Genomic DNA, 114,813 nt, shown 5'->3' with positions numbered 1-114,813 from the left:
TGCCGACGTCCATGACGGACGCCGAACAGCACACCACCGACTACAGCTACGACGAGGCGGGCAACCTCGCGGTCACCACCGCGCCCGCCGTTCAGGCGGAGCCGGACGGCACCACCGCCTCCACCGTCCGCCCGGTCACCACCAGCGGCTTCAACACCTTCGGCGAGGCCGTCGAGGAGCAGGACCCCAACGGCCTGGTCACCACCACGGTGTACGACGCCGAGGGCAACAAGGTCTCCGAGACCCTGCCGCCGTACACCCCGAGCGGCGCCTCCTCGGCCAACGCGGGCACGACCGTCTACACGTACGACAGCGAGGGCAACCAGACCTCCGTCACCTCGCCCGGCGGCAAGACCACGTCGTACCTGTACGACCAGATGGGCAACCTCGCCCAGACCACCGCGCCGGACGACACCAAGACGCACGCCACCTACGACGCGGACGGCGAGCAACTGTCGCTGACGGACCCGACCGGGGCCCAGACCCAGGCCACGTACGACTTCCTGGGCCGGCAGCTCACGGACACGACACTGGAGCGCTACCCGTCGACGCGGACGCTGACCAGCACCAACTCCTACGCGGTCACCACCGGCAACCCCTACGGCGCCCACATCGCCTCCTCCACCTCCCCCGGTGGTGTGACGATGTCCTACGGCTACAACCGTGCCGGTGACACCACCTCCGTCACCGACGGCGCCGGCAACACCACCCGCTACGCCTACGACTTCGAGGGCAACCGCTCCAAGACGACGCTGGCGGACGGCACCTACACCACGACCGACTACAACGCCGACGGCGACCCGACGGCCACCAAGTCCTACGACGCGAGCGGCACCAAGCTCTGGGAGACCTCGCAGGCCTACGACGGCGTCGGCAACATGACCGCCACCACGGACGCCAACGGTCACACCAGCCGCTTCACCTACGACGCGGCCGGCACCATCACGCAGGAGATCCAGCCGGTCGACGCCTCCACGTCGATCACCACGACCTTCGGCTACGACGCGTCCGGCAACCGGACCCGCTTCACCGACGGCCGCGGCAACTCCTGGCGCTACACGTACACGCCGTGGGGCCAGCAGGAGAAGGTGATCGAGCCGACCACCGCCAAGTACACCTCGGCGGCCGACTCGACGACGACCTTCGCCTACGACTCCGACGGCCAGATGACCGGCGCGACGCTTCCGGGCGGAGTGACGACGTCGATGTCGTACGACTCGCTGGGACAGCTGACGTCCATGTCCGGCTCGGGCGCGGACGCTGCGACGGCGACGCGGAGCTTCACCTACGACTCGGACGGCCGGGTGCTCTCGGCGGACACCGCGGAGGCGGGCACGGTCGGCGCGGTGGACCACCAGGACGCCACGCACGACGCGTTCACCTACGACGACCGCGGTGACGTCCTTACCGCCTCGGGTTCGGCGGGCTCCTCCAGCTTCGCCTACAACGACGACGGCGCGACGACCTCGCGGACCGACGCCGCGGGCACGACCACGTACGGCTACGACACGGCCGGCCGTCTGTCGTCCCTGAACGACGCGGCCACGGGCACGCAGCTGACGTACTCGTACGGCGTGCTGAACGAGGTGAAGTCTGTCAAGTACGGCTCGACCGGCCAGATCCGCACCTTCGGCTACAACAGCGCGCACGAACTCACCAGCGACGTCCTGGTCCAGGACGCGTCGACGCTGGCGAGCTTCACCTACGGCTACGACGACAACGGCAACCTGACGTCGAAGACGACGACGGGCGTGTCGGGCGCGTCCTCCAACACCTACGGCTACGACTGGGCCAACCGCCTCACGTCGTGGAACGACGGCACGAAGACGACGACGTACGGCTACGACGCGTCGGGCAACCGCATCCGCCGCGGCTCGGACGTGTTCACGTACGACGAGCGCGACCAGCTCACGTCGGACGGCGTCAACTCCTACGACTACTCGGCCCGCGGCACGATGACGCAGGAGGCGTCGGCGAGCGGCACGGTGGCGTACCAGACGGACGCCTTCGGCGGCCAGATCGTCGCCGGTCAGCAGTCGTACACGCAGGACGCGATGGGCCGGAACATCTCCGACCGGGACCGGGCGTCCAGCACCACCCGCACCTTCGCCTACTCGGGCGCGGACAACACGATCGCCTCCGACGGCGACAGCAACTACACCTACGACCCGTCCGGCGGCATCGTCGGCATCAAGCCGGCCGGCGGCGGCAGCGGGGTGCTGGCCCTGACCGACCAGCACAACGACGTGGTCGGCACGTTCGCCTCGGGCGCGATTTCGCTCACGGGCTCCGTCTCGTACGACCCGATGGGCAAGGTGGTCTCGCCGACCAACACGATCAGCGGCCACCTGGGCTTCCAGTCCGGGTGGACGGAGCCGGGCACGGGCGACGTCGGCACGGCCTCGCGCTGGTACAACCCGGACACCGGGGTGTTCCTGAACAAGGACAGCATCTCGCTGAACCCGGTGCCGAACTCGGTGGCGGCGAACCCGTTCGCCTACGTCGACGACAACCCGCTGGCCGGTACCGACGAGTCGGGCAACTGCTCCTGGTACGACGTGGTGTGCGGGGCCAAGAAGGCCGTGCACAAGGTGAGCCACGCCGTCCGGCACGTGGCGCACAAGGTCTACCACGCGGTCAAGCACGTGGCCCGCAAGGTGGTCCACGCGGTCAAGCACGCGGCCCACAAGGTCGCGCACCGGGTGCGGGACTACTACCACGCCACGGTCCGGGTCGTCCGGCGCGTCTACCACTACGCCGCGAGGCATGTGAGACGGGCGTATCACCGGGTCGTCCACGCGGTGCATTCGGCGTACCACCGGGTCTCGCGTGCCGTGCACCGGGTGGTGCACGCGGTGAAGAAGGCCGCGCACAAGATCGCGCACGTGGTGAAGAAGGCCGCGCACGCGGTCGCCCACGCGGCGAGGACGGCCTACCACGCGACGGTCAAGGCGGCGAAGTCAGCGGCGAAGTACGTCAAGCACCACGCCGCGGCGATCACCTCCTTCGTGGTGTCCACGGCGGTGTTCGCGGGCTGTGAGGCGGTGACGGCCGGTGTCGGCTCGATCGGCTGCGCGGCGGCCGCGGGTGCGGCGGGCGCGCTGGTGGAGCAGGGCTTCAAGTGCGCGGAGAACGGCGGCGGCGACTGCAGTGCGGGTGCCTTCGGGGAGTCGGCGCTGACGGGCGCGGTCACGGGCGCCCTGGGCGGTGCCCTGGGCAGCCTGGGCGGCAAGATCCTGGCGAAGGTCGCCCCGAAGGCGATGAAGGTCGTCGGCGGCCTCTTCGGCAAGGGCGCGACAGAGGCCGAGGAGACTGCGGCCACGGACGCCACGGAGGCGGCGGCCTCACGGGCGGAGTCGGAAGGGGCGGGCACACGCAGCCAGTCGCAGTCCGAGACGCAGTGCCACAGCTTCACCGCAGGGACCCGGGTACTGATGGCCGACGGCACGACTAAGGCCATCGACCAGGTCAAGATCGGTGACACGATCACCAACTCGGTGCCGGGCGTGAAGGGCACGGAGGCACACAAGGTCACCGACGTGATCGTCACGCGCACGGACCACGACTTCGTGGATCTGACGATCAAGGACGCGGACAAGTCCGCGGGCAGGAAGTCGGTGAAGGCCGGCGCGAAGGCCGCGGTCAAGTCCGTGGCGAAGAAGGCGGCCCGCAAGGCAGCCTTCGGTCTGGCAGCCTCGGCTGCGGTGCTCGGCGCCCTGTCGGGCGGCCACGGCCACGATGCTGCCCACCAGCCGTCGACGGCGCCGGTGGCGGCGGTCAGCAAGGTGCCGTCGGCGCAGGACACCAAGGCCGACGCGCAGGGCGTCCACCTGACGACGACCTTCCACCACCCGTTCTACGACGAGACCCGCTCGGCCTTCGTCGAGGCCAAGGACCTCGAGTCTGGCGACGTCCTCCAGACGCCGTCCGGCACGGCCCAGGTCACCGGTGTCCGCCTGTACCACGCGAACACCACGACCTATGACCTCACCATCGGCAGCCTCCACACGTACTACGTGGCAGCCGGCGACACGCATGTCCTCGTCCACAACTGCGGCTATGAGGAGGAGGCACAGGCCGCACAGAAGCGCGCCGACGACCTGAAGAAGCAGTGGGGCAGAGGGCACGGCTGGTCGACGGTCGCCGTGGTCGGAGTGCGTCACAAGGTCACGGGCGAGATCTCCCACAAGGTCTCGCTGGCCGGTGGCAAGAACATCGCCGCGATCGGTGAGAACGTCCTGAATGACGGTGAGGAGTTCATCCAGGGGTCGCTGGTGCCTGGCAGGGTCACCGCCAACGGCAAGCCCGCCTACGAGCATGCCGAGGAGGCCGTCTTCAACTGGGCGAAGGATTCCGACTACGAGGTCATCTACGGAGGTACGTCCAGGAATGTGTGCAAGGGAATCTGCGCACCCCTGGTGCGGAAAACCCTGAATCTCGGTGGGCAGGTCTTCCGAGGAGCCGCTGACAAGACACAGTTCAGAACGTTCTGGCTGACAACTCGGTATTAGCTCCACACATCACAGGCTGAACACCGGCCCATGAACGCGGCCCGCCAGTTCCCACTGGCGGGCCGCGCTGCGTTACCCGGTCAGTTCTCGTCGGACAGCTGCCAGAGATGGACGGACGTGCGGTCCTTGGAGACCGTGTACCAGGTGCCGTCTCCCACGGAGCGGGCGGGCCCGGAGACCGGGAAGGGGTAGTGGATCTCGCCGCGCAGGGTCATCCCGCCCGTGTCGACCAGCCAGTGGCGGGCGGTGCCGTACTGGGCGTCGCACTCGGAGGTTCCGGCGACGACGGTGTCCTCGTCCACGAAGGCGGCGTCGTAGTCCCAGTACACCCGGTCCTCGCCGGCGCTCGACGGGTGTGCAGGCACGGTGTGCTCGGCGTCCAGTTCCCGCAGGAGTGAGCCGTCCTCCGCTCGGTGCAGGCAGAGGGACCACTGTCCAAGGGGAACGGACAGGAGGTGCCGGCCGGACGGGCTCACCGTGAGGAGGATCCGCTCGATGCCGATCTGCTCGGCGGTCAGGTGCTGTCCGTCCCATCGTCCCCACAGCGCGGGCGATCCCTCCTCGCCCTCGCCGATGCTCAGCCCCATCTGTGCGGGATCGGGATGGGGGGTGTGCTCGGAGCCGGACGACACGGTCATGGTGTCCACCCGCCCCAGGACCCTTCCGTCCGTGGCGTCCAGGACCATCCACATTTCCTGGTTCTCGTCCTCCGTGTCGCTGTCGCCGACCAGCGGGCCGAGGACATGAGCCCAGACGAGCCTGCCGTCCGCGCTGACGGCGGCCGAGCCGCTGTCAGCGTAGAAGTGATCCTCGTCGTCGGCGTATTCATCGAAGGAGAGATGCGTCAGGGAGCAGTCGGCGTCCCAGCATCCGTGCCGCACCTCCCACTGCGTCGCCCCGGTCGGGTCCACCGACCGCACCGCGTGCACCCCGGCGAACACGACGGCGTCCCCTTCCGGTGACACTGCCATCGATCCATAGCGGCGCGGCCAGGGAGCCGGGAAGCGGACCTCGTGCGCTCGATCGGTGCCGGGCACATTCAGGTCGAGGGCCACCACTTCGCTGTCACCACGCTGCACGAGCAGCCTGCGGCCGGACCGGAACAGCACCTGCGGAACCTCGGCCGACGCGGGATCAAGTGGGGCGGCGACTGTGTCGACGAGACGAGCGGCAATGGTCAAGGAATCCTCCGTCATGGATGACGCACGTGCGCGAGTCTGATGGCCCCACCATATGAGGGACTCCGAATGGCGCTGAGCGGCCCCAGCCCTGGCCGGTCTCTACCGCTGTACACCGTGGGTGAGATCTTTCGAGGACTGGATGCAGGCGGAGAACGGACGGGATGAGAGGAAGCTCAAGCCATGAGCGAAGCACGGGATCACGTTGCCCGCGTGCGTGTGATCCGGACGGTCCGCCTTTCGAAGCGGAAATCACGGACCACCCGGTGTTCACCACCGAAGTGCTCGACTGCCTCCTCGCGCCGGACGAAACAGACGCGCTCGTCCAAGTCCTCGAACGTGCCGATGAACTGGCAGAGGCACACGATGAAATGGCTTGGGAGGAGCTGTCGGCAGGCCATGAGCTGGCAACGGTCGACTTCCAAGGGATGGAGTCCGATGCCCGCGAAGCGGACGGCGGGACACCTGTGGACAGGCGTGCAGCTGTGCAGCGAAGCGAGAAGTTCGCCGACCTGTACGCACGCGTCATCGGGCTGAGCTACTCGGACGAGGACGCTGGAATGCGTGGTTGAGGCGGTCAGACGCGGGACCTGGCGTAGCCCTTCAGGGCTTCGACGAAGGTGCTGAACGCCCCGGCCGGGAAGGTGAGGGTGGCTCCGGTTGGCGCTTTTGAGTCGCGGACGGCTATGCGGGTGGGCGAGGTCGCTATCTCGACGCAGGCGTTGCCCTCGCCGCCTCCGGAGTAGGACGACTTCTGCCAGGTTCTGGGGGTGATCATCGCTTCACAGTTCCTTCGCCAGCCTGTGGATGAAGTCCCGCGAACGCTCGGGTTCAAGCGACGCTGCCTCCAGCCTACGGAAGAGTGTTCGGAACCGTGTGAGTTGGGCCTCGGCATCGATGAACATGGTGCCGTGCGGGCCATCGCGCACCACCGTGTCCAGCTTGGGGATAGGGCCACCCGCATACGACATCGCGCTTCCAGCGCCGGCGAACCCATCCAGGTCAAAGGGAATGACGCGTACGGTGACGTGCTCTGCTTCGGAAAGCTCCAGGACTCGGACGAGCTGAGCACGTGCTGCGGAACGGTCACCGACTCTGATGCGCAGAGCTCCCTCATGGACGACGGCCTCGTACGGCGTGGGGTGGGGGCGCTTGAAGATGGCCCTCCGCTTCATCCGATGCTCCACACGAAGCTCCACCTCCTCCGTGGGGAAATCCGGGTTCACGTAGGAGAAGAGCGCGCGGGCGTAGTCCTCGGTCTGCAGAAGACCCGGGATGTGCAGGAAGTCGACGTCCCACCGGTAGCTGGCATGGTGCTCCAGTTCGGACAGATCCAGATACGCCGTAGGGAGGATCCCTCGGTACTCCTCCCACCAGCCGCGTGTGCGATCAGTCGCCATGGCCGTCAGGGCCTGGATGAGTTCGTCATCTGAGCACGCATAGTTGGCTGCTAGCCGACGGAGTCGTTCCCCACTCACGCCCGTGAGTCCGGACTCGATGTGGCTGATCTGAACGTGGCTCACTCCGAGCAGCGCTGCCGTCTCACGGGCGGGGAGCCCTGCGGCTTCGCGGAGCCTGCGCAGTTCGACCGCCAGACGCATCTGGCGTGCCGTTGGCGCGCGCCTCGTCGTCATGGATCACTCCTCGGTGCAACGCGCCTGCGAGCGCGACTCGTTCGGGGTCAGATTACGCGGCTGGCTTGCTGAACCGAAACTGTAACCCCTACCTTCGGTGACGCGACGCACACGCTGCGGATTTCTGGGGCACCGGAAGCGCACCGCTCCGTCCTGCCAGGACGGCTGCGGCAGGCCACCGCCCACATCCGCCGCCTATCAACGCACCCCTCAACTCGCCTCACGGAGCTGCCCCATGCCTGAAGCCAATTCCGCCGCCGACTCGTGGGAGTACTGCCTCTACATCCCCAACGATCCCCGCGCGGTCACCGTCAGTCGCCGCACCCTGCGCCTGATCCTCACCATGCACGGCTTGATCCGCCTGGTCGACGTGGCCGAACTCCTCGCGACCGAGCTGGTCTCCAATGCCGTACGGCACACCAAGGGGCCGGCCGCGCTGCGGGTGCGGTGGGCGGCGGGGGTGCTGAGGATCGGGGCGTGGGACGCGGACCCCGCGCCGCCGGAGCCGCCGGTGCCGTTGGAGCGGGTCACCGAGCTGGAGGAGGGGCGGGGGCTCGGGCTCGTACGGGCGTGCGCCGATCTGTGGGGCTGGCAGCCGCTGGCCCGGGAGGGCAACCGGGGCAAGATCGTGTGGTGCGAACTGGCTGCCGCCTGATCGGTGATCCGCGCCGGCCCTTCCTGCTGATCTGAGAGCGGGTTCGAATGCGCAACGTAGTGACCGTCGAGGTGTGGGACCCCTCGTACCACCGCTCGGAGGTTCCTCTGCCGAACCTCGCGGACGTCTATCGACCGATTCCGGTGGGTGCGTCTCTTGGGCTGACTTTGGGTGACGATGAGGACGACTGCGTCCTCGTGACCGTGGAACGGGATTTCTCGACGGTCACGGCTCTGCGTGATCGGACGTTCCATAACCTGCAGCTCGCTGACGATCCCCAGGAGGTGGATCTGCGCGGGGTCCGGGTGCGGTGTGTGCTCGGAGCCGGAGGCCACGGTCAGGCTGTCCACACGCCCCAGAACCCGTCCGTCCGTGGCGTCAACGACCATCCACTGTTCCCGGCCGTCCTCCATAGCGCTGTCGCTCCCCCGCGGGCCGAGGACGTGCGTCCAGACGAGTCCGCCGTCCGCGCTGACGGCTACCGAGCCGCCGTCGGCGTAGAAGTGCTCCTCGTCGTGGACGTACTCGTCGAACGAAAGGTGCGTCAGGGAGCAGCCGGCGCTCCAGCAGCCGTGCCGCACCTCCCACCGCGTCGCCCCGGTCGCCTCCACCGACCGCACTGCGTGCACGCCCGCAAACACCGCGGTATCCCGGTCCGGCGACACCGTCACCGATCCGAACCGCCGCGGCCAGGGCGCGGGGAAACGGACCTCGGCCTCTCGGTCCGTGCGGGAGACGTCCAGGTCGAGGGCCACCACTTCGGTGTCCCCGCGCTGTACGAGCAGCCTGCGGCCGGGCCAGTGCAGCACTCGTGGGGCCTCCGCCGAGGCCGGGTCAAGGGGAGCGGCGACGGTCGTGACGAGACGAGCGGGGATGGTCAAGGAATCCTCCGGTCCTGGACGGCACCCGATGCGCCGGCCTGGTGCCCCGACCCTATGGGGAACCAGCCGGCAGCAACGGCTCGACGACCGTGATCGGAAAAGTGCCCGTCAGCACGTCGAGCCAGGTCGATGCAGGCATGCCGTAAAGCCTTCATTCCGGGATCATCCGCCGTCCACGAAGGCGGATCAGAGTCTGAGGGCCTTTGGTGCGTTCACCGTTCACCTATCAAGACGACTTTGCTGAGGACGACATGTGCCTTGACGGACACTGCGAGCACAACGCGGATCCCCTCCCGGCGGACGCCGCTGGTGCCGGCGACCCGGCCGCCGGACCGGGGCGGCGGCGACTCATCACCGCGGGGATGGCCGGCGCCGCCGTCCTCACCCTGTCCCCGGTCTCGTTCGCGCGGGCGGCCGACGGCTCCTCCGAAGGCACGAGCCCGGCCGGTGGCAGTGCGACCCGTACCATCACCGGGTCCCTGGAGACCGGGGCCGCGGATTTCGTCTACCTCCCCGTCGAGGTCCCCGAGGGCGTGCGGAAGATCGCCGTCTCGTACTCCTACGACAAGCCGGCCGTGCCCGCCGGCACACCGGGCAACGCCTGCGACATCGGTGTGTTCGACGAGGGGGGAACCGCGCTCGGCGGACGCGGCTTCCGTGGCTGGTCCGGTGGTTTCCGTACGTCGTTCGAGATCAGCAACAGTGACGCCACGCCGGGATACCTGCCCGGCCCGGTCAGCGCTGGCACCTGGAACGTCGTGCTCGGCCCCTACCAGGTGGCGCCGCAGGGCATGAACTACCGGGTCGAGGTGACGCTGACCTACGGCGAACCCGGGCCCGCCTACGTGAAGAAGTACCCGCCGCAGCGGGCCAGGGGGCGCGGCCGCGACTGGTACCGCGGCGACTGCCACCTGCACACGGTCTACTCCGACGGCAAGCGCCTGCCGAGCGAGGTCGCGGCCGGCGCGCGCGCCGCCGGGCTGGACTTCATGGTCTCCACCGACCACAACACGCCCGCCTCGCACGCGGTGTGGGGCGAGCACGCCGGACCGGACCTGCTGATCATCCCCGGTGAGGAGGTCACCACCCGCAACGGGCACTGGCTGGCCCTCGGCCTTCCGGCGGGAGAGTGGATCGACTGGCGCTACCGCTCGCGCGACGACGCGTTCGGCCGCTTCTCGCGACAGGTGCGCCGCGGTGGTGGCCTCGTGGTTCCCGCGCACATGTACTGCGCGTACGTCGCCTGCCAGTGGAAGTTCGGCTTCGAGGACGCCGATGCCACCGAGGTGTGGACCGGACCGTGGACCTACGACGACGAGCACGCGGTCAGCACCTGGGACCAGAAGCTCGGCGAGGCCCTCCGCACCGGCAGGCGCTGGCTCCCGGCCATGGGCAACAGCGACGCGCACAGCGATCCGCAGGTCATCGGACTGCCGCACAACGTCGTCCACGCGGACGACCTGGCCACCGACTCCCTCATGGAGGGCATCCGCGCGGGCCGTAGCTGGATCGCGGAGTCCTCCTCCGTCAAGCTGACCTTCACCGCGAGCGGTCACGGCCGCCAGGCCGGCATCGGCGAGAAGCTGAGCGTTCCCGCCGATGCGCCGGTGGACGTCCGCCTCGACGTCCAGGGCGTGCCCAACGGCACGGTCCGGTTCATCACCGACGAGGGGCAGATGCACCAGGAGTCGGTGGGCGCCTCCGGGTCCGGCACGGTGGTGTGGCGGACGACCGCCTCGCTCGCGGCGTACGTACGGGCCGAGGTGCGCCACCCGATGGCGGACGGCAGCCCGGGGCAGGGCAACACCATGGGGCAGGCGCTGATGTTCGGTCCGATGGCCGCCCTGACCAACCCCGTCTTCCTGGACGCGGCCCCGGCTGCGCGAAGCTGACGCCGGACCGTACCGGGGACGGCGGATTCCCCGGTACGGTCGGCCGTCAGCGGGTCACCGGCAGGCCCGACACGAACCGCGGACCGTCCCCGCGGTGCTGGACCGGGAACGTGACCTTCAGCCCCTGCTCCTGGCCGGCCACCGACAGGTGGGTGACGTACTGCAGGCCCAGGAACGCCTTCTTGGAGTTGCCCGCGGTGACGTACTCGCGGGGGAGGCTGATGAGCAGCTTGCCCGGCTTGCCGCCTCGGTTGCCGTCGAAGAACAGCACCCGCTGGTCGGTCAGGACGATGTACAGCGGGCGGGGCGTGACCGTGGCCATCACGGTGCCCGCGCTGAGGACGCCGACCACGGCGGCCGTGAGCGCCTGCCTGCGGACGGAGACCGAGCCGACACCGGCCAGGGAGGTCAGCTGCACCTGCTCACCCTCGAGGAGCAAAGGGGTGGCCGCCTCGAGCAGTTGGCGGTTGCGGCGGGCGTTGAGGGCCATGGGACTCCGTAGACGAGAGGGACCGGTGCCGACGCGCGACGCGCCCGTCGATCAAGACGGGTGGAAAATAGGGAGGTCAGATGAACGCCGTATGTGCGGTCGGTAGGTGAACGGTCAAGTATCGGTCATCTTTGTGCCGCGCCGTCAGGTACGCGGTCGCTCCGGCAGAAGCACGCATGACCTGCGGATTCCCCGGCGGTCACACTGTCAGAGGTCTCGCTTAGGCTCCGCCCATGTCGTTCGCCTCCCCCGGTTCCTCCACATTCTCCGCGTCGCCCGTGTCATCCCCGTCCTCGGGCTCCTCCCTGCCCCCGCCCGACTTCGAGCTCGCCTCCGCCTACCCCGAGGTTGCCTGGGTGCGGCAGGCCGCCGCCGCGTGGGACTGGACGGCCCTGCGCCAGTACGTCGACTCCCTGCCGCCGGGCACCGACCGGGCGTTCGTGGTGCGGGTGATCTCGGAGGTGCCGGGCGTGGAGCAGTCCCTGCGCGAACTGGTCGCCGCCGCTCCGTACGACGTGTTCGCGCTGACCGTGCTCGGCGCCCGGGAGATCCAGGTCGGGTGGGGCATCCGTACCGCGGCCCGGGCCGAGCGGGTGAGCCGGGAGCAGTTCGCCGCCTTCCACGAGCGCCTGCGGGAGGCGGAGAAGCTGCTCATCCGGGCCACCGCGCTCGACCCCTCCCAGGACGCGGCCTGGGCCGAGCGGCTCAACACCGCCCGTGGACTCCAGCTCGGGCAGAACGAGGCACGGCGCCGGTACGACCGCCTCGCGGCGCACCACCCGCACCACTTCACCGGCCAGGCCCGTCTGCTCCAGCAGCTGTGCCCCAAGTGGGGCGGGAGCTGGGAGAAGGCCCACGGCTTCGCCCGGGAGTGCCTGCTGGGCGCCCCGGCCGGGGCGCTGAACGGCGGCCTGGTGGCGGAGACCCACGTCGAGCACTGGCTCGATCTGCCGGCCCGGCAGGGACGTACCGACTATCTGCGCCAGCCCCACGTGCACGCCGAGCTCGTGGAAGCCGCCGAACGCTCCGTCTCCCACTCGGAGTTCAGGCGTCCCTACGGATGGGTCACCGTCCAGGGGTCCTTCGCCGTCCTCTTCTCCCTGATCGGGGACCGGGCCCGGGCCGCGGAGCACTTCCGCGCGCTGGGCAACCTCGCCTCGGAGTACCCCTGGGCCTACCTCGGCAACCCCGCCGACGCCTACGTCAAGCACCGGGACGCGGCCCTCGGCCGCGGGTGACCCCTCGTCGCGTGCGGCCTTCGGCCGCGGGTGCCCCCTCGTCGCGTGCGGCCTTCGGCCGCGGGTGCCCCCTCGTCGCGGCCGGCGCGCCCGCACGCCGTACGCCCCGAAGAGCACCGGGACCATGCGGGCCATGCAGACCGAGCAGACCGAGCAGACCACGAACACGCCGAACAGAGGCCGAAGATGAACCCCCAGGCCGCGCAGGCCGCCCAAGCCGCCGCCGTCCACCTCACCGAGACCGACGGCATACCCACCCTCTTCGCGCACGCCGCCGGACCGATGCGCGCCGGACTCGTGTTCCGCGTCGGAGTCGCGGACGAGACGCTGGCCCGGGCCGGTGTCACGCACCTGGTCGAGCATCTCGCCCTGCACCGCCAGGGTCTGGCCGACTACCACTACAACGGCACCACCAAGGCCGCCTTCACCCACTTCCACGTGGAGGGCGCCGAACACGAGGTCGTCGCCTACCTCCAGGGCGTCTGCGCCTCCCTCGCCGCCCTGCCCATGGACCGTCTGGAGACCGAGAAGGAGATCCTGCGCACCGAGGAGTCCCGGCGCGAGCATCCCCAACTCCCGCTGTGGCGCTACGGAGCGCAGGGACGCGGCCTGGTCAGCTACCCGGAGTGGGGGGTGCGGAGCCTGGGTCCGCAGGACGTGGCGGACTGGGCGCAGACCCGGTTCACGCGGGGCAACGCCGTGCTGTGGGTCGCCGGTGAGCGCCTGCCGGCCGGACTCGCGCTCGGGCTGCCCGCCGGTCCGCGCCGTCCCCTGCCCGTCGTCACCTCCGCCCTTCCCGACACCCCCGCCTACTTCTCCGACGGCACGGGCGGCGTGCTGCTGGACGCCGTCGTCACCGACGGCACCGCCGCCCGGCTGTACGCGGGTGTGCTCGAGCGGGAGCTGTCCCGCGCCCTGCGCCAGGAAGGCGGCTACTCCTACACGGCGGCCACCGACTACACCCCGCGCCGTGACGGCTTCGCCCTCGTGACGGCCTTCGCGGACGCCCTGCCCGCCAAGCAGGACGCGGTGCTCGGCGGCTTCGTCGACGTCCTCGCCGCGCTCCAGGTGGGCCGGATCGGCCAGGCCGACCTGGACGCGGCCCGCACGCGGGCCGACGGCGCGCTGACCGCGTCCGACGCGGCCGTACGGCGGCTGCCCGGCGCGGCGGAGGACCTGCTCGCCGGACGGCCCTCGCGCACCCTCGACGAACTGCGGTCCGAGCTGTGGGCGGTGACGCCGGCGCATCTGCACGCCGTGGCCGTGGAGGCGGCGGGAACGGCGCTGATGCAGGTGCCCGGCGGGCACAGCGCGGACTGGGCCGGGTACACGGCGGCCCCGACGAGTTCGTCGTACGCCGTGACCGGGCAGCGGTTCGCCTCACGCAACCGTGACGGTTCGACGCTGGTCGTGGGGGAGGAGGGGGTCAGCGTGACGGAGGGCGCGCGGGACGGCACGGAGCGCGCGGCGACCGTGCCCTACCGCGCCTGCGCGGCCATGCTGAGCTGGCCGGACGGCGGTCGCCGGCTCATCGGCACCGACGGTCTGGTCGTCGACGTGGAGCCCGGTCTGTACGGGGTCGACGCACACACGATGGCGGTCGTCGAGGCCGCCGTGCCGCCGGCCGCGGTGGTGCGGCTGCCGCCGCGGCAGCGGACGCCCGCTCCGGAACCGGGGACGGAACGGGGGACGGAACCGGGGGCGGCCTCCGACGGGAGCGGCGTGAACGGCGCCGGTTCGCCGCAGCGGGGCGCGCCCACCCGGCGGACCGGCCGCCAGACGGCGGCCCTGGTCGTCCTCGGGCTGCTCGGCGGTCTGTTCGGCCTGCTGGCCCTCGTGTTCACCGTCTTCGGCGGCGGCGATCCGGAGACCAGCACCGGTGAATGGGTCGCGATCGCGGGCTTCCTGTGGGGCGTCACCGGGCTGCTGGCCTGGCCGGCCGTCTGGATCCTGCGCCGCACCCGCCGTGCGTGAGACGGCGTGACCGTGTCCGGGCCCGCCTCTTGTCGGCGGGTCCGCCCCTACCGCCCGTACGGGTAGCCGTACGGCTGGCCCTGCGCGGGCGGCGGGGGCGTCCCGTACATCGGCCGCGGTCCCTGGGCGCCCTGGGGCGGGCGGGGGTCGAAGACGGCGAAGAGCAGCATGGCCGTGGCCACCAGCAGGCACAGGAGGGCGACGGCGCCCAGGACCGGGTCGCCGTCGCCGCCGGACGTGAGGGACGCCCACGGCAGCGTCACGCACTCGTAGAAGAGGAAGGCCGCGAACGCCCCCCAGTCCGAGCCGCGGCCGCGGCGGATCGCCACGACCAGGAACGGGACCCAGATCAGCAGGCCCAGCGAGCCCCACGCCAGGATCGACCAGCCGATCCGCTGGAACCAGCCGGCCTCCAGACGCTTTTCCATGCTTACCCCCCAAGGCAGTGCAGGGGGTAAGACTAGGCCACCGCGTGCGCCGCCCAGACCCCTGTCAGGCCGTCTTCTTCAGGGACGCGACGATCTGCTGCGTCAGCTTCTTCGCCGTCGCCGCCCCGTTGTCGTGGCCGTCCGTCGACATCACGCTGACGACGTTGGTGCCGACGCGGGCGGCGATCAGCGTGGTGCCGTTCTGCCATGCGGTGTCGGTCAGGGTGACCGTGTAGGCCTCGTCGCCCAGGCCGGGAGTCGCGGCGCCGGCCACCTTCACCTTCGAGTGGGTCTGGGAGTCGGCGAAGCCGTCGCAGGCCGCGGCCGTCTTCTGCACCGCCTTCAGGACGTCGGACGCCGTCGTGCCGCGGTAGGCGTCGACCTCCTGGGCGATGTCCTCGGAGGTGTTCTTGCTGACGTAGTCGTTCTGCGCGAAGGACACCCCGGAGATCCCGGTGACCGCGATCCAGGCGGTGCCGCCCAGCTTCGCGCAGTCCGGCTTGGCCGCGGGGGCCGTCGACGGGGCCGTGTAGGTGTCGCCGGAGTCCCTGGCCCCGCTCGGGTCCACCGCGAAGCCGGCGGGGAAGAAGGACGCCGGAGCGAGCGCCTTCTTCATCTGCGCGCCGGTCAGCAGGCCCGCGTTCGGGTCCTTGGCGGGGGAGGAGGACGCCGACCCCTTGGCGGACGTGGCCTGCTGGGATCCGCAGGCCGCCAGGGCCAGGGGGAGCGCGGCCACGGCGAGGACACGGGCGGCGCGGGCGGTGCGGGACAGGATGTGCATCTGAGTCCTTCTGGGGAGAGCAACTGAGCCGGACGAGCGGCTGCTTGAGGCAGGGGAGCGGCCATCGGACCCTACGGCGTCCAGCGCGTGCACAGTACACGTACGGGTATGGGGTTGCTCAATAACAGGTCAAGAACGGCGAGTTGGCGTGCGCCGCGCACGTCCGCCACTAGCGAGACGGAAGTTTTTGCCGTTGCTTGAGGGAATCATGTGCTGAACAAGGGGCTCCGTTTCCCGTGTGCTGGGGCACCATCGGTTACTTTGCGATCCGCTACGGGCGCCGGGGAGAGTGCCGGCAGACGGACTCACGTGCGCCGTAAGCCACTTCAGGGGACCAAGCGACGTTTTTCAGCGGACGCACGACGCCCGACCGTCGTCGTACGCCGCTCCACACGCATGCGCGCGGACGAACGCGCGCGCACGCACAGATAAAAAGGGGTGGGCATGGCCGAGCACCGGCAGTCCAGGAAGCGCAGGTATGTCACGTGGGCGGCGGCCGGGGCGGCCGTCGTCGCGGGAGCCGGGATCGCGGCGCAGACCTCCATGGCCGCCACCACCTGGCCGGCGCAGAAGACGTACACCGGCCGTGCCTTCGACACCTGCACCGCGCCCTCCCTGTCCACCATGAAGGCCTGGCACACCGGGTTCTACGGCGCCGCCGCCGTCTACGTCGGCGGCAAGAACCGCGGCTGCAACCAGCCCAACCTCACCGCCTCCTGGGTGAAGTCGGTCAGCTCCATCGGCTGGAAGCTCATCCCGATCTACGTCGGTGCCCAGCCGCCGTGCCAGACCAGCTCCAATCCGGAGAAGCTCACCGCCTCCACCGCCGCCACCCTCGGCACCAGCGACGCCAACGACGCGGTCGCCAAGGCCTCGGCGCTCGGCATGAAGGCCGGCAGCCCGATCTACCTCGACATGGAGCCGTACGACATCACCAACAAGTCGTGCAACGACGCCGTGCTCACCTACGTCCGCGCCTTCGACAAGGAACTGCGCGTCAAGACGTACCGGGCCGGCTTCTACGGCTTCACCAGCTCCAGCGCCAAGGCCATCGCCACCGCCACCAACAAGACCGACCTGCCGGGCAACCTCTGGTACGCCCTGTGGGACAAGAAGAACACCACCACCACCGACTGGCCCTGGGGCTCAACGCAGTTCACCAACCACAGCCGCGGCCACCAGTACATGGTGAACAGCAAGGAGTCGCACGGCGGCATCACCCTCACCGTCGACCGCGACGCGTGGGACGCGCCCGTCGCCATCACCGGCTGACGCGGAATCCGAGAGAAGAACTGGGACAGGAGCGGGCGGTTCTCGTGGCCAAGCAGGTCAGACAGGTGACGCAGGCGCGTCCGGCGAAGGACGCGCGGACCCCGGAGGGCGGGCGGCTCGCCGGGGTGGGGCGGGCCGCCGGCACCTGGCTGCGCTCGCTGCGCGGGCGCACCATCGCCCTCGCGGCGGGCGCGGTGGCCGTCGTTGCCGCGCTGGTCGTGGCGGGCGTGCTGCTGCTCGGGCACGACGACCGGCCGCCCATCCCCGAGACCCGCGCCCGGCACTACACCGAGACCGACGCCTGCCTGCTCACCGGCAAGGACGGCATCACCGGCACCACCGCCGCCCGCGTCTGGCAGGGCATGCAGGACGCCTCCCTCGCCACCCACGCCCGGGTCAGCTACTCCCAGGTGAGCGGCGAGCAGAGCGTCGGCAACGCGCGGCCCTTCCTCAACGGGATGCTGCAGCGCTCCTGCGACGTCGTCCTGGCCGTCGGCCGGCCCGAGACCACGGCGGCGGCCCAGACCGCACCGCGGTACGCGAAGGTCGGCTTCGTCCTGGTCGGCGGCGGTGGCCGCTCCGGCGGGAACGTGACCACGGTCGCGGCTGGCGACGGGGTGCGCGCCGACGTGGCCGCGGCCGTCGAGCGGGCGGTGCGCGACCGGAGCTGAGCTGCGGGGCGGCGAGGCGGTGCGGCCGTGCGGCTGTGCGCGAGCGGGCTGAGCCACCGGGGTTGAGCCACCGGGGGTGCCGCGGTGCGCGAGCGAGCTGAGGGCCCGGGCGGCGAGGCGGTGCCCGAACTCGTGGTGAATCGTTGGTCCAATGGGTTGGCCGGAGCCCGGCCGCTGCCTACCATCGATCATCGCAAGACTTTGTGCACCGTCGCACAATCTCTCCTCGGGAGGCTTCCTTGCACCGCCGCCGTCGCACCGCGCTCGTCCTGTCCACCGTGATCGCCGCTGCGGCCCCCGCCCTCACCGCCTGCGGGAACGACGCCCACCCCGGCGCCGCCGCCGTGGTCGACGGGCAGCGGATCACCGTCGCGCAGCTGCAGAGCAGGGTGGACGAGGTACGGCGGGCGCAGCGCGCCGCGGTGCCCGACGCGGCGCAGTACGAACGGGTGGTCGCCCGGACCGGCACGCTCGCCCGGGACACCCTGCACCAGCTGGTCCTCAACCGGGTCCTCGACCGGGCCGCCCGGGACGCGGGCGTCTCCGTCAGCCGCCGGGAGATCCAGCAGATGCGCACCGGTCTCGAGCGGCAGGCGGGCGGCCGCAAGGGGCTGCAGACGGCCTGGCTCCAGCAGTACGGGGTGCCGCCCAAGCGTCTGGACGAGAACCTCCGCCTCCAGCTGGAGGCCCAGAAGCTGGCGACCAAGCTGCACGCCGACACCAGCCAGCCGGCCTTCTGGAAGGCCCTGTCCGACGCCTCCCGGTCGCTGCGCATCGACCTCAACCCGCGCTACGGCAGCTGGGACGTGCAGAAGAGCAGCCGTGTCGAGGCGAAGTCCCCGTGGCTGCGCGAGGTCTCCACGCAGACCACGCAGCAGACGGCCTGACGCGCACGCCCGATACGCAGGCCCTGACACGGGCGCCTGACACCCACGCCTTGCGCGCGCGGTCCGGCGGCGGTGTCCGCCCGGCCCCTGGCGAGCCCCCGCGGGGCCCGGCGGACCTCCGTGGACGGCTCGCGGGGCCGTCGGTCCCGTGCGTTACGTTCGGAGCGTGAACACCACCAGCATCGACGCCGCTCCGGACGCGCCGGCCGCCGCCCCCGGCCGCGTCGTCCTGCTCACGACCAGCCACCGGGTCGCCCCGGGCCTGCTGTCCTGGCCCGCCTGGCAGGCGCTGCACGCGGCCGACCGGGTGCTGTGCGCGGACGGCGCGCACCCGCAGCTGCCGTACCTGCGCGAGGCGGGCGTGGCCGTGGACGAGGCGGCGCCGACCGCCGAGGAGCTGGTCGCGGCCTGTGCCGGCGGCCGCACGGTCGTGGTGGTGGCGACCGGTGAGGGCGAACCGGCCCTGACCGACGGGCTCGCCCGTCTCGCGGGCTCCGGCCGGATCGTCATGCCGGAGCTGGAGCTGCTGCCCGCCTCCTACGACCTGCCGGGCGCCCGGTTGCTCGACCTGGTCCAGGTCATGGACCGTATCCGTGCCGAGTGCCCCTGGTCCTCCCGCCAGACCCACCAGGGCCTGGCGAAGTACGGCATCGAGGAGGCGTACGAGCTCGTCGAGGCGATCGAGGACGGCGACCGCGCCGAGCTGCGCGAGGAGCTCGGGGACGTCCTGCTCCAGGTCGTCTTCCACGCCCGTATCGCCGAGGAGGACCCCGAGGCGCCGTTCTCCATCGACGACGTCGCCGGCGGCATCGTCGCCAAGCTGATCCACCGCCATCCGCATGTCTTCGGGGAGGAGACGGCCGCCACCCCCGAGGAGGTCAAGGAGCACTGGCTGCGCACCAAGGCCGAGGAGAAGCGCCGGACCTCCGTCACCGAGGGCGTCCCGCTCGGCCAGCCCGGTCTCGCCCTGGCCGCGAAGCTGGCGTCCCGGGTGCGCACGGCGGGCCTGGACGTGCCGCTGCCGAAGGCGGAGGGCGTCGGCTACGAGCTGCTGGCGATGGCCGCCCGCGCCGAGGCCGGGGGCGTCGACCCGGAGGCGGCGCTGCGCGCGGCGGCCCGCGCCTACCGCGACGCCATCAGGGAGACGGAGCGAGCGGCCGCCGCGCGGCCGGATAACGTCGAGGAGTGACCGCCCAGCCCCCACCGGACCACCCCGGACCCGCCCAGCCCCCGCCCGGCCAGCCCGCGTCGGACCGGCCGAGCCCAGATCAGCCCGCATCGGGCCGGTCTGCGCAGGGCCGGCCGACCCCGGACCAGCCCGTGCCGGGCCCGTCCACGGCGGCCTGTCCGGCTCCGGACGAGCCTGCCTCGGCCCGGCAGGTCCCGGACGATCCCGCGCAGGGCCGGCCGACCCCGGATCAGCCCGCGCCGGGCCCGACCACGGCGGCCCGTCCGGCTCCGGACGAGCCCGCGCCGGACCGGCCCGCGCCCGGGCGGCCCGACCCCGGCGGCCCCGCCCCCGAGCTCTTCACCTGGGAGTTCGCGAGCGACCCCTACCCGGCGTACGCCTGGCTGCGCGAGCACGCCCCGGTGCACCGCACCCGGCTGCCCAGCGGGGTGGAGGCCTGGCTCGTCACCCGGTACGCCGACGCCAGACAGGCCCTGGCGGACCAGCGGCTGAGCAAGAACCCGGCGCACCACGACGAGCCCGCGCACGCCAAGGGCAAGACCGGCATCCCCGGCGAGCGCAAGGCCGAGCTGATGACCCATCTGCTCAACATCGACCCGCCGGACCACACCCGGCTGCGCCGGCTGGTCAGCAAGGCGTTCACGCCCCGCCGCGTCGCCGAGTTCGCGCCGCGTGTGCAGGAGCTGGCCGACAACCTCATCGACCGGTTCGCCGAGCGCGGCACCGCCGACCTCATCCACGAGTTCGCCTTCCCGCTCCCCATCTACGCCATCTGCGACCTGCTCGGCGTCCCGCGCGAGGACCAGGACGACTTCCGGGACTGGGCGGGCATGATGATCCGGCACGGGGGAGGCCCGCGGGGCGGGGTCGCCCGGGCGGTGAAGCGGATGCGCGGCTATCTCGCCGACCTCATCCACCGCAAGCGCGCGGCGCTCCCGGCCGAGCCCGGTCCGGGCGAGGACCTCATCTCCGGTCTCATCCGCGCCTCCGACCACGGTGAGCACCTCACCGAGAACGAGGCCGCCGCGATGGCCTTCATCCTCCTCTTCGCGGGCTTCGAGACGACCGTCAACCTCATCGGCAACGGCACCTACGCCCTGCTCACCCATCCCGGGCAGCGCCGTCGGCTGGAGGAGTCGCTGGCGGCCGGGGAACGCGGCCTGCTGGAGAGCGGGGTCGAGGAACTCCTGCGCTACGACGGCCCCGTGGAGCTGGCCACCTGGCGGTTCGCCACCCGGCCGCTCACCATCGGCGGCCAGGACATCGCGCCCGGCGACCCGGTCCTCGTCGTCCTCGCCGCCGCCGACCGGGATCCCGCGCGCTTCGCCGACCCGGACGTGCTCGACCTCGGCCGGCGCGACAACCAGCACCTCGGCTACGGGCACGGCATCCACTACTGCCTCGGCGCCCCGCTCGCCCGGCTGGAGGGCCAGACCGCGCTCGCCACCCTCCTGACCCGGCTCCCGGACCTCCGACTCGACGCGGACCCGGCTGACTTGCGCTGGCGCGGCGGGCTCATCATGCGCGGCCTGCGCACGCTGCCCGTCCGGTTCACGCCCCTTGGCTGAGTACGGCAGGTGTCGTCCCCCGGCCGGTGCGCCGGTGAAGGAAAAGTGACACGCTCTCAACTATGTGATCTTCACGTGATCTGCGCGGCATGAACTTGTGACAAGTGATCGGCACCCGCTACGTTCACGCTTCAGCGTGGCGGAGAGCGTTTCCCGCCGCGCCGGTCACCGCTGTCACGCGAAAGGCTTCCGCATGCTCCCCGGGAACGGCCGTCACCGTCGCCCCCGCCAGGCCCCGGCCATCCTCGTCGCGGCCGGTGTGACCGGATCCGCCATCGCCCTTCCGCTGCTCGCCGCCTCCGGCGCGAGCGCGGCCGAGGGCACCACGTGGGACAAGGTGGCGGAGTGCGAGAGCGGCGGCTCCTGGAGCGCCGACAACGGCAACGGCTACTACGGCGGATTGCAGTTGACCCAGGACGACTGGGAGAAGTACGGCGGCGTCTCCTTCGCCCCGAGCGCGGACCAGGCCAGCCGGTCCCAGCAGATATCGGTCGCCGAGAAGATACTCGCCGACCGGGGTCCCGGGGCCTGGCCCACCTGCGGTCTGCTGTCCGGCCTCACCAAGGACTCCGGCGCGGCGAACGTCGACACCGGCCTGGGGGGTGACTCGTCCGGCTCGTCCGACTCCTCCGATTCGTCCGGTTCGACCGACTCGGGACTGTCCAACATGGCGCCGGGCATCTCCCATTCGTCCGGTTCGTCCGGCTCTTCGCGCGACAGGTCCGGTTCGTCCGGCTCCGACGAGTCCAGCGCTACGCCCTCGACTTCGCCCTCGTCGTCCTCGCCGTCCGGCGCGAAGGGTGAATCGGGCAAGTCCGACACATCCGCTGATGCCGGTGCATCGCATGACTCCAGCAGCTCACCCTCGATGTCTCCCGAGGTGGACTACTCGGACAACTACGCCCAAGTCGGCGGTTCTTCCGCGCTGGTGGACACCGGCTCCATCGGCGGCGGCCGGCACCGCGGCGGCAGCGCGGCCGAGGACCCGGCCGACGTCCGGTTCGACACCTCCTCCGGCCGGCACGCCTCGCGCGGCGACGCCGACGCGCGCGCCACGGTGGACGACTCGTACACCGTCCGTGCCGGGGACTCGCTCGCGTCCATCGCCGACTCCCTTGACCTCGACGGCGGATGGCGTTCGCTCTATGCGGCGAACAAGGATGCGATCGGCGCCGACCCGAATCACATTTTCGCCGGTCAGACCCTTGATCTCCCTACCGAAACCACCCAAAAGTAGGGGGAGTTCGGGGAGCATTTAGCACCTAATGTCCGATTAGGTGAAAGTGTGGGATGGGTCTCAGAAGCCCTGATCGTCTTTGAAATTCCCCGGATCGCGTGCCTACGGTCGTGTCCGCTCGTCACCACGAGCCCCGGCTGTCGCAACGCCGAATCCTGCCAGCGGCCGCCCGGGACCAGTCGTCGCGTCATGCGCCGTAGGCAGGAGCGGGGGACCCAAGGTAAGTGCCGTGTCCGGCGGTTGAGCCGGACCGGCTAGGGGTGAAGCCGTGCGCCGCAAGGGGCACGGCCGGGCAACTCAACCGGCCCGAACCCGACAGCTCACCTCGCAGGCGTCGGTGAGGGGATCCACCATGCTGTTTTCGAGCAAGGGCAAGCACCGTCGTCCGTCCAAGGCCACCCGTGCCATCGCCCTCGCCGGTGTCACCGGCGCCGCCGTCGCCGCCCCGCTGATGGCGACCGGCACGGCCTCCGCCGCCACCGCCTCCGAGTGGGACGCGGTCGCCCAGTGCGAGTCCGGTGGCAACTGGTCCATCAACACGGGCAACGGCTTCTACGGCGGTCTGCAGTTCACCAACTCCACCTGGGCCGCCTTCGGTGGCACCGCCTACGCCTCCCGCGCCGACCTGGCCAGCAAGTCGCAGCAGATCGCCGTCGCCGAGAAGGTTCTCGCGAGCCAGGGCAAGGGCGCCTGGCCGGTCTGCGGCAAGAACCTGTCCAGCACCCCGTACAACGGTGGCACCGGCACTTCGACGAAGAGCACCACCACCCGCTCCACCGAGAAGCAGGCCGCCAACCGCTCCGCGACGCGTCCGGCCGCCAAGAAGACCGTCACCACCCCGACCGGCAAGAAGGTCAAGAAGGGTGACGGCGAGTACAAGGTGGTCGCCGGCGACACTCTCAGCACCATCGCCCAGAAGCACAAGGTGCAGGGCGGCTGGAAGAAGCTGTTCGAGCTGAACAAGGACATCGTCCAGGACGCCAACCTGATCTACCCGGGCCAGCAGCTGCACCTGAAGTGACAGCGGCCCCCTAGCCGGACCACCGGCCCCTCCCGCGCGTGACCTCGCCCCCCTTGGGGTCACGCGAGGGGCCGCTTCCCGCCCTCACGGGCTCCCCGCCCCGGTGCGTGTTCCCCCGTACGCACCCGGGGCGGGGCTTTTTGTCTCTCCACGTGGTCCCGGTTTCCCCGGCCTCTTTGTTCCGCGCGTGAACAATGGGTACGGTCAGCCTGTCCACGGGACGGTCGGTCGGTCGGCCGGCGGCCCGTGGCGGTTAGGCTCTAGGCGCAAGGCACCCAGCCCCGCACAACCAGCGTCACATCCACGAAGGAGATGCTCGTGCCGTCCATCGACGTCGTCGTAGCCCGGGAAATCCTGGACTCCCGAGGCAACCCCACGGTCGAGGTCGAGGTCGGCCTCGACGACGGCAGCACGGGTCGTGCCGCCGTCCCGTCCGGCGCCTCCACCGGCGCCTTCGAGGCCATCGAGCTCCGCGACGGTGACCCGGGCCGCTACCACGGCAAGGGCGTCGAGAAGGCCGTCCTCGCCGTCATCGAGCAGATCGGCCCGGAGCTGGTCGGCTACGACGCCACCGAGCAGCGCCTGATCGACCAGGCCATGTTCGACCTGGACGCCACCGACAACAAGGGCTCCCTCGGCGCCAACGCCATCCTCGGCGTCTCCCTCGCCGTCGCCCACGCCGCCTCCGAGGCCAGCGACCTCCCGCTCTTCCGCTACCTGGGCGGCCCGAACGCGCACCTGCTGCCGGTGCCGATGATGAACATCCTGAACGGCGGTTCGCACGCCGACTCCAACGTGGACATCCAGGAGTTCATGATCGCCCCGATCGGCGCGGAGTCCTTCTCCGAGGCCCTGCGCTGGGGCACCGAGGTCTACCACACCCTGAAGAAGGTCCTGAAGAGCAAGGGCCTGTCCACCGGTCTCGGCGACGAGGGCGGCTTCGCCCCCAACCTCGGCTCCAACCGCGAGGCCCTGGACCTCATCCTCGAGGCGATCAAGGAGGCCGGCTACACCCCCGGCGAGCAGATCGCCCTGGCGCTCGACGTCGCCGCGTCCGAGTTCTACAAGGACGGCTCCTACCTCTTCGAGGGCAAGGCCCGCACGGCCGCCGAGATGACCGACTACTACGCCGAGCTCGTGGCCGCGTACCCGCTGGTCTCCATCGAGGACCCGCTGTTCGAGGACGACTGGGAGGGCTGGAAGACCATCACCGACCAGCTCGGCGACAAGGTCCAGCTCGTCGGCGACGACCTGTTCGTCACCAACCCGGAGCGCCTGGCCCGGGGCATCGACGAGGGCGCCGCCAACGCGCTGCTGGTCAAGGTCAACCAGATCGGCTCGCTGACCGAGACCCTCGACGCGGTCGAGCTGGCCCAGCGCAACGGCTTCAAGTGCATGATGTCCCACCGCTCCGGCGAGACCGAGGACGTCACCATCGCCGACCTGGCCGTCGCCACCAACTGCGGCCAGATCAAGACCGGCGCCCCGGCCCGCTCCGAGCGCGTCGCCAAGTACAACCAGCTGCTGCGCATCGAGGAGATCCTGGACGACGCCGCGGTGTACGCCGGCCGCAGCGCGTTCCCGCGCTTCAAGGGGAACGTCGAGGTCTCCAAGGTCTGACCCCGTCCCGGCCCGGGGTCAACCCCGGGTGAGGCCTGGCCAGTCGCACGTACGTCCCCGTACCCGGTCCCGTACCGTGTCCGGGGACGTACGCGTGTGTGTGCCGACCCACGGGAGGCGGGGACGATGGCTGTACTGCGCCGTCCCGGGGGACGGCCCCCGGACCCCCGGCAGGAGGCAGAGGTGACCGGCGTAGTGAGTCGAGGTGGGAGGACGTGACCGACCGGGACCGGTTCTCCACCGCGACCAGGCTCAGGCTGCTCGGCGAGCAGACCGCGGCCCGCGTCTACCGCTCCCAGACCCGGCGGCAGGCCCGCCGCTCCCGGCTCACCGGGCGCGCGGCGCTGCTGGCGCTCGTGGTCTGCTCGCTGGTGGTCGCCCTGGCGTACCCGATGCGCCAGTACGTCTCCCAGCGCGCCGAGATCGACGAGCTCCAGCAGCAGAAGCGGCAGGCCCAGGAACGGGTGAAGCAGCTGCGCGACCTCAAGGCACGCTGGCAGGACGACGCGTACGCCCGGCAGCAGATCCGGCTGCGGCTGCACTACGTGCTGCCCGGCGAGACCGGCTTCGTGGTCGTCGACCCGGGCCGGGCCAGGCAGTCGCGCTTCGACCTGGCGGCGGCCCGCCGCCCCTGGTACGTGAACGTCTGGGACGGAGTCGACAAGTCCGACGCCTCCGACCAGTGAACGGACCGACGCACAGAAAGCAAGGCATGGAAACGCCACCGCCCACGACCCCGCGCACCGAGCCCACCGACGCGGACGTCGAGGCCTTCAAGCAGCAGCTCGGGCGCCCGCCCCGCGGGCTGCGCGCGATCGCCCACCGGTGCCCCTGCGGGCAGCCGGACGTCGTCGAGACGGCCCCGCGGCTGCCCGACGGCACCCCCTTCCCCACGCTGTACTACCTGACGTGCCCCAAGGCGGCCTCCGCGATCGGCACCCTGGAGGCCAACGGCGTGATGAAGGAGATGACGGAGCGGCTGGGGACCGACCCCGAACTCGCCGCCGCCTACCGCGCCGCGCACGAGGACTACATCCGGCGCCGGGACGAGATCGAGGAGCTGACGGGCTTCCCGAGCGCCGGCGGGATGCCGGACCGGGTCAAGTGCCTGCACGTCCTGGTCGCCCACTCGCTGGCCGCCGGGCCGGGCGTCAACCCGCTCGGCGACGAGGCGCTCGCGATGCTGCCCGAGTGGTGGGCGAAGGGCGCCTGCGTGACGGTGCCGGAGGAGGACCGGTGACCCGGGTGGCCGCCGTCGACTGCGGTACGAACTCCATCCGGCTGCTCGTCGCCGACGCGAACCCCGGGACGGGCGAACTCGTCGAACTGGACCGGCGCATGACCATCGTGCGCCTCGGCCAGGGCGTCGACCGCACCGGGCGGCTCGCCCCCGAGGCGCTGGAGCGGACCTTCGCGGCCTGCCGCGAGTACGCCGAGGTCGTCAAGGAGCACGGCGCCGAGCGGCTGCGCTTCGTGGCCACCTCCGCCTCCCGGGACGCGGAGAACCGGGACGAGTTCGTGCGCGGGGTGCTGGACATCCTCGGCGTCGAGCCCGAGGTCATCTCCGGCGAGCAGGAGGCGGAGTTCTCCTTCACCGGCGCCACGAAGGAGCTGACCGGGCGCGCGGACCTGGCCAGGCCCTTCCTGGTCGTGGACATCGGCGGCGGCTCCACCGAGTTCGTCGTCGGCGACGACCACGTGCGGGCGGCACGCTCCGTCGACGTGGGCTGCGTACGGATGACGGAGCGTCACCTGGTGCGGGACGGGGTCGTCGCCGACCCGCCCACCGAGGAGCAGATCGCCGCGATAAGGGCGGACGTCGAGGCGGCCCTCGACCTCGCCGAGCGGACGGTGCCGCTGCGCGAGGCGCGCACGCTGGTGGGCCTGGCCGGGTCGGTGACGACGGTGTCGGCGATCGCGCAGGACCTGCCCGCCTACGACTCCGCCGCCATCCACCACTCCCGCGTCTCGCACGACCGCGTCCGCGAGATCACCGAGCGGCTGCTGCACTCCACCCACGCCGAGCGCGCGGCGATCCCGTCCATGCACCCGGGCCGGGTCGACGTGATCGGCGCGGGCGCGCTGGTCCTGCTGGCGATCATGGAGCGGATCGGTGCCGAGGAGGTCGTCGTCAGCGAGCACGACATCCTCGACGGCATCGCGTGGTCGGTGGCCTAGGTCTCCTTTGCTACCGATCAGTAGCCTCGGCTGAGCAGGGCCGTATAACGTATGAGCGCGTCCGAGGGGGCCTCGCGCACCCCTCGGCGACGCTCCGCCGGAAAAGTTCGTGAAGTTCTTCACAAGGATTTCGGGACCGCCAGGGGCCGAAAGGCCCTCCGTTGGTCCTTTCGGGTCATCGACGGGCCCTCAGGGCCGCTCGGGGGAGCGGGGTGCGGGCGTTCCGGAAGAGTGCGGCAGAGGCCCGGTCCGGGGCCCCGGGAGGGCCTGACGGGCAGCTCACACGGCGTGGACAACGGGCCGTGAGGTGCGAGGAGTTCCCTCCGCCGAGATGACCTGCGTCACGCGGGCCGCGGAGTTTAACACAGGGGCCGCCGGAGCTTGTGAAGGGGCGCACGAGCGACCCCCCTGGGACGGGTGGATACTCGATGCCATGAGCACCACGGAGCGTCCCAGGATCCTCGTAGTAGGCGGTGGGTACGTAGGCCTGTACGCAGCTCGGCGCATCCTCAAGAAGATGCGCTACGGAGAGGCGACCGTCACGGTCGTCGACCCCCGGTCGTACATGACCTACCAGCCCTTCCTCCCCGAAGCCGCCGCCGGCAGCATCTCCCCGCGTCACGTCGTCGTCCCGCTGCGACGCGTGCTCCCCAAGGCGGAGGTCCTCACCGGCCGGGTCACCACCATCGACCAGGACCGCAAGGTCGCCACGATCGCCCCGCTGGTGGGCGAGGCGTACGAGCTGCCCTTCGACTACCTGGTCATCGCGATGGGCGCGGTCTCCCGCACCTTCCCGATCCCCGGCCTCGCCGAGCAGGGCATCGGCATGAAGGGCATCGAGGAGTCCATCGGCCTGCGCAACCACGTCCTCGAGCAGCTCGACAAGGCCGACTCCACGACCGACGAGGAGATCCGCCGCAAGGCGCTCACCTTCGTCTTCATCGGCGGCGGCTTCGCCGGCGCCGAGACCATCGGCGAGGTCGAGGACATGGCCCGGGACGCGGCCAAGTACTACACCAACGTGTCCCGCGAGGACATGCGCTTCATCCTCGTCGACGCCGCCGACAAGATCCTCCCCGAGGTCGGGCCGAAGCTCGGCCAGTACGGCAAGGAGCACCTCGAGGGCCGCGGTGTCGAGGTCTACCTGTCCACCTCCATGGACTCCTGCGTCGACGGCCACGTCGTGCTGAAGAACGGCCTCGAGGTCGACTCCAACACGATCGTCTGGACGGCCGGCGTCAAGCCGAACCCGGTGCTGTCGCGCTTCGGCCTCCCGCTCGGTCCGCGCGGTCACGTCGACTGCGCGCCCACCCTCCAGGTGCAGGGCACGGACTACATCTGGGCCGCCGGCGACAACGCCCAGGTGCCCGATCTCGCCGCCCGCAAGGCCGGTGTGGAGAACGCCTGGTGCCCGCCGAACGCCCAGCACGCGCTGCGCCAGGCCAGGGTCCTCGGCGACAACGTGGTCTCCGGTATGCGGGGCTTCCCGCAGAAGGAGTACAGCCACGCCAACAAGGGCGCGGTCGCGGGCCTCGGCCTGCACAAGGGCGTCGCGATGATCGTCATGGGCAAGATGAAGATCAAGCTCAAGGGCCGTCTCGCCTGGTACATGCACCGCGGCTACCACGGTCTGGCCATGCCGACCTGGAACCGCAAGATCCGCGTCTTCGCCGACTGGACGCTCGCCATGTTCCTCAAGCGCGAGGTCGTCTCCCTCGGCGCCATGGAGAACCCGCGCGAGGAGTTCTACGAGGCCGCCAAGCCGGCTCCGGCTCCGGCCGTGAAGGCGGGGGCCCCGGCCGCCGCCAAGACCGAGGAGAAGGCCAAGGCCTCCTGACCTCCGGTCACCCGACACCCCGCAGGGGGCCGCCCGCCATCCGTGGTGCGGGCGGCCCCCTTCGTCGTACGCGGACGGCCGGTCCCGGCCCCGGCATCCGGGGGACACGGGGGCGCGGCGGCGGGCGGGAGGGGCGGGTGTGCGCGAGGGTTTGCGCAGACGTAACGCGCGTGGGGGACTGCATAGTCGCCCCACAGGTGTTTACGTGATGAGGAACATCCCGGATCAGATGAGGAACTTCCCGGATCACTCGTCACGGAGGTGTGCGCCATGGCCGATGCCGCGCTGCGGCTGCAGGGTCTGCTGGAACAGTTGCTGGGGGTACCGCTGCCGGTGCGTGTCCGCGCCTGGGACGGTTCGCAGGCCGGCCCGCCGGACGCGCCGACGCTCGTCGTCCGCAATCGCCGGGCCCTGCGCCGGCTGCTGTGGAAGCCGGGCGAGCTGGGTCTCGCCCGCGCCTGGGTCGCCGGCGACCTGGAGATCGAGGGGGATCTGTACGCCGCGCTCGAACTGCTCTCGGGTCTCGTCTGGGAGCGGGACGACGACGCCCGGACCCTGACCGAGGCGCTGCGCGACCCCGAGGTGCGGTCCGCCGTCCGCGGCCTGGTCCGGCTCGGAGGCCTCCCGTTGCCGCCCGCCCCGCCTCCCGAGGAGGTCCGCGGCCGCCGCGGCGGCCGGCACACCCGGCGCAGCGACAAGCGGGCGATCAGCCACCACTACGACGTGGGCAACGACTTCTACGAACTCGTCCTCGGCCCCTCGATGGTGTACTCCTGCGCCTATTGGCGGGCCCCGGAACCCGACGGCACCCTCGAAGAGGCCCAGCGCGACAAGCTCGAACTCGTCAGCCGCAAGCTGGATCTGACGCCGGGACAGCGGCTGCTCGACGTGGGCTGCGGCTGGGGCTCCATGGCGATCCACGCCGCCCGCGAGCACGGCGTGCGCGTCGTGGGCATCACCCTGTCCCAGGAGCAGGCGGCCTACGCCCGCAAACGCGTCGCCGACGAGGGGCTCACCGACCGGGTGGAGATCCGCGTCCAGGACTACCGGGACGTCGACGACGGCCCCTTCGACGCCATCTCCTCCATCGGCATGGCCGAACACGTCGGCGCGGACCGCTACCTGGAGTACGCCACCGTCCTGCACTCCCTGCTCGGGCCGGGCGGGCGGCTGCTCAACCACCAGATCGCCCGCCGTCCGCAGCGCGACGAGACGGCGTACCAGGTGGACGCGTTCATCGACGCCTACGTCTTCCCGGACGGCGAACTCGCCCCGGTCGGCACCACGGTGACCCAGCTGGAACGCGCCGGGTTCGAGGTGCGGGACGTGGAGGCGATCCGCGAGCACTACGCGCTCACCCTGCGCCGCTGGGTCGCCAACCTGGAGGCGCACTGGCCCCGCGCCGCCCAGCTCGCCGGCCCCGGCCGCGCCCGGGTCTGGCGCCTGTACATGGCCGCCTCCGCCCTCGCCTTCGAGCGCAACCGCATCGGCGTCAACCAGGTGCTGGCGGTACGGAGTACCGAGTCGGGCGCGTCGGGTCTGCCCCTGCGCGCCCGCACCTGGGTGACGCGTCAGCCGTAGCACCCCGGCACGCCACAGGGCCCCGTTCCCGGGAGGAACGGGGCCCCGGCGCGTGTACCGCCGCCCGGGCGCTACTCGGACTTGATCGCCTGAAGCGTGTTCAGGCGGGCCGCCCGCCGGGCCGGCCAGAGCGCGGCCAGGACGCCGACCGCCGCCGCCAGCAGCAGGAAGAGCGCCATCCGCGCCCAGGGCAGGACCAGTTCGTAGGTCGCCATCTTCGTGCCGAGCAGCTCACCGGCCGCCCAGCCGAAGAACACGCCCAGGCCGATACCGAGCACCCCGCCGAACAGGGAGATCACCAGCGACTCCAGGCGGACCATCCGCTTGACGCCCGTGCGGTCCAGGCCGATCGCGCGGAGCATCCCGATCTCCTGCGAGCGCTCGAACACCGACATCGCCAGGGTGTTGATGACCCCGAGGACCGCCACGATCACCGCCATGGCCAGCAGGCCGTAGAGCATGTTCAGCATCAGCGTGAACATCTTCGCGATGTCGTCGGAGAGGTCCCGCTTGCTCTGGACCTTGACGGCCGGGTTGGAGCCGAGCGCCCTGACCAGCCGGTCCTTGGTGGCGGCGGACGCGCCGTTCGCCGTCTTGACCAGGACCTGCATGTCGGCCGGGTCGCTCTGGTGCGGGGCGAGGGTGGCGTTGTCGAGCATGATGCCGCGGATCATGTCGTTGCCCTCGTAGATCCCGGCGACCGTCAGGCGCTGCCTGCGGCCGTCCTCGTAGGCGACCGTGAAGCCCGAACCGGCCCTCCAGTGGTGCGAGGCGGCCGTGTCGTGGTCCACGACGACCCGGGTGCCGGCGACCGTGAAGGAGCCGTCGTCGACCTTCAGGTCGGTCAGCTCGCCGAACGCGCGGCCCTCGACACCGGTCAGGTACTCGGTCCGGTCGTCGATGCGGGAGGGCGCGTTGCGCATCGGGCTGGTCGCCGTCACGCCCTCGGTGGCGCGCAGCTTGCGGTCCACGCCGGGGGAGAGCGCGTTGCCGTTCGCCATCGACACCACGTAGTCGGCCCGGATCGCGGCGGACGCCATCTTGTCGATCGACGTCTGCAGGCTGCCCGCCATCACCGTCATGCCGGTGATCAGGGTCAGGCCGATCATCAGCGCGGACGCCGTGGCCGCCGTACGGCGCGGGTTGCGCACCGCGTTCTGCCGGGCCAGCTTGCCGGAGACCCCGAAGCCGCGCAGCAGCGGGCCCGCCGCCGCGATCAGCGGGCGGGACAGCAGGGGGGTCAGCACGAACACGCCGATGATCAGCAGCACCGCGCCGAGCCCCATGGGCGCCTGTCCGTCGGTGCCGTCCATCGTCGTGGCCGCCAGGACGACGGCGACACCCGCGGCGGCGAACAGCGCGCCCAGCGTGTTGCGCAGCACCAGCGACTTGGCCGTCGCCTTGGCGTGCACGCTGCTCATCGCCGCGACCGGCGGGATCTTCGCGGCCCGGCGGCCGGGCAGCCAGGCGGCCAGCATGGTGACCAGGACACCGACCGCGAGGGCGGCGCCGGCCGTGCCGGGCGTGACGACCAGCGGCCCGTCGGGGACGGTCGCGCCCAAGGTGCCCATCAGGGACCTGAGCCCGGCGCCGATGCCGACGCCCGCGACCAGCCCGGTCACGGCGGCCACCGTGCCCACCACGAACGCCTCGATCAGCACCGAGCGGGTGACCTGCCGGCGGGAGGCGCCGACCGCGCGCAGCAGCGCGAGCTCCTTCGTGCGCTGGGCGACCAGCATGGTGAAGGTGTTGGCGATGATGAACGTGCCCACGAAGAGCGCGATCCCGGCGAAGACCAGCAGGCCCTGGCGCAGCCCGCTCATCGAGGCGGAGATCGCCCGCGCCTGGTCGTCGGCGAGCCGCGCGCCGGTCGTGGTCTCGGCCGTCCCCTTCGGCAGCGCCCGGTCGAGCTGGGCCTTCAGGGCCGCCTGGCCGGTGCCGGGCCTGGCCCGCACGTCGATCTCGTCGTACGTGCCCGGTTTGCCGAACAGCCGCTGGGCGGTCGCGGTGTCGAAGAGGGCGAGGCTGCCACCGGCCGCGACGTTGCCGTCGTCGGTGGTGAAGATCCCGCTGATCGTCGGGGTCAGCACCGGGCCGTCGACCGAGAGGCGCACGGTGTCGCCGACCCGGTAGCCGGCCCGCCGCGCGGTCTCGGAGTCGATGGCGACCTGGTCGCGGCCGTGCGGGGCGGTGCCGCTCCTGAGCGGGTACCGGGGGTCGTCGGTGCCCCAGAAGTTGCCGCCCTGCGACTGGAAGCCGCCGCCGATCAGCTTGCCGTGCTTGTCGGCGAGCGCCGTGAAACCGCCGACGACACCGACGGCGGAGGCGGCGCCCGGCACGCGGGCGCTGCGGTCCAGCAGGGCCTGGGTCAGCTCGGGCGCCTTTCCGAGCCGGTCGCCCTCGCTCTCCCGGTACGCGGGCCGTACGGCCACGTCGACCTGGCCGAAGCCCTTGGCGGAGCTCTTCCGGTAGGCGTCGGAGAGGGTGTTGGTGAAGACCAGGGTCCCCGACACGAAGGCGACGCCGAGCATCACGGCGAGCACGGTCATGAGGAGCCGGCCCTTGTGCGCGCTGACATTGCGCAAGGCGGTGCGGAACATGGGTTGTCTCAGTCCAGGGGTACGGGGTCGGCGGTGATCAGCGGGTGCGGCCCTCGGTGTCCGCTTGGGGGTTTCCACCGGGCAGGTGCCGCATCCGGTCGAGGACCGCCTGCGCGGTCGGCTCGTGCACCTCGTCCACGATCCGGCCGTCGGCGAGGAACACCACCCGGTCCGCGTACGCGGCCGCCACCGGGTCGTGGGTCACCATCACCACCGTCTGGCCCAGCTCCCGTACGGAGTTGCGCAGGAAGCCGAGCACCTCGGCGCCCGAGCGCGAGTCGAGGTTGCCGGTGGGTTCGTCACCGAAGACGATGTCGGGCCTGGACGCTAGCGCGCGGGCGACGGCGACGCGCTGCTGCTGGCCGCCGGACAGCTGCGCGGGCCGGTGTCCGAGCCGGTCGGACAGCCCCACCATCCGGATCACCGTGTCCAGCCACTCCCGGTCCGGCCTGCGGCCCGCGATGTCCATCGGGAGGGTGATGTTCTCCAGGGCGTTCAGCGTCGGCAGCAGGTTGAACGCCTGGAAGATGAAGCCGATCTTGTCCCGGCGCAGCCGGGTCAGCTGCTTGTCCTTCAGCGAGCCCAGCTCCGTCTCGCCGATGCGCACCGAGCCGGAGGAGAAGGTGTCCAGACCGGCCACGCAGTGCATCAGCGTGGACTTGCCCGAGCCGGACGGGCCCATGATCGCGGTGAACTCGGCCTGCCGGAAGTCGACGGAGACCCGGTCGAGGGCGACCACCTGGGTCTCGCCCTGTCCGTAGATCTTCGACAGATCCGTGGCGCGCGCGGCCACGGCGGTGGTCCGGCCGGCGATGGAGGAGGTGGTCACGGGGGGCGCTCCTGACGGGACGACGGTGTTCGAAGGGACGTCGTCCATCGTGTCCGCCGATCGCGCCGGTGTAGTCAGCCGCTGCTCCGGTTCCGGGGGGCGACCGGGGACGGACCGGGACCGTCCGCGTCATACCTGGGGATGACGGCCGCCCCTGAGGAGGCCGTCGTCAAGAACAGGTGGAGCGTCCTTGTTCAGAGGGTGAAATTCCGTCATTTCGCATGCGCGACGGCCGGCTCCACGGAAGGCTCTTGGCAAGTGCTGATGGCCTGTTCCGGTTGCTGATGCTCCCTCAGACATCAATAAAATAAGACAACATCGGGTTGCCTGCCCACTGTTCGCGGGAGGCGCCCCGATAGGGTCAGGGATCTCGATGCGGAGCCCATGGCCTGCCCGGATGGTGGAATGCAGACACGGCGAGCTTAAACCTCGCTGCCCCTCGCGGGCGTACCGGTTCAAGTCCGGTTCCGGGCACCACCGACCGCGCGGCGCCACCGTCCCCCGCGGCGGCGCGCGCGTGTTCCCCCTGTGTTCACCCCCCGTCTTCACCCTTCGAAAGCCTGTGCCTCGAATGGGGTCAGCCTTCGTAGACGGTGAGGACGAGACCGCCTCTCTCGATGCGGCGGCCCGCACGCATTCCGTTGCGGCGCAGGGTCTGCAGACATTGGTGGAACAGGACCAGTTCGTCCGCATCCAGGATGGCGGCGGCCAGGTCCAGGAGCTCGGCGAGCGCCTCGTCGGTGAGCACCTCGGGCAACTCGCCGGACAGCAGGACGACCGATTCTCCGGCGGGGCCACGGACCACGGCCGTGGTCGGGCCGCCATGCACGAACAACACACTTCCCCCCTGGGAGCCCGGGTCGTGCGGCTCTCGCGTCTCGGGCAAGCGAGAGACTAGCGGCGGATCTCGCCGGTTTTCGGGTGCTCTGAATTCTTTTTCCGAGTTGGCGGGGAAGCGGTCGTCCGATGTCGTCGGACGGCCGGTCCGGTCCCGGGCGCGGTCACTTCTCCCGCGCGGAGCGGTCGAGCAGGGACTCCACCAGGGCGGCGACATGGCGGCGGTCGTCGGCCGACAACTGCTGGACGCTGGCGATGAGCAGGTCCACGTCGGGGTCGGTGTGGCGGGGGGTCTCGCCGCCGGCGCCCGCGGCGGGGCCGTAGACGTGGATGCCGCAGGCCTCGGCGGCGGTGCGGCGCACGGCGTCCAGGGAGAGCTCCAGCCCCTTGGCCAGCCCCTCCAGGGTGGCCGGCTGGGGCATGCGGACCACGCGGTCGGCGGTCGCCAGGTGGTGGACGGTGGAGCGGGGAATGCCGCCGCGCCGCGCCACATCGCCGTAGGACCAGCCCTTGCGGTCGAGGCGCTCACGGATCAACTGCTGCAGTGCGTTGGCCACTGACCGTCACTTCCTGCTCGCCGCCTGGCTGAACCCACGGAAACCCTCCATGTGCCGCCTGATTCTACGGGCGCCCGGGCGCGGCGCCGAGAGGCGATTCCCCGAACGGGTTGCGCGAAACGCCCCCGAAGCCGTAGTGTCCAATCTCGTTGGACAGCACGTCCGACCAAGTTGGACAGAGTCCGGGGGGAACCTGACTCGGTCCGACCGGAAATGTCTATCCCTGAGGGGGAATCGATCATGATGGACGCCCACGAGCTCGAGGCCGAGTCCGCGGAGCTGCTGCCGGGTCGCGAGGCCCTGGGTCGCCTGAAGTTCAGCTTCAACAAGACGGTGAACGTCACCAAGCACGTCGCCAACATCTCGGCCCACAACCAGTCCGCCGCCCTGAACGACCACTCCGCGTGGTCGGTGGCCGACTCCGGCGCCGGCCAGAGCATCAACGTCGCCCAGTAACGCTCCCCATCCGATCCCGACCTGAAGACACAGAAAGGACATCCATCATGAGCATGGACATGCACGACCTCGAGGCCGAGTCCGCGGAGCTGCTGCCGGGCCGTGAGGCCCTGGGTCGCCTGAAGTTCAGCTTCGGCAAGACGGTGAACGTCACCAAGCACGTCGCCAACATCTCCGCCCACAACGAGTCCGCGGCGCTCAACGACCACTCGTCGTGGTCGGTGGCCCAGTCGCAGGCCGTCCAGAGCATCAACGTCACGCAGTAACGCACGCAGGCGCGGCCACGCGCCGCGACGACGGCCACGGGGGCGGACCGCGCGGGGGGTACGGCGCGGTCCGCCCCCGGAGTCGAACCGGGGGAGAGCGGGGAGGACGGGGGAGGACGTGGGGGGAGACCACACATGACGGTGCTCGGAGACGGGGCGCCGACGCTGCACGACACGGGCCCGGTGCCCGGTCCCGGCGGCTGGCCGGTGACGTACGAGCAGGTGACGACGGGCAAGCTGCCCGTCGTGGAGCAGGCGCCACTGGTCCCGCGGCTGAGCGCGGGGCTCCAGCTGCACGGCGAGTACCAGGGGTCGGGCTTCACCGACCCCAAGTACATCGCCCGTCGGGGGGACGGGCAGGTCGTGCAGCTCTCGCGGCTGCTGTATCTCGTGGCGTCGTCCATCGACGGCGTCCGGGACGTCGAGACCATCGCCCACCGGGTCAGCGCGCGTTTCGGCCGTGAGGTCAGCGGCGACAACGTGCGCTTCCTGGTGGAGGAGAAGCTCGAACCGCTCGGTGTGACCGTGCCCGACGGCCAGGAGGGCGAGGAGGTCGACGCGCCGAGGTCCGACCTGCTGCTCGCCCTCAAGGGCCACCGGGTGATCTTCAACGAGCACCGCACGGCGAAGATCGCCCGGATGTTCGCCTGGCTGCACCGGCCGGTCGTGGTCGCCGTGGTGCTGGCCGCGGCGGTCGTCATGGACGTCTGGCTGTTCGGCTTCTTCGGGGCGATCGAGCCGGTGCTGGAGGTCCTCGACCAGCCGGTGCTCATCCTCATCGTCTTCGTCCTCACCGTGGCCTCGCTCGTCTTCCACGAGTTCGGCCACGCCTCCGCCTGCCGATACGGCGGCGCCCGCCCCGGGTGCATCGGCTGCGGGCTCTTCCTCATCTGGCCGTCGATGTACACCGACGTCACCGACGTCTACCGGATCGGACGCGCCGGCCGGCTGCGCACCGACCTGGGCGGGGTGTACTTCAACGTCGTCTTCATGCTGGCCATGGCCGGGGCGTACTTCGCCACCGGGGCGCAGTTCTTCCTGGCCGCGGTCTATCTCGGGCACTTCGAGATCCTGGAGCAGCTGATGCCGGCCGTCCGGCTGGACGGCTACTACATCCTGGGCGACCTGGCCGGCGTGCCGGACCTGTACGGCAAGATCAAGCCGATCCTGCTGAGCCTGGTCCCCGGTGCGAAGGGCCGGGCCGCCCGCAAGGAGGTCGCCGGGCTGAAGAAGTCGGCGCGGACCATCGTCGCCACCTGGGTGCTGACGATGGTGCCGCTCCTGCTCGGCGAGCTCGGTTACGCGCTGTGGAACCTGCCGCGGATCATCGCCACGATGATCCGGTCGCTGACCGAGCAACTGGTCGGCACCGGCTCGGCGTTCGCGGACGGGCAGGTCGTCGAGGGCCTGGTCGGGGTGATCGGCTGCGTCATGCTGCTGTGCCCCATGGCGGGTGTCGTCTACCTGTCCGTGAAGCTGACCGGGCGTCTCTTCCGGGCCGCGAAGCGGTCCACGACGGGCCGGCCGGTGCTGCGCGTGACCGTGTGCGCGCTGACGCTGGCCGCGCTGACCGGGCTGAGCTATGCGTGGGTGTCCGGGATGACTCCTAAGCCGCTGCCGAAGAGGCCGCCGATCGCCCCGATCCTGCAGCCGGGGGTGTCGACGCAGGAGCCGCAGCCGCGGGAGGCGTCGACGCCGGACGGACCCGCCTCCGGCGACCCGTCCGGCGGTGCCTCCGCGCAGCCGTCGGGCACGGCGGGGACCGGGTCCGCGGGGCCGGACGGCAGTCCGCCGGTGGACGCCACGGGCAGCGCGCCGGCCTCGGCCGGCGCGTCGGCGACCGCGTCGGGACCGACGAACGCCTCGCAGAAGGCGGTGCCGACCAGCGGCGGGAGCGCCGAGGGGCCACTGCCGTCGGCGTCCGCCGGGGGCGGGCCCGCGCCGGAGCCCTCGCCGACGCCCTCGGAGAGCCTGCCGGCGTCGCCCCCGGCCAGTCCCTCCCCGCCGCCGGTCAGTGAGTCACCCAGCCCGGTGCCGTCCTAGAGCGGCGAAACCCGGCTCGTCCCGAAGCGCGGCACGCGGCGTCGTCCCGAGAGGGCGGAACGCGTACGGGTCCGCCTCCACCCGCGCCCACCCCGTGCCGCCCCGGGGTGCGCCGGGCCGCCGTGGCACCGGGGGCGGCGCCCCGGCCCGCGGCTCACGAACCATCTACCGCAGGAGATCCCATGAGCAGTCATCGCAAACCACGTCCCACCAGCAACAACTTCACCCAGCGCGCCGTCCGCGCGGGCCTGCTCGCCGCCGGAGTCGCCGGCGTGGCCACCGCCGTACCGGCCCAGGCGGCCACCGCCGCGCCGCAGCACGCGGCCGTCGCCTCCGACTACGTGTTCAGCCACGCGGACCGGGCGCACCACACGCAGGCAAAGGACTCCTTCACCATCCGCCAGTACGGCAACGTGAACGCCGCCGGGGTGCGCAACCAGGCCAACGCCGTCTCCGCGGGCTGCTCCGCCGACGACGAGTGCCGGTCGGTGGCGCTGTCCTTCCAGATCGTCACGTTCGCGGGGGCGCGCACCCACCTCAACGCCGTGAACCTCAGCGACGCGGCGAACAAGAAGTGCACGGGCTGCCAGACCCTGGCCGGCGCCTACCAGTTCGTCGTCTCCACGCCCACCCCGATCACCTTCGACGGCGACACCCGGGGCCGGCTGGACGACATCCACCGCCGCCTCGACGGGCTGACCCGCTCCTCGCTCCCCGCCACCGAGCTGAAGTCGCGGGTCGACGGCCTCGCCGCCGAGGTGAGCAGCGTCCTGCACGATGCCGTGGCGCGCGCCCCGAAGGGCGAGGCGCAGCCCTCCGTGACTCTGCACCGTCACCTGGACGGCTGGCCGGGCCACTGAGCCGCTGGGGTACGCCGCTACCACTGCCGCGGCGTACCCCGCTCCCCGGCCGACCGCCGTGTCCGCGACCTGATCGCGCGGGCACGGCGGTCGGTTGTGTGCGCAGGCCGCGGATCCATGGACACGGGCCCATTGATACGGGCCCATTGACATCGGGTGGGCCCGGGCGGAGACTCAGGCGAGCAATCGGTGAAATAAACTTCACTACGCGAACACCCGCCGCGTGTCCCGGCCCCTCGTCGCTCCCGACGGCCCGGAAAGGCCGGGAACGCCCCTCCCCAGGCAACGACGCCCACCCGAAGGGAACGACCGATGCGCACCACCGTAGGCATCATCGGAGCCGGTCCGGCCGGCCTGCTCCTGGCCCGGCTGCTCCACAACGCCGGTATCGACTCGGTCGTCCTGGAGAGCCGTGACCGCGCCTACGTCGAGCAGCGGCAGCGGGCCGGAATCCTGGAACAGGGGACCGTGGACGTGCTGCGCGCGGCGGGGGCCGGGGAGCGGATGGACCGGGAGGGGCTGCGTCACGACGGGATCGAGCTGCGGTTCGCCAGGACACGGCACCGGGTCGACTTCCCCGCCCTCACCGGCGGCCGGTCCGTGATGGTGTACGCGCAGACCGAGGTCTGCAAGGACCTCATCGCGCTCCAGCTCGAGGAGGGCGGTCCGCTGCTGTTCGGGGCGGAGGCGCTCGCGGTGGAGGACGCGGAGGGCGACCGCCCGCGCGTGCCGTTCCGGTACGAGGGGCGCGAGGACGTCCTGGAGTGCGACTACGTCGTCGGGTGCGACGGCTTCTGGGGCGTGGCGCGCAAGGCGGTGCCCGCCGGGCTCTCACGGGTCTTCGAACGGACGTACCCCTTCGCCTGGCTCGGCGTCCTCGCCGATGTGCCCCCCTCGCACGACGAACTGGTCTACGCCCGCCACGACCGCGGCTTCGCCCTGCTCTCCATGCGCTCCCCGTCTGTTTCACGCCTCTATCTCCAGGTGCCCGCCGGCACCGACGCGGAGGAGTGGAGTGACGAGGAGATCTGGGACGAGCTCGGACGGCGGTTCGAGACCGCCGACGACTGGACGCTCGGGCGCGGGCCGATCACCCAGAAGTCGGTGACCCCGATGCGCTCCTTCGTCCACGAGCCCATGCGGCACGGGCGGCTCTTCCTCGCCGGGGACGCAGCGCACATCGTGCCGCCCACCGGGGCCAAGGGGCTCAACCTCGCCGTCGGGGACGTCGTCACCTTCGCGCGGGCGCTGACGCACGAGCGCCGGACGGGCTCCGCCGAGCTGCTCGACGCCTACTCGGCGACCTGTTTGCGCCGGATCTGGCAGGCCGAGCGGTTCAGCTACGACATGACGACCATGCTGCACCGGGCGCCGGACGCCACAGGCTTCGACGACCGCCTCCAGCTGGCCCGGCTGCGCCGGATCGCCTCCGGCCGCGCCGCCGAGACCGACCTCGCCGAGGCGTACACCGGCTTCTCCCTCGACTGACCGGGCCGATGATCTCCGGCTGATTCCGGCCATGTCGCAGGTTGGTCATGAATGGGGCCCTCCGTGGCCGGGAATCACCCGGCCGCGTAGCGTGTTCGCCAGCAGGACGAGGGAAAGATCCTTCGCAGGTATTAGGATCCATCCTTTGCCGTTCCATTACTCTTGAGGCCAAGGCCGCGCAGCGTGGCCATGGAGGAGTGAGATGAGGAGCAGAAACCCGGTCTTCTCGCGACGGGGGTTCAGCCGCGACAACGGCTACGCGGGATTCAACACCGCGCCGCAGGCCGGGGGCCCCGCTGTCGGCACGCAGGGCAATCCGTACGCGCAGGGCAACCCCTACGCCCAGCCGAGCGGCGCCCCCTACGCGCAGAACCCTTACGCCCAGCAGGACCTGCAGTACGGCGCTCCGCCGCAGGTCCCGGCCACCACCGGCCGGATGACGATCGACGACGTCGTCCTGCGCACCGCGTCCACGCTCGGCACGCTGATCGTCACCGCCGCGCTCGCCTGGGCGCTGCTGCCCGTCGACGTGGCCCACATCAACCGGTCCTACGGCATCGGCATCGGCGCCGCGCTGATCGGCATGGTGCTGGCCTTCGTGCAGTCCTTCAAGCGCAAGGCCTCGCCCGCGCTGATCCTGACGTACGCGGCGTTCGAGGGCGTGTTCCTCGGCGTCGTCTCCAACATCGTCGACACGCACCTCGCGAGCGGCGCGGCCATGCAGGCCGTGATCGGCACCATGGCGGTCTTCGCCGGTGTGCTGGTGGCGTACAAGGCGGGCTGGATCCGCGTCAACCGCCGGTTCTACGGCTTCGTGATGGCGGCCGCGCTCGGCTTCGTGCTGCTGATGATGGTGAACATGCTGTTCGCCGTCTTCGGCGGCGGTGACGGCCTCGGCTTCCGCAGCGGCCCGCTCGGCATCTTCTTCGGCGTCGTCGGCATCCTTCTCGGTGCCTGCTTCCTCGCCCTGGACTTCAAGCAGGTCGAGGACGGGATCGCCTACGGCGCGCCGCGCGAGGAGGCCTGGCTCGCGGCCTTCGGTCTCACGCTGACGCTGGTGTGGATCTACATGGAGTTCCTGCGGATCATCGCGATCCTCAACCAGAACGACTAGCCGCACCGCGACGGACAGCGCAAGGGCCCCGGGATCTCCCGGGGCCCTTGCGCGTGCGCGCCTAGAGCAGTTTGCGCGCGGCCCTCCTCAGGTCGTACTCGTGGATGAGCGCCTTGGCGTGGCCGTACGCGAGGTCGTGTTCGTGGCGGAGCCAGCTGACCTTCTCCTCGAAGCGGAGAGCGGGGCCTTCTTCGACGGTGCGCAGCCAGTCGGAGACTTCACGACCGGTGCAGTGGGGGATGCGGGCGAGCAGGTTGCGATGGGTCTCCTCGGAGAAGACTTGGGACATCGGCGCCTCCGGACGCGTTCGACGAAGCCGGTCCTTCAGGTCACCGTGCCTGAGCGTTCGCGTATTGGCAACAGTCCTGCTGCGACGCGTAGTCTCGCGGCGTGGTTGACACGACATCACTGACCCGGGCAGTGGATCACTTCGCCGACCGTCTTCGGGCCGCGCCGCAGAGCCGGCTGCAGCGCAGCGGGGCGGCGGAGGCGCTGGGGCTGGCCAGGGAAATGGCGCGGCGGGCACAGGAACGCGAGGAACCCGGCCGCGCACCGCGCGAGATGCCCGACGCCGGGATGTTCGCGGCCGCCGACCAGCTGACCGTGGCCGGACACGACCTTGCCCTCGTCCTCAGGGACGAGGCCGAGGTGGAGGAGGCGGTCCGGCTGGTGGAGGAGGCGCAGAAACGCGCCGGAGTGTGAGCCGCGGGAGTGCGCCGAGCGGCTGGAGCGCCATGAGGGCGAGTGCCGGGAGCACCAGGAGCGCGGGGAGCGGCGGGGCGTGCGCGGCCGGCGGGCGGGCTACAGCGACGCGATGACCCGGTCCGCCAGGATGTACACGTTCTCCTCGCCGCACGCGAAGGTGAGGGTGTACGCGCCGGAGACGCCGGAGCCGCCGAGGAGCACCGGGGCCCGGCCCGCGCGCAGCGCGGTGGACAGGCGTTCCGCGGTCTCGCGGTGGCCCGGGGTCATGCACAGGGTCGTCCCGTCCGCGAAGACGTAGACGTCGAGGGTGCCCAGCGGGCCCGGCCGCACGTCGGCCAGCTCCACGCCCGAATCGGCCAGCTCCTCGAGCGTGGCGACCGTGCGCTCGTGGTCGTTGACCACCGGTGACGGGGACGGGGTGAAGTCGGGGTGCGAGGGGTGGCGGCGGCGGGCGGCGGCCAGCTCCGGCGACTCCCCGGCGAACTCGTCCGCGTCCGAGCCGGTCTCGGCCACGGCCTCCAGCGGCTCCAGGCCCGCGAAGTCGGCCTGGCGCGGCAGGAACAGCTCGCTGTCGGGCAGGCCGAGCAGCGTGGGCGCGTCACCCCCGTCGCGGGCCTCCTGGGCGGCCCAGAACGCACGGGCCTCGGCCAGCTCCCGCTCCCGCTCCTCGGCGAGCGCCTGGGCGACCGCGGCGCGTATCTGCTCCGTCTCCGCGGTGCGGGCGGCGGGCAGCAGGGCGCGCGTGGCGGCGGCCTGGCTCTCGGCGAGCTGGGTGTGCAGAGCGGCGACCTGGCGGCGCAGCACCAGAAGGGTGCGCAGGACCGCGACGCCCACGGCGCCGGTGGCGGCCGTGGTGAGCAACAAGGCGATCGGCATGGCGCTCACTGACGTACTCCCGGGTTCAAGGTCGACCCCCGACTTCCTACATCAGCTTGAAGGGCGGACTAACCAGCTGTCAGTGCGTAACGTCACGAAACGGACAGGAATGCTGCCTCTGGTTCCCTGGCGAAACACCGTTGACCTGCGTGAATTCCCTCCCAGGGGGAGATAGGTCACATCCTGGGGGAGATTCGATCACAAAACGGCCCGGAAGCCAGGTGTTTCTTGGATTCCGGGCCGTTCGCTCACTATGGGTGCTAAGGCGGCCACTGACGGTCTCTCAATGGCCCCCGGCGGGGGGTCAGCTGAGGCGCTCGATCACCATCGCCATGCCCTGGCCGCCGCCGACGCACATCGTCTCCAGACCGAACTGCTTGTCGTGGAACTGGAGCGAGTTGATCAGCGTGCCGGTGATGCGGGCGCCGGTCATGCCGAAGGGGTGGCCGACGGCGATGGCGCCACCGTTGACGTTCAGCTTGTCGAGGTCGATGCCGAGGTCGCGGTAGGAGGGGATCACCTGCGCGGCGAACGCCTCGTTGATCTCGACCAGGTCGATGTCGTCGATGGTGAGGCCGGCGCGGCGCAGCGCCTGCTGCGAGGCCTCCACCGGGCCGAGGCCCATGATCTCCGGGGACAGGCCGGAGACGCCGGTGGAGACGATGCGGGCGAGCGGGGTGAGGCCGAGCTCGCGGGCCTTGGTGTCGGACATGATGACGACCGCGGCGGCGCCGTCGTTCAGCGGGCAGCAGTTGCCGGCGGTGACGAGGCCGTCGGGGCGGAAGACCGGCTTGAGGCCGGAGACGCCCTCCAGGGTGACGCCGGCGCGCGGACCGTCGTCCTTGGAGACGACGGTGCCGTCCGGGAGGGTCACCGGGGTGATCTCGCGCTCCCAGAAGCCGTTCTTGATGGCCTCTTCGGCGAGATTCTGCGAGCGGACGCCGAACTCGTCCATGTCCTGGCGCGTGACGCCCTTCCAGCGGGCCAGGTTCTCGGCGGTCTGGCCCATCGCGATGTAGGCGTCCGGGACCAGGCCGTCCTCGCGCGGGTCGTGCCAGGTGGTGCCCTCCTGCGCCGCCACCGCGGCGGTGCGGGCCTCGGCCTCGGCGAACAGCGGGTTGTGCGTGTCCGGCAGGCTGTCGGAGTTGCCCTTGGTGAAGCGGGAGACCATCTCGACACCGGCCGAGATGAAGACGTCGCCCTCGCCGGCCTTGATGGCGTGCAGGGCCATGCGGGAGGTCTGGAGCGAGGAGGAGCAGTACCGGGTGATGGTGCAGCCGGGGAGGTGGTCCATGCCCATCTGGACCGCGACGATCCGGCCGAGGTTGTTGCCCTGCTCTCCGCCGGGCAGGCCGCAGCCGAGCATCAGGTCGTCGATGTCCCTCGGGTCAAGCTCGGGAACCTTGGCGAGGGCCGCCTGGATGATCGTGGCGGTCAGGTCGTCCGGGCGCAGGTCCTTGAGGGAGCCCTTGAAAGCGCGGCCGATGGGGGAGCGGGCGGTCGAGACGATGACGGCTTCGGGCATCACGGCTCCAGTGGCTTGCATACGGGGATGGGCAGGGCTGGTTGGGAAGTTACCCGTACGTATGGTCGAGGTCACGGGAACGGCGATGTGACCCTGACCGCAATTTTCTAAGCGCTTGCTTTTCTCCTGGTGTCCGGGTCAGGTCGTGGTCTCGATCGGGGCCGGGGCCGCCTCCGGCACGCGACGGCGACGGCGGCGCTTGAGCAGCGCCCACGGTCCCCGGGGTCCCGTCGGCATCGCCGCGGTGACCTCCGTACCGGCCTCCGACGCCGCCTCGGCCGCGGCGCGGGCCACCGGCAGGTAGCCCTCGTGCCGGAACGCGTCCGGGCGCTCCTCCTCCGCCGGCCACAGCCCCAGCGCGGCGCAGACCGTCGGCAGGACCGCCATCGCGGCGGTGGCGTAGCCCTCGGCGGAGGGGTGGTAGCTGTCGGGGCCGAACAGCTCCCGAGGATTCGCCGCGAACTCCGGGCCCAGCAGGTCGCCCAGCGACACGGTGCGGCCCCCCTGCTCCACCACGCCGATCGTCTGCGCCGCCGCGAGCTGGCGCGAGGCACGGCGGGCCAGCCAGCGCAGCGGCTGCTGGACCGGCTCGATCGTGCCGAGGTCGGGGCAGGTGCCCACCACCACCTCCGCGCCGGCCGTGCGCAGCCGGCGGACCGCCGCCGACAGATGGCGCACCGAGCGGGTGGGGGGCATCCGGTGCGTCACGTCGTTCGCGCCGACCATGATCACGCAGATGTCCGGCACCCGGGCCGGATCGGCGAGGACCAGCGTCACCTGCCGGTCCAGGTCGTCCGACTGGGCGCCCGGAAGGGCCACGTTGCGCAGCTCCACCGTCCGCTCCGCCACCGCCGCGAGCCCCGACGCCAGCAGCGCGCCCGGCGTCTGCCCGGCCCGGTGGACACCCTGCCCCGCGGCCGTGGAGTCGCCGAGCAGAACCAGCCGCAGGGGCTCCTCGCCCGGGATGTCGTAGCCGCCGCCGTACCGCCCGTCGGCGACCGGCAGGCGGCCGTCCGTCGTCCCGTTGGCCACCTGGCGTCTGGCCAGCCGCACCTCGGCCAGCAGCAGCCCGACGGCGGCCGCGCCGACCAGACCGATCCCCCCGCCGCCGTATGCCGCGCCGGCCGCGATCCGCCGGGCCACTCTCGCCCTCGACATGCCCGTCATGCCTCGCCGCCACCTCCTCCTAGCCGTACACCCACTCCTTGCCCCGTACGGACCGTCGCCCAATCTCGACGGCGAGTGAAGGGCCGTCGTCCGTCCCCTCCCTGGCCTTAGGCTGGCTGGACCACCACGACCACATCTTTTGCAGCAACCGGAGACAACGGTGCAATTCCACGACTCGATGATCAGCCTCGTCGGCAACACCCCGCTGGTGAGGCTCAACAACGTCACCAAGGGCATCCGGGCCACCGTCCTGGCCAAGGTGGAGTACTTCAACCCGGGCGGCTCCGTGAAGGACCGCATCGCCCTGCGCATGATCGAGGCGGCCGAGCAGAGCGGGGAGCTCAAGCCCGGCGGGACGATCGTCGAGCCGACCAGCGGCAACACCGGCGTGGGACTCGCCATCGTGGCCCAGCAGAAGGGCTACAAGTGCATCTTCGTGTGCCCGGACAAGGTCTCCACGGACAAGATCAACGTGCTGCGTGCGTACGGGGCGGAAGTGGTGGTGTGCCCGACGGCCGTGGACCCGGAGCACCCGGACTCCTACTACAACGTCTCCGACCGGCTGGTCCGTGAGACGCCGGGCGCGTGGAAGCCCGACCAGTACTCCAACCCGAACAACCCCCTGTCGCACTACCACTCCACCGGCCCCGAGCTGTGGGAGCAGACGGAGGGGAAGATCACCCACTTCGTGGCGGGCGTCGGCACCGGCGGCACCATCTCCGGCACCGGCCGCTATCTGAAGGACGCCAGCGACGGCAAGGTGAAGGTCATCGGCGCCGACCCGGAGGGCTCGGTCTACTCCGGCGGCTCCGGACGGCCGTACCTGATCGAGGGCGTCGGCGAGGACTTCTGGCCGACCGCCTACGACCGCACGGTCGCCGACGAGATCGTCGCCGTGTCCGACAAGGACGCCTTCCAGATGACGCGGCGGCTGGCCAAGGAGGAGGGTCTGCTGGTCGGCGGCTCCTGCGGCATGGCCGTCGTCGCCGCGCTGCGGGTCGCCGAGCGCCTCGGCCCGGACGACGTCGTGGTGGTGCTGCTGCCCGACAGCGGCCGCGGCTACCTCAGCAAGATCTTCAACGACGAGTGGATGGCCGACTACGGCTTCCTGGAGGACGAGGGCCCGAGCGCCCGCGTCGGCGACGTGCTGAGGGACAAGGAGGGCGCCATCCCCTCCCTCGTCCACATGCACCCGGACGAGACCGTCGGCCAGGCCATCGAGGTGCTGCGCGAGTACGGCGTCTCGCAGATGCCGATCGTGAAGCCGGGCGCCGGTCACCCGGACGTCATGGCCGCGGAGGTCGTGGGGTCGGTGGTCGAGCGGGAGCTGCTCGACGCGCTGTTCACCCAGCGCGCCTCGCTGGAGGACCCGCTGGAGAAGCACATGTCGGCCCCGCTGCCGCAGGTCGGCTCGGGCGAGCCGGTCGCGGACCTGATGTCCGTGCTCGGCTCGGCGGACGCGGCGATCGTGCTGGTCGAGGGCAAGCCGACCGGTGTGGTCAGCCGCCAGGACCTGCTGGCCTTCCTGGCCAAGGGCGGGGTGCGGTAGCGAACGTCCGGTGACCGGGCGTGGCCGGGGGGAACATGCGGTGACCTGCGGCTGAGGGTGAGGCGCGGAAGTGGTACGAGGGTGTCACGTTCACGCAGCACCCGCTTAACACGCGTCCGGCAGAGTGGTGGGTGTCGGAGGGAGTGGTGGGGTACCGCCCAGGCGTCAAGCCCTGGGGGACGCTCCCCACCCCCGATCGACGTCGAACGGCGCCAAGGACCTCCGGAGCGGCTCCCGGACCTCCACGGACGCCATGGACGCGCACGCCCGGTCCTGACCCGGCCCGCGTCCCTCGCGGGGACCGCCGTCGTCCCGCCCCCCGGCAACGGGGGTTGCGGCGGTCCCCGCGCACGACGTCCCCCGCGCTTCTCCGTTTCCGACGTGTTCCCCCGCGGGCCCCGTCGCCCCGCTCAGTCCTCCCAGTCACCGTCCTGGGGTGACCTGCGGCGACGGCCGCCGAACAGGCCGGGGTTGGCGCGCACGGCCTGGAAGGCGTTGACGCCGACGATGCCCGCCCAGGCGACCAGCAGGCCGGGCAGATGCGCGACGCCGCCGCCGATCGCGGACAGCGGGATCGCCAGCACCAGCGAGACGATGCCGAAGCCGAAGCGCTCGCCCCAGGAGTCGGCGGCACCCGGCGCCCGGGAGTCCCGCGCCCCCGTCATCCGCTGCTCGGCGAGCTGCCGCCGCACCCGGCGCTCCACGGCGCCGTCGATGCGCTGGTCGATCTTCTCCAGGAACGAGTCGACCAGCGCGGACTCGTACTCCTCGCCCAGTTCCCTGCGGGTCTGCAGGGTGGCGTCGAGTTCCTTCTTCAGCTCAAGGTCCCGCGCGTCCATTCCGCTCATGCCGCGAGGCTAGGAACGCCCGCCCGCCGGCGCACTGGTGCCAGCCCCCCTCTCGGCGCTGGGACCGGCCCCCGGGGACCCGGGCCCGCGGCTCTCACGGGGCAAGACACCCGGCCGAAACCTTGCTCCGGGTGTATGGCCTCATGCAGAGTTCTTGGTGTCTGAATAGCAGGTGGTCGGGGAGTACTCTCCCGGGGCGTCGAGACTTCTGAGGGGGAGTACGTCATGAGCGTGACCGACAGCCCGGCCGCTCGGCTGCAGGCGCTCTTCGAGGGGCACCGGCTCACGCCGACCCAGCGGCGCATCGCCCACAGCATGGTGCGGCGGGCCGCCGACGTGCCGTTCCTGTCCAGCGTGGAACTGGCCGAGCTGGCGGGGGTGAGCCAGCCCTCCGTGACCCGCTTCGCCGTCGCGCTCGGCTTCGACGGCTACCCGGCGCTGCGCCGCCACCTGCGCGAGGTCGCGCCCGCCGAACCGGCGGCGGTCTCGGCGTCGTACAACGAGTACCAGCAGGCGGTCGAGACCGAGATCGAGAACCTGAGGCAGTTGGCGGAGGCGCTGGCCGACCCGCGGCCGGTGCGGGACGCCGGGCGCGTGCTCGCCGCCTCGCGTCCGCTGCCGGTCCTCGGTCTGCGGGCCGCGGCCTCCCAGGCGTACGGCTTCACGTACTTCGCCGCCAAGGTCCACCCGGACGTACGGCTGCTCGACGAGGGCGGCACCATGATCCACGACCGGATCGACGGCGCCGTCCGGGCCGGGGCGAGCGCGCTGCTGTGCTTCGCGCTGCCGCGGCACCCGCGGGAGGTCGTGGACACCCTCGCCTACGCCAGGGACGCCGGGCTGACCGTCGTCACGGTCGCCGACTCCGCCTTCGCGCCGGTCGCGAAGTACTCCGACCTGCTGCTGCCCGCCGCGGTCGGCACCGGGCTCGCCTTCGACACCGCGTGCGCGCCGATGCTGCTCGGCCGGGTCCTGCTGGAGGCGATGTGCGACAACCTCCCGCAGGCGCAGAAGCGGCTGGAGGACTTCGACGCGAAGGCGGCGGCGCGCGGGTTGTTCGTGGAGTGACGGCCGCGGTGGCGTGATGGCCGCGGTGGCGTGATGGTCCTACCCCCGCGGCGGTCGCGGTGGCGCGACGGTCGTACTGACGTGACGGTCGTACTGGCGTGACGGCCCTCGTCGGCCTGCCGGTCGCGGTGGAGGGCGGCCGGTGGGGTGAGCCTCCGTGCGGCCGGCCGGGCGTTCTCAGATTCGTCTCACGAAAGGCCACTAGCCTCCCGGCCCGAACGGAGTGTGCCGGACGGGACGAGAAGGAGGCGGCAGGTGGCACGCGGAGGGCGCGGAGGACAGGGTCTGGCCAGGGTGGCTGTCGTGGTGCGGGCCGGGGCGGCTCCCCTGGGGTGGCTCGGGGTGTGCGCGGCCGGGGTCGGGGTGCTGGTGCCCGGACTGACCGGGCGCCCGGTCGGCGTCCTGGCGGGCGCCGCGCTGTTCGTGGCGACCGCGGCCGTCGTGGCCGTGAGCCGTCGCCGGCGCTACACCGCCCTCGCCCGCGGCGCCGCCCGCGCCGGACGGAACGACGTGCTCCAGGACCGCGCCGTCAGCGTCCGCGTCTGGCGCCGGGGCCACCGCTGGTGGCTGCTGCTCGCCTTCGCGGCCGCGCTGGGCAGCGCCTTCGCCGTGCCCGCGGCCGGCGGCCTGCTGCTGGCCGGCGCCGGCGCCGGGCTGCGCCTGAAGGCGGCCTGGCTCGGGCGACTCGAACGGGCGGCGGACGCGCTGTTGTGGGTGCGCGTCGACTGGCTGGACGGGCGCGGCGGCCGTCCGGCGGGCACGGCGGTCCGGGCCTGGCGCAGCACGGGCATCGCGGCAGGCGACGCGGCCCCGGGCGGGGCACGCCGCCGCACCGCGGCGCTCGTACGACACTAGGTCTGGCTTCCGGCACGCCTGCGGCACTCGGCCGACAGGGTGGAGCGGATCAGACCTCCAGGTCCTCCTCGATCTTCCTCAACTGGTGGCGGGCCATCGCCAGGTTGGCCCGCTTGGCGTCCAGGGCGAGGTAGAGGAACAGCCCGTTGCCGCCGCGCCCGCTGATCAGGCGGATCAGGTGGTACTGGTCGGTCAGGGTGATCAGGATGTCCTCGATCTGCGCCTTGAGGCCGAGGTGCTCCATGGTGCGCATCTTGGCCCGGACCACATCGGTGTTGCCGGCGGCGGCGACGTTCAGGTCGAAGGTCTTGCTGCCCCCCATCGTGCCCAGCGCCATGCCGCTGGTGTAGTCGACGAGCGCGACGCCGGTGGCGCCCTCGATGGAGGCGAGCGCTTCCTTCAGACAGGTCTCTACGTTGGCCATGGTGGTTCTCCTTCTCTCAACTTTCGGTGGTGGTAGGCGCGTTGGTGCCGGTGGTGCGTGGCGCGCGCATGCTTCTGGTCCGTGTGGCGATGGTCCGGGGAGCCGGTTTCGCCGTCCTCGTCTGCGTCCTGTCCGGGCTCCTGGCCGCCGCCTCGGCGTCCATCAGTTCCCCGATACGGGCTCCGGCCCTGCGGCCCTCCAGGTGCAGCCGGCCGACGTTGACGCGGTCCTGGGCGAGCAGGGTCAGCACGGCGGTACGGCCGGCCGCGTACGTCGCGACATAGCCGTAGACGCCCCGCACGAGCAGTTCCCGCAGATCCCCCTGACCGGTCACGTCCGCCATGCGCACGGCGACGCCGAGCGCGGTCGCGGTGAGGGCAGCCACGCTCTCCGGCTCCACGCCCGGGGTGTCGTGGGCCAGGACCAGGCCGTCGACACTCGCGGCGAGGGCGCCGGTGAGCTGGGGGACGCGGGCTCGCAACCGGCGTAGCTCCTCCCGCATTTCGGGCTCGGCTGCCATCCGGTGTCTCCTCTCAAAGGGCCTCCAGCGCATCCCTGAGCCTCTTCAGCAGCGTGATGTGGGGGTCTGTGGTGTGGGCCAGCCGCTCGGCGACGGTGGCCGCCACGCCGCCGTCGTCCGGCGCCGGGGCGCGCTCCTGGGGGGCCACCAGGCCCGCGGACACCAGGCGCCGTACGTCCACGAGCGTGTGGAAGGCCTGCCGGCCCAGCGCCTGTGCGAGGTCCGTGGCGGTACGGACGCCGTCGATCAGGGCCAGGAGCCTCTGCTGGCGGGCGGTGAGCTTCGGGGCGCCGCTCGCGTACGTCCGCGCCAGCGGGGCGTTGTCCGGCGCCGGGTCGGGCCAGATGGCGTGCAGCAGGTCGCGGCGGCGCAGCGTCTCGCGCTCCAGCGCGGCGACGGGCAGCGACAGGATCGGGCCGAGCCGGTGGGTGATGCCGTAGCGGAAGCGGCCCGGAGTGCTGCTGGGGGAGAGCGCGAAGTACGCGGCGTCGTACAGCGCGGCCAGATGGCACAGCTCCAGCGCTCCCGCGGTCACGTGGCCGCCGTCCAGCAGCAGTCGCGCGGCGCCGCGCCGGTCGTCGGCCCGGGCGACGGCGTCCCGCCAGACACCGGCCGCCAGGGTGCCGTGGGCGGTGAGCAGCGCGCCCGGGCCGGGGGCCGCGGGACTCTCCGCGTGCACCACCCGGCCGTCGACGAGGAAGAGCGAGCCGCGGGCGCGGACGAGGACGCCGGTGGCCCGTTCCTCGGCGAGCCGGGTCAGCATGGGGGACAGGCCGCCCCAGGAGCGCTCGGCGGCGCCGGCCCTGTCCCGGACCGGCAGGCGGGGCGGCGGGGTCTCGACCATGGTCATCCCAGCACCAGCCGTTCGGCCATCTCGCCCAGGCGTATGCGGGCCAGGGCGAGGTTGCCCTCCGCGCGGGCGAGCCACAGGTGCAGGAAGACGCTGCTGTCGAAGGACGTGTCCACGAAGCGCAGCAGGTGGTAACTGTCCCGGTTGCTGACTATCAGGTCCTCGACCGGGGGGCGCTCGGCCTCCGGGTCGTCGTCGGCGGCGAACGCGCCGTGCTCGGCGGCCAGCCGGGCCAGCTCGGCGGCCTCCGCGGCCGTGGTCTCGTGGTCGCCGCCCGGGGACTCTCCGACCGTGCCCAGCGCAAGCCCGCTCGTCCAGTCGACCAGCGACGCGCCCCGGGCACCGGGCAGTCGCATGGCTTCCAGCAGGCACTCGTCGATTCCGGGCACCGTTGTTCCCCTCCCGCCTGGGGTTCGGCTGAGTGATGCCGACGCTACGCACCGTGTGCGCGGGCGGTGAGGGATATGGCATTTTCCGGTGGAACATGCGACCGAGCGGCTAGTGTTGGTCAACTGGCCCTGCATTCACACCAGTTCCACAGGGTGTTCCGGGTGTGCGTCAACCGCCTTCTGAGGCGCGCAGGGTGGTGAGCGCGTTCGCTTGCGCCCCTCCCGACTCGGCCACGATGTCCTGAAGTGTCTGCGGCTCCCGTACGACCGCGAAGGAGGCGCTGCCGGCGCCGTCGAGGGCGAAGCCGTGAATGCCGGGCCGGGCAAGCGAGTTGTAGCCGTAGTGGTGGGCGAAGTAGTACGCGCCGGTGTCCAGCGCGGCCACGAGGTCGCCCGGTTCGAGCGACGGCAGCGCCCGGCCCTCGGCGAGCAGGTCGCCCGCGAAACAGGCGGGCCCGGCGATGTCCTGCACCACCTCGGGCCCCGGCTTCGGCCGCCCCCGGCCGTCGTACGCGGCGATCCGCAGCGGCCACGCCCCCGGCGCGTAGACGGTCCGGGTCGCCACCTGGACGCCCGCATGGGTGACCGCGACCGGCCGCCCGCCTGCGCTCTTGGTGTACTCCACCCGCGCCACCACCGTGCCGTGCCGGGCCAGCAGCGAGCGCCCGAACTCGGTCACCAGCCCGTACCGCCCGTCGAAGAGGCCGGGCACCGTCTCCCGCAGCAGCCGCGCGTACTCCCCGTACGTCGGTGCCGTCTCCTCCGAGGCGAAGTTCACCGGCAGCCCGCCGCCGATGTCGAGGGTGTCGATCCGCCGCCCCCCGGCCCGCGTGTTGATCTCCTCCGCGAGCGCGTACGTCTCCGCCACGCCCCGCGCCATCAGGGGCAGCGGGATGCCCTGGGAGCCGGTGTGGGCGTGCAGCCGGGTCAGCCACGGGCGGTCCAGGCAGGCGCGGACCACCCATTCGCGCGCTCCCTCGTCGCGCAGTGCCACCCCGAACTTCGAGGTCGCCGTCGCCGTCGACAGCGCGTCGATGGAACCTCCGCCGACCTGCGGGTTCACCCGGATGCCGACGGGTGAGCGGGTCCCGGTGTCCCGGACGAGGGCGTCGATGCGGTCCAGTTCCTGCGGGTTGTCCGCGTTGACGGCGATGCCCAGCGCCAGCGCCTCGCGCAGCTCGGCCGGGGTCTTGGCGGGCGAGTCGAGCACGGTCCGCGCGGGCGGGACGCCGGCCGCCCGCGCCAGGGCCAGCTCGCCCGGGCTGGCCACCTCGGCGCCGATGCCCTCCTCGTCCAGCAGCCGCAGCACCGGCACCAGCGGGGTCGCTTTCACCGCGAAGGCGTGCAGCACCGGCGTGCCCGGCGCCACCACCGCCTCGAACGCGGCCCGCAGCGCCGCGGCCGACTCCCGGATGCCCGCGACGTCGAGCAGGCCGACGAGGGGCGCTCCGGGGCCGAGCAGTCCCTGCTCCACCGCGGCCCGCACCGCCGTGTCCCGCCGGGCCGCCCGCCCCGCGTCCGCCGCGCCCGGCCGCTCAGCGCGTTCCGTGTCCATTGCGTCCCTGGTCCTCTCGCCGCCGGCGGTCATGCATCAAGCCAAACACCGCGAGTGCCCCCACGCGGGCGCGCCGATGTATTGACTAGTTCTATTCAGCGAGCCAGGATGTGAATAACCGCAGCATATTCCGCCGGGAGCAATCCACCAGGAGGCAGACCATGTCAGGACCCCGCCCGCCCGTCTCCCGCCACCACCCTGGAACGAGGCCCTTCGGGCCGCCTCCCGGTGGAGTCCGAGCGCCGCGCGGTACGGAACTGAGCGCCCTGGGATGGCAGCAGGAGGCCGCCCTGCGGATGCTCCAGAACAACCTCGACCCCGAGGTGGCCGAGCACCCCGACAAGCTCGTCGTCTACGGCGGAACCGGCAAGGCGGCCCGCGACTGGCGCTCCTTCGACGCCATGGTCCGCACCCTGCGCACTCTCAAGCAGGACGAGACCATGCTCGTCCAGTCCGGACGCCCGGTCGGCGTCATGCAGACGCACGAGTGGGCCCCGCGCGTCCTGATCGCCAACTCCAACCTGGTCGGCGACTGGGCCAACTGGGAGGAGTTCCGTCGTCTGGAGGCCCTCGGCCTGACCATGTACGGCCAGATGACCGCCGGCTCCTGGATCTACATCGGCACCCAGGGCATCCTCCAGGGCACCTACGAGACCTTCGCCGCCGTCGCCGCGAAGAAGTTCGGCGGCACCCTCGCCGGCACGATCACCCTCACCGCCGGCCTCGGCGGCATGGGCGGTGCCCAGCCGCTCGCCGTGACGATGAACGACGGCGTCGCGATCTGCGTCGACTGCGACCCCCGCGCCATCGAGCGCCGCATCGAGCACCGCTACCTCGACGTGAAGGCCGACTCCCTCGACCACGCCCTCCAACTCGCCGTCGAGGCCCGCGACGCCCGCCGCCCGCTGTCCATCGGCCTCCTCGGCAACGCTGCCGACCTCGTCCCGCAGTTCCTCGCCATGGGCGCCCCCATCGACATCGTCACCGATCAGACCTCCGCCCACGACCCGCTGTCGTACCTGCCGCTCGGCGTCGCCTTCGAGGACATGGCCGACGCCGCCGCCAAGGACCCGGCCGGCTTCACCACCCGCGCCCGCGAGTCGATGGCCCGGCACGTCGAGGCGATGGTCGGCTTCATGGACGCCGGCGCCGAGGTCTTCGACTACGGCAACTCCATCCGCGGCGAGGCGCGACTGGCCGGATACGACCGGGCGTTCGCCTTCCCCGGCTTCGTCCCCGCCTACATCCGCCCGCTGTTCTGCGAGGGCAAGGGCCCCTTCCGCTGGGCCGCCCTCTCTGGCGACCCGGCCGACATCGCCAAGACCGACAAGGCGATCCTCGACCTCTTCCCGGAGAACGAGTCCCTGGCCCGCTGGATCCGGATGGCCGGGGAGCGCGTCCACTTCCAGGGCCTGCCCGCGCGCATCTGCTGGCTCGGCTACGGCGAGCGGGACAAGGCCGGCGAGCGGTTCAACGACATGGTGGCGTCGGGCGAGCTGGCGGCCCCGCTGGCCATCGGCCGCGACCACCTCGACTGCGGCTCGGTCGCCTCCCCGTACCGCGAGACCGAGGCCATGCTCGACGGCTCCGACGCCATCGCCGACTGGCCGCTGCTGAACGCGATGGTCAACGTCGCCTCCGGCGCCTCCTGGGTCTCCCTCCACCACGGCGGCGGCGTCGGCATGGGCCGCTCCATCCACGCCGGCCAGGTGACGGTTGCCGACGGCACCCCGCTCGCCGGGGAGAAGATCCGGCGGGTGCTCACCAACGACCCCGGCATGGGCGTGATCCGGCACGTGGACGCCGGCTACGACATCGCGGAGACGGTGGCGGCCGAGCGGGGCGTCCGCGTCCCGATGCGCGAGGGTGAGCAGCGTTGAGCTTCCACGGCATGTGGGCGGAGCTGCTGCCGATCGGCCGCAGCTCCGCCTCCGGCGGCTACCGCCGCTTCGCCTGGACCGGCGCCGACGGCGAGTGCCGGGCCTGGTTCCGGGCGCAGGCCGAGACCCGGGGACTGACCTACGAGGTCGACCGGAACGGCAACCAGTGGGCCTGGCTGGGCGATCCCTCCGAGGGCGACGCCGTCGTCACCGGGTCGCACCTGGACTCCGTGCCCGACGGCGGCGCCTTCGACGGCCCCCTCGGGGTGGTGTCCTCCTTCGCCGCCCTGGACGAACTGCGCGACAGGGGAGCGCAGTTCACCAGGCCCCTCGCCGTCGTCAACTTCGGTGACGAGGAGGGTGCCCGGTTCGGCCTCGCCTGTGTCGGGTCGCGGCTGACCGCCGGGCAGCTCACCGTCGAGCAGGCGCACCGGCTGACCGACGGGGACGGGGTCACGCTGCCGCGCGCCATGGAGGCCGCAGGCCACGACCCCGACGCCATCGGTCCCGACCCGGAGCGCCTCGCCCGGATCGGCGCCTTCGTCGAACTGCACGTCGAGCAGGGCCGCGCCCTGGACCTCACCGGAGACGCGGTCGGCATCGCCAGCGCCATCTGGCCGCACGGCCGGTGGCGGTTCGACTTCCGCGGTGAGGCCAACCACGCCGGCACCACCCGGCTCGCCGACCGGCGCGACCCGATGCCCTCGTACGCCGAGACCGTGCTGGCCGCCCGGCGCGAGGCCGAACTCGCCGGAGCCGTCGCCACCTTCGGCAAGATCGCCGTGGAGCCGAACGGCGTGAACGCCATCCCCTCCCTGGTGCGCGGCTGGCTCGACTCCCGGGCCGCCGACCAGAAGACCCTCGACACCGTCGTCACCGGCATCGAGCACGCGGCCCGCGCGTACGCCGCCGAGCACGGGGTCGACCTCGACGTCGTCCGCGAGTCCTTCACCCCGGTCGTCGAGTTCGATCACGCGCTGCGCGACGAACTCGGCCGCATCCTGGGCCGGGACACCGGCCTCAAGGTGCCGGTCCTCGGCACGGGCGCCGGACACGACGCCGGGATCCTCTCCGCGAGCGTCCCGACCGCCATGCTGTTCGTGCGCAACCCCACCGGCGTCTCGCACTCCCCGGCCGAGTCCGCGGCCGAGGACGACTGCGTGGCCGGGGTGCGCGCACTCGCCGACGTACTGGAAGGGCTGGCCTGCAGGTGACGCAGACGCAAGCGCAGGGGCAGGGGCGGACGTACTGGCTGGAGCACGCCTGGCTCGGCACCCACGTGGAGCCGGGCGTGGCACTCGACGTCCGGGACGGACGGATCACGGCCGTCCGCACGGACGTGACCGCCCCGCCACCCGGCGCCGAGGTGCTCCGCGGGCTCACCCTGCCCGGGCTCGCCAACGCGCACAGCCACGCCTTCCACCGGGCCCTGCGCGGCACCGTCCAGGTCGGCTCCGGCACCTTCTGGACCTGGCGCGAGGTCATGTACGCCACGGCCGACCGGCTCACCCCCGAGACCTACCACGCCCTCGCCCGCGCCGTGTACGCCGAGATGGCGCTGGCCGGGGTCACGGCGGTCGGCGAGTTCCACTACGTCCACCACGCCCCGGGCGGCACCCGCTACGCCGACCCGAACGCGATGGGCGAGGCACTGATCGCCGCGGCCGCCGAGGCCGGCATCCGCATCACCCTCCTCGACACCTGTTACCTGTCCTCCGGATTCGGGCAGCCGCCCAGCACCCATCAGCTCCGCTTCTCCGACACCACGGCCGAGGCCTGGGCCGAACGCTGTGCAGTTCTCAAGGAACGGGACCACGCACGGATCGGGGCGGCCGTGCACTCCGTACGGGCCGTGCCCGCGCGGGAGCTGGCGACGGTGGCGCGGTGGGCGGAGGAACGGCGGGCCCCGCTCCATGTGCACCTGTCGGAGCAGACGGCCGAGAACGACGCCTGCCGGGACGCCCACGGCCGCACCCCGACCCGGCTCCTGGCCGATCACGGCGTCCTCGGTCCGCGCACCACCGGGGTGCACAACACCCACCTCACCGACGAGGACATCGTCCTGCTCGGCGGCTCCGGCACCGGCACCTGCATGTGCCCGACCACCGAACGGGACCTGGCCGACGGGATCGGACCCGCCGTCGCCCTCCAGCGGGCCGGCTCCCCGCTCTCCCTGGGTTCCGACAGCCACGCCGTCATCGACCTGCTCGAGGAGGCGCGCGCGATGGAACTGGACGAGCGGCTGCGCACCCGCACCCGCGGCCACTGGACGGCCGCCGCCCTGCTGCGAGCCGCCACCGCCGACGGGCACGCCGCCCTCGGCTGGAGCGACGCGGGCAGCCTCGCGCCCGGCGCCCTCGCCGACTTCACGACGATCGCGCTGGACTCGGTCAGGACGGCGGGGACACTGCCCCGGCTCGGTGCCGAGACCGCGGTATTCGCGGCCACGGCAGCGGACGTCCGCCATACGGTCGTCGCCGGGCGGCAGATCGTCCGGGACGGCGCGCACACGCTCGTCCCCGACGTGCCGCGGGCGCTGGCGGCCGCCGTCGAAGCCCTGCGCGGCTGACCCCCGCCCCGGCCTCCGCACCGACCCCCGATCCACCGAACCCCGCCCCCGCCCCCGAGGACGTCATGAGCAGCACGACCGGCAGCAACGGCACGACCACCGTCATCACCAACATCGCCACGCTGGTCACCAACGACCCCTCCCTCGGTGACGGAACCCCCCTGGGCCTGATCCGGGACGCGGCCGTCGTCATCGACGGCGACCGCGTCGCGTGGACCGGTGAATCAAGCAAAGCACCCGCCACCGACAATCGGGTCGACGCCGGCGGCCGGGCGGTGATCCCCGGCTTCGTCGACTCCCACTCCCACCTGGTCTTCGCGGGCGACCGCACCGAGGAGTTCAACGCCCGCATGTCGGGCCGGGCCTACAGCGCGGGCGGCATCCGCACCACGGTCGCCGCCACCCGCGCCGCCAGCGACGCGGAGCTGGAGGCCAACCTCACCCGCTACCTCGCCGAGGCCCTGCGCCAGGGCACCACCACGTTCGAGACCAAGTCCGGCTACGGCCTGACCGTCGAGGACGAGGCCCGCGCCCTGCGCATCGCCGCCCGCCACACCGACGAGGTCACCTACCTCGGTGCCCACATCGTCTCCCCGGACTACGCCGAGGACCCGGCCGGCTATGTCGCCCTCGTCACCGGCGAGATGCTCGACGCCTGCGCCCCGCACGCCCGCTGGATCGACGTCTTCTGCGAGAAGGGCGCCTTCGACGGCGACCAGGCCCGCGCGATCCTCACCGCGGGCCGCGCCAGGGGACTGCACCCGCGCGTCCACGCCAACCAGCTCTCCTACGGCCCCGGTGTGCAACTCGCCGTCGAACTCGACGCGGCCAGCGCCGACCACTGCACCCATCTGACGGACGCGGACGTGGACGCCCTGGCCGGCGGCCGCACGGTCGCCACGCTGCTGCCCGGCGCCGAGTTCTCCACCCGCGCCGACTGGCCCGACGCCCGCCGCCTCCTGGACGCCGGAGTCACGGTCGCCCTGTCCACCGACTGCAACCCGGGGTCCTCCTTCACGTCCTCGGTGCCCTTCTGCATCGCGCTCGCGGTCCGCGACATGGGGATGACCCCCGACGAGGCGGTCTGGTCGGCCACGGCCGGCGGAGCGGCGGCCCTGCGCCGCACGGACATCGGCCGCCTCGGCCCCGGCGCCCGCGCCGACCTGACCCTCCTGGACGCCCCCAGCCATGTCCACCTGGCCTACCGCCCTGGTGTGCCCCTGGTGAGCCGCGTCTGGCGAGGCGGCACGCCGGTGTCCTGACCCGCGCCGCCGCCTCGGGCCTCGCGCCGCCGTCTCGGGCCTCGCGCCGCCGCCTCGGGCCCGCGTTCCCGCCGTGGGCCGCGCCGCCCGCCCGCCGGGCGGCGCAGCCCACGCCTGTACGCCCTTAGCCCAGGCCCGGCTAGGCCGCCCCCTCCCGCCAGCGCTGGACGGTGTCGCCGTTCAGGGGCTCCAGGGACAGTGCGCCGTCCTCGTCCGGGGTGAGGGCGGTCTCGATGGCGATGGCGGGGCGGATCAGGCCGTCCGGGTCGACGGTGAAGCGGAGGTTGCGGCCGTTGTCGCCGTAGACCGAGGAGCAGGTCCAGATGCCGACGCCGTTGTCCACCGAGCCCCGGCTGTCGAGGCAGAAGTCCGGATCGGCGGCCGACTGCAGGACCCCGCGGCCGGAGTCCACCCGCCAGCGCTGGGTGGGGGAGGAGGTGCAGCGGGCCGTGACCACGTCCGTGCCGTCGTCGAAGTCGCCCGCCACGTCCAGGCAGCGGCCCGAGGCGGCGTTCACGACCTGGGCGTAGGCGGCGCCCGGCGGGTACGTCGGAGAGGGAGTCGGGGTCGGCTTGGGGCGGGGGGTCCGCGGCGGGCGGGGCGTGGGCCTCGGCGAAGGGGGCCGGGAGGTCGGGGACGGCGAGGGGGTCGGGGTGGGTGGCGGGACCGTCGCCGTGACCGTGACCTGCACGGGAGCCGCGGGCGCGGTCGTCGAGGCCGCCCCGCGCCGGTCCCGCGGGCCGCCGCCCGAGGTGAGCAGCAGGACCACCAGCGGTGTCAGCGCCACGCCGACCGCCACCGAGGCCAGCGCGTAGCGGCGGTACGGCGGCCAGGGCGCCCCGCGCGCGCCGGTGTCAGCGGGCGGCTCGGCCGGCCGCCTGGCCCCGTACGCCGCGCCGCCCCACGGCAGCAGTCCCTCCGCCAGGACGGCGCGCGGGCTCTCGCGCAGCGCGCGCTGCTCCTCGAACGCGGCCGTGCAGTGCGCGCAGCGCGCCATGTGGGCGTGCAGATCGGCGCTGCGGCGGGGGCTGTCCGGCCGTAGCGCCTCCTCGATCAGCCGCCGGAAGTCGCCACAGCGCGGGTCGTCGGAGGCGGCGAGGCGGGCCCTCAGACACGCCTGCGCCATGGCCTGGAGCGCCTGCGGGGTGCCGTGGGCCACGTCCTCGCGGCTCAGGCCGAGCAGCGTCGCCGTCCGCTCCTCGGGCTCCCCCTCCACGATGCCGTACCAGAGCAGGCCCTGGGTCCGGGTCGGCAGCGACTGGAGGGCGGGGAGCAGGGAAGGTACGGGCGTCCCGGGAACCGCCGTGTTCAGCACCAGCAGAAGCCCCGGGTCGAGGCCGCCGGACCGCTCGTCACGGGCCCAGGAGGCGGCCAGCCGGACGGTCAGCAGCAGCAGGCGCAGCCGCAGCGGTACGCCGGGGTCGGCGCCGCGGGCGGTCTCGCGGGCCGCGAGGGTGAAGGCCTGCGCGGCGAGCTGCCGTGCCGCCGAATCGCCCGTCGTGCACTGCCGTGCGTAGGCGAGGACCGCGGCGTGGTGGCGGGCCCGCAGCTCGCGCAGCGCGGGGTAGACGACCGGGGTGTCGGCGCGCAGCAGCTCGATGAGCCGAGGGTCGGACGCGGTCGCGTGTGCGCCGCCGCCCTCCTCCGCGTCCCCGGTCCGGACGCCCTCGTCGGTCCCGTCGGCCCGCGCCATCGACCCGCCTCCTCGCACCCCGTGCCGCTGCCGCGTGTGCGGCGGCCGGCCGGGTCGGTTGCGGAGCCCTGCCGTACCGGCCGGTTTGCGGGTGACCATAGTGGTGGACGAGGCCTGTGGGGAAAAGAGGTTTCCCCGGGTAACCGCGAGGCGACGCGAGGGCGGGACGAGCCGCCGGGGCCCGCGGGCCGGGCGCCGAGACCCCGCCCCCCGGGGTGGCGGGCAACCCCGGGCCCTGGTGGGCTGAGGGGCAACTGCAACCCCGGTCCGGGTGGACTGAGGGCACCTCCGGTCCCTGGTGGGCCGGGGACCCGGGCCCTGAGCGGGCTCGGGGAGGTCCCTGGTCACGTCGGGCCGGGCACCCCCGGTCCGGTTGGGCAGGGGGAACCCGCTCGGCGGGTCACTCCTCGACCGTCAGCCCCTTGCGCAGCTTGACCAGGGTGCGCGTCAGCAGACGGGAGACGTGCATCTGCGAGATGCCGAGCTCCTCGCCGATCTCCGACTGGGTCATGTTGGCCACGAACCGCAGGGAGAGGATCTGCCGGTCCCGCGAGGGCAGCTCGGCGATCAGCGGCTTCAGCGACTCGACGTACTCGATGCCTTCGAGTCCGTGGTCCTCGTAGCCGATGCGGTCCGCGAGCGCGCCCTCGGAGTCGTCGTCCTCGGGCTGGGCGTCCAGCGACGAGGCGGTGTACGCGTTCGACGCCGCCATGCCCTCCACGACCTCGTCGTTGGTGAGACGGAGGTGCGCGGCCAGCTCCGCCACCGTCGGGGCCCGGTCCAGCCGCTGGGACAGCTCGTCCCCGGCCTTGGCCAGGTCGAGCCGCAGCTCCTGCAGCCGGCGCGGGACGCGCACGGACCACGAGGTGTCGCGGAAGAAGCGCTTGATCTCGCCGATGATGGTTGGCATCGCGAACGTGGGGAACTCCACGCCACGAGCGAGCTCGAAGCGGTCGATCGCCTTGATCAGGCCGATGGTGCCGACCTGGATGATGTCCTCCATGGGCTCGCTGCGGGACCGGAAGCGGGAGGCGGCGAACTTGACGAGGGCGAGATTGAGTTCCACGAGCGTGTTGCGGACGTATGCGTGCTCGTGGGTGCCTTCCTCGAGGGACTCCAGTCGCTCGAAGAGGGACTTCGACAGGGCCCGGGCGTCGTCCGGGGCCACTTCGTCGTACGGGGGGATGTCCGGAAGTCCGGCGAGCGCGTCGGCCTGATCGTCCCGCTCTGCGCTCACGCAGTGCAGCTCGATGGGATCAAGAAGGTCCGGTGGGGGTGTCGACGTCGCCGTCCGGGTATGCGAGGCGTCGAGCCGGGGTGACATGATGTCCTCCATCGTTCTCGGCATAAGGCTGCCGAAGCCGGTACGTGCACTGCGGTGTGCGGCGCCTCCAAAGCCGGCCGTGTCGGGTACGTGTCTTTACTAGCCCTACCCGCTTTCCCGACACCGCCGCAAGTGCATTCTGTACGGATATGTCCGTTTGTGTGCGGTTGTTCGGGTGTCGAAGTGGTGAGGGAAGGCGTAGTGTTCGTGGGCGTCAGAGACGTGAGAGACCAGCCAAGACCCCGGGAGAGAGAGACGGCATGGACCGCGGGACGGTCGGCAGCGCACAGTCGGGCCGGCTTCTGGTGGAGGTGCGGCAAGAGGGCTCCAGTGCCGTCGTGACGCCTGCGGGCGAACTCGACCACCACACGGCCGACCTGCTGCGCGAGCCTCTGGAAGAGTGCCTCGACAAGGGACGTTCGCGTCTGGTCGTGGACTGCTCGCGCCTGGAGTTCTGTGACTCCACGGGCCTCAATGTGCTGCTGGGGGCGCGGCTCAAGGCGGAGGCGGCCGGGGGAGGTGTGCACCTCGCCGGAATGCTGCCGGTGGTGGCGCGTGTGTTCGAGATCACGGGGGCGGACGCGGTCTTCACCGTGCACCCCACTCTCGAGGACGCCCTGGCCGACGAGACCGGCTGATCCGGTCGCCGGGCCGCCGACGTGTCCTCTTCCGTCCTCCCCCGACCGGTACGTACCGGGCGTCACGCCGTTCGTGCCGAAAACGGGGGTGTTCTGCGGGATCGGTCGGGCAGGAGACATCCTGAACGAGTCGCCCGCCCGACGGGGAGCCGACGAGCACCTTGCCGGCGTCTGTATCGACGTACTGACCACGTGTCCACAACTGACTTCTGAATCGTGAACTGGTGAATCGGTGAGGTGAAGCGCTGATGAGCACCACCCGGCCTTACTCGCCGGGCGACCGCGGCCCGGAGCCCACCGGCGCTTCCGGGGCGTCCGAGGGGGACGTGTCCGCGACCGGGGCGTCCGAGGGGGGCGCGTCGGCCGTGCCTGCGGTGTCTTCGGGGGGTCGTCAGGTCCGCAGGCTCAGCTTCGACGGCGAGAGCGGCGTCGTGCCGCTCGCCCGTGACTTCACCCGCCAGGCGCTGTACGCGTGGGGCTGGCTGCCCGCCGCGACCGCCGACCGGCGGGCCGCCGCGGAGGACGTGCTGCTCGTCGTCTCCGAGCTCGTCACCAACGCCTGTCTGCACGCCGAGGGCCCGGACGCGCTGGAGATCACCTGCGACAACAAGGTGATCCGGGTCGAGGTCTCCGACCGCGGCACCGGCCAGCCGGCCCCGCGCACCCCGCACCGCGCCGGGCGTCCCGGCGGCCACGGCATGTTCATCGTCCAGCGGCTCTGCCTCGACTGGGGCGTCGTGCGCCTGCCGGGCGTCGCCGGCAAGAAGGTGTGGGCCGAGCTGGGGGCGCCGGCGTAAGGACCGGGACCCCGCACGGGCCGCCCCCGGTCACCCCGACGCCCGTACCGCCTCACCGCGCGCCGGATCCCACGGATCCGGCGCGTATCGCGTTCCACCGCGGCCCCAGAGAGCCGCACGAGCCCGGAAACGCCAGGTACGAGCCCCCGAACGCCCCGGTACGCCCCCGGAAGCGCCCCGCTGCGATCCGGAAAACACCCCGCTTACGATCCCGGAAACGCCCGGAGGGCCGTCGCACCCCGTGGGATGCGACGGCCCTCCATGGACCTCGGGGGCGTGCGTCAGTGCACGTCGCCCATGAGCTCCCTGACCTTCTTGCGGTACATCAGCACCGCCGCGCCGGCGAGCGCCGCGAGGGCCGCCTGCAGGGCCACGATGCCCGTCTTGTTCAGGTCGACACCGGCGATGGAGAGCAGGCCGGTCGTGGCGTCACCGGCGGTGACGGCCAGGAACCAGACGCCCATCATCTGGGAGGCGTACTTCGCGGGCGCCATCTTCGTCGTGACCGACAGACCCACCGGGGACAGGGTCAGCTCACCGACGGTCTGGACGAAGTAGATCGCCACCAGCCACATCGCGGCCGCCTTGTGACCGCCGTCGGCGATGCCCAGCGGGACGAGGAAGAGGAAGAAGGACGCGCCGATCATCAGCAGGCCCATCGCGAACTTGGCGGCGGTGCTCGGCTCCTTGCCGCGCCGGGCCAGCGCCAGCCACGCCCAGGCGAAGACCGGGGCCAGCGCCATGATCATGACCGGGTTGACCGACTGGTACCAGGAGACCGGGAAGTTCCAGCCGAAGATCGTGTTCTTCGCGGAGGAGTCGGCGAACAGCGAGACCGTGGAGCCGCCCTGGTCGTAGATCATCCAGAACACGGCCGCGGCGACGAAGAACCAGATGTAGGCCGTCATCTTCGACTGCTCGGCGCGGTCGAGCTCCTTGTCCCGCTTGATGCGGGCGATGACCATGACCGGGATGATCAGTCCGGCCAGGGTGATCGGGACCAGCAGCCAGTTCAGGGTGTAGACGCCGGAGAAGCCGACGATCGCGTAGAAGACGACCGCGACGCCCGCCCACAGGGCGGCCTTCATCAGGGTGGCGCGCTTCTCCTCGGCCGACAGCGGGGTCGGCACGAGGTCGGAGCGGGAGTCCAGGTGGCGGGTGCCGAGCAGGAACTGGATCAGACCCAGCGCCATGCCGAGCGCGGCCAGCGCAAAGCCCAGGTGCCAGTTGACGCTCTCACCGACGGTGCCGATGACCAGCGGCGCGAGGAAGGCGCCCAGGTTGATGCCGATGTAGAAGAGGGTGAAGCCACCGTCACGGCGCGGGTCGTCCGGACCGTCGTAGAGGTGGCCGACCATCGTGGAGATGTTGGCCTTCAGCAGACCGGAACCGATGGCGACCAGACCGAGGCCGGCGAAGAAGGTGCCCGAGGTCGGCAGCGCCAGCATCAGGTGGCCGAGCATGATGATCACGCCCGCGACGGCGACCGTCTTGCGGGGGCCGAGGACGCGGTCCGCGAACCAGCCGCCCGGCAGGGCGAGCAGGTACACGAGCGAGAGGTACACCGAGTAGATCGCGGTCGCGGTGGCCGCGTTCATGTGCATCCCGCCCGGTGCCACCAGGTACAGCGGGAGGAGGGCCTTCATGCCGTAGTAGGAGAAACGCTCCCACATCTCGGTCATGAAGAGGGTGGCCAGGCCGCGGGGGTGGCCGAAGAAGGTCTTCTCGGAACCGGGGGTGCCCGGGTGGACCGAGTCCTTCGTCAGGCTGGACGCCATGGTCGTTCCTTGCTGGTCGGGACGCGCAGCGGTGAGCTGGTACGCGCCCGGTGGGGGCGGCCGGCACCGGCAGGACCGTTCGTCCACCCCACGCCCGGGGGGAGTCCGCTCCGGGTCGCGGAGCGGGGGACTGCGGTCGCCGGGATCCACGCCTCTACGCGCGTCGATGCGCGCTCGAGGCCCGGCTCCAGGTCATTCCGTTCAGGGCGGGCATCAGCCAACCCCGCACACAAATGAGACCTTCAGCGCCAATGGACGAGCGCCGAAGGTCCCCGGTGTGTTACAGGCGTTCAACTCACCATACGGCAGGACACTGCCGTATATGGAAGGACTTGAGACACGGATCACAGGGAACGGGGGAACCGTGAACAGCCTTTCGAAGGTGGAGTGACGTCGTCCCCTCCAGGATCGCATCCCACGGTCATTGGTCCGTACCGCCGGGGGTGCCGGGCGGAAAGGTAAGAACGGCTGCCGACGATCACACCGCAGCTCCGCCCCGGGTCCCCGCATCGGCGGACTACCATCAGCTCATGACCCGTGTACTGCTCGCCGAGGACGACGCGTCCATCTCGGAGCCGCTGGCCCGCGCACTGCGCCGGGAAGGTTACGAGGTCGAGGTGCGTGAGGACGGACCCACGGCGCTCGACGCCGGAATGCAGGGCGGCGTCGACCTGGTCGTGCTGGACCTCGGCCTGCCCGGCATGGACGGCCTGGAGGTCGCCCGCCGGCTGCGCGCCGACGGTCACACCGTGCCCATCCTCATCCTGACCGCCCGCGCCGACGAGGTGGACACCGTGGTCGGGCTGGACGCGGGCGCCGACGACTACGTCACCAAGCCCTTCCGCCTCGCCGAGCTGCTCGCCCGCGTCCGGGCCCTGCTGCGGCGCGGCGCCGCCGAACCCCAGCAGCCGCCCGCCACGCACGGCGTGCGCATCGACGTCGAGTCGCACCGCGCCTGGATGGGCGACGATGAACTCCAGCTCACCGCCAAGGAGTTCGACCTGCTGCGGGTGCTCGTGCGGGACGCGGGCCGGGTCGTCACCCGCGACCAGCTGATGCGCGAGGTCTGGGACACCACCTGGTGGTCCTCGACCAAGACCCTCGACATGCACATCTCCTGGCTGCGCAAGAAGCTCGGGGACGACGCGGCCAACCCCCGTTACATCGCCACCGTGCGCGGCGTGGGCTTCCGCTTCGAGAAGAGCTGAGCACGCCTCCCGGGCGCCTCGCAGGTATTCGCAGGTAAGAGGACATGCGCCGTCGACTGATCCAGTCCACGCTCGCCGTGGTGCTCGTCGTGATCGCCGTCTTCGGCGTCTCCCTGGTGATCGTGGAGACCCGGACGATCAGCAACAGCGCCCAGGAACGGGTCGACTCCGAGGCGCTGCGGCTCGCCAGCATCGTGGACAGCCGGCTGCTCGGTGCCGAGACGGTCAACGCGCAGATCCTCAAGGAGCAGGTCACCGACAGCCCCTACGCGGTGATCCGGATCCCGGGGCAGCGTGCCATCGAGGTCGGCGCCCGGCCGGGCGGCGAGGTGATCCGCTCCACCGCCCGGGGCGAGCAGGGCGAGACGGTGACCGTCGAGGAGCCGCGTTCCTCGGTGACCCGCGAGGTCGGCCGCACGCTGCTGATCATCGGCCTGGTGGCGCTGCTCGCGGTGGTCGCCGCGGTGCTGCTCGCGATCCGCCAGGCCAACCGGCTCGCCTCCCCGCTGACCGACCTCGCCGAGACCGCCGAACGCCTCGGCTCCGGCGACCCCCGCCCCCGCCACAAGCGCTACGGCGTGCCGGAGCTGGACCGCGTCGCCGACGTCCTGGACTCCTCCGCCGAGCGCATCGCCCGGATGCTGACCGCGGAGCGGCGCCTGGCCGCCGACGCCTCCCACCAGCTGCGCACTCCGCTGACGGCGCTGTCCATGCGCCTGGAGGAGATCACCCTCACCGACGACCCGGACACGGTGAAGGAGGAGGCGAACGTCGCGCTCACCCAGGTGGAACGCCTGACCGACGTGGTGGAGCGGCTGCTGACCAACGCCCGCGACCCGCGCACCGGCTCCGCCGTCACCTTCGACCTCGACGAGGTCATCCAGCAGCAGCTCGCCGAGTGGCGCCCCGCCTACCGCAGCGCCGGCCGCGCGATCGTGAGCTCAGGCAAGCGGCACCTGCAGGCCGTGGGCACGCCCGGCGCGGTCGCGCAGGTGCTGGCCGCGCTGATCGAGAACTCCCTGATGCACGGTGGCGGCACGGTGGCGCTGCGCACACGCGTGACCGGCAACCAGGCGATCGTGGAGGTCACCGACGAGGGGGTCGGCGTCCCCGCCGATCTGGGCGCGCGCATCTTCGAGCGCACGATCAGCGGCCGCAACTCCACGGGCATCGGCCTGGCCGTCGCCCGGGACCTCGCGGAGGCCGACGGGGGCCGCCTGGAGCTGCTTCAGGCGCAGCCGCCGGTGTTCGGCCTGTTCCTCTCGCGCACCCCGCCCAGGAAGCAGTCGGACGAGCACCTGACGGTGCGCTGACCGCCGGCGGGCCCGGCCCTCACTTCGATCCCGGCGGAAGACCCGCGAGCCGGTTCCGGGCGGAAGACCCGCTGGGCGGCTCTAGCGGAAGGCCCGCGAGCGCGACCGGGCGGACTCCGCCTCCAGGATCGACTCCGCGTCCGCCACGGCCCCCCGGACCGGCAGGGCGCGGAACACCCAGGTGCGGTACGACCAGAAGCGGAACAGGGTCGCCACGGCGATGCCGAGGAACTTGAAGACGTTGCTCTGCAGCGGGCTGTCCCAGCCGAAGCCGTACGTCGCCAGATAGAGCACGCCGTTCTCGATCACCAGGCCGACCACGCTGAACAGCAGGAACAGGGTCAGTTCCTTGGTGCGGCCGCTCTTGTCCCGGTCCCGGTAGGTGAAGTAGCGGAAGCCGATGTAGTTGAAGACGATCGCGACGACGGTGGCGATCACACTCGCCCGCACCACCTGGAGGTCGGTCACGTGCCGCACCAGGTTGAACACGAGCAGGTTCACCAGCAGGCCCGCGCCGCCCACCGCGCCGAACTTGGCGAGCTCCCGCCAGAGTCTGTCGACACGCTGCATCAGCGCGCTGCGGGGCGTCGCGGGGGCCGGTCGAAGCCCCGAGGAACCACGTCCCATGGTCGCAAAGGCCCCCGTCCGGTCGGTTTCGTCAACCCAGCCATGCTAACCAGCGGCCCGTGGCGGCGCCCGGCGATGGGCCTACCGAGGGGCAACAGGTCGGAAAGAGATCCGCAAAAGGCGGGAAAGAAACCCCGAAACGGCCGGGGGGTGGGCGCGCGCGGGCGCACGATCCGGCACGGTCGGCGCGGCGGATACCCTAGGAGCGTGACGTTTCCGGTAGTCGGCATGGTCGGCGGTGGCCAGCTCGCTCGTATGACCCACGAGGCGGGCATCCCGCTGGGCATCAGGTTCAAGCTCCTCAGTGACACTCCCCAGGACTCCGCGGCGCAGGTGGTGAACGACGTCGTCGTCGGCGACTATCGCGACCTGGATACGCTGCGCGCGTTCGCGCGGGGATGCGACGTGATCACCTTCGATCACGAGCACGTCCCCACCGAGCATCTGCGTGCCCTGGAGGCGGACGGCATCCCCGTGCGTCCCGGGCCCGAGGCGCTCGTGCACGCCCAGGACAAGGGCGTGATGCGCGCCAGGCTGGATGCGATCGGTGTGCCCTGCCCGCGGCACCGGATCGTCTCCGACCCCGCGGACGTGGCGGCCTTCGCCGCCGAGGGGGAGGGCTTCCCGGTGGTCCTCAAGACCGTCCGCGGCGGCTACGACGGCAAGGGCGTGTGGGTGGTCGGCTCCGTCGAGGAGGCCGCCGACCCCTTCCGCGCGGGCGTCCCGGTCCTGGCCGAGGAGAAGGTCGACTTCGTCCGGGAGCTGGCCGCCAACGTCGTGCGCTCCCCGCACGGCCAGGCGGTGGCCTACCCGGTCGTGGAGTCCCGCCAGGTGGACGGCGTCTGCGACACGGTGATCGCCCCGGCGCCCGACCTGGACGAGGAGCTCGCGCTGCGCGCCGAGCAGCTGGCCCTGACCGTCGCCAAGGAACTCGACGTCGTCGGACATCTCGCGGTCGAGCTGTTCCAGACCCGCGACGGCCGCATCCTCGTCAACGAGCTGGCGATGCGCCCGCACAACTCCGGGCACTGGACCCAGGACGGCGCGATCACCTCGCAGTTCGCCAACCACGTCCGCGCCGTCCTCGACCTGCCGTTGGGCGACCCGCGCCCGCGCGCGGCATGGACGGTGATGGTCAACGTCCTCGGCGGCGACTACCCGGACATGTACTCCGCGTACCTGCACTGCATGGCCCGCGACCCGCAGCTCAAGATCCACATGTACGGCAAGGACGTGAAGCCCGGCCGCAAGGTCGGTCACGTCAACACCTACGGCGACGACCTCGACGACGTGCTGGACCGCGCCCGTCACGCTGCCGGCTACCTGAGAGGCACCATCACCGAATGAGCCCCGCCCACCCGTCGCCCGACCACCACTCCTCAACGAGCGCTGACGCACGCCCCCGCCCATTGGTCGGCATCGTCATGGGGTCGGACTCCGACTGGCCCGTCATGGAGGCCGCCGCCCAGGCCCTGGACGAGTTCGAGATCGCGTACGAGGTCGACGTGGTCTCCGCGCACCGGATGCCGCGCGAGATGATCGCGTACGGCGCGCAGGCCGCCGACCGCGGCCTGAAGGTGATCGTCGCTGGCGCCGGCGGCGCCGCCCACCTGCCCGGCATGCTCGCCTCCGTCACCCCGCTGCCGGTCATCGGCGTCCCCGTCCCGCTGAAGCACCTCGACGGCATGGACTCCCTGCTGTCGATCGTGCAGATGCCCGCCGGGGTCCCGGTGGCGACCGTGTCCGTCGGTGGTGCCCGCAACGCCGGTCTGCTCGCCGCCCGGATCCTCGCCACCCACGACGAGGAACTCCTCGGCCGGATGCGGGAGTTCCAGCAGGACCTCAACGACCAGGCCACCGAGAAGGGCAAGCGGCTGCGCGCCAAGGTCGACGGCGGCTCCGGCGGCTTCGGCTTCGGCACGGGGAAGTGACCGCGGTGAGCTCCCTGGAGACCGCGCGGGAACTCCTGCGCGAGTTCCCGGTCGTCGACGGTCACAACGACCTGCCCTGGGCCCTGCGCGCCAAGGCCCGCTACGACCTCGACGTCCTCGACATCGCCACCCGCCAGCCCGACCACCTGCACACCGACATCCCCCGCCTGCGCGAGGGCGGCGTCGGCGCGCAGTACTGGTCGGTGTACGTGCCGGCGGACCTGTCCGAACCGGTACCGGCCACGCTGGAACAGATCGACTGCGTACGGCAGTTGCTGGCCCGCTACGAGGCAGACCTGGCCCCCGCCCTGACGGCCGCCGACATGACACGGGCGCGCCGGGACGGCCGTATCGCCTCGCTGATGGGCGCGGAGGGCGGCCACTCCATCGCGAACTCCCTCGGCACGCTGCGCGGGCTGTACGCGCTCGGCGTCCGCTACCTGACCCTCACCCACAACGACAACGTGGCGTGGGCGGACTCGGCGACGGACGAGCCCGGCGTCGGCGGCCTGTCCGCCTTCGGCCGCGAGGTGGTCCGGGAGATGAACCGTCTGGGCATGCTGGTCGACCTGTCCCATGTGGCGGCGACGACCATGCGCGACGCGCTGGACACCGCGTCCGCGCCGGTGATCTTCTCCCACTCCTCGGCGCGGTCCGTCTGCGACCACCCGCGCAACGTCCCGGACGACGTGCTGGAGCGGCTGCCCGCGAACGGCGGCATGGCGATGGTGACGTTCGTGCCGAAGTTCGTGCTCCAGGCCGCCGTCGACTGGACGGCCGCGGCCGACGAGAACATGCGCGCGCACGGCTTCCACCACCTCGACACCACCGCGGAGGCGATGAAGGTCCACCGGACCTTCGAGGAGCGCGTCCCGCGCCCGGTCGCCACCGTCTCCACGGTGGCGGACCATCTCGACCACATGCGCGAGGTCGCGGGCATCGACCACCTCGGCATCGGCGGCGACTACGACGGCACGGCCTTCACCCCGGACGGCCTGAACGACGTCTCCGGCTATCCCAACCTGCTGGCCGAACTCCTGGACCGCGGCTGGTCCAAGGCCGATCTGGCCAAGCTGACCTGGGAGAACGCGGTCCGGGTGCTGGGCGCGGCGGAGGACGTGGCGCGGGACCTGCAGGCCACGCGCGGCCCGTCCCACGCGACCATCGAGGACCTCGACGGCTGACCGGCCCGCGGGCCGGGGCGGGGCGTCACGGGGGTGGTGCGGGGCGTCACGGCGCCCCGTGACGCCGTAGCGCCGTATCCGCGAACGACCCGCCCACCAGGAAGCTCCTCCGCGCCGTGCGACGGTGGCGACGGGGTCCCGGCCCGAGCCCGCCGGGGTCAGCCTGCGCGTAGGCGGTCATCGGGGCAGTGGCCGGCCAGCCGGTGCGGAGGCGGCCGGCCCCGGCGGAACCTGTCAGCAGGCGCAGAGGCAGAACGGGTGCCCGGCCGGGTCCGCGTACACCCGGAAGTTGCGGCCCTCCTGCTTGTCCAGCGGCTTCGCGCCGAGCGCCAGCACCCCCCGCTCGGCCGTGTCCAGGTCCTCGACGACCAGGTCCAGGTGGAACTGCTGCGAGGCGTCGGCCGCGGGCCACTTCGGCGGGACGAACCCCGGCGCCGCCTGGAAGGCCATCGACTGCCCGCCGGGCACCTTCAGGTCCACCCAGTGGCCCTCGCCCTCGACGGTCCCGCCGAGCACCCCGGCGTAGAAATCCGCGAGCGCGCGCGGGTCGGGACAGTCCAGGACGACGACACCCAGCTTGGCAAGCGCCATGACTTCCTCCCAGTGACGGAATGACGGAACACCGGTTACCCGTAGAATCGGTCTACCGGTAACCGTTACCGCATGCTCTCGTATTGCAGGTAACGCCGCAACCGTATGTGCGAGGTACCGTCACTGCCATGAGTGAGAGATCGCCCGCGCCCGGGGGCCTGGCTCTGCTGGAGTCCCTGGTCAACACGCTGGACATCGAGACGGGCGCCGACTCGCTCGACACGGCGGACGGCCGGGCGCGCCTCGGGATCACCGAGGCGGAGCTGCCGCGGGCGCGCGAACTGCGCGAGTCGCTGCGCGCCGCGCTCCTCGCCCACGCCGGCCATCCGCCGCACCGCACGGTGACCCCCCTGGGCGAGCTGCTGGCGGGCGCCCCGCTGCTGGTCGCGGTCGACGAGCGGGACGGCTCGGCCGCCCTGGCCCCGGCCGACGGGGGACCGCTGGCCTCCCGGATCGCGGCGGCCGTCGCCGAGGCGCTGGTCGCGGGCACCTGGACCCGCCTCAAGGCCTGCGAGGCCGTGACCTGCCACTGGGCCTACTACGACCGCAGCCCGGCCGGCCGCGGCCGCTGGTGCTCGATGCAGGTGTGCGGGGCGCGCGCCAAGATGCGCCGCTACCGGGCGAGGGAGGCCTGAGGGGGACGAGCGACGTGCTCCACGGACGGTTCACCCCCACAGACGGTTCACCGGCCACGGGGACCCCGGGTGGTGCAGAATGCGACAAGACGCCGGTTCGGCCGACTGAGCCTCGGCCGAACCGGCGTCATCCGTCGGGCCCGCGTCCCGGACAGGTCCCTAGGCGGTGGGGCGGCCCATCGCCCGGTAGGTCCACCCGGCCCGCCGCCACAGTTCCGGGTCCAGCGCGTTGCGCCCGTCGAGGACGAGCCGCGCGGACACGACCTCGCCCAGCTCCGCCGGGTCCAGCTCGCGGAACTCGCGCCACTCGGTCAGGTGCAGGACGACGTCGGCGCCCCGGACCGCCCCCAGCGCGGAGTCGGCGTAGCCGAGGGTCGGGAAGAGGCGGCGGGCGTTGTCCATGCCCTTGGGGTCGTAGACCGTGACCTGGCCGCCCTGGAGGTGTATCTGGCCGGCCACGTTCAGCGCCGGCGAGTCGCGCACGTCGTCCGAGTCGGGCTTGAAGGTCGCGCCCAGGACCGCGACCCGCTTGCCGAGGAACGACCCGCCGCCCAGCGCCTCCCGGGCCAGCTCCACCATCTGGCCGCGCTGGCGCATGTTGATGGAGTCGATCTCGCGCAGGAACGTCAGCGCCTGGTCGGCGCCCAGCTCACCGGCGCGCGCCATGAAGGCCCGGATGTCCTTGGGCAGACAGCCGCCGCCGAAGCCGATGCCGGCCCGCAGGAACTTCCGGCCGATCCGGTCGTCGTACCCGATCGCCTCCGCCAGCCGGGCGACGTCGCCGCCCGCCGCCTCGCAGACCTCGGCCATCGCGTTGATGAAGGAGATCTTGGTGGCGAGGAAGGAGTTGGCGGAGGTCTTCACCAGCTCGGCGGTCGGGAAGTCGGTGACCACGAAGGGGGAGCCCTCGCCGACCGGCGTCGCGTAGACCTCGCGCAGCAGCTTCTCGGCCCGCTCGCTGCGCACGCCGACCACGATCCGGTCCGGGCGCAGGGTGTCCTGGACGGCGAAGCCCTCGCGCAGGAACTCCGGGTTCCAGGCCAGCTCCGCGTCCTCACCCGCAGGCGCCAGCTCGGCGATCGTCCGGGCCAGGCGGTCCGCCGACCCGACCGGGACCGTGGACTTGCCGACGACCAGCGCGGGCCCCGTCAGGTGCGGGGCGAGCGAGGTGATCGCGGACTCGACGTACGACATGTCGCAGGCGTACTCGCCGTGCTTCTGCGGGGTGTTCACGCAGACGAAGTGGATGTCGCCGAACGCGGCCACCTCGGCGAAGTCCATGGTGAAACGCAGCCGCCCGGTGGAGCCCTCGATCCCGGCCACGTGCCGGCGCAGCAGGTCCTCCAGCCCGGGCTCGTACATCGGGACCTCGCCCCGCTGGAGCATCTCGATCTTCTCGGGCACGACGTCGAGCCCCAGCACCTCGAACCCGAGCTCGGCCATGGCCGCGGCGTGCGTCGCGCCGAGATAGCCGGTGCCGATCACGGTGATCTTGAGGCTCATGGGTGCTCCAGGAGGGACGATGGTGATGCGGTGGACGAGCATAGCCGGGGGTTGCCGGGGCGCTTCGCCGGGCAATCCCCCACGCTGTCACCAAGCTCACGTATCACCGGCGTGGGTGGCCCTTTAAAATTTGAGTTACTTAACGGTAATTAGCGTCAATCAGTGCGTCGTCTTTGGAGCGTGAGAGACCTTGGCCGGATCGGCTGACTTCGACCTGTACCGCCCGTCCGAGGAGCACGACATGCTCCGCGACGCCGTCCGCTCGCTGGCCGAGGCGAAGATCGCGCCGTACGCCGCCGCGGTGGACGAGGAGGCCAGGTTCCCGCAGGAGGCGCTCGACGCGCTGGTCGCCAACGACCTGCACGCCGTGCACGTCCCCGAGGAGTACGGCGGCGCGGGCGCGGACGCCCTCGCCACGGTGATCGTCATCGAGGAGGTGGCACGCGTCTGCGCGTCGTCCTCCCTGATCCCCGCGGTGAACAAGCTGGGTTCGCTGCCCGTGATCCTCTCCGGCTCCGAGGAGCTGAAGAAGCGGTACATGACCCCGCTCGCCAAGGGCGAAGGGATGTTCTCGTACTGCCTGTCCGAGCCGGAGGCGGGCTCCGACGCGGCCGGTATGAAGACGAAGGCGGTCCGCGACGGCGACCACTACGTCCTCAACGGCGTCAAGCGCTGGATCACCAACGCCGGTGTCTCGGAGTACTACACGGTGATGGCCGTCACCGACCCCAGCAAGCGCAGCAAGGGCATCTCCGCCTTCGTCGTGGAGAAGTCCGACGAGGGTGTCTCCTTCGGCGCCCCGGAGAAGAAGCTCGGCATCAAGGGCTCCCCGACCCGTGAGGTCTACTTCGACAACGTCCGCATCCCCGCCGACCGCATGATCGGCGAGGAGGGCACCGGCTTCGCCACGGCGATGCGGACCCTGGACCACACCCGCGTCACCATCGCCGCCCAGGCCCTCGGCATCGCCCAGGGCGCCCTCGACTACGCCAAGGGCTACGTCCAGGAGCGCAAGCAGTTCGGCAAGCCGATCGCCGACTTCCAGGGCATCCAGTTCATGCTCGCGGACATGGCCATGAAGATCGAGGCCGCCCGCCAGCTGACCTACGCGGCGGCGGCCAAGTCCGAGCGGAACGACTCCGACCTCACCTTCCAGGGTGCGGCGGCCAAGTGCTTCGCCTCGGACGTGGCCATGGAGGTCGCCACGGACGCGGTCCAGCTCCTCGGGGGCTACGGTTACACCCGCGACTACCCGGTCGAGCGCATGATGCGCGACGCCAAGATCACCCAGATCTACGAGGGCACGAACCAGGTGCAGCGCATCGTCATGGCGCGCAACCTGCCGTAACCCGCGCGTGCCGACCCGGCAGTGAAGCAGCCCCCGGTGGACACCGGGGGCTGTTTGCGTGCGGGTGCGGGTGCGGGTGCGGGTGCGGACGCGGGTGCGACTGCGGCTTGCGGGGTGCGCTCGCGGGCGCGGGCCGGGGTCCCGGCCGGTGCCTCTCACTCGGGCGGCGGTACCGGATTCTGTGGTTCCGTCCGATGGCGCGGGGGCCCGAGGGGGCGTACGACGTAAGGGCACGGGGCCCGCCCCGGGTCCCCGGCGTCCCCCAGGAGGAGCCATGAGCCACACCCAGCCCGGAGCCATGACCGCCATGAGCAAGGAGATGCAGGACTGCGTCCAGGCGTGCATGAACTGCCACAACGTCTGCGAGGAGGCCATGAGCTCCTGCATGCAGATGGGCGGCCAGGCGCAGATGCAGATCATGCGCGCGCTGATGGACTGCTCCGAGATGACCCGTATCTGCGCCGACATGATGATGCGGCGCTCGCCCCTGTCGGCCGAGATGTGCGCGATGTGCGCCAAGGCCTGCGACATGTGCGCCGAGGCGTGTATGTCCATGCCGGACGACCGGATGATGATGCGCTGCGCCGAGGCGTGTCGCCGCTGCTCCGAGATGTGCCGGACGATGACGGGCGTCGCCATGTGACCCCGACGTGAGGGCACTCAAGGGCACCCCTTCGGGTGCCCTTGAGTGTTTGTGCGACGGGCTGTCCCCAGGGTGATCCAATGCCGTGCGGCCGTGGCCCTGGGCGCCGGCTGACGGGCCAGGGGCTGGGGGAGCGCCACGGGACGCCGCGGCCCCCGTGGTGCGAGGGGCGCGCGGCGCACGTCGTGACTATGCGATGCCGGGGCGGCCTGTGATGCAGTCCCAGTACTTGCCGGTCCCGTAATCGCCCACGCAGGCGCTGATGTAGACCGTGGTGCACTCCGGCATGTCGGTGCCGTAGGCCACGGAGATCGTGGTGCCGGCCCCCTGCCGGTCCCACACGATGTCGTAGAGCCCGCCACCGCCGTTCGGGTACTCCACCGACACCACGGCCACGGCCGAGTGGCCGTCGGCCACCGCGTCATGGACGTAGACCTTGTCGCCGTCGTTCTTGAACCAGGCCGAGGAGTGCCCGTACGCGCTGTACACCACGCTGGAGTCCTCGCTGCAGTAGGCGGCCGACGCCGATTGGGCCCCCACGATCGAGAGGCCCATCACGGTCAGAGCGGGCGCCATCACTCTGCAGAGAACGCGAGAAGAGATGCCAAGTGGACGCATATACACCCCAGTTGATCCGTCACCGTAAAGTGTGAGGATCATGGCATGTTCATGAGGCCCGGGTAAAGAAATTTCCTGGGGCGGGGTACGAAGGGGTCAAGACGCCTCAGTTTCCGCTCACCGTCACGGGCTGGTCGTTGTTCAGCTCGTCCACCAGCGTCTTCACCTTCGCCTTGTCCCAGACGAGGTTGCCGCCCGAGGAGCCCGAGATGGGCATGTTCATCGACTTGCCGTCGCCGCCGCTGACGCTCTTCATCGCCCAGAACATGGTGGCCAGGTCCCACAGGCCCATGTCCTTGTCGACGATCAGGGAGTCCAGGCCCGCGCCCATGGTCGGGTAGAGCTTGAACGGGTTCAGCACCGTCGACGGGGTGGCGACCTGGTGGGCCAGGGCCGAGAGGAACTTCTGCTGGTTCTTGGTGCGTTGCAGGTCCGAGGTCGCGAAGGCGTGCCGGGTCCGGACGAAGGCCAGGGCCTGCTCGCCGTTCAGCGTCTGCTTGCCCGCCTTGAAGTCCGCGCCGGAGTACTTGTCCTTGAAGGGCTGGTCGATGTTCATCTCGACCCCGCCCACCGCGTCCACGATGTTGGCGAAGCCCGCGAAACCGATCTCCACGTAGTGGTCGATGTGCAGGCCGGTGTTGTACTCGACCGTGCGCACCAGGAGGGTCGGGCCGTCGAACGCGTACGCCGCGTTCAGCTTGTTCGGGCCGAGCGGGCCCCTGATCTTGCCGGACTCCGAGCCCTGGAACTTCGGAATCGTGACGTTCGAGTCGCGCGGCAGCGAGATCAGCGTGTCGCCGTTGGACCCGACGTGCAGGATCATCATCGAGTCGGTGCGCTTGCCCTCGGCCGAGCCGGTGTGCAGCTTCTTCTTGTCGTCCGCGGACAGCCCCGCGCGGCTGTCGGAGCCGACGATCAGGTAGTTGGTGCCGTCGCCGGTGGACGGCCGGTCTATGACCGTGGACAGGTCGACCTGGCGGTTGAGCTTGGAGTCGGCCCAGAAGTAGGTCGCCACGGTGGCGACCAGCAGCAGGGTGACCAGGGTCGTCAAGGTCAGCCTGATGCGGCGGCCCCAGTTCGCAGCGGGGCGCGGTCCGCGGATGTAGCCGTCGTCCGGTCCGGCGGGCCCGCCGCCTCCCGGTCGGCCGTAGACCTGGCCGGTGTTGTAGCCGCTGTCGTAGTCGTCGTGGTCGTCGTAGCCCCGGCCGTCGACGTACGACGGCTGCTGCGGGACCCCGTACGGCGGCGCCGAGGGACCGGGGCCGCCCGGGCCGCCCCCGTAGGCGCCGCCCTGCCCGGGCGCACCCGGGCCGCGCCGCACCTGGCGCATCACGCGGGCGCTCTCGGACTGCGCGCCGGCACTGCCGCGTCCGTAGCGGGGGCCGCGGTTGTTGTCGGACCATCCCTCGGGCCAATCATTCATGGGCCCCAGTGTGCCCGTCGCGACGGTGTGCCTTACAAGGCCCGTCGGAAAATAAGAGCGCCGCTGTTGCGAAGCTGACACAAATTCCCCGGATGCGGCCGCGGCATAAGGTGGAGGGCATGACACACCAGGCCCCAGCCGTGGAATCCGGAACGCCGGATATCCCGGGCAAGCCGACTTCGGCCTCCCGGACCACACTCAGCCACATCATGACCCACAACGACACGAACCTCCTCGGGACGGTGCACGGCGGTGTGATCATGAAACTGGTCGACGACGCGGCGGGCGCGGTGGCCGGCCGGCACAGCGGCGGCCCCGCCGTCACCGCGTCCATGGACGAGATGGTCTTCCTGGAGCCGGTCCGGGTCGGGGACCTCGTGCATGTGAAGGCCCAGGTCAACTGGACCGGGCGGACCTCGATGGAGGTCGGTGTGCGGGTCCTCGCAGAGCGCTGGAACGAGTCCACCCCGGCCACCCAGGTCGGCTCGGCCTACCTGGTCTTCGCCGCCGTGGACGCGGACGGCAAGCCGCGCGTGGTCCCGCCGGTCGTCCCTGAGTCCGAGCGCGACAGGCGGCGCTACCAGGAGGCCCAGATCCGCCGCACCCACCGCCTGGCCCGCCGCCGCGCGATCAGGGAACTGCGGGAGAAGCGCGCCGCCGAGGGCTACGAGGACTGAGCAGAAGAACGAGGACCGAGAAGAAGAACACGCGGGAGCACCGCGAACAGGACGACCCGGAAGCGCACCGGCCGACCCAGGACCCACCAGCCCAGGCCCTGCCCGGTCAGCGGCAGACGACCTCGTCGCCCGTCACCACCGCGGCGGCCGCCTTGACCGGGTCCTCGACCCGCACCCTGCGCACCTGGCGGAAGTCGGCACCCGCGATCACCTTGAGCATGGCGCCCTGCCCGGGTACCGGCCGCAGCTCGCTGCCCGGCAGTGCGGCGGCGATCGACCTCGCCGAGCGGTCCCAGCGCGGGTCGTAGAGCACCACGGTCCGCTTCACCGCCCGCTCCTTGGCGTCCACCGGCGCCCCCGTCGCACGGAACCCGGCCGCCGCCAGCGCGGCGTCCACCCGCCTGCCGAGCCCCATGGTGCGGGTTCCGTTCTCCACCTGGACGCGGATCTTCCGCGGGGCGACCTCCACGGTCACCGGCCGGTTCGGCTGCCGGGGCCGGTGCGCCGCCAGCGGGCGGTCCTCGCGCAGCGCCCGGAAGAGCCGGTCGGCTCCAGCCTGGTCCCACTTCACCGTCGAGCCGAGGCCCTTCACGGAGTACGCGGTCTGCGCGAGCGGGACGGTCGTGAACTCCGACGAGGAGGGGGAGAAGGTCCGCATCGCCCGCCCGAGGTCGAGCAGCTCGTCCGTGTGGAAGCCCTTGTCCGCGCGCACCGAGCCGAGCACCGCGCGGGTCACGTCCCGGAACCTCATCGGATTGAGCAGCACCCGGGAGGAGGTCGCCCGCTCGATCAGCGCGGCCAGGAAGAGCTGCTGGCGCTTCATCCGGCCCAGGTCGCTGGCGCCGTCGACGTGCCGGGAGCGGACGTACTGCAGCGCCTGGCCGCCGTCGAGCGTGTGTGTGCCCGCGGCCAGGTCCAGGCCCGTGTAGGTGTCCTTCAGCGGTTCGGCGGTGCACATCCGCACCCCGCCCAGGACGTCCACGGTCCGCATGAAGGTGGTGAAGTCGACCTCCAGGTAGTGGTCGATCTTCAGCCGGGTCATCTCCTCCACCGTGCGCACGGTGAGGTTCGGCCCGCCCTCCGCGTACGCCGCGTTCAGCTTCACCGGGTGCGGCCCGTGCCGCCTGCCGGTGTTCTGGTCGACGTGCGCGGGGATCTCGGCGAAGGAGTCCCGTGGCAGGCTGACCACGCTGGCCCGCTCCCGGTCCTCCGACAGGTGCACGATCATCATGGTGTCGGTGCAGTGGCAGGACTCCCCGCCCAGCCGGTACTTGCGCCGCTCCTGCGCGCTGATCCGGTCCCGGCCGTCGGTTCCGACCAGCAGCACGTTCATGCCGTGGCCCGGCTCCGGGCGGTTCTTCATGTCCTTGAAGGGGTCGACCCGGGCGATGTCCGCGTCCAGGCTGGAGACGACCGCGTGACCGATACCTGCGGAGGCGAGCACCACCACCGACAGCGTTGTCACCGCTCGCATGGCCCACCGCGGCCTTCTCCGCCGTACGGGCGCGTACGGCGGGCCGGACGGACGTGAGGGGACGGGGGACTGCCTCGGCCGCTGCCGCGGCGGCGCGGGAGGCCGGGGCGAAGTGGTGGACATGGGGGACACCTCCGCTTACGGCGTGGGTGGGCACCGTGAGCACCGTAGGCCCATACGATCTGCAGCCCGGTGCGGCGACCCCGGCGCGCGCACCGCTGTCCCCCGTTCGCGGTAACGTGAGCCCCCTATGAACGCCAAGCCCGACGTGCGGCTCCCCGCCGTGTCTGTGATCATGCCCGTCCTCAACGAGGAGCGGCATCTGCGCGGAGCCGTCGAAGCGATCCTCGCGCAGGAGTACGACGGCGAGATGGAGGTGGTGATCGCCCTCGGCCCGTCCGCGGACCGCACGGACGAGATCGCCGCCGCACTCGTCCGGGAGGACCCGCGCGTACACACGGTCCCCAACCCGACCGGCCGCACCCCCGCCGCGCTCAACGCCGCGATCAAGGCCTCCCGCCACCCGATCGTGGTGCGCGTCGACGGCCACGGCATGCTCTCGCCGAACTACATCGCCACGGCCGTACGGCTCCTGGAGGAGACCGGCGCGCAGAACGTCGGCGGCCTCATGCACGCCGAGGGCGAGAACGACTGGGAGCACGCGGTCGCCGCCGCGATGACCTCGAAGATCGGGGTCGGCAACGCCGCCTTCCACACCGGCGGGCAGGCCGGTCCGGCCGAGACCGTCTACCTGGGTGTCTTCCGGCGCGAGGCGCTGGAGCAGCAGGGCGGCTACAACGAGGAGTTCATCCGCGCCCAGGACTGGGAGCTGAACTTCCGCATCCGGGAGGCGGGCGGCCTGATCTGGTTCTCGCCGGAGCTCAGGGTCTCCTACCGGCCCCGCCCGAGCGTGCGGGCCCTCGCCAAGCAGTACAAGGACTACGGCCGCTGGCGGCACGTCGTCGCCCGCTACCACGAGGGTTCCATCAACCTGCGCTACCTCGCCCCGCCGACCGCGCTGTGCGCGATCGCGGCCGGGATCGTGGTCGGCGCGGCGCTGACCCCCTGGGGCTTGGTGGTCCCCGGCGGCTATCTGGCGGCGATCCTCGCCGGGTCCGTGCCCGCGGGCCGGGGGCTGCCGCCCAAGGCCCGGCTGCGGATCCCGGTCGCCCTGGCCACCATGCACCTGTCGTGGGGCTGGGGCTTCCTCACCAGCCCCCGTGCGCTGGCGCGGAAGGTCATCGCCTCCCGGCGCCCGGCGGTCCTCGCCGCCGCCGACTGACCGCCGCGCACCGAGCCGGTACGCGCCCGCACGACCTGCGCGAAAGGGCCCCTTCCGTCGCCGGAGAGGGGCCCTTTGCCACGTCTACGGCCGCTACCAGCGGTAGGGCGCGTACACGTCCATGCACTTGCCGGAGTCCGCGCCGTTGAGGGCGTCGGAGTTGCCGGGGAGGTCGCCGGCCTTCGGCGCGGACTGCTTCGGGTACGCCGTGCCCGTGCGCCAGTCGGCGCCCACGACGACCGTGACGCCCGACACGTCGGTCGACTTCCTCACCGAACTCATGGGAAGACCCAGCGCCTTGGCGACGCTCTGGGCGTCGCCCTCCATGTCCGCGCTCGGGTAGCGCACCACCGTCTCGTCCGCGGACAGCGCCGCCGAGCCGTCGGCGGTCGCCCGGCCGAAGCCCTTCTGCGCGAGCACCCCGCTGATCGCGCTCGCCCGGCCGCTCACCGGGGCCTCGGTGGCGGTCCGGGTGGCGTTCTGCACCACCACGCCGAGCCGGTCGGCCGGGACCGACGGGGCCTTGGCCGCCTCCGCGTCGTCCGCCGCCTTCTTCTTCGCGTCCTTCGCGCCGGAGGCCCTGCCCTTGTCGTCGAAGGGCACGTCGTCGCGGAGCATCCTCCACACCTTCTCGGCGTTCGTGCCGTCCGGTACGACGTGGTCGCCGTTCTGCGGGTCGGCGACGTTGGGCATCGTCGTCATGGTGATGCGGTCCGTCGGGACCGTCTTCAGTTGCATGCCCAGGCCGTACAGCTTCTTGACCGTGCCGATCTCCTCGGAGACCTTCAGCGACTTGGTGGCCGCCTCCGCCAGGTCCATCAGCCGGCCGGTGCCGGTGAAGACGTCCTGGCCCTTCAGTGTGCGGATCATCGAGTTCATGTACATGTGCTGGGCCCGGGCGCGCAGGAGGTCACTGCCCCACGCGTGCCGGGTGCGCAGCCACTGCAGCGCCTGCTCGCCCTTGACCTTGTGCGCACCGGCCGTCATCTTCAGGCCGGAGCCGCCGGGCACGCCGGGCAGCGGGTGGTCCCACACGTTCTGGTTCACGCAGACCTCGACGCCGCCGATGGCGTCCGCCATCTTCACCACGCCCGCGAAGTCGATCGTCATCCAGTGGTCGATGTAGACACCGGTGAGGTTCTCCCAGGTGGCGAGCGTGCAGCCGGCGCCGCCACGGGCCAGCGACACGTTGATGATGTCGGTGGTCTGGGCATAGACCCGGCCGGTGTCGGGGTCGGTGCACTTGGGGATGGTGACCCGCGTGTCGCGGGGGATGCTCACCACGGCGGCGCTCTTGCGGTCCGCGGACAGGTGGATCAGCATCTGCACGTCGCCCAGCGGCGGGTTGTTGCGGTTCTCCCGGCTGCCGCCCAGCTTCACGTTCTCGTCGGAGGCACGGCTGTCGGAACCGACCAGCAGGATGTTCAGGGGCGTCTGGCCGGCCGCGTTCGGCTCGGACCGCTGCGCCTTGGCGTCGCCGCTGCTGCGCTGGCCCTTGCGGATGTTGCCGTTGAGGTGCTCGTAGTAGAGGTATCCGGCGGCTGCCGTGCCAAGTATCAGCAGCGCCAGTGTCGTTGCGGACCAGCGCAGTACGCGGCGCTTGCCGCCGCCCCGGTGGCCGTGCCGCCGGTCCCCGCCTCTGCCGGAGCCGCCGCCGTCCGGTTCCGCCGCGTCCTCCCGCGGCGGGCCGTCCGCCCAGTCCAGACCACGCGCACGCCGGACGTTCGACCGCGTCCCCTCCCCGCGCACACTGCTCTGCGTCATGTCCCCTGCCTCCCCACCCTTGCGCCGCCGACGGGCCTGCCCCGCGCCCTGATAGACGCAGGACAGGCCCGTCAGGTCACTTGGCGCACTGAACCTTGTCCGCTGTGGACTTCTGGACGTCCTCCGGCGCCTTCGTCGGAGTCGTGAGCGGAATCCCCGCACCCTGGAAGTCCTTGCCGAGAGTCAGCGTCATCGCGGGCAGGCCCTGGGAGTTGGTCACGCTCTCGCCCGGCTTCAGCGCCGACCCTGAAAGTCCCATGATCGCGGCGAGTTTACGTGCCTGGGCGGCCTGGTCGGGGGCGTACTCGAGTGTGGTCCTGCTCAGGGGCTGCGGTGCGTTGCCGGCGTTCTCGGATTTCTGCACCCCCTCATTCACCTGCAACCAGGTAAGAGTTTCCTGTGCGCTGCCGGCGACGGCCCCGCCGTTCATGATCCGCACCCGCACCTCGGAGGCGTCCGACTGAGGGCCCTTCAGACGGGCGGCCTCGGCCGCCTTCTCCTTCTTCTTCTGCTGCTTGACCTCCGTGAAGGAGACGTCGTTGCGGACCATCTGGAAGACCTGCGGGGCCGACGGCTCCTTGAGGACCACCGTCGCGTGCACCTTCTCGGCCGGGTTGTCTATCACCGGAACCGTGGTGAAGGTCAGGTTCTTGGGGTTGAGCTTGCCCAGCTCCAGGCCGAGGTCCTTGAGCTTGCCGATGCTGTCGATCTTCGAGTCGACGGTCAGCGCCTTGGTGGCCGCCTCCGCGACGTCGACCATCTTCGTCGGGCTGGTGAGCGTGGAGTTGTCCTTCAGCTTCCGCATCAGCGCGCTGAGGAACTGCTGCTGGAGCTGGATGCGGCTCAGGTCGCCGCCGAAGCCGACCGCGTGCCGGGTGCGCACGAAGGCGAGCGCCGTCTCGCCCTGGATGTGCTGCATGCCCTTCTTCAGATTGAGGTGCGAGTCCTTGTCGTTGATGTCCTTGCCCAGGCACACGTCGACACCGCCGACGGCCGTCGTCAGCGTCTTGATCGCGTTGAAGTCGGCGACCATGAAGTCGTCCGGCTTGATCCCGGTCAGCGCGGTGACCGTGCGCATGGTGCAGCTCGGCGTACGGCCGTCCTGGCCGAGGCTCGTGTTGAAGCGCACGTTGTCGGTGCCCGGGATGACCTTGGTGGAGCCGTCGGGCTGCCGCGTCGGGCAGTCCGGGACGTTGACGATCAGGTCGCGGGGGATGCTCAGCGCGGTCGCGTTGGAGCGGTCCTTGGAGACGTGCAGCAGGATGCTGGTGTCGGCGTGCCCGACGCTGCCCTTGTCGCCGTAGCTTCCGTTGCCCTTGCCGGTGCGCTTGTCGGTGCCGATCAGCAGGACGTTGATCGCCCTGTCCTTCTGGAAGCCACCGGTGCTCGCGCCGTCGTCGGAGACGGAGGTGATGTTGTCGTTGAGGTGCTTGATGTACAGATAGGCGCCCACCGAGCCGGCCACCAGCACGAAGGCCATCGAGCCGCCGGTCCACAGCAGGGCCTTCTTCGCCTTCGACTTCTTCGCCGGCCGGCGTCCGCGCCGCCCCGGCAGCGGCTCCTCCGGCACGGGACGCCGGCGACGCGGGTTCGGCACCTCGCGGCCCGGGGCATCCCGACCCGGGGCGTCGCGGCCGGGCGCCTGGCGGCCCGGGGCCTCGGCGCGCTGGCGGGCCGGCGCCGCCGCGCTCCGGCCGCGCGCCGCGCCGCCCTTCTGACGGGAGCCGGCTCTCCGCGGGCCCGGAACCGCCGGTTGCGCAGCGGAAGGGGTCAGTCGCAATTCGTATTCGCCGGTGTTCGGATTGAGCACCCACTGGTCTGCGGGATCGATATTGTCCGCCCGCCCACGGCCTTGCGCGTCCACGGTTGTCCGATCCTCCGTCGGGGCCACGCGGCGCCTTCCCCCTACAAGGCGCTCAGGTCTGTTCACTCAGTGCACGACCCCAGGAAGGACCTCGCGGCCTGGTGCACCGGATCGCTCACACTATCCGGCCGGTTCGGCTCAGAGCGACGTCGGTGACAAATTGCAGAGCCTTACAACCGGGCAATCCGCCCATTTCCTTGGACAAAAGTTCGGCTTTGGCCGTGGCTTTACCCACAGGAGTTCTCCGCGGCGGTGGTGCCGCGGAACGTGGGCGCGGGAGAAGGTGTGAGCCAGGGCGGGGCGGCGCGCACGTCGTCGTCGGATCTCCCCACCGAAATGTACGCGGCGTAGTCGGGCGACTGCGTAAATGGATCGCTTTCCCGTGAGGAACGTGAATCCGCGGCAGCCGGATTGCGGCTTTTTGCGCCGGAATCCGAAGTGTTTTCCTTCACGACCTCCACCGGTGCGTCCCGGCGCAGTCGCGCGAACAGCTTTTCGGCGTCCGGTTCCACGAGTTGGTCGCGGTTGGCGTCGTAGACGTACGACTCCCGCGGGACCGTCAGGAACTGGACCCGTTCGGTGGGGATCTTGCGAAGGCCGCGCACCAGGTCGTACAGGCCGCGCAGGCTCGCCAGGCCCGGGTCGGTGGTCAGCGACGAGGTGGCCGCGTCCAGCACCGGATACAGCTTCGCCGGGTTCAGCAGCACGTCGTTGCTCCACACCGTGTTGACGAGGGCGCCGAGGAAACGCTGCTGCCGCTCCATCCGCTCGGTGTCGCTGCCGTCGCCGAGCGACTTGCGGGCACGGACATAGCCGAGCGCCTGCTCGCCGTCGAGCGTCACCCGGCCCGCGGGCAGCCGCACCCTGGCGGCCTTGTCGTCTATGGGCTCGGTCAGGCACACCTCGACGCCGTCGACCGCGTCGACCATCTCCTTGAACGCGCTGAAGTCGATCACGACGTGGTGGTCGATCCGGATGCCTGTCAGCTTCTCGACGGTACGGATCGTGCAGGCCGAACCGCCCACCGCGAAGGCGGTGTTCAACGCCGTGTACATCGGAGCGGACGGGCTGCCGTCGGGGCGGTGGCAGCTGGGCACCCGCACCATCAGGTCGCGGGGCAGCGACACGGCGGTGGCGGTGTGCCGGTCGGCGGCCAGGTGCAGCAGGATCGTGGTGTCGGACCGTTCGGTCCCCGAGTCCCGCCCGTACCGGGCGTTGCCGCCCCCCGCGCGCGTGTCCGACCCGATGAGCAGGATGTTCTGCGCGTCCTTCACCAGGGCGCTCGGCCGCTCCTTCTCGTACCGCCGCAGCTCGGCCGCGGCGGCCTCGTCCGCGGTGATGTTGCCGTTGAGCCGGGTGTACACCCCCCACCCCACGCCGGCGGCCACCACGACGAGGACGGCCGCCCCGAGGGCGCCGTACCGCACCCACCGCCGCGGGCGCCCGGGTATGAGCCCCACCGGCCCCCCGGCCCCGGCCCGGTCCTCCGGCGGCCCACCTGGCGTGCCTGCGCTGCGGGTCACGTCTGAGTCCACCCCCGGTGCCGTAGGAGCGTGCCGTCCTGCCTGCTACGACGATGCCCCGCCCCGGCCACCGGGGCCGGGTACTGCTGCGCCGAACGGGTGAGGGGGACGCGGCGCGCGGCGGCACTTTCGTGTGCGCCGACGGGTCGTGTGCGGGGTGGGCGGCAACTCCGCGGGAGGTTCGTGCCGACCCCTGCGGGCGGCTGGTGTCACCCCGCCCGGGCGCGGAGCGGCCCGCTGTGCGGCCGGGTGGGATCACCGCCTCCGAGCAGGCGTTGTCGCGCTCGCGCGGGTGGGTGGCGCCCCGTGGCTTGGGCGGTGCCGACCCGCCCGGGCGGCCGGCGGCCCGCTGCGCCGGTGGGCGCGCTCTCGCGCAGCCGGGTGGGGCCGCCTCCGATGTCACCGGGCCGTAGCCGTGACCCGTTCGCTTTCGATGCGCTGGGCCAGGGCGTCCTCGGGCAGCCGGTCGAGGTTGCGGCACAGCACCACGGAGCCGCCGGCGGCCAGCGGTGCGTAGAGGCCCGCGCTCAGTCCCTGCCAGGTGTCGTACGGCAGCCCGGACAGCAGCCGGGACCCCGGACCCGTCAGGTCCAGCGCCGGAGCGTCCGCCCGCGCCTGCTCCACGACCTCCGCCGCCGTGTACTCCGCCCCGGCCACGATCAGCGCCGGCCCCTCCGGGTCCACCGGCACGAAGGGCGCGAACCGGTCTCCCTGTCCCGGCACCTCGACCGCGTAGTCGAGGAAGCCCTCCGGCGGCTGCGGGAACCGCCCGCCCAGCGGTCGCAGCGCCAGCGCGACCCGCTCCCCGGAGCAGGCCCGCCCGGCGTCCAGCGTGCCGGGCCCGCTCACCACCACGTCGGCCGCCGCCGGATCCCCGTCCATGTCCGCGACCGCACCCACCGAGGCGCACGCCAGCAGCCACACGGCCGTCTGCCAGTGCGCCGGCAGCAGCAGCGCGACCCGGTCGCCCGGTCCGGCGGTCAGGTCGCCCTGGAGCAGGTTCGCCGTCTTGGCCACCCAATTGGCGAAGGTGGCCACGGACAGTTCTACACGTTCCCCCGTGGCATCGTCGTAGAAGGTCACCAGGGGGCGTCCTGGGTCCGCGGCGAGCGCGGAACGCAGCAGGTCGGCGGGGGTGCGTTCGGTGGCGTTCATCCGCGCAAGCGTACGCGGGACCGCATCCGCGCACGGCGTGACGGGGCCACCGGTTCGGCGCAACGGCAGTAGACGGCCCGTCAACTTCCCAATGGACATATATGTGTGACTATGTCCAAGATCAGGGGCATGCGTCGATACGGAATCCTTGCCTCCTCGATCGGTATCTCCTGCGCGACAGCCCTCGCCCTCCCCCTCGCCCTCCCGGCGGCCCCCGCGTCCGCGCGGCCGGCCTCCGTCGGCCCGGCCGTCCCCGGCAGCACCCTGTCCCTGCCCCTGGTCCCCCTCACCCCCGCCCGCGTGCTCGGCCGAGCCCCCCTCCAGGGCCTGTACCGCGCCGACGTACGGCACTTCTCGATGGTCGGCGTCGTCTGGGACAACGCGGAGACCGAACTGCACGGCAGCGTCCAGGTGCGCACCCGTGCCGCCGCCACCGGCACCTGGTCCGGCTGGCAGGACATCGAAGCCCACAACGCCGACCACGGAGCCGACCCCGACACCGACGAGCGCGCCTCCGGCCGGGTGCGCGGCGCCACCGCCCCCCTGTGGGTGGGCGACTCCGACGGCGTCGACGTGCGCGTCAGCGCGGACGCCGGCGACCGGGGCGCCCAGCCCGTTCCGCTCCCCTCCGGCCTGCGCCTGGAACTCGTCGACCCGGACGCGGAGTCCCCGCCGCAGGGCCCTCCCACGGACACGCCGTCCGGCGGCGGGCTGGGCGCGGAGGCGGCCGCCGCGTCGGCGGCCAACGCCGAACTCGCCCCGCTCGGCGCCACCACGATCCCGGCACTCGACCGCGCGGAGACCGAGCGCGAGCTGTTCGCCCTGCGCGGTGACGAGCTGACGGGCCGTCAGCGTGCGCAGCCGTACATCGGGCCGCGGCCGAGCATCACCACCCGCCGCGGCTGGGGGGCGGACGAGTCACTGCGCGAACAGGGTTTCGTGTACACCAGCAAGGTCAAGGCGACCTTCGTCCACCACACTGCCTCGGGCAACAACTACACCTGCGCGCAGAGCCCGTCGGTCATCCGCGGTATCTACCGGTACCACGTCAAGAGCATGGGCTGGCGGGACATCGGCTACAACTTCCTCGTCGACAAGTGCGGAACCATCTACGAGGGGCGGGCCGGCGGCGTCGCCAAGGCGGTCAGGGGCGCCCACACCGTGGGGTTCAACACCGACAGCATGGGGGTCGCCGTCATCGGCACCTTCAGCAAGTCCAATCCGCCCGCGGCGACGGTGACGGCCATCGCCCGGCTGGCCGCATGGAAGCTCGGCCTCTACGGGATGAATCCGCTCGCCAAGACATATCTCACGTCCGGTGGTGGGAATCTCTACGCAAAAGGTAAGAACGTGCGTTTGAACGTGATCTCCGGCCACCGGGACGGCTTCGCCACCGACTGCCCCGGAAAGCTGCTCTACGGAAAGCTCGGTTCGGCCCGCGCGGCCGCGGCGGGCTACCAGGGACGCTGAGGCGGGGACACCGTACGGCCGTACAAGGCGTCGGAGAACGGTCTGCATACACTGACCGGCCGAAGCACCGATCGGCCGGTCCCGGCAGGAAGCAGAGACGACAGGTGACAGAAGCGATCCTCCTGGTCGGCGGCAAGGGAACCCGGCTGCGCCCGCTCACGGTGCACACCCCGAAACCCATGGTCCCGGCCGCCGGGGTGCCGTTCCTCACGCACCAGCTGGCGCGGGCGAGAGCGGCGGGCGTCGACCACATCGTGCTCGCCACGTCCTACCTGGCGGAGGTCTTCGAACCGTACTTCGGCGACGGCTCCTCGCTGGGGCTCCACCTGGAGTACGTCACCGAGGAGGAGCCGCTCGGCACCGGCGGCGCGATCCGCAACGTCGCCTCGCGCCTGCGCTCCGGCCCGCACGAGCCGGTGCTCGTCTTCAACGGCGACATCCTGACCGGCCTCGACATCGGGGCGCTGGTGCGCACCCACGAGGAGACCGGCGCGGACGTCTCCCTGCACCTGACGAAGGTGACCGACCCGAGGGCCTACGGGCTGGTCCCCACCGACGCCACGGGACGCGTCCTCGCCTTCCTGGAGAAGCCGCAGACCCCCGAGGAGATCGTCACCGACCAGATCAACGCGGGGGCGTACGTCTTCCGCCGCTCGGTCATCGACACCATCCCACAGGGCAGGCCGGTGTCGGTGGAGCGCGAGACCTTCCCCGACCTGCTGTCCGCCGGGGCGCACCTCCAGGGCATGGTGGACTCCACCTACTGGCTCGACCTCGGGACCCCGGCGGCCTTCGTGCGCGGCTCGGCGGACCTGGTCCTCGGCCGCGCCCCGTCCCCGGCCGTCCCCGGCCGCTGCGGTGACCGGCTGGTCCTGCCGACGGCGGTCGTCGCGCCCGACGCCAAGCTCACCGGCGGCACGGTGGTGGGCGAGGGCGCCTTCGTCGCCGAGGGCGCGCGGGTGTCCGGCAGCGCGATCCTGCCCGGAGCCGTCATCGAGCCGGGCGCCGTCGTCACCGACTCGCTCGTCGGCAGCCGCGCCCGCGTCGGCGAACGCTCCGTCCTCACCGGCACGGTCATCGGCGACGGCGCGGTGATCGGCGCGGACAACGAACTGCAGGAGGGCGTACGTGTCTGGTGCGACGCCAGGATCCCGGCGGGGGCGGTGCGCTTCTCGTCGGACCAGTGAGCGGACCAGTGATCGGACCGGCGAGGTGGGTCGGGGGCGTGGCGACGGCAGGCCCGGGGCGCTGAGCGCCCGGCTCACAGCCCCCTGATGTCGCCCTTCGGCATCCGCGGCGCGCGCCGCGGCGGGACCCGGCCGCTGAGCAGGATCAGCCGGGCCGCCCGGTGCCGCTGCCCCGCGTACGGCTCGAGCAGCGCGAGCATCGCCGCGTCGTCCGCGTCCCGGTCCCCGGCCAGCGCCCACCCGACGATCCCCGGCAGATGCAGGTCCCCGACGGTCACCGCGTCCGGCGCCCCGTGACTGCGCTGCACGGTCTCCGCCGACGTCCACGGCCCGATCCCGGGCACCAGCTCCAGCCGTCGCTGCGCCGCCGCCGGAGGCATTCGCACCGCCTCCTCCAGCCGCGCGGCGACCCGCACGGCCCGCAGGATCGTCGACGCCCGCTTGTTGTCGACGTTGGCCCGGTGCCACTCCCAGGAGGGAATCAGCGCCCACGCCCGCGGCGCCGGCATCACGTGCATCCGCGCCGGCGCGGGCCCGGGCGCCGGCTCCCCGAACCGGCGCACGAGCAGCCGCCAGCCCTCGTAGGCCTCGGCGGTGGTGACCTTCTGCTCCAGGATCGACGGGATCAACGACTCCAGCACCAGCCCGGTCCGCGTCAGCCGCAATCCGGGCCTGCGGTGCCGGGTCAGCGCCAGCAACCGGTGGCGGGGCGCGAACTCCGACGGGTCGTCGGCCGCCCCGAGCAGCTCCGGCAACTGCTCCAGCAGCCACTCGGCGCCGGGCCCCCAGGCCTCGCCGCGCACCCGACCGCCCCGCGTCGAGACCCGCAGCGTGCCCGGACCCAGCGGTGTCCGGCTGGTCCGCCACACCGATCCGTCCGGCATCGCCCGGAACGTCGGATCACTTGCCCCGCGCCGCAGCGGCCCGAGCACCAGCCCCAGGTCGAGCCGCTCCTCCGGGGTCCACGTCCGCACCTGCCCCGGCACCGCGGCGGGCCGGGACGCCCCGCCGGAGGCACCCGGCGCGCCGGGTGCGGCGGCCGGGGAGGGCACGGCGACATGCCCGCCGCGCACGGTCGTACGCGTCGGCCGGGGAGTGAAACGTCCTGACACGAATGAGGTCCCGAGGAAGCCGAAGATGCTCTACGAGCTTAGGGGGTCGCACGCGGAGAGCGGCGGGCAGCGGTCCCGGGCAGCGGTCGCGGGCGGAGCGGAGACGGGCGGGGCGTCACCGCACCTCGATGAACGCCCCGGCCTCCCGCTCCGGCCGCGGCCTCGGCTGCTCCGCCGGATGCCCGACCGCGACCGCCCCCATCGGGTCCCACCCGGCCGGAAGGTCCAGCACCTCGCGCACCACGTCGCGGCAGAACATCGTCGACGACACCCATGCCGAGCCCAGGCGCTCCCCGGCCAGCGCGACCAGGAAGTTCTGCACCCCGGCGCCGGCCGCCACCACGAACATCTCCCGCTCGGCACCGTCCCGCCGCGCGTCGCCGTAGGTGTGCGAGCCGTCCATGACGAGGCACGGCACCACCAGGTACGGCGCGTTGCGCAGGACGTCCCCGCGCCGGACGCGCCGGGCGATCGACTCCTCGCTCTTGCCGTCCCGCCGCAGGTCCGCGAGCCAGGCGTCCCGCATCGCGTCCAGCAGCCGCGTCCGCGACCCGGCCGACTCCAGCAGCACGAACCGCCACGGAGTGGTGTGGTGCGGGGCGGGCGCGGTCACCGCCGCGGCCACCGCGCGCCGTACCGCGCCGGGGTCCACGGGCTCGTCGGTGAAGGACCGTACGGTCCGGCGCCCGGTCACCGCCTCCCGCACCGCCTCGGAGGTGCCGAGCCGGAACATGTCGTCGCGTGCCTCGCGCACCAGGGCCCGCGCGCCCGGTCCGCCGTCGTCGGCCACGAGGTGCGGCAGTCCGCGCACGACGGCGACGGGCAGCCCGGCGGCCTTGCCCTTGACCAGGTCGCCGGCGGCGGCCAGTTCGTCGGCGGTGGCGACGACGGTGGCGCTGAGCGGGTTGCCGTGGGCGTCCGTGCCGCCGCGCAGGTCGTCGAGCACACGGACCCCGGCGGCGCCGATGGCGACGTCCGTGAGCCCCGCGCGCCAGGGCCGTCCGAAGGTGTCGGTGACGATCACCCCGACGGTGACGCCGAGGGCGTCCCGCAGCCCCTCCCGCAGCGCCCGCGCGGACCCGTCCGGGTCCTCGGGCAGCAACAGCACCGTGCCGGGGCGGGTGTTGGAGGCGTCGACGCCGGCCGCCGCCATGACGAGCCCTTGGCGGTTCTCGACGATCCGCAGCGGCCCGCGCCGGGCGACGACGCGTACGGTCTCGGCGTCGATCGCGGCCTCCCGGTCGGCCGCCTCGACGAGCCGTCCCTCCGCCTTGGACACGATCTTCGAGGTGACCAGCAGCACGTCTCCGTCGGCCAGCCCCGGCTCCGCGTCGGCGATCAGCTTGGCGAGATCGTCGCCCTCGCGCACCTCGGGCAGCCCGGCGACCGCCCAGACCCGGTACCCGGGCGCGGCCCCGGCACCAGGGTCCGCCGCCGGCGGCGTGCCGCTCACGCTCCCCGCACCTCCTCCGCCAGCGCCAGCGCCTCGCGCGCCATCCCGGCCGCCGCGTCCACGTCGGTCATCATCAACGGCACCGCCCGGCAGCGGATCCCGTCCGCCTCGACCCGCTCCACCGCGGCCGCGTCCACCGTGTCGACGAGCCAGCCGTCCAGCAGGCCCGAGCCGTAGTGCTCGGCCACCGCGGCGGCCGTGGACTCCACGCCGACGGCCGCGAGCACCTTGTCGGCCATCCCCCGCACGGGCGCGTCCCCGACGATGGGGGACAGGCCGATCACCGGCACCCCGGCGTCGGCGATCGCCTCGCGGACGCCGGGGACGGCCAGGATCGTGCCGATCGAGACGACGGGGTTGGACGGCGGGAAGAGGATGACGTCCGCCTCGGCGATCGCCTCGAGCACGCCCGGCGCCGGCTTGGCCTGCTCGGCGCCGACCGGTACGACCGCCTCGGCCGGCACGGAGGCCCGCAGCCGCACCCAGTACTCCTGGAAGTGGATCGCCTTGCGCTCCCCGTCGAGCTCCACGGCCACATGGGTCTCGACGCGGTCGTCGGTCATCGGGATCAGCCGCACCCCCGGCTTCCACCGGTCGCACAGCGCCTCGGTCACCGCGCTCAGCGGGTAGCCGGCGCTCATCATCTGGGTGCGCACGATGTGCGTGGCGAAGTCCCGGTCGCCGAGCCCGAACCACTCCGGCCCCACGCCGTACGCCGCGAGCTCCTCCTTGAGGTGGAACGTCTCGTCGGCCCGCCCCCAGCCCTGCTCCTCGTTGATGCCGTCACCGAGCGTGTACATCACCGTGTCCAGGTCCGGGCAGACCTTCAGCCCGAAGAGGTGGATGTCGTCGCCGGTGTTGCCGATGACCGTGACGTCCGCGTCCGGCACGGCCCGCTTCAGACCGCGCAGGAACCGGGCACCACCGATGCCGCCTGCCAGAACCACAATGCGCATGGGGCAAGTCTTGCAGGCGGGTAGGACAACGCGTCAGGCAGACACCGGACGCGCGTCGCAGTGCGGGGCCGTGGCCGTGTGCATCGGCATCTCGGTCAGGCCCGGGTAGTAGACGTGCAGGCTGACCGCCGGCTCCAGCGTGTCGTTGACGACCTCGTGGACGTACCCCGGCGCGAACACCCGCTGGGCGCCCGCCTCCAGCACGCGCGTGCCGCGATCGGTGCGCTCGGTCAGCGTGCCCTCCAGGACGGTCAGCACACCGGAGGAGCGGCCGTGGTCGTGCGGCCCGCTGCCCTGCCCCGGCACCCAGGACAGCAGCCACACCTCGTAGCCGGGGCCGGTGCGCAGCCGGTGGTACCAGCGCGTCGTGGCGTCGTACCGGACGAGGTGCTCCCACTGGGAGCGGTCGGCGGCGACGGAGCGGGCCAGGCCGACGAACTCGGCGACGGTGGACGGGTGCTCGCGCGGCGGCTGAAGGAGGTGCCGGACTTCGAGGATGTCGCCGGCGATCTGGAGGTCGTTGTCGCTGTTCATGGGATGCGGTGGGTCCTCGGCGGAAGGGTGGGGGCTGGGGTCTCGCGTACCGTCCGCCCGGGTCACGAGCGGGAGGGTGGCCCTGGATCAGGGGCGGGAAGGGGACAGCAGCCGAGTCGGGATGGACTCAAGGACAGCCGGAGCGCGTTGGGCTCAACAGCTGGAACAGCGACAACAGCTACGGCGCACGGGGGCAGCACCGAGGGACCCGGCGGTGCGGGTCGTGGTGAGTGCCGAGTTCGCGAGCATGCCCACAAGGACAGCGGCTCACACCCCGACTGTCAACTCGACGCCCGGAATGTGGGACATGTTTCACCTCATCCGGTTCATCTCTCAGGTGAAAGGTTTGCTCACCCGGAGTGCGGGACACATGGCGCACATGCCGGGCACGCCGGCCCCGTTGCGCTCCTGTGATCCGACTGTGATCCGGTGCGTCTCGGTGCGCGTGTCGGAACGAGATCGAAGTCCCGGGCGTCCTCCCCGATGCGGGCCCCTCGTGGGTCGCGCCGGGGGTCGGGCGACCTTCGGGCCTCGTCTGCCTGTCGAGGTTTATGCCGATTTGAACACTTTCCGCATGGCCTTGGTTCCGCAGAGTGAATAAGAGGCCCAATAGCAGATCTCAGCTTGACTCGCCCGGAGCAGCACACTTGTAATTTCACTCGTGTCGTTCAGCCGGGATCGGTAACGGCCACATCACGGGGACGCGAAAGACAGACGAGGGGCGCACATGACCGAACTGGTGCAGCAACTGCTGGTCGACGACGCGGACGAGGAACTCGGCTGGCAGGAGCGCGCGCTGTGCGCCCAGACCGACCCCGAGTCCTTCTTTCCCGAGAAGGGCGGCTCCACCCGGGAGGCCAAGAAGGTCTGCCTCGCCTGCGAGGTCCGCTCCGAGTGCCTCGAGTACGCCCTCGCCAACGACGAGCGGTTCGGCATCTGGGGCGGTCTGTCCGAGCGCGAGCGACGCCGGCTGAAGAAGGCCGCCGTCTGACCCCCACCTCGGCGCCGGAGCTCCCGGAAAACCGCACATCGTCTTCCCCATGACGTCACGAACGGCCCGTCGCCGGTGGGTTATCCACAGGCGACGGGCCGCTGTGCTGGCCAGCCGATAGTGTGGTCGCTCGTCCGAGACGCCCCGCTGCCCCCACGGGGCACAGGCGTCCATCACAGTCCACACCGAACCGGGGCCGTATCTCGATGTCCGTGCCCAGCCATACGGCAGCCCACTACGACGCCGCTGCCGCACCGCCGCCCGAACCGGCGCGCGCGTCGGAGTTCGACCCGACCCGCCCGCCCGAGTTCCCGCGGCACGTGGTGACCGCCGTGCTCGTGACGCACGACGGGGCCCGCTGGCTGCCCGACGCCCTCGCCGGCCTGCTCGGCCAGGAGCGTCCCGTGCAGTACGTCATGGCCGCCGACACCGGCAGTGCGGACACCTCCGCCCAGTTGGTCACCGACGCCCTCGGTGACGACCGCGTGCTGCACCTCGCCCGGCGCACAGGCTTCGGCCAGGCCGTCGCCGAGGCCAACCGCACCGCCCCGGTGCTCACCCCGGACGACCTGCCGTACCTGAAGCGCCCCAGCGGCTGGGACCCCGTCACCCGCAGCTGGCGCGACGACGCCTACGACCTGCCCGACCTGCCCCACGGGGAGCCGGTGCAGTGGCTCTGGCTGCTGCACGACGACTGCGCGCCCGAACCCGACGCCCTCGCCCAGCTGTTGCGCGTCGTCGACAACGAGTACGAACTCGGCCGTGACGACGTCGCGGTCGTCGGCCCCAAACTCCGCGGCTGGTACGACCGCAGGCAGCTGCTGGAGGTCGGCGTCACCATCGCGCACTCCGGTCGCCGCTGGACCGGCCTGGACCGGCGCGAACAGGACCAGGGCCAGCACGACCACGTGGGTCCCGTGCTGTCGGTGTCCACCGCCGGGATGCTGATCCGGCGTGACATCTACGAGGAGCTGGGCGGGTTCGACCGCAGGCTGCCCCTGATGCGCGACGACGTCGACCTGTGCTGGCGCGCCAACGCCGCCGGCCACCGCGTCCTCATCGCCCCCGAGGCAGTCGTACGGCACGCGGAGGCGTCCTCCCGCGAGCGCCGCACCGTCGACTGCGTGGGCCGCACCGCCGCCTCCCCGCACAAGGTGGACAAGGCGGGTGCCGTCTACACCCTGCTCGTCAACACCCGCACCGCGGCGCTGCCGTGGGTCCTGCTGCGCCTGGTCTTCGGCACCCTGCTGCGGACCCTCGCCTACCTCGTCGGCAAGGTCCCCGGACAGGCCGTCGACGAGATCCGCGGCCTCATGGGCACCCTGCTGCGGCCCGAGCGGATCATCGCCGGGCGGCGCAGGAGAGGCCGTCCGCAGGTGGACAAGGGCGAGCTGCGGGCTCTGTTCCCGCCGCCCGGCGCGACCATCCGCGCCACCGTCGAACAGGTCGCGGGCAATCTCGTCGGCCGCTCCGACCCCGAGGTGTCCTCGGCGGGCCGGCACGGCGGCGCGGTCGAGTCCGGACCCGGCGGCGACGACGTCGACTTCCTGGAGATCGAGCAGTTCGCCCGCCTCAGGCGCATCGGCCGCAAGCCGGGACCGGTGCTCTTCCTGGTGCTGCTGCTGGTGTCCCTGGCCGCCTGCCGGGGCCTGCTCGGCGGTGGCGCGCTCGCGGGCGGCGCCCTGCTGCCCGCCCCCGCCGACTCCGCCGAGCTGTGGTCGCGCTACCTCGACGCCTGGCACCCGGTGGCCACGGGCGGCACCCCGCCCGCACCGCCGTACCTCGCCCTGGTCGCGATGCTGGCCTCCGTGCTGTTCGGCTCCACGGGCCTCGCGGTCACCGTCCTGCTGGTCGCCTCGGTGCCGCTGGCCGGGTTCACCGCGTACTTCGCCTCGCGCCCGCTCGTCGAGTCCCGGCTGCTGCGTGCCTGGGCGGCCGTCGTGTACGCCTTCCTGCCCGCGGCCACCGGCGCGCTCGCCGGCGGGCACATCGGCACCGCCGTCCTCGCCGTGCTGCTGCCGCTCCTCGCCCGCGCGGGCGTCGCGGCGAGCGGCCTGGCCAACGCCTCCGGCGCGCGCGGCGGTTGGCGCGCAACCTGGGCGTACGCGCTGCTGCTGACCCTCACCACCGCGTTCACGCCGATCGTCTGGCCCGCCGCGCTCGTCCTCGGCGTCGCCGTGCTCGCCGTGCGCCGCGGCGAGATCATGGCCTACGGACTGCGGTTCCTCGCCCAGTTGGGCACTCCGCTGCTGGTCCTCGCGCCCTGGTCGCTGTCGCTGCTCCCCTTCGGCTTCTTCAAGGAGGCCGGCCTGGAGTACGGCGCCTCGGCCGCCTCCGCCCTCGACCTGCTCGGCGCGAGTCCGGGCGGCCCCGGCACCGTGGACGGGCTGATGCTCATCGGCATCGTCCTGGCCGCGCTGGCCGCCCTGCTGCGCTCCGAGCGGCAGTCGGGGATCCGCGCGGCCTGGGTGGTGGCACTGGTGGGGCTGGTCCTCGCCGTCCTGTCCAACCACTCCGCATGGGCCGGTCCCGCGACCCTCGTCTACGGCCTCGCCCTGCTGGCCGCCGCCGTGCTCGGCGCCGACGGGGCCCGAGCGCGCGTGGCCGAGCAGAGCTTCGGCTGGCGCCAGCCGGTCGCCGCGCTGATCGTCTTCGCGGCGGTCGCGGGCCCCCTGCTCGCCGCCGCCGGCTGGATCATCCGCGGCGCCGACGGCCCGCTGGAGCGGCGTGACCCGGTGCAGGTGCCCGCGTTCGTCGCGGAGGAGGCCAACACCCGGGACCAGGCCCGCACCCTGGTCCTCGACAGCGACTCCCCGGCCCACGTCGGCTACACGCTCGTACGCGGCTCCGGCGCCCGCATGGGCGACGCCGAACTGTCCGCGGCGGGCGGCGCGAACAGCAGACTCGACAAGGTCGTCGCCAACCTCGTCGCCGGTTCCGGCGCCGACCAGGCGGGCCAGCTCGGCGGCTTCGCGGTGCGCTACGTCCTCGTGCACAAGGGCGCGCCCCGCGAGGTCAGCCGGGTCCTGGACGCCACGCCCGGCCTGGCCCGGCTCAGCCAGCAGGACGGCAGCGCCCTGTGGCGGGTGGACCAGGAGGTCTCGCGGGCCGCCCTCGTGCCCGCCTCCGGCACCGGCCCCGCCCAGGCCGTCGCCGCCGGTCCCGTCGAGATCCACACGACGATCCCGGCCGGTTCGGCGGCCCGTGTGCTGCGCCTGGCCGACTCCGCCGACGCGGGCTGGACGGCCACCCTGGACGGCAGGCCCCTCGCCCGGACCACGGTCGACGGCTGGGCGCAGGGCTTCCAGCTCCCCGCCACCGGCGGCAGGCTGGACGTCACCTACGACGACCCGGCCGGGCACACCGCCTGGCTGTGGGCGCAGGGCGCCCTGGCCGTCGTCCTGGTCGTGCTCGCCCTGCCGGGCCGGCGCCGCGACGTCGACGACGACCTGCCCGAGGAGCCGCTTCCCGCCCAGGCCGCCGAGGGCGAGGGCCGCCGGGCCCGCCGTCTGCGCGCCCAGGCGGAGGCGGAGGCCGAGCAGAGTGCCCAGGAGGGCCTCGCGCACCAGGACGAACCCGGCGGCCCGGGCGGGCCGCCCGCCGAGGAGGAGGCCCCCGCCGCCGTGCCGCACCAGGCGCAGTACGGCGACTGGGACACCACCGGCTACCCGCAGGGCGACTACGGCACCTACGGCGGCGAGCAGTACCAGGACGCCCGGCACTACGCCCAGGGCGCCTACGACCCGGCGTACCAGAGCGGCCAGTACCAGAGCGGCGGCGGGCCCGACGCGCCGTACCAGGCCGGACAGTACGAGGGCGGCCAGTACGACCCGTACGCCTACGGCGGTCAGTCACCGGCGGCGCCGTACGACCAGGCCCACCAGCAGGGCTACGGCGAGCCCTACGACGAGTCCTACGAGGAGCCGTACGACCCGGCGCGGTCCCACCCGCACGGCCCGCACGGCATCGGCAGTGAGCGCCCCGACGGGAGCCAGCAGTGAACCGCACGACCCTGTCCCTGATCGCTGGGGCGACCGCGCTCGCCGCCGTCACCGGCTTCGCCGCGCTGACCACTCCGGACGCCTCCGGGGCCGGCGCCGCCAAGGCCGCCGTCCAGCTGCCCGTGGAGCGCACCACCCTGGTCTGCCCCACCCCGAGCACCTCCGACATCGCCGACACCTCCTACACGTCCTTCACGCCGGTCACCCGGGGCACGGACGGATCGGGCAAGGCCGAACTCCGGTCCGCCGCCGAGGCGTCGGACACCGGCACCGGCAGCTCCCCGGGCGCGGAGACGGGCAAGGGCGAGAACAAGGGCGGCGCCGGCGCGAAGACGGCCGGCAAGCCGGTTCTCCAGCCCAAGGCCCCCGGCACGCCGGTCACCGGGGACGTCTCCGGCGCGGACGCGCCCGCGCTGGTCGGCACCGCCGAGGGCAGGTTCGCCCCCGGCTGGACCCTGCAGGAGACCACCGAGGTCGCGGCGGGCACCGGGCGCGGACTCCTGGGGGTCAACTGCACCGCGCCCGACACGGAGTTCTGGTTCCCCGGCGCCAGTACGGCGCCGGCCCGGTCCGACTACCTCCACCTGACGAACCCGGACGACTCCGCCGCAGTCGTGGACATCGACCTCTACGGCAAGGACGGCGCACTGAAGTCCACGGTCGCCGACGGCATCACGGTGCAGCCGCACGCCACCGAGCCGGTCCTGCTGTCCACCCTCGCCGACACACCGCAGGACGACTTGACCGTGCACGTCAGGGTGCGCAGCGGGCGGGTCGGGGCGGCCGTACAGGCGCTCGACGACCAGCTCGGCGGGGACTGGCTGGCGGCGTCCGCGGACCCGGCCGACAGCCTGGTGCTGCCCGGCATCCCCAAGGACGCCACCGCCGTGAAACTGATCGCCTTCACGCCCGGCGACGCGGACGCCGACCTGAAGGTGCGGCTGGCGTCGCCGTCCGGGCTGATCACCCCCGCCGGGCACGAGACGGTGCACGTCAAGGGCGGTATGACGACCGCGGTCGACCTGGGCGACGTCACGCGCGGTGAGGCGGGTTCGCTGGTGCTGACCTCCTCGTCCCCGTCGGTGCCCGTGATAGCGGCCCTGCGGGTGGTGCGCGGCAAGAGCGGCCGGCAGGAGACGGCGTTCATTCCGGCGACGAGCCCCGTCGCCACGCGGGCGACCTCGGCCGACAACAGCGGCAAGGGGTCCTCCCTTTCGCTGACGGCGCCCACCGGCACCGCCCAGGTGAAGGTCACCGCGTCGGCGGGCAGCGAGGGCGGCACCGCGACCTCCAAGACGTACACGGTGAAGGCGGGCACGACGCAGGACGTCGCCCCGCCGGTGCCGGCCGGTCTGAAGGGCACGTACGCCCTGACGGTGGAGCGTGTCTCCGGCGGCCCCCTCTACGCCGCCCGGACCCTCGCGTCGGAGCACGAGGGCGTCCCGGGCTTCACCATCCAGACGCTCCCGGACGACCGGGGCATGGTGTCGGTGCCGGAGGCGGACCAGGACCTGTCGGTGCTGCAGAGGTAGGCGGCCCGGCGGTGGCAGACGAGCGGCGCCGTCCTCCCCGGCGGGAGGGCGGCGCCGCGTCCGTTCGCTCAGTCCTCCCCGTACCGGGGATCCACCGTCTCCGGAGTCAGGCCCAGCAGATCGGCCACCTGCTCCACCACGATCTCGTGCACCAGCGCCGCCCGCTCGTCCCGTCCCTTGGTGCGGATCTCCACCGGCCGCCGGTACACGACCACCCGCGCCCGGCGCCCGTCCTGCGCCGCGACCGCCCCCCCGAGGGGCACCGCCTCGTCGCTCCAGACCCGCCCCGGCCCGTCCAGCCGCGGTACCTCCAGCACCAGGAAATCGATGTCGGCGAGCTGGGGCCACCGCCGCTCCAGACGCTCCACGGAGTCCTGCACCAGATCCGCGAACACCTCGGCGCGACTCGCGGCGAGCGGCACCTGCGGCGGCGCGATGGGGCCGCGCATGCCCCGGCCGTGGCGATCACGACGACGGGGCCCGGGGCCGGCGGCTCGGGGCGGTACACGGTTGTCCATCACTGGTGAAGCGTAGTCCCCGCAAGGTCCGCCCGGCCCGCTCCGCGCGGCATCCCGGACACCGCGCCGCCCCGCTTCACCCCATGATTCCGGATGTCGCCGGATGCCCATTCCGGCCAAGGTTGGGCTCGATTCCGTATCTCTCCGAGCGCGACGAGCGCAAGGGTTTTGACGTTGTTTGTGCCGACCTGTAACCGCGCCCGGAGTCGACCGGGATTCCGCCGCCGGTCGTCCGCGCAGGTCAGCAAGGTGGGGCAGAAGGGGTGTGTGGGGCGTTTCACACTACGACACGGGGGAGTGACCTGGTGGAGAGTCGTCGCGGCCCGCTCAAGAGTGCGGTACCGTCCAACGTCGTGAGCCCTGTACGTCGCTGTTCGCGCACCGCCTGCGGCCGACCCGCCGTCGCGACGCTGACGTACGTCTACGCCGACTCGACCGCGGTCCTCGGCCCGCTCGCCACCTACGCCGAACCCCACTGCTACGACCTGTGCGCCGAGCACTCCGAGCGCCTCACCGCCCCGCGCGGCTGGGAGGTCGTCCGGCTCCTCGACGGCTCGGCCCCCGCCCGCCCCAGCGGCGACGACCTCGAAGCGCTCGCCAACGCGGTGCGCGAGGCGGCCCGGCCCCAGCAGCGCGCGGCCGAGGCCGGCGGCGGACCCCGCACGGCCGACCCGATGGAGGTCGCGCGCCGCGGCCATCTGCGTGTGCTCCGCTCGCCGGACAACTGAATCGGTTCGCCGCCCGCCCGCGACCGGTCGTCACCGTCCTGCGCCGTCCCCGTGCCGTAGTCCCGTGCCTCGCGCCGGAGTCCCCTGCCCCGCACCGGAGTTCCGCGTTCCACCCGTCCCCGTCGCGACGGCGTGCCGGCGGCCGGCCCGCCCCAGGGGGTCCCACCGGCCGGTCCGGGTAGTTTGTGGGGACCGATTGGACCATCAAGAAGGGTTGGCCGTGACTGCTGATCTGTCGCAGATCGTGAAGGCGTACGACGTACGCGGAGTGGTCCCGGACCAGTGGGACGAGTCGCTGGCCGAACTCTTCGGGGCGGCCTTCGCGGAGGTGACCGGCGCGAGCGCGCTCGTGACCGGGCACGACATGCGGCCCTCGTCGCCCGGCCTGTCCCGTGCCTTCGCGCGCGGCGCGGCGCGGCGGGGCGTCGACGTCGTCGAGATCGGCCTGTGCTCGACGGACCAGCTGTACTTCGCCTCGGGCGCGCTGAACCTGCCGGGCGCGATGTTCACGGCCTCGCACAACCCGGCCCGGTACAACGGCATCAAGATGTGCCGGGCGGGCGCCGCGCCGGTCGGCCAGGACACGGGGCTGGCCGAGATCCGCGAACTGGTCGAGCGGTGGCGCGAGTCCGGCGCCCCGGAACCGGTCGCCCGGCCGGGAACGGTCACGCAGCGCGACACGCTGGACGAGTACGCGGCACACCTGCGCTCCCTGGTCGACGTGAGCTCCATCCGCCCCCTGAAGGTCGTCGTCGACGCGGGCAACGGCATGGGCGGGCACACCGTCCCGACGGTCCTCGCCGGCCTGCCCGTCGACCTGGTGCCGATGTACTTCGAGCTGGACGGCACCTTCCCGAACCACGAGGCCAACCCACTCGACCCGGCCAACCTCGTGGACCTGCGGCGGCGGGTCCGCGAGGAGGGCGCCGACCTCGGCCTCGCCTTCGACGGCGACGCCGACCGCTGCTTCGTGGTCGACCAGCACGGCGAGCCGGTCCCCCCGTCCGCGGTCACCGCGCTCGTCGCGGCGCGCGAGCTGGCCCGGCACGGCGGCCAGGGCATGATCATCCACAATCTGATCACCTCCTGGTCGGTCCCGGAGGTCGTGCGGGAGAACGGCGGCACGCCGGTGCGCACCCGCGTCGGCCACTCCTTCATCAAGGCCGAGATGGCGCGGACGGGCGCGATCTTCGGCGGTGAGCACTCCGCGCACTACTACTTCAAGGACTTCTGGAACGCCGACACCGGCATGCTGGCCGCGCTGCACGTCCTCGCGGCCCTGGGCGGCCAGGACGGCCCCCTGTCGGCGCTGGTCGCGCAGTACGACCGCTACGTCGGCTCCGGCGAGATCAACTCCACCGTCGACGACCAGGCGGCCCGCCTCACCGCGATCAGGACGGCCTACGAGGGCCGCCCGGACGTCACCCTCGACGACCTCGACGGCCTCACGGTCACGGCCGCCGACTGGTGGTTCAACGTCCGCCCCTCCAACACCGAGCCCCTGCTCCGCCTGAACGCGGAGGCCCGCGACGAACCCACCATGGCCAAGGTGCGCGACGAGGCCTTGGCGATCATCCGGGCCTGAAACCTCGGACCGCCGCCCAGGGTCCGGGGCGGAGCCGCACCCGGGCGTCACGGCAGCGGGCGGCAGCGACCTCGCAGGTGGCGTCCGCCACCCCGCGGGACGCGGCCGCCGCCGCCCCACGCCCGGCACCCCGCCCCCGGCCCGACCCCCTCGCACCGGCGGTACCCTGACCAGGCACGTCCCGTACCACCCACACCGCACGCCGCCCCCGAAGGGAACCCCCATGCCGCTCGAAGCCGGCCTCCTGGAGATCCTCGCCTGCCCGGCCTGCCACGCCCCTCTCAAGGAGCAGGACGCCGAGCTGATCTGCACCGGACGGGACTGCGGCCTGGCCTACCCGGTCCGCGACGGCATCCCCGTCCTGCTCGTCGACGAGGCCCGCCGCCCCGCGTAACGACCCGGCGATCGGAGGCTGCCGCCCATGCTCGACGAATCGCTGCTCGACAACCCGGACCAACTCGCCGCGGCCGACCGCCGCGGACTGCTCCGCGGCGCCGCCGAGGCGGGCGCCCGGGTCCGGACCGCCGCCCGGCACGCGGCCGAGGCAGGCGTCAAGGACCTGAAGCCCGACGGCCGTCCCCGGGCGGTGCTCATCGCCGGCCCGGGCGCCGCCGCCACCCAGGCCGCCGACCTCCTCGGCACACTGGCCGGCGCGGGCAGCCCCGTGACCCGGCTGGCCCCCACCGGCGTCGCCCCGGCCGCGGGCGCCCTGCGCTGGGAACTTCCCGGCTGGGCCGGCTCCGTCGACCTGCTGCTGATCGCCACCCCGGACGGCACCGAGCCGAGCCTGTCCCTGCTCGCCGAGCAGGCGTACCGCCGCGGCTGCGCGGTCGCCGCCGTCGCCCCCACCCACACCCCGCTCGCCGAGGCCGTCGCGGGCGCCCACGGCCTGTTCGTACCGATGGCCACGGCCCCCTACGACCAGGACGAGCCCTTCCCCGCCTCGTCGCCCGGCGTGCTGTGGGCGCTGCTCACCCCGCTGCTCGCGCTCCTGGACCGCATCGGTCTGCTCGGCGCCCCGCCCGACGCCCTGGAGCGGGTCGCCGACCGGCTGGACCACATCGCCGAGCGCTGCGGCCCCGCCATCGCCGCCTACAGCAACCCCGCCAAGACACTCGCCGCCGAACTCACCGACGCGCTGCCCCTGATCTGGACCGAGGGCACCTCGGCAGGCGCCGCGGGCCGTCGTTTCGCCGCCGCGCTCGCCGAACTGTCCGGCATCCCGGCGGTCGTCGCGGAACTCCCCGAGGCGCTCGCCCAGCACGGCGCCCTGCTCGCCGGTCCGCTGGCCGCCAGCGCCGACCCGGACGACTTCTTCCGCGACCGCGTGGAGGAGGCGCCCGCCCTGCACGCGCGCGTGGTCCTGCTCCGCGACCGTCCGATCGGCGGTCTCACCGCCGCGCCCAGCGCCCGTGAACTGGCCCTCGCCCACGACACGCCGATCAGCGAGCTCGAACCGGAGTCCGGCGGCGAGATCGAGACCCTCGCGGAACTGATCGCTGTCACGGATTTCGCCGCCGTTTACCTCGCGCTCGCCTCGAGGGCCTGATCTGGACGTCGACGCCCCCCGAGACCGTACGAGGGGGTGTCCGGCCGCCGTACCCACGGCGGCTCCGCGTCGTCCACCGAGTGACGCGCCACAGGACGCGCCGCAAGGCGCGAAGAGAAGCCGGCAGGAAGAAACGCATGGACCGCCTCGACAACACCGTCCGCCCCTACGCCTGGGGTTCCACCACCGCCATCCCGCGGTTGCTCGGCGTCGAGCCGAGCGGCGAGCCGCAGGCGGAGATGTGGATGGGCGCCCACCCGGGCGCCCCCTCGCGCACCGGGCGGGGCACGCTCGTCGAGGTCGTCGAGGCCGACCCGGAGCGGGAACTGGGCGCCGCGGCCGTCGCGAAATTCGGCCCGCGCCTGCCCTTCCTGCTCAAGATCCTCGCCGCCGGGGCCCCGCTCTCCCTCCAGGTGCACCCCGACCTGAAGCAGGCCCAGGACGGCTACGCGGACGAGGAGCGGCGCGGCGTCCCCATCGACGCCCCGCACCGCAACTACAAGGACGCCAACCACAAGCCCGAGCTGATCTGCGCCCTCACCGAGTTCGACGGCCTGTGCGGCTTCCGCGACCCGCGACGCGCCGCCGACCTGCTCGAAGGGCTCGGCGTCGCCTCCCTCAAGCCCTACGTCGACCTGCTGCGCGCCCACCCCGAGGACGCGGCGCTGCGCGAGGTGCTCACCGCCCTCCTCACCGCCGACCGCGAGGAGATCGCCGGCACGGTCACCGAGGCCGCGGACGCCTGCGCCCGCCTCGGCGGCGCGTACGGCCCCTACGCCGACATCGCCCGCCACCACCCCGGCGACCCCGGCGTCCTCGCGGCGATGCTGCTCCACCACGTCCGGCTCCAGCCGGGGGAGGCCCTGTACCTCGGCGCGGGCATCCCGCACGCCTACCTGAGCGGCCTCGGCGTCGAGATCATGGCCAACTCCGACAACGTCCTGCGCTGCGGCCTGACCCCCAAGCACGTCGACGTCCCCGAACTGCTGCGCATCGTCCGCTTCGCGTCCGGGGACCCCGGCGTCCTGCGCCCCGAGGCCACCGCGGACGGCGAGGAGGTCTACGACACCCCCATCGACGAGTTCCGCCTGTCCCGGTACGTGCTGCCCGAGGGCGGCGAAGTCCGCCACCTGTCCGCCGGCACCCCGCAGATCCTGCTCTGCACGGCCGGCCGCGTGCGCGCGGGCGAGTACGAGCTCACCCCGGGCCGCTCCGTGTTCGTACCGGCGGGCGAAAAGGCCGAAGTGTCCGGCGTCGGCACGCTCTTCCGGGCCACGGTCGTCGTCTGAGGCAACGGGGCCGGTGGCCTGGGGTACTCCACTCACGCCGGGCTGCAACAATGGCCCTCCGGCAAAGGACGGGCAAAGCCCCCCGGGGCGCACCCGCCACCGGCGGGCGGCGCCCGGGACACGCCCGGTTGCGGGCCTAGGGACGACGGCGAAGGGACAACGCGAACACATGAGCGCGTCAGGCGGCACCAAAGCGATCGTGGCGGCACTCGGCGCCAATCTCGCGATCGCGGCATCGAAGTTCGTGGCCTTCGCCTTCAGCGGCTCCTCGTCGATGCTCGCCGAGGGCGTCCACTCGCTCGCCGACTCCGGCAACCAGTTCCTGCTGCTGATCGGCGGCAGGCGCGCCCAGCGCGAGGCGACCCCGCAGCACCCCTTCGGCTACGGCCGCGAGCGCTACATCTACGCCTTCCTCGTCTCCATCGTGCTCTTCTCCGTCGGCGGCATGTTCGCCATCTACGAGGGCTACGAGAAAATCCAGCACCCGCACGCGCTGGAGCACTGGTACTGGCCGGTGGGCGTCCTCCTCTTCGCGATCATCGCCGAGGGCTTCTCCTTCCGCACGGCCATCAAGGAGTCCAACGAGCTGCGCGGCAAGCTCTCCTGGGCGCAGTTCATCCGCCGCGCCAAGGCGCCCGAGCTGCCGGTGGTCCTGCTGGAGGACTTCGGCGCGCTGATCGGTCTCGTCCTCGCCCTCGGCGGCGTCGGGCTGGCCCTGGTCACCGGCGACGGCCTCTGGGACGGCATCGGTACCGTCTGCATCGGTGTCCTGCTGGTCCTCATCGCCCTCGTGCTGGCCGCCGAGACGAAGTCCCTGCTGCTCGGCGAGGCCGCCGGGGCCGACGTCGTCCGGCAGATCGAGAAGGCCATCGTCGACGGCGACACGGTCACCCGCATCATCCACATGCGCACCCTCCACCTCGGCCCCGAGGAACTGCTGGTCGCCGCCAAGATCGCGGTGCGGCACGACGACACGGCCGCCGAGATCGCCACCGCCATCGACGCCGCCGAGGCCCGCATCCGCGCCGCCGTCCCCATAGCCCGCGTGATCTACCTCGAGCCGGACGTCTACAGCGAGACCGAGGCCGCGAAGGGCCCGGACCGCGAGGCCACCCCCGGCGGCCCGGCACAGAGCCCCGCCGGGCACTGATCCGACCGCACCCCGCGACGGGGCCCGCCAAATCCTCGGCGGGCCCCGTCGCCCGTTCACGCCGCCGGTGTCACAGGTGCCCGGGCCACAGCGCCGACGTCAGCGCCGCGGGCCGCCGCCGCGCGGCCCGGGCCGCCACCGCCAGCGCCAGCCCCACCACGGCGAGGACCAGCCCGAGGAACGCGACCACGCCGAGCAGCCCCGGCACCATGCGCTGATCGGTCACGCGGCCCTGAACCGCCCCGAGCGGCACCGTCCCGCCGTGGTCGTCGGGGAAGGCACGGGAGTCCCGCGCGTTCGACCGATGGTCGCCGAGCAGGAAGACCCGTCCCTCGGGCACCCGCACGTCGTACGGCCGGTGCGTCCCGTCCCCGACGCCGTCCCGCGCGTACGGCTCGTCGAGCGCCCTGCCGTTGACGAGGATCCGCTCCTGGGCCGTCCCCAGGCCCGAGCAGCACACGACACGGTCACCGCCCACGCCGATCACCCGCTGCACCACGGGCGCGGACTGGTAGCGCTCCGGCGCCGTGTACAGCACCACGTCGCCCCGCCGCACCTCGGCGCCGTCGATCCGCTCGAGGACGAGCCGGTCACCGACGCCGTACGTGGGCGACATGCTGTCGCCGCGCACCTCCGACAGCAGGTAACCCGTCCGCAACCACACCAGGGACCCGATCAGGAGCAGCACCCCCAGAGGCCCCACCACCCACGCCGCCACCCGGAGCCTGCGCGCCTTCTCCATGACCACTCCCTCCCCATGCGGCACATCCGCGGGCACAGGCTAGCGGCGGCCCGCCCCCGCCCCCGCGGGACCAGCGCAGGCCAGACCCCCTTCCGGGCCGCCCCGGGTCCATCCCGGCCCTCCCTTCCCGCCTCGCGCCCGCCCCCGCCGGGTCCCGTTACCGGCCCGATCTGTCCGGAGACGGACTGGGGACTGCCGGGGGTCGCGGTGTAGCTTGGGACGGAGCCAGACGTCGCTGCTGATGGCGGTCGGGCGGTCCCATGGCGGACCGGCCGAGGGAGAGAGGGCCTCCGACGGACTGCGCTGCGCGCACGCGGGCATGCCTGTGTCCTCTTCGGGCACCCCTATGTCCGCCGCCGCGCAGGTCAGCCGTACCTCTCGCCCCAACCCGAGGAGCAGCCCGTAATGACGACTGTCGACAACCGACAGGACTTCAAGGTCGCCGACCTGTCCCTGGCCGAGTTCGGCCGCAAGGAGATCACCCTCGCCGAGCACGAGATGCCGGGCCTGATGGCGATCCGCAAGGAGTACGCCGAGCGGCAGCCGCTGCGCGGCGCCCGGATCACCGGCTCCCTGCACATGACCGTGCAGACCGCCGTCCTCATCGAGACCCTGGTGTCCCTGGGCGCGCAGGTCCGCTGGGCCTCCTGCAACATCTTCTCCACCCAGGACCACGCGGCCGCCGCCATCGCCGTCGGCCCGAACGGCACGCCCGAGAACCCGCAGGGCATCCCGGTCTTCGCCTGGAAGGGCGAGACCCTGGAGGAGTACTGGTGGTGCACCGAGCAGGCCCTGACCTGGCCGGACACCCCCACCGGTGGCCCGAACATGATCCTGGACGACGGCGGTGACGCCACCCTCCTCGTCCACAAGGGCGTCGAGTACGAGAAGGACGGCAAGGTCCCCTCCGTCGACACCGCCGAGTCCGACGAGCACCGCGTCATCCTCGAGCTGCTGACCCGCACCCTGGGCGAGAACCCGCAGAAGTGGACCCAGCTGTCCTCCGAGATCCGCGGTGTCACCGAGGAGACCACCACCGGAGTCCACCGCCTGTACGAGATGCAGCGCGACGGCGTCCTCCTCTTCCCGGCGATCAACGTCAACGACGCCGTCACCAAGTCGAAGTTCGACAACAAGTACGGCTGCCGCCACTCCCTGATCGACGGCATCAACCGCGCCACCGACGTCCTCATCGGCGGCAAGACCGCCGTCGTCTGCGGCTACGGCGACGTGGGCAAGGGCTGCGCGGAGTCCCTGCGCGGCCAGGGCGCCCGCGTGATCGTCACCGAGATCGACCCGATCTGCGCGCTGCAGGCGGCCATGGACGGCTACCAGGTCACGACCCTCGACGAGGTCGTCGACAAGGCCGACATCTTCATCACCACGACCGGCAACAAGGACATCATCATGGCCTCGGACATGGCCAAGATGAAGCACCAGGCCATCGTGGGCAACATCGGCCACTTCGACAACGAGATCGACATGGCCGGCCTCGCCAAGATCCCCGGCATCGTCAAGGACGAGGTCAAGCCGCAGGTCCACACCTGGACCTTCCCCGACGGCAAGGTGATCATCGTCCTGTCCGAGGGCCGCCTGCTGAACCTGGGCAACGCCACCGGCCACCCGTCGTTCGTGATGTCCAACTCCTTCGCGGACCAGACCCTGGCCCAGATCGAGCTGTTCACCAAGCCCGACGAGTACCCGACCGGCGTGTACACGCTGCCCAAGCACCTCGACGAGAAGGTGGCCCGCCTCCACCTGGACGCGCTCGGCGTGAAGCTGACCAAGCTCCGCCCCGAGCAGGCCTCGTACATCGGCGTGGAGGTCGACGGCCCGTACAAGTCGGACCACTACCGCTACTGAGCCGCACCCGCGTCTCACCCTGGCCCCCCGAGGCAGGCCCCCGCACCCCCGTGCCGGGGGCCTGCCCCTTTGGCCGGACCCACCGTCGCGCCCGCCGACCCGGCCTTCACACCGACCCGACCGACCCGCGGCGGCGACCCGACCCGCCCGTCACGACCCAGGACCCCCATGCCCCGCGGCCGCTATTCGCTCCACGATCCGCACGATCACACCCCCCTCTACGAAGAGCACTTCCAGTGCGCCCCCGGCCCCTCCGGCTGGCGCTACGTCTCCCGGATCACCACCCCCGCCGGCGACCACCACGGCTCCGTCGACCTCGCCCTCGACGAACTCGGCCGCCCTCTCCGGCTGGAACTGCACGCGGGGAACTGGCAGGTACGTGGCGCCGCACTCGACGGCGTCACCTGGGTCCGCACCGACCCCACCGGAACCCATGCCACCGAAGGCAATGTGCGCGCCCACGCCTTCACCGGCACGTCCCCCGCCTTCCTCGTCGCCACCGCCCGTCTTCTGCGCCTCACCCCCTCCGCTCCCGCGACCCGCGTACGCCTCGTCGCCCTCACCGACCCGGTCCTCGCCCCCCGCACCGTGGACCAGTCGTGGGCGCTGGTGAAAAGCGAAGCACACGCCACTGACAACGGCCCCCTGACCGTGGACGAATACCAGGTCACAGACTTGGACACCGGCGAACGGCACACCGTGCACCTCGCCGGCGACGTGGTGCTGGCCGCCCCTGGCGTCGAACTGGAGGACCTCCAGTCACCGCCGTCCGCCTTCGGCCCCTGACAAGGTTCTAGGCCGGCGGTGCGAACCCGGTGGCCGGACGCTCCGCCGACGGCGCGTCCTGCTGCGCCTCCTGCTGCGCGTCCCGCGGCACGACGGGCGGAACCGGGGACGGAACGACAGGCGCCACGCCGGGTGCACCCGCCCCGGAAGCACCGCTCACGCCCTCCTCCGGGCGACCACCCGCCGAGGGCGGGGCGAAGCCGCCCACGCCGGGAGCGGCACCGACCGCCGCACCGTCGCCCACGCCCGCCGCGCCACTCCCACCGGCGGCCCCTCCCGCGGCCGCGCCGGGCCCGAACACGCGCCGCGCCTCGCGGGCCTGCCGCTCCTGCAGCACCGCCGCCAGATACATGGCCGGGGGAACCTCGGGCGGCGCCGGAGTCCCGGTCCGGGCCGCGACATCGGCGGTGAGCCGCTGCGCCATGCTCCAGCCGACCTGCGGATCCAGCTGCTGCATCCGCGTCAGGTACTGCCGGACCGCAAGCCACAGCCCGTCCGGAACCGCCGAGAGGTCGAGGCCCGAGAAGCGCCCGGCCAGCCAGGGCGGCGGCGGAGGCACGGAAGCCGCATGCCCGGTCGGCACCCGTTCCCGTACGACCAGCGTGCCCGCGAACACGTCGCCGAGCCGGCGCCCCCGGGCCGACACGAGCGAGGCGATGCAGGCGATGACCCCGAACGTCATCAGGATCTCCACCACGCCGATCGCACCCCGCACCAGGGCGTGCCGGAACCGGATCGGACCGCCGTCGTCCCGCACGACGCGCAGCCCGCACGCCGTCTTCCCCAGCGACCGCCCGTGGCTGAGCGTCTCCACCGCGATCGGCCCGCCCACCAGTACGAGCAGGAAGGTCGCGATGGACACCGCTATCTGCGCCGCCTCGTCCAGCGAAGCCGTCGCGGCCACCAGAGCCACGGTCACCGCTATGTAGACCGCCATGGCCACCGCGAGATCGAGCAACACGGCCAGCGCCCTGCTGGGCAGCCTCGCAGGGCGCAACTCCAGCGCCACCGCCTCGCCCGTCACCAGCTCACTCACGCCTGCGTCCTTCCCCTGACCCACCTCGAAGACGGTCAGTCTGCCAAGCTGAGGCCGTGCGCGTCCCAGTAAGACAAGCTGACACTTCCGACGAGCAGTAGACCAACCAGCCGAGGAGCAGGCAGACACGATGGACCTGGACGTCTTCGTCTCCGCCCACCGAGCCGAGTGGGACCGCCTCGACGCCCTGCTCCGCCGCCGGCGCCGCCTCACCGGCGCGGAGGCCGACGAGCTCGTCGCCCTGTACCAGCGCGCGGCCACCAACCTCTCCCTGATCCAGTCCAGCGCACCGGACCCGCAGCTGACCGGACGGCTCAGCCAGCTCGTGGCCCGCGCGCGCAGCGCCGTGACGGGAACGCGCCGCGCCTCCTGGCGCGACGTGACCCGCTTCCTGCTGTACGGATTCCCGGCCGCCGTCTACCGGGCACGCCACTGGTGGGTCCCCACCGCCCTGGTGTCCACCGTCGTGGCCGTCCTCCTGGGATGGTGGATCGCCGCGCACCCCGAGGTGCAGAGCACCATCGGCGCCCCCGGAGAGCTGCGCAACCTGACCCGCCCCGGCGGTGAGTACGAGACCTACTACTCCAGCCACCCCGCGGCCGCCTTCGCCGCACAGGTGTGGACGAACAACGCCCAGGCGGCCGCCATGTGCCTGGTGCTGGGCGTCTTCCTGCTCCCGGTGCTGTGGATCCTCTTCGAGAACATGCTGAACCTCGCGGTCGGTATCGGGCTGATGTCCTCGGCCGGCCGGCTCGACACCTTCGTGGGCCTGATCCTTCCGCACGGCCTGCTCGAACTCACCGCCGTCTTCGTCGCCGCAGGTACGGGACTGCGCCTCGGCTGGACCCTCGTCGACCCGGGCCCACGCCCCCGCCGTACGGCGCTGGCCGAGGAGGGCAGGGCCGCGGTGGGAATGGCGATCGGCCTCGCGCTGGTCCTCTTCGTGTCCGGCGCGATCGAGGGCTTCGTCACCCCGTCCGGCCTGCCCACCTGGGCCCGCATAGGCATCGGCGTCGCCGCGGAGCTGCTGTTCCTCGCGTACGTCTATGTCCTCGGCGGCCGCGCGGCCCGGGGCGGCGAAACGGGTGACGTGGAGGCGGCGGAACGCAGCGCCACGGTGCCGACGGCCGCCTGATGTGCGTGCACACCTCCTGAGCTGCTACTCTCCTCTTCGCCCCGCCGGAGCCGTTGACACGGACCGGATGGGGAGGTAGATTCGAACAGTTGCCTGGAGCTGGGCTTGAGTCCAGATGGGCAACCAGTGAGTATCTATACGGCTTCCGGAAACGAAAATTCCCGAGAAGCACCTCCCGATAAATCGGAAACGATGGCCGGTCAAGCCGGCGCGAAACTTCTGATAAAGTCGGAACCGCCGGAAAGGGAAACGCGGAAGCGGGAACCTGGAAAGCGCCGAGGAAATCGGGTCGGAAAGATCTGATAGAGTCGGAAACGCAAGACCGAAGGGAAGCGCCCGGAGGAAAGCCCGAGAGGGTGAGTACAAAGGAAGCGTCCGTTCCTTGAGA

The 114,813-nt window shown here is 72.1% G+C and carries 99 protein-coding genes, 1 tRNA gene and 1 riboswitch (1 of these 101 only partly in view); of the genes, 60 read left to right on the top strand and 40 right to left on the bottom strand.

Annotation, left to right across the window (positions count from 1 at the left end):
- Positions 1–4,511, top strand: partial view of a LamG-like jellyroll fold domain-containing protein gene (locus ACF1A5_RS18515; protein ID WP_392193914.1) — the 3' end only. The gene continues 6,523 nt to the left of window position 1, outside the view; only the last 4,511 of its 11,034 coding nucleotides appear in the window; the start codon falls outside the window, past its left edge; it ends in the stop codon at positions 4,509–4,511.
- An 80-nt stretch (positions 4,512–4,591) separates the two neighbouring features.
- Here ACF1A5_RS18515 and ACF1A5_RS18510 read toward each other — a convergent pair whose 3' ends face one another.
- The gene (locus tag ACF1A5_RS18510) at positions 4,592–5,692 is read right to left on the bottom strand and encodes a hypothetical protein (RefSeq protein ID WP_392193913.1); all 1,101 of its coding nucleotides are present in this window, start codon (positions 5,690–5,692) and stop codon (positions 4,592–4,594) included.
- Between the two features lie 263 nt (positions 5,693–5,955).
- On the opposite strand from ACF1A5_RS18510, the gene ACF1A5_RS18505 reads away from it, so the two are divergent.
- Entirely contained in the window at positions 5,956–6,261 is a 306-nt protein-coding gene (locus ACF1A5_RS18505) for a hypothetical protein (RefSeq protein ID WP_392193912.1), read from the top strand.
- A 5-nt stretch (positions 6,262–6,266) separates the two neighbouring features.
- Here ACF1A5_RS18505 and ACF1A5_RS18500 read toward each other — a convergent pair whose 3' ends face one another.
- Both ACF1A5_RS18500 and ACF1A5_RS18495 read right to left on the bottom strand, forming a co-directional pair.
- Positions 6,267–6,467, bottom strand: coding sequence for a DUF397 domain-containing protein (locus ACF1A5_RS18500; protein ID WP_392193911.1), 201 nt, complete (start codon positions 6,465–6,467; stop codon positions 6,267–6,269).
- Between the two features lie 4 nt (positions 6,468–6,471).
- Positions 6,472–7,323: a helix-turn-helix domain-containing protein gene (locus tag ACF1A5_RS18495; protein WP_392193910.1), complete on the bottom strand. Its 852-nt coding sequence runs from the start codon at positions 7,321–7,323 to the stop codon at positions 6,472–6,474.
- A gap of 235 nt (positions 7,324–7,558) precedes the next feature.
- Between ACF1A5_RS18495 and ACF1A5_RS18490 the strand changes: the two genes are divergently transcribed.
- Both ACF1A5_RS18490 and ACF1A5_RS18485 read left to right on the top strand, forming a co-directional pair.
- Positions 7,559–7,978, top strand: coding sequence for an ATP-binding protein (locus ACF1A5_RS18490; RefSeq protein WP_392193909.1), 420 nt, complete (start codon positions 7,559–7,561; stop codon positions 7,976–7,978).
- Between the two features lie 1,132 nt (positions 7,979–9,110).
- A complete protein-coding gene (locus ACF1A5_RS18485) occupies positions 9,111–10,751 on the top strand; it encodes a CehA/McbA family metallohydrolase (RefSeq protein ID WP_392193908.1) in 1,641 nt (546 codons plus the stop codon).
- Between the two features lie 46 nt (positions 10,752–10,797).
- Here the strand turns inward: ACF1A5_RS18485 and ACF1A5_RS18480 are convergent, their stop codons facing one another.
- Complete coding sequence (locus ACF1A5_RS18480; protein ID WP_392193907.1) at positions 10,798–11,241, bottom strand: hypothetical protein; 444 nt, start codon at positions 11,239–11,241, stop codon at positions 10,798–10,800.
- A gap of 233 nt (positions 11,242–11,474) precedes the next feature.
- On the opposite strand from ACF1A5_RS18480, the gene ACF1A5_RS18475 reads away from it, so the two are divergent.
- The gene (locus ACF1A5_RS18475) at positions 11,475–12,479 is read left to right on the top strand and encodes a hypothetical protein (RefSeq protein ID WP_392193906.1); all 1,005 of its coding nucleotides are present in this window, start codon (positions 11,475–11,477) and stop codon (positions 12,477–12,479) included.
- 186 nt (positions 12,480–12,665) lie between these two features.
- Positions 12,666–14,453 carry an insulinase family protein gene (locus tag ACF1A5_RS18470; protein WP_392193905.1) on the top strand — a complete coding sequence of 596 codons (1,788 nt, stop codon included), beginning with the start codon at positions 12,666–12,668 and terminating at the stop codon, positions 14,451–14,453.
- A 47-nt stretch (positions 14,454–14,500) separates the two neighbouring features.
- On the opposite strand, the gene ACF1A5_RS18465 is transcribed toward ACF1A5_RS18470, so the two are convergent.
- A complete protein-coding gene (locus ACF1A5_RS18465; RefSeq protein WP_392193904.1) occupies positions 14,501–14,881 on the bottom strand; it encodes a hypothetical protein in 381 nt (126 codons plus the stop codon).
- 64 nt (positions 14,882–14,945) lie between these two features.
- Complete coding sequence (locus ACF1A5_RS18460; RefSeq protein WP_392193903.1) at positions 14,946–15,662, bottom strand: hypothetical protein; 717 nt, start codon at positions 15,660–15,662, stop codon at positions 14,946–14,948.
- Positions 15,663–16,106: 444 nt separating this feature from the next.
- Between ACF1A5_RS18460 and ACF1A5_RS18455 the strand changes: the two genes are divergently transcribed.
- The 13 genes from ACF1A5_RS18455 to ACF1A5_RS18395 all read left to right on the top strand — a co-directional run bounded on the left by ACF1A5_RS18455 (position 16,107) and on the right by ACF1A5_RS18395 (position 30,723).
- Positions 16,107–16,934 carry a glycoside hydrolase domain-containing protein gene (locus tag ACF1A5_RS18455; RefSeq protein ID WP_392193902.1) on the top strand — a complete coding sequence of 276 codons (828 nt, stop codon included), beginning with the start codon at positions 16,107–16,109 and terminating at the stop codon, positions 16,932–16,934.
- A 44-nt stretch (positions 16,935–16,978) separates the two neighbouring features.
- Positions 16,979–17,605: a hypothetical protein gene (locus ACF1A5_RS18450; RefSeq protein WP_392193901.1), complete on the top strand. Its 627-nt coding sequence runs from the start codon at positions 16,979–16,981 to the stop codon at positions 17,603–17,605.
- A 239-nt stretch (positions 17,606–17,844) separates the two neighbouring features.
- The gene (locus tag ACF1A5_RS18445) at positions 17,845–18,492 is read left to right on the top strand and encodes a SurA N-terminal domain-containing protein (protein ID WP_392193900.1); all 648 of its coding nucleotides are present in this window, start codon (positions 17,845–17,847) and stop codon (positions 18,490–18,492) included.
- Positions 18,493–18,658: 166 nt separating this feature from the next.
- Positions 18,659–19,681 (top strand): nucleoside triphosphate pyrophosphohydrolase, encoded by a 1,023-nt coding sequence (locus ACF1A5_RS18440; protein WP_392193899.1) that lies wholly within the window; start codon positions 18,659–18,661, stop codon positions 19,679–19,681.
- 131 nt (positions 19,682–19,812) lie between these two features.
- Complete coding sequence (locus ACF1A5_RS18435; protein WP_392193898.1) at positions 19,813–21,249, top strand: cytochrome P450; 1,437 nt, start codon at positions 19,813–19,815, stop codon at positions 21,247–21,249.
- A 193-nt stretch (positions 21,250–21,442) separates the two neighbouring features.
- Complete coding sequence (locus ACF1A5_RS18430) at positions 21,443–22,486, top strand: transglycosylase family protein (protein ID WP_392193897.1); 1,044 nt, start codon at positions 21,443–21,445, stop codon at positions 22,484–22,486.
- Positions 22,487–22,668: 182 nt separating this feature from the next.
- Positions 22,669–22,835: riboswitch (cyclic di-AMP (ydaO/yuaA leader) on the top strand.
- A gap of 3 nt (positions 22,836–22,838) precedes the next feature.
- Positions 22,839–23,507 carry a transglycosylase family protein gene (locus tag ACF1A5_RS18425; RefSeq protein WP_392193896.1) on the top strand — a complete coding sequence of 223 codons (669 nt, stop codon included), beginning with the start codon at positions 22,839–22,841 and terminating at the stop codon, positions 23,505–23,507.
- Between the two features lie 318 nt (positions 23,508–23,825).
- Positions 23,826–25,127, top strand: a complete 1,302-nt coding sequence (gene eno / locus ACF1A5_RS18420) for a phosphopyruvate hydratase (protein WP_392193895.1) — start codon at positions 23,826–23,828, stop codon at positions 25,125–25,127.
- 215 nt (positions 25,128–25,342) lie between these two features.
- A complete protein-coding gene (locus ACF1A5_RS18415) occupies positions 25,343–25,813 on the top strand; it encodes a septum formation initiator family protein (RefSeq protein ID WP_392193894.1) in 471 nt (156 codons plus the stop codon).
- Between the two features lie 26 nt (positions 25,814–25,839).
- Entirely contained in the window at positions 25,840–26,367 is a 528-nt protein-coding gene (locus tag ACF1A5_RS18410) for a DUF501 domain-containing protein (RefSeq protein WP_356188646.1), read from the top strand.
- Positions 26,364–27,305, top strand: a complete 942-nt coding sequence (locus tag ACF1A5_RS18405; RefSeq protein WP_392193893.1) for an exopolyphosphatase — start codon at positions 26,364–26,366, stop codon at positions 27,303–27,305. The genes ACF1A5_RS18410 and ACF1A5_RS18405 overlap by 4 nt, the downstream gene beginning before the upstream one ends.
- A gap of 433 nt (positions 27,306–27,738) precedes the next feature.
- Positions 27,739–29,142 (top strand): NAD(P)/FAD-dependent oxidoreductase, encoded by a 1,404-nt coding sequence (locus ACF1A5_RS18400; RefSeq protein WP_392193892.1) that lies wholly within the window; start codon positions 27,739–27,741, stop codon positions 29,140–29,142.
- A 270-nt stretch (positions 29,143–29,412) separates the two neighbouring features.
- Positions 29,413–30,723: a class I SAM-dependent methyltransferase gene (locus ACF1A5_RS18395; RefSeq protein WP_392193891.1), complete on the top strand. Its 1,311-nt coding sequence runs from the start codon at positions 29,413–29,415 to the stop codon at positions 30,721–30,723.
- Positions 30,724–30,794: 71 nt separating this feature from the next.
- Here ACF1A5_RS18395 and ACF1A5_RS18390 read toward each other — a convergent pair whose 3' ends face one another.
- Positions 30,795–33,323 carry an ABC transporter permease gene (locus ACF1A5_RS18390; protein WP_392193890.1) on the bottom strand — a complete coding sequence of 843 codons (2,529 nt, stop codon included), beginning with the start codon at positions 33,321–33,323 and terminating at the stop codon, positions 30,795–30,797.
- A 37-nt stretch (positions 33,324–33,360) separates the two neighbouring features.
- Entirely contained in the window at positions 33,361–34,152 is a 792-nt protein-coding gene (locus tag ACF1A5_RS18385; RefSeq protein WP_392193889.1) for an ABC transporter ATP-binding protein, read from the bottom strand.
- 391 nt (positions 34,153–34,543) lie between these two features.
- On the opposite strand from ACF1A5_RS18385, the gene ACF1A5_RS18380 reads away from it, so the two are divergent.
- Positions 34,544–34,629: transfer RNA gene (locus ACF1A5_RS18380), tRNA-Leu, on the top strand.
- Between the two features lie 100 nt (positions 34,630–34,729).
- Here the strand turns inward: ACF1A5_RS18380 and ACF1A5_RS18375 are convergent.
- Both ACF1A5_RS18375 and ACF1A5_RS18370 read right to left on the bottom strand, forming a co-directional pair.
- On the bottom strand, positions 34,730–34,990 hold the full coding sequence (locus ACF1A5_RS18375) for a hypothetical protein (protein WP_392193888.1): 261 nt from the start codon (positions 34,988–34,990) through the stop codon (positions 34,730–34,732).
- Between the two features lie 163 nt (positions 34,991–35,153).
- The gene (locus ACF1A5_RS18370; RefSeq protein WP_392193887.1) at positions 35,154–35,546 is read right to left on the bottom strand and encodes a helix-turn-helix domain-containing protein; all 393 of its coding nucleotides are present in this window, start codon (positions 35,544–35,546) and stop codon (positions 35,154–35,156) included.
- Positions 35,547–35,786: 240 nt separating this feature from the next.
- Between ACF1A5_RS18370 and ACF1A5_RS18365 the strand changes: the two genes are divergently transcribed.
- The 6 genes from ACF1A5_RS18365 (at position 35,787) to ACF1A5_RS18340 (ending at position 41,773) form a co-directional block, all read left to right on the top strand.
- Complete coding sequence (locus ACF1A5_RS18365; protein ID WP_392193886.1) at positions 35,787–36,002, top strand: hypothetical protein; 216 nt, start codon at positions 35,787–35,789, stop codon at positions 36,000–36,002.
- A gap of 47 nt (positions 36,003–36,049) precedes the next feature.
- Positions 36,050–36,268, top strand: coding sequence for a hypothetical protein (locus ACF1A5_RS18360; protein WP_356188625.1), 219 nt, complete (start codon positions 36,050–36,052; stop codon positions 36,266–36,268).
- Positions 36,269–36,403: 135 nt separating this feature from the next.
- Positions 36,404–38,311 carry a hypothetical protein gene (locus ACF1A5_RS18355; RefSeq protein ID WP_392193885.1) on the top strand — a complete coding sequence of 636 codons (1,908 nt, stop codon included), beginning with the start codon at positions 36,404–36,406 and terminating at the stop codon, positions 38,309–38,311.
- Positions 38,312–38,493: 182 nt separating this feature from the next.
- Positions 38,494–39,171 carry a hypothetical protein gene (locus ACF1A5_RS18350; protein WP_392193884.1) on the top strand — a complete coding sequence of 226 codons (678 nt, stop codon included), beginning with the start codon at positions 38,494–38,496 and terminating at the stop codon, positions 39,169–39,171.
- Between the two features lie 312 nt (positions 39,172–39,483).
- The gene (locus tag ACF1A5_RS18345) at positions 39,484–40,659 is read left to right on the top strand and encodes a 4-hydroxybenzoate 3-monooxygenase (RefSeq protein WP_392193883.1); all 1,176 of its coding nucleotides are present in this window, start codon (positions 39,484–39,486) and stop codon (positions 40,657–40,659) included.
- A gap of 202 nt (positions 40,660–40,861) precedes the next feature.
- Positions 40,862–41,773, top strand: a complete 912-nt coding sequence (locus ACF1A5_RS18340; RefSeq protein WP_392193882.1) for a Bax inhibitor-1/YccA family protein — start codon at positions 40,862–40,864, stop codon at positions 41,771–41,773.
- Positions 41,774–41,834: 61 nt separating this feature from the next.
- Here the strand turns inward: ACF1A5_RS18340 and ACF1A5_RS18335 are convergent, their stop codons facing one another.
- Positions 41,835–42,062 (bottom strand): DUF4287 domain-containing protein, encoded by a 228-nt coding sequence (locus ACF1A5_RS18335; RefSeq protein ID WP_276111179.1) that lies wholly within the window; start codon positions 42,060–42,062, stop codon positions 41,835–41,837.
- Between the two features lie 101 nt (positions 42,063–42,163).
- Here ACF1A5_RS18335 and ACF1A5_RS18330 point away from each other — a divergent pair, with 101 nt between their 5' ends.
- Entirely contained in the window at positions 42,164–42,475 is a 312-nt protein-coding gene (locus tag ACF1A5_RS18330; RefSeq protein ID WP_392193881.1) for a hypothetical protein, read from the top strand.
- 99 nt (positions 42,476–42,574) lie between these two features.
- Here the strand turns inward: ACF1A5_RS18330 and ACF1A5_RS18325 are convergent, their stop codons facing one another.
- The 3 genes from ACF1A5_RS18325 to ACF1A5_RS18315 form a co-directional block, all read right to left on the bottom strand.
- A complete protein-coding gene (locus tag ACF1A5_RS18325; RefSeq protein ID WP_392193880.1) occupies positions 42,575–43,363 on the bottom strand; it encodes a hypothetical protein in 789 nt (262 codons plus the stop codon).
- A gap of 295 nt (positions 43,364–43,658) precedes the next feature.
- The gene (locus ACF1A5_RS18320; RefSeq protein WP_392193879.1) at positions 43,659–44,879 is read right to left on the bottom strand and encodes an acetyl-CoA C-acetyltransferase; all 1,221 of its coding nucleotides are present in this window, start codon (positions 44,877–44,879) and stop codon (positions 43,659–43,661) included.
- Positions 44,880–45,017: 138 nt separating this feature from the next.
- Positions 45,018–46,046: an SGNH/GDSL hydrolase family protein gene (locus ACF1A5_RS18315; protein ID WP_392193878.1), complete on the bottom strand. Its 1,029-nt coding sequence runs from the start codon at positions 46,044–46,046 to the stop codon at positions 45,018–45,020.
- Positions 46,047–46,206: 160 nt separating this feature from the next.
- On the opposite strand from ACF1A5_RS18315, the gene ACF1A5_RS18310 reads away from it, so the two are divergent.
- Positions 46,207–47,595 carry a cystathionine beta-synthase gene (locus tag ACF1A5_RS18310; protein ID WP_356188607.1) on the top strand — a complete coding sequence of 463 codons (1,389 nt, stop codon included), beginning with the start codon at positions 46,207–46,209 and terminating at the stop codon, positions 47,593–47,595.
- 410 nt (positions 47,596–48,005) lie between these two features.
- Here the strand turns inward: ACF1A5_RS18310 and ACF1A5_RS18305 are convergent, their stop codons facing one another.
- Positions 48,006–48,434, bottom strand: coding sequence for a hypothetical protein (locus ACF1A5_RS18305; RefSeq protein WP_392194060.1), 429 nt, complete (start codon positions 48,432–48,434; stop codon positions 48,006–48,008).
- Positions 48,435–48,668: 234 nt separating this feature from the next.
- Between ACF1A5_RS18305 and ACF1A5_RS18300 the strand changes: the two genes are divergently transcribed.
- Positions 48,669–49,511: a MurR/RpiR family transcriptional regulator gene (locus ACF1A5_RS18300; RefSeq protein ID WP_392193877.1), complete on the top strand. Its 843-nt coding sequence runs from the start codon at positions 48,669–48,671 to the stop codon at positions 49,509–49,511.
- Between the two features lie 255 nt (positions 49,512–49,766).
- Positions 49,767–50,366 (top strand): hypothetical protein, encoded by a 600-nt coding sequence (locus ACF1A5_RS18295; protein WP_392193876.1) that lies wholly within the window; start codon positions 49,767–49,769, stop codon positions 50,364–50,366.
- Between the two features lie 49 nt (positions 50,367–50,415).
- Here the strand turns inward: ACF1A5_RS18295 and ACF1A5_RS18290 are convergent, their stop codons facing one another.
- From ACF1A5_RS18290 to ACF1A5_RS18270, 5 genes are all read right to left on the bottom strand, one after another.
- Positions 50,416–50,790 (bottom strand): hypothetical protein, encoded by a 375-nt coding sequence (locus ACF1A5_RS18290; protein ID WP_356188601.1) that lies wholly within the window; start codon positions 50,788–50,790, stop codon positions 50,416–50,418.
- A gap of 16 nt (positions 50,791–50,806) precedes the next feature.
- A complete protein-coding gene (locus tag ACF1A5_RS18285; RefSeq protein ID WP_392193875.1) occupies positions 50,807–51,310 on the bottom strand; it encodes a roadblock/LC7 domain-containing protein in 504 nt (167 codons plus the stop codon).
- 13 nt (positions 51,311–51,323) lie between these two features.
- On the bottom strand, positions 51,324–52,160 hold the full coding sequence (locus ACF1A5_RS18280; protein ID WP_392193874.1) for a transcriptional regulator: 837 nt from the start codon (positions 52,158–52,160) through the stop codon (positions 51,324–51,326).
- Positions 52,157–52,549 (bottom strand): hypothetical protein, encoded by a 393-nt coding sequence (locus ACF1A5_RS18275; protein ID WP_392193873.1) that lies wholly within the window; start codon positions 52,547–52,549, stop codon positions 52,157–52,159. The genes ACF1A5_RS18280 and ACF1A5_RS18275 overlap by 4 nt, the downstream gene beginning before the upstream one ends.
- A gap of 169 nt (positions 52,550–52,718) precedes the next feature.
- On the bottom strand, positions 52,719–54,104 hold the full coding sequence (locus ACF1A5_RS18270; RefSeq protein WP_392193872.1) for a diaminopimelate decarboxylase: 1,386 nt from the start codon (positions 54,102–54,104) through the stop codon (positions 52,719–52,721).
- Positions 54,105–54,265: 161 nt separating this feature from the next.
- On the opposite strand from ACF1A5_RS18270, the gene hutU reads away from it, so the two are divergent.
- The 4 genes from hutU (at position 54,266) to hutI (ending at position 59,815) form a co-directional block, all read left to right on the top strand.
- Positions 54,266–55,984, top strand: coding sequence for a urocanate hydratase (gene hutU / locus ACF1A5_RS18265; RefSeq protein ID WP_392193871.1), 1,719 nt, complete (start codon positions 54,266–54,268; stop codon positions 55,982–55,984).
- Complete coding sequence (locus tag ACF1A5_RS18260; RefSeq protein ID WP_392193870.1) at positions 55,981–57,198, top strand: allantoate amidohydrolase; 1,218 nt, start codon at positions 55,981–55,983, stop codon at positions 57,196–57,198. The genes hutU and ACF1A5_RS18260 overlap by 4 nt, the downstream gene beginning before the upstream one ends.
- The gene (locus ACF1A5_RS18255) at positions 57,195–58,553 is read left to right on the top strand and encodes a formimidoylglutamate deiminase (protein ID WP_392193869.1); all 1,359 of its coding nucleotides are present in this window, start codon (positions 57,195–57,197) and stop codon (positions 58,551–58,553) included. Before ACF1A5_RS18260 ends, ACF1A5_RS18255 begins: the two co-directional genes overlap by 4 nt.
- Positions 58,554–58,618: 65 nt before the next feature.
- On the top strand, positions 58,619–59,815 hold the full coding sequence (gene hutI / locus ACF1A5_RS18250) for an imidazolonepropionase (RefSeq protein ID WP_392193868.1): 1,197 nt from the start codon (positions 58,619–58,621) through the stop codon (positions 59,813–59,815).
- A gap of 139 nt (positions 59,816–59,954) precedes the next feature.
- Here hutI and ACF1A5_RS18245 read toward each other — a convergent pair whose 3' ends face one another.
- On the bottom strand, positions 59,955–61,508 hold the full coding sequence (locus ACF1A5_RS18245; protein WP_392193867.1) for a ricin-type beta-trefoil lectin domain protein: 1,554 nt from the start codon (positions 61,506–61,508) through the stop codon (positions 59,955–59,957).
- 400 nt (positions 61,509–61,908) lie between these two features.
- Positions 61,909–62,844, bottom strand: coding sequence for an RNA polymerase sigma factor SigF (locus tag ACF1A5_RS18240; RefSeq protein WP_392193866.1), 936 nt, complete (start codon positions 62,842–62,844; stop codon positions 61,909–61,911).
- 248 nt (positions 62,845–63,092) lie between these two features.
- Here ACF1A5_RS18240 and ACF1A5_RS18235 point away from each other — a divergent pair, with 248 nt between their 5' ends.
- Positions 63,093–63,470 (top strand): STAS domain-containing protein, encoded by a 378-nt coding sequence (locus tag ACF1A5_RS18235; protein WP_392193865.1) that lies wholly within the window; start codon positions 63,093–63,095, stop codon positions 63,468–63,470.
- Between the two features lie 248 nt (positions 63,471–63,718).
- Positions 63,719–64,267: an ATP-binding protein gene (locus ACF1A5_RS18230; protein WP_392193864.1), complete on the top strand. Its 549-nt coding sequence runs from the start codon at positions 63,719–63,721 to the stop codon at positions 64,265–64,267.
- A 281-nt stretch (positions 64,268–64,548) separates the two neighbouring features.
- Here ACF1A5_RS18230 and ACF1A5_RS18225 read toward each other — a convergent pair whose 3' ends face one another.
- The gene (locus ACF1A5_RS18225; RefSeq protein WP_392193863.1) at positions 64,549–66,045 is read right to left on the bottom strand and encodes an oligopeptide:H+ symporter; all 1,497 of its coding nucleotides are present in this window, start codon (positions 66,043–66,045) and stop codon (positions 64,549–64,551) included.
- A gap of 530 nt (positions 66,046–66,575) precedes the next feature.
- On the opposite strand from ACF1A5_RS18225, the gene ACF1A5_RS18220 reads away from it, so the two are divergent.
- Both ACF1A5_RS18220 and ACF1A5_RS18215 read left to right on the top strand, forming a co-directional pair.
- Positions 66,576–67,253, top strand: coding sequence for a response regulator transcription factor (locus ACF1A5_RS18220; protein WP_392193862.1), 678 nt, complete (start codon positions 66,576–66,578; stop codon positions 67,251–67,253).
- 44 nt (positions 67,254–67,297) lie between these two features.
- Positions 67,298–68,566, top strand: coding sequence for an ATP-binding protein (locus tag ACF1A5_RS18215; RefSeq protein WP_392193861.1), 1,269 nt, complete (start codon positions 67,298–67,300; stop codon positions 68,564–68,566).
- A gap of 81 nt (positions 68,567–68,647) precedes the next feature.
- On the opposite strand, the gene ACF1A5_RS18210 is transcribed toward ACF1A5_RS18215, so the two are convergent.
- A complete protein-coding gene (locus tag ACF1A5_RS18210; protein ID WP_392193860.1) occupies positions 68,648–69,193 on the bottom strand; it encodes a GtrA family protein in 546 nt (181 codons plus the stop codon).
- Positions 69,194–69,400: 207 nt separating this feature from the next.
- Here ACF1A5_RS18210 and ACF1A5_RS18205 point away from each other — a divergent pair, with 207 nt between their 5' ends.
- The 3 genes from ACF1A5_RS18205 (at position 69,401) to ACF1A5_RS18195 (ending at position 72,308) form a co-directional block, all read left to right on the top strand.
- Positions 69,401–70,540: a 5-(carboxyamino)imidazole ribonucleotide synthase gene (locus tag ACF1A5_RS18205; protein WP_392193859.1), complete on the top strand. Its 1,140-nt coding sequence runs from the start codon at positions 69,401–69,403 to the stop codon at positions 70,538–70,540.
- Between the two features lie 77 nt (positions 70,541–70,617).
- On the top strand, positions 70,618–71,124 hold the full coding sequence (purE, locus tag ACF1A5_RS18200; RefSeq protein ID WP_392194059.1) for a 5-(carboxyamino)imidazole ribonucleotide mutase: 507 nt from the start codon (positions 70,618–70,620) through the stop codon (positions 71,122–71,124).
- Positions 71,121–72,308, top strand: a complete 1,188-nt coding sequence (locus ACF1A5_RS18195; protein WP_392193858.1) for a dipeptidase — start codon at positions 71,121–71,123, stop codon at positions 72,306–72,308. The genes purE and ACF1A5_RS18195 overlap by 4 nt, the downstream gene beginning before the upstream one ends.
- 234 nt (positions 72,309–72,542) lie before the next feature.
- Here ACF1A5_RS18195 and ACF1A5_RS18190 read toward each other — a convergent pair whose 3' ends face one another.
- Complete coding sequence (locus ACF1A5_RS18190; RefSeq protein WP_392193857.1) at positions 72,543–72,899, bottom strand: VOC family protein; 357 nt, start codon at positions 72,897–72,899, stop codon at positions 72,543–72,545.
- Positions 72,900–73,027: 128 nt separating this feature from the next.
- On the opposite strand from ACF1A5_RS18190, the gene ACF1A5_RS18185 reads away from it, so the two are divergent.
- On the top strand, positions 73,028–73,534 hold the full coding sequence (locus tag ACF1A5_RS18185) for a CGNR zinc finger domain-containing protein (protein ID WP_392193856.1): 507 nt from the start codon (positions 73,028–73,030) through the stop codon (positions 73,532–73,534).
- 159 nt (positions 73,535–73,693) lie between these two features.
- Here the strand turns inward: ACF1A5_RS18185 and ACF1A5_RS18180 are convergent, their stop codons facing one another.
- A complete protein-coding gene (locus tag ACF1A5_RS18180; protein ID WP_392193855.1) occupies positions 73,694–75,037 on the bottom strand; it encodes a UDP-glucose dehydrogenase family protein in 1,344 nt (447 codons plus the stop codon).
- A 190-nt stretch (positions 75,038–75,227) separates the two neighbouring features.
- On the opposite strand from ACF1A5_RS18180, the gene ACF1A5_RS18175 reads away from it, so the two are divergent.
- Positions 75,228–76,385, top strand: a complete 1,158-nt coding sequence (locus ACF1A5_RS18175; RefSeq protein ID WP_392193854.1) for an acyl-CoA dehydrogenase — start codon at positions 75,228–75,230, stop codon at positions 76,383–76,385.
- Between the two features lie 274 nt (positions 76,386–76,659).
- Positions 76,660–77,028, top strand: a complete 369-nt coding sequence (locus ACF1A5_RS18170; RefSeq protein ID WP_392193853.1) for a four-helix bundle copper-binding protein — start codon at positions 76,660–76,662, stop codon at positions 77,026–77,028.
- 189 nt (positions 77,029–77,217) lie between these two features.
- Here ACF1A5_RS18170 and ACF1A5_RS18165 read toward each other — a convergent pair whose 3' ends face one another.
- Positions 77,218–77,604, bottom strand: coding sequence for a hypothetical protein (locus ACF1A5_RS18165; protein ID WP_392193852.1), 387 nt, complete (start codon positions 77,602–77,604; stop codon positions 77,218–77,220).
- A 148-nt stretch (positions 77,605–77,752) separates the two neighbouring features.
- The gene (locus ACF1A5_RS18160) at positions 77,753–79,069 is read right to left on the bottom strand and encodes an LCP family protein (RefSeq protein ID WP_392193851.1); all 1,317 of its coding nucleotides are present in this window, start codon (positions 79,067–79,069) and stop codon (positions 77,753–77,755) included.
- Positions 79,070–79,161: 92 nt separating this feature from the next.
- On the opposite strand from ACF1A5_RS18160, the gene ACF1A5_RS18155 reads away from it, so the two are divergent.
- Positions 79,162–79,746, top strand: coding sequence for an acyl-CoA thioesterase (locus tag ACF1A5_RS18155; RefSeq protein WP_392193850.1), 585 nt, complete (start codon positions 79,162–79,164; stop codon positions 79,744–79,746).
- Positions 79,747–79,852: 106 nt separating this feature from the next.
- On the opposite strand, the gene ACF1A5_RS18150 is transcribed toward ACF1A5_RS18155, so the two are convergent.
- Positions 79,853–81,343, bottom strand: coding sequence for an LCP family protein (locus ACF1A5_RS18150; protein ID WP_392193849.1), 1,491 nt, complete (start codon positions 81,341–81,343; stop codon positions 79,853–79,855).
- A 127-nt stretch (positions 81,344–81,470) separates the two neighbouring features.
- Here ACF1A5_RS18150 and ACF1A5_RS18145 point away from each other — a divergent pair, with 127 nt between their 5' ends.
- Positions 81,471–82,502: a glycosyltransferase family 2 protein gene (locus ACF1A5_RS18145; protein ID WP_392193848.1), complete on the top strand. Its 1,032-nt coding sequence runs from the start codon at positions 81,471–81,473 to the stop codon at positions 82,500–82,502.
- Between the two features lie 93 nt (positions 82,503–82,595).
- On the opposite strand, the gene ACF1A5_RS18140 is transcribed toward ACF1A5_RS18145, so the two are convergent.
- The 4 genes from ACF1A5_RS18140 to ACF1A5_RS18125 form a co-directional block, all read right to left on the bottom strand.
- Positions 82,596–84,266 (bottom strand): LCP family protein, encoded by a 1,671-nt coding sequence (locus ACF1A5_RS18140; RefSeq protein ID WP_392193847.1) that lies wholly within the window; start codon positions 84,264–84,266, stop codon positions 82,596–82,598.
- A 76-nt stretch (positions 84,267–84,342) separates the two neighbouring features.
- Complete coding sequence (locus ACF1A5_RS18135; RefSeq protein WP_392193846.1) at positions 84,343–86,130, bottom strand: LCP family protein; 1,788 nt, start codon at positions 86,128–86,130, stop codon at positions 84,343–84,345.
- A gap of 227 nt (positions 86,131–86,357) precedes the next feature.
- Entirely contained in the window at positions 86,358–87,653 is a 1,296-nt protein-coding gene (locus ACF1A5_RS18130) for an LCP family protein (protein WP_392193845.1), read from the bottom strand.
- Positions 87,654–88,052: 399 nt separating this feature from the next.
- On the bottom strand, positions 88,053–88,808 hold the full coding sequence (locus ACF1A5_RS18125; RefSeq protein WP_392193844.1) for a TIGR03089 family protein: 756 nt from the start codon (positions 88,806–88,808) through the stop codon (positions 88,053–88,055).
- A 111-nt stretch (positions 88,809–88,919) separates the two neighbouring features.
- Here ACF1A5_RS18125 and ACF1A5_RS18120 point away from each other — a divergent pair, with 111 nt between their 5' ends.
- Together ACF1A5_RS18120 and ACF1A5_RS18115 are read left to right on the top strand one after the other, a co-directional pair.
- Positions 88,920–90,278, top strand: coding sequence for a peptidoglycan recognition protein (locus ACF1A5_RS18120; protein ID WP_392193843.1), 1,359 nt, complete (start codon positions 88,920–88,922; stop codon positions 90,276–90,278).
- Positions 90,279–90,382: 104 nt separating this feature from the next.
- Positions 90,383–91,465, top strand: coding sequence for a sugar phosphate nucleotidyltransferase (locus ACF1A5_RS18115; protein WP_392193842.1), 1,083 nt, complete (start codon positions 90,383–90,385; stop codon positions 91,463–91,465).
- 74 nt (positions 91,466–91,539) lie between these two features.
- Here the strand turns inward: ACF1A5_RS18115 and ACF1A5_RS18110 are convergent, their stop codons facing one another.
- The 4 genes from ACF1A5_RS18110 to ACF1A5_RS18095 all read right to left on the bottom strand — a co-directional run bounded on the left by ACF1A5_RS18110 (position 91,540) and on the right by ACF1A5_RS18095 (position 95,520).
- The gene (locus ACF1A5_RS18110) at positions 91,540–92,577 is read right to left on the bottom strand and encodes a DNA-3-methyladenine glycosylase family protein (RefSeq protein WP_392193841.1); all 1,038 of its coding nucleotides are present in this window, start codon (positions 92,575–92,577) and stop codon (positions 91,540–91,542) included.
- Between the two features lie 115 nt (positions 92,578–92,692).
- Complete coding sequence (locus tag ACF1A5_RS18105; protein ID WP_392193840.1) at positions 92,693–94,030, bottom strand: coenzyme F420-0:L-glutamate ligase; 1,338 nt, start codon at positions 94,028–94,030, stop codon at positions 92,693–92,695.
- Positions 94,027–94,986: a 2-phospho-L-lactate transferase gene (cofD, locus tag ACF1A5_RS18100; RefSeq protein ID WP_392193839.1), complete on the bottom strand. Its 960-nt coding sequence runs from the start codon at positions 94,984–94,986 to the stop codon at positions 94,027–94,029. The genes ACF1A5_RS18105 and cofD overlap by 4 nt, the downstream gene beginning before the upstream one ends.
- A gap of 33 nt (positions 94,987–95,019) precedes the next feature.
- Entirely contained in the window at positions 95,020–95,520 is a 501-nt protein-coding gene (locus ACF1A5_RS18095) for a cysteine dioxygenase (protein WP_392193838.1), read from the bottom strand.
- A gap of 727 nt (positions 95,521–96,247) precedes the next feature.
- Here ACF1A5_RS18095 and ACF1A5_RS18090 point away from each other — a divergent pair.
- From ACF1A5_RS18090 to ACF1A5_RS18080, 3 genes are all read left to right on the top strand, one after another.
- Positions 96,248–96,511 (top strand): WhiB family transcriptional regulator, encoded by a 264-nt coding sequence (locus tag ACF1A5_RS18090; protein ID WP_003975777.1) that lies wholly within the window; start codon positions 96,248–96,250, stop codon positions 96,509–96,511.
- A gap of 206 nt (positions 96,512–96,717) precedes the next feature.
- Positions 96,718–100,512: a glycosyltransferase gene (locus ACF1A5_RS18085; protein ID WP_392193837.1), complete on the top strand. Its 3,795-nt coding sequence runs from the start codon at positions 96,718–96,720 to the stop codon at positions 100,510–100,512.
- Positions 100,509–102,044, top strand: coding sequence for a DUF5719 family protein (locus ACF1A5_RS18080; protein ID WP_392193836.1), 1,536 nt, complete (start codon positions 100,509–100,511; stop codon positions 102,042–102,044). The genes ACF1A5_RS18085 and ACF1A5_RS18080 overlap by 4 nt, the downstream gene beginning before the upstream one ends.
- 68 nt (positions 102,045–102,112) lie before the next feature.
- Here the strand turns inward: ACF1A5_RS18080 and ACF1A5_RS18075 are convergent, their stop codons facing one another.
- Positions 102,113–102,562 carry a metallopeptidase family protein gene (locus tag ACF1A5_RS18075; protein ID WP_392193835.1) on the bottom strand — a complete coding sequence of 150 codons (450 nt, stop codon included), beginning with the start codon at positions 102,560–102,562 and terminating at the stop codon, positions 102,113–102,115.
- A gap of 305 nt (positions 102,563–102,867) precedes the next feature.
- Between ACF1A5_RS18075 and ACF1A5_RS18070 the strand changes: the two genes are divergently transcribed.
- The 6 genes from ACF1A5_RS18070 to ACF1A5_RS18045 all read left to right on the top strand — a co-directional run bounded on the left by ACF1A5_RS18070 (position 102,868) and on the right by ACF1A5_RS18045 (position 108,863).
- Positions 102,868–103,290, top strand: a complete 423-nt coding sequence (locus ACF1A5_RS18070) for a DUF3499 domain-containing protein (protein ID WP_356188521.1) — start codon at positions 102,868–102,870, stop codon at positions 103,288–103,290.
- Positions 103,291–103,510: 220 nt separating this feature from the next.
- The gene (locus ACF1A5_RS18065; RefSeq protein ID WP_392193834.1) at positions 103,511–104,875 is read left to right on the top strand and encodes a phosphomannomutase/phosphoglucomutase; all 1,365 of its coding nucleotides are present in this window, start codon (positions 103,511–103,513) and stop codon (positions 104,873–104,875) included.
- 223 nt (positions 104,876–105,098) lie between these two features.
- Positions 105,099–105,269: a Trm112 family protein gene (locus ACF1A5_RS18060; RefSeq protein WP_392193833.1), complete on the top strand. Its 171-nt coding sequence runs from the start codon at positions 105,099–105,101 to the stop codon at positions 105,267–105,269.
- Positions 105,270–105,296: 27 nt separating this feature from the next.
- Positions 105,297–106,424 (top strand): SIS domain-containing protein, encoded by a 1,128-nt coding sequence (locus tag ACF1A5_RS18055; RefSeq protein WP_392193832.1) that lies wholly within the window; start codon positions 105,297–105,299, stop codon positions 106,422–106,424.
- 137 nt (positions 106,425–106,561) lie between these two features.
- Positions 106,562–107,713 carry a mannose-6-phosphate isomerase, class I gene (gene manA / locus ACF1A5_RS18050; protein ID WP_392193831.1) on the top strand — a complete coding sequence of 384 codons (1,152 nt, stop codon included), beginning with the start codon at positions 106,562–106,564 and terminating at the stop codon, positions 107,711–107,713.
- A gap of 169 nt (positions 107,714–107,882) precedes the next feature.
- The gene (locus ACF1A5_RS18045; RefSeq protein WP_392193830.1) at positions 107,883–108,863 is read left to right on the top strand and encodes a cation diffusion facilitator family transporter; all 981 of its coding nucleotides are present in this window, start codon (positions 107,883–107,885) and stop codon (positions 108,861–108,863) included.
- A gap of 70 nt (positions 108,864–108,933) precedes the next feature.
- Here the strand turns inward: ACF1A5_RS18045 and lepB are convergent, their stop codons facing one another.
- Positions 108,934–109,605, bottom strand: a complete 672-nt coding sequence (gene lepB / locus ACF1A5_RS18040; RefSeq protein WP_392193829.1) for a signal peptidase I — start codon at positions 109,603–109,605, stop codon at positions 108,934–108,936.
- A gap of 405 nt (positions 109,606–110,010) precedes the next feature.
- Between lepB and ahcY the strand changes: the two genes are divergently transcribed.
- Both ahcY and ACF1A5_RS18030 read left to right on the top strand, forming a co-directional pair.
- Entirely contained in the window at positions 110,011–111,468 is a 1,458-nt protein-coding gene (gene ahcY, locus ACF1A5_RS18035; RefSeq protein WP_392193828.1) for an adenosylhomocysteinase, read from the top strand.
- A gap of 168 nt (positions 111,469–111,636) precedes the next feature.
- Positions 111,637–112,254 (top strand): hypothetical protein, encoded by a 618-nt coding sequence (locus ACF1A5_RS18030; RefSeq protein WP_392193827.1) that lies wholly within the window; start codon positions 111,637–111,639, stop codon positions 112,252–112,254.
- Positions 112,255–112,261: 7 nt separating this feature from the next.
- Here the strand turns inward: ACF1A5_RS18030 and ACF1A5_RS18025 are convergent, their stop codons facing one another.
- Positions 112,262–113,290 (bottom strand): RDD family protein, encoded by a 1,029-nt coding sequence (locus ACF1A5_RS18025; protein WP_392193826.1) that lies wholly within the window; start codon positions 113,288–113,290, stop codon positions 112,262–112,264.
- A gap of 130 nt (positions 113,291–113,420) precedes the next feature.
- On the opposite strand from ACF1A5_RS18025, the gene ACF1A5_RS18020 reads away from it, so the two are divergent.
- A complete protein-coding gene (locus ACF1A5_RS18020; RefSeq protein WP_392193825.1) occupies positions 113,421–114,425 on the top strand; it encodes a stage II sporulation protein M in 1,005 nt (334 codons plus the stop codon).
- Positions 114,426–114,813: the final 388 nt, after the last annotated feature.

The sequence above is a fragment of the Streptomyces sp. NPDC014864 genome (assembly GCF_043081525.1).
GTDB lineage: Bacteria > Actinomycetota > Actinomycetes > Streptomycetales > Streptomycetaceae > Streptomyces.
The sequence above is the reverse complement of the archived record's forward strand: the minus strand, read 5'-3'. Positions and strand labels throughout refer to the sequence as shown.

Coding starts and splice junctions, on each gene's coding strand:
- ACF1A5_RS18500 (WP_392193911.1), bottom strand. CDS start 6,467: ATGATCACCCCCAGAACCTGGCAGAAGTCGTCCTACTCCGGAGGCGGC.
- ACF1A5_RS18495 (WP_392193910.1), bottom strand. CDS start 7,323: ATGACGACGAGGCGCGCGCCAACGGCACGCCAGATGCGTCTGGCGGTC.
- ACF1A5_RS18490 (WP_392193909.1), top strand. CDS start 7,559: ATGCCTGAAGCCAATTCCGCCGCCGACTCGTGGGAGTACTGCCTCTAC.
- ACF1A5_RS18485 (WP_392193908.1), top strand. CDS start 9,111: ATGTGCCTTGACGGACACTGCGAGCACAACGCGGATCCCCTCCCGGCG.
- ACF1A5_RS18480 (WP_392193907.1), bottom strand. CDS start 11,241: ATGGCCCTCAACGCCCGCCGCAACCGCCAACTGCTCGAGGCGGCCACC.
- ACF1A5_RS18475 (WP_392193906.1), top strand. CDS start 11,475: ATGTCGTTCGCCTCCCCCGGTTCCTCCACATTCTCCGCGTCGCCCGTG.
- ACF1A5_RS18470 (WP_392193905.1), top strand. CDS start 12,666: ATGAACCCCCAGGCCGCGCAGGCCGCCCAAGCCGCCGCCGTCCACCTC.
- ACF1A5_RS18465 (WP_392193904.1), bottom strand. CDS start 14,881: ATGGAAAAGCGTCTGGAGGCCGGCTGGTTCCAGCGGATCGGCTGGTCG.
- ACF1A5_RS18460 (WP_392193903.1), bottom strand. CDS start 15,662: ATGCACATCCTGTCCCGCACCGCCCGCGCCGCCCGTGTCCTCGCCGTG.
- ACF1A5_RS18455 (WP_392193902.1), top strand. CDS start 16,107: ATGGCCGAGCACCGGCAGTCCAGGAAGCGCAGGTATGTCACGTGGGCG.
- ACF1A5_RS18430 (WP_392193897.1), top strand. CDS start 21,443: ATGCTCCCCGGGAACGGCCGTCACCGTCGCCCCCGCCAGGCCCCGGCC.
- ACF1A5_RS18425 (WP_392193896.1), top strand. CDS start 22,839: ATGCTGTTTTCGAGCAAGGGCAAGCACCGTCGTCCGTCCAAGGCCACC.
- ACF1A5_RS18410 (WP_356188646.1), top strand. CDS start 25,840: ATGGAAACGCCACCGCCCACGACCCCGCGCACCGAGCCCACCGACGCG.
- ACF1A5_RS18400 (WP_392193892.1), top strand. CDS start 27,739: ATGAGCACCACGGAGCGTCCCAGGATCCTCGTAGTAGGCGGTGGGTAC.
- ACF1A5_RS18395 (WP_392193891.1), top strand. CDS start 29,413: ATGGCCGATGCCGCGCTGCGGCTGCAGGGTCTGCTGGAACAGTTGCTG.
- ACF1A5_RS18390 (WP_392193890.1), bottom strand. CDS start 33,323: ATGTTCCGCACCGCCTTGCGCAATGTCAGCGCGCACAAGGGCCGGCTC.
- ACF1A5_RS18365 (WP_392193886.1), top strand. CDS start 35,787: ATGATGGACGCCCACGAGCTCGAGGCCGAGTCCGCGGAGCTGCTGCCG.
- ACF1A5_RS18360 (WP_356188625.1), top strand. CDS start 36,050: ATGAGCATGGACATGCACGACCTCGAGGCCGAGTCCGCGGAGCTGCTG.
- ACF1A5_RS18355 (WP_392193885.1), top strand. CDS start 36,404: ATGACGGTGCTCGGAGACGGGGCGCCGACGCTGCACGACACGGGCCCG.
- ACF1A5_RS18350 (WP_392193884.1), top strand. CDS start 38,494: ATGAGCAGTCATCGCAAACCACGTCCCACCAGCAACAACTTCACCCAG.
- ACF1A5_RS18345 (WP_392193883.1), top strand. CDS start 39,484: ATGCGCACCACCGTAGGCATCATCGGAGCCGGTCCGGCCGGCCTGCTC.
- ACF1A5_RS18340 (WP_392193882.1), top strand. CDS start 40,862: ATGAGGAGCAGAAACCCGGTCTTCTCGCGACGGGGGTTCAGCCGCGAC.
- ACF1A5_RS18335 (WP_276111179.1), bottom strand. CDS start 42,062: ATGTCCCAAGTCTTCTCCGAGGAGACCCATCGCAACCTGCTCGCCCGC.
- ACF1A5_RS18320 (WP_392193879.1), bottom strand. CDS start 44,879: ATGCCCGAAGCCGTCATCGTCTCGACCGCCCGCTCCCCCATCGGCCGC.
- ACF1A5_RS18315 (WP_392193878.1), bottom strand. CDS start 46,046: ATGACGGGCATGTCGAGGGCGAGAGTGGCCCGGCGGATCGCGGCCGGC.
- ACF1A5_RS18305 (WP_392194060.1), bottom strand. CDS start 48,434: ATGGACGCGCGGGACCTTGAGCTGAAGAAGGAACTCGACGCCACCCTG.
- ACF1A5_RS18300 (WP_392193877.1), top strand. CDS start 48,669: ATGAGCGTGACCGACAGCCCGGCCGCTCGGCTGCAGGCGCTCTTCGAG.
- ACF1A5_RS18290 (WP_356188601.1), bottom strand. CDS start 50,790: ATGGCCAACGTAGAGACCTGTCTGAAGGAAGCGCTCGCCTCCATCGAG.
- ACF1A5_RS18285 (WP_392193875.1), bottom strand. CDS start 51,310: ATGGCAGCCGAGCCCGAAATGCGGGAGGAGCTACGCCGGTTGCGAGCC.
- ACF1A5_RS18280 (WP_392193874.1), bottom strand. CDS start 52,160: ATGACCATGGTCGAGACCCCGCCGCCCCGCCTGCCGGTCCGGGACAGG.
- ACF1A5_RS18270 (WP_392193872.1), bottom strand. CDS start 54,104: ATGGACACGGAACGCGCTGAGCGGCCGGGCGCGGCGGACGCGGGGCGG.
- hutU (WP_392193871.1), top strand. CDS start 54,266: ATGTCAGGACCCCGCCCGCCCGTCTCCCGCCACCACCCTGGAACGAGG.
- hutI (WP_392193868.1), top strand. CDS start 58,619: ATGAGCAGCACGACCGGCAGCAACGGCACGACCACCGTCATCACCAAC.
- ACF1A5_RS18245 (WP_392193867.1), bottom strand. CDS start 61,508: ATGGCGCGGGCCGACGGGACCGACGAGGGCGTCCGGACCGGGGACGCG.
- ACF1A5_RS18240 (WP_392193866.1), bottom strand. CDS start 62,844: ATGGAGGACATCATGTCACCCCGGCTCGACGCCTCGCATACCCGGACG.
- ACF1A5_RS18235 (WP_392193865.1), top strand. CDS start 63,093: ATGGACCGCGGGACGGTCGGCAGCGCACAGTCGGGCCGGCTTCTGGTG.
- ACF1A5_RS18230 (WP_392193864.1), top strand. CDS start 63,719: ATGAGCACCACCCGGCCTTACTCGCCGGGCGACCGCGGCCCGGAGCCC.
- ACF1A5_RS18225 (WP_392193863.1), bottom strand. CDS start 66,045: ATGGCGTCCAGCCTGACGAAGGACTCGGTCCACCCGGGCACCCCCGGT.
- ACF1A5_RS18220 (WP_392193862.1), top strand. CDS start 66,576: ATGACCCGTGTACTGCTCGCCGAGGACGACGCGTCCATCTCGGAGCCG.
- ACF1A5_RS18215 (WP_392193861.1), top strand. CDS start 67,298: ATGCGCCGTCGACTGATCCAGTCCACGCTCGCCGTGGTGCTCGTCGTG.
- ACF1A5_RS18210 (WP_392193860.1), bottom strand. CDS start 69,193: ATGGGACGTGGTTCCTCGGGGCTTCGACCGGCCCCCGCGACGCCCCGC.
- purE (WP_392194059.1), top strand. CDS start 70,618: ATGGGGTCGGACTCCGACTGGCCCGTCATGGAGGCCGCCGCCCAGGCC.
- ACF1A5_RS18190 (WP_392193857.1), bottom strand. CDS start 72,899: ATGGCGCTTGCCAAGCTGGGTGTCGTCGTCCTGGACTGTCCCGACCCG.
- ACF1A5_RS18185 (WP_392193856.1), top strand. CDS start 73,028: ATGAGTGAGAGATCGCCCGCGCCCGGGGGCCTGGCTCTGCTGGAGTCC.
- ACF1A5_RS18180 (WP_392193855.1), bottom strand. CDS start 75,037: ATGAGCCTCAAGATCACCGTGATCGGCACCGGCTATCTCGGCGCGACG.
- ACF1A5_RS18170 (WP_392193853.1), top strand. CDS start 76,660: ATGAGCCACACCCAGCCCGGAGCCATGACCGCCATGAGCAAGGAGATG.
- ACF1A5_RS18165 (WP_392193852.1), bottom strand. CDS start 77,604: ATGGCGCCCGCTCTGACCGTGATGGGCCTCTCGATCGTGGGGGCCCAA.
- ACF1A5_RS18160 (WP_392193851.1), bottom strand. CDS start 79,069: ATGAATGATTGGCCCGAGGGATGGTCCGACAACAACCGCGGCCCCCGC.
- ACF1A5_RS18155 (WP_392193850.1), top strand. CDS start 79,162: ATGCGGCCGCGGCATAAGGTGGAGGGCATGACACACCAGGCCCCAGCC.
- ACF1A5_RS18150 (WP_392193849.1), bottom strand. CDS start 81,343: ATGTCCACCACTTCGCCCCGGCCTCCCGCGCCGCCGCGGCAGCGGCCG.
- ACF1A5_RS18145 (WP_392193848.1), top strand. CDS start 81,471: ATGAACGCCAAGCCCGACGTGCGGCTCCCCGCCGTGTCTGTGATCATG.
- ACF1A5_RS18140 (WP_392193847.1), bottom strand. CDS start 84,266: ATGACGCAGAGCAGTGTGCGCGGGGAGGGGACGCGGTCGAACGTCCGG.
- ACF1A5_RS18125 (WP_392193844.1), bottom strand. CDS start 88,808: ATGAACGCCACCGAACGCACCCCCGCCGACCTGCTGCGTTCCGCGCTC.
- ACF1A5_RS18120 (WP_392193843.1), top strand. CDS start 88,920: ATGTCCAAGATCAGGGGCATGCGTCGATACGGAATCCTTGCCTCCTCG.
- cofD (WP_392193839.1), bottom strand. CDS start 94,986: ATGCGCATTGTGGTTCTGGCAGGCGGCATCGGTGGTGCCCGGTTCCTG.
- ACF1A5_RS18095 (WP_392193838.1), bottom strand. CDS start 95,520: ATGAACAGCGACAACGACCTCCAGATCGCCGGCGACATCCTCGAAGTC.
- ACF1A5_RS18090 (WP_003975777.1), top strand. CDS start 96,248: ATGACCGAACTGGTGCAGCAACTGCTGGTCGACGACGCGGACGAGGAA.
- ACF1A5_RS18085 (WP_392193837.1), top strand. CDS start 96,718: ATGTCCGTGCCCAGCCATACGGCAGCCCACTACGACGCCGCTGCCGCA.
- ACF1A5_RS18075 (WP_392193835.1), bottom strand. CDS start 102,562: ATGGACAACCGTGTACCGCCCCGAGCCGCCGGCCCCGGGCCCCGTCGT.
- ACF1A5_RS18060 (WP_392193833.1), top strand. CDS start 105,099: ATGCCGCTCGAAGCCGGCCTCCTGGAGATCCTCGCCTGCCCGGCCTGC.
- ACF1A5_RS18055 (WP_392193832.1), top strand. CDS start 105,297: ATGCTCGACGAATCGCTGCTCGACAACCCGGACCAACTCGCCGCGGCC.
- manA (WP_392193831.1), top strand. CDS start 106,562: ATGGACCGCCTCGACAACACCGTCCGCCCCTACGCCTGGGGTTCCACC.
- ACF1A5_RS18045 (WP_392193830.1), top strand. CDS start 107,883: ATGAGCGCGTCAGGCGGCACCAAAGCGATCGTGGCGGCACTCGGCGCC.
- lepB (WP_392193829.1), bottom strand. CDS start 109,605: ATGGAGAAGGCGCGCAGGCTCCGGGTGGCGGCGTGGGTGGTGGGGCCT.
- ahcY (WP_392193828.1), top strand. CDS start 110,011: ATGACGACTGTCGACAACCGACAGGACTTCAAGGTCGCCGACCTGTCC.
- ACF1A5_RS18030 (WP_392193827.1), top strand. CDS start 111,637: ATGCCCCGCGGCCGCTATTCGCTCCACGATCCGCACGATCACACCCCC.
- ACF1A5_RS18020 (WP_392193825.1), top strand. CDS start 113,421: ATGGACCTGGACGTCTTCGTCTCCGCCCACCGAGCCGAGTGGGACCGC.